Origin of the sequence: Acetobacter lambici (genome assembly GCF_011516885.1) — a bacterium.
Taxonomy (GTDB): domain Bacteria; phylum Pseudomonadota; class Alphaproteobacteria; order Acetobacterales; family Acetobacteraceae; genus Acetobacter; species Acetobacter lambici.
Window position 1 is genome coordinate 1 of sequence record NZ_WOTD01000005.1, and the last position, 114,090, is coordinate 114,090.

Consider the following 114,090-nt stretch of genomic DNA (forward strand, 5'->3'; position numbering starts at 1 on the left):
AGCGTCGCATTCGTCTGCCTCCCTCAAAGCGAGAAAAACAGTCAGCACAGGACGCCGGAAAGTACAACCCTCACGTACCATACTCAGGGCTTAACTGACGACACGCCGTAGATATGCTGGCCCGTAATCTCTTCCCTTTTCCAACAGGAGACACGCCATGGCTGCCCCTTTGCCACCGCAAACACAGCAGGAGTTTCAGGAGCGTGGTTTTTCCCGCAGGCAGATCGGTCGCATTGCCCTTGTGCTGGGTGCCGGTGCTGCTGTAGCAGGCATGCCATGGCACAGAAGCCGCGCAGATACTCTGCCCGTTGGCGGGACCTATCCACCGGGTTCCATTTTGCTCAATGGGAATGAATTCTGGACCGGCCCTTTCCCTTCGGCGCTACCTGCCGGGCAAAAAGCGTTACTGAACGGCAACCGCTACCTGACCGGGCAGGAACGTCAGGCTCTTGTTGAAACAGCCGCAGCCTACGACCACATTGCGCCAGAACTCATAACCCCATGGCCCGGTTCGAGCGACCCGCTGTGCAGGACCGTTATTTCCTTCTGTTCCCCAACGCAGGGCCTTGTGACCTGCGACCCCACATACGAGACTGTCTGGGGTGTTGCGGAATGGCTGCAAATCCCCCTGACCAAAGTCCCTTTGCGCCCGGACAATGGTTATAAGGCGGATGTAAGGGCCATGCTCAAGGCCAACCCCCATGCAGGCATGTATTACATATGCAGCCCCAATAACCCCACAGGTACCGTAACGCCTCTGGCCGATATTGCATGGTTGGCACGCAATATTCCTGCAAATGCCGTTCTGGTGGTGGACGAAGCCTATCTGCACTTTAGCAATGCGCCGTCCGCTGTTTCCCTGCTTGGATCTTACCGTAATCTGATTGTTTTACGCACTTTTTCCAAATTGTTTGGCATGGCGGGGCTTCGGCTGGGGTTAAGCATAACCCACCCCAGCCTGCAAAACAGAATGATGCGTTATGATGGTATTTACCAGACGACCATGCTGTCCGTCCCGGCGGTAGCCATTGGCACCGACAGCCTGAAAGACCCGGCTGAAATTGCCAAACGTCGCGCAGAAACAAAACAGAACCGTAAAACCATGCAGGACTGCCTGACCCATTACGGTGTGCGGACCATTCCGAGTGACGCCAACATGATTATGGCCGACTGGCGCAGAACTCCCGGCCCAATTGTTTCAACCTTTGCGCAAAACAATGTGATTATTGGACGGAGTTGGGATATATGGCCAACCTGCTCCAGAATTACCGTTGGCTCTACCAGTAACGTGCAGGCTTTTTGCAAGGCCATGGAACAGGTTGCCCTGTTGCTTAAATAAAAAATCTGGAAGAGCAAAACAATATACAAAAAGGGAGGGAGAAATTGAATTTCTCCCTCCCTTTTTCATAAAATCCAGCCCAGAAGCGGCTTCAGAACACGACCAGACTGAGTGTATGATCCCTAAAAAACACTCTGTGAAAAATGTTTTTTCTAAAAGACCTGATCCGCCTTCAAAACTGCATGTAGCAGAACATTGCTCCCAGCGGTTACGTCCTCCGGCGTGGCACTTTCTGCCTCGTTGTGGCTGATGCCATGCAGGCACGGCACAAACACCATGGCGGTCGGCACAACACGGGAGACATACACCGCATCATGCCCCGCACCAGAAACAATATCGCGCATGGTATAGCCCAGCTCTTTTGTACTCTCCTCAACGCTGGCAATGCACCGTGGGTCAAAATGTACGGCAGGGGAGTTCCATGTTGGTGTAACCGTTACCTGCACGTCGTTCGCCTGCGCACAGTCTTGCATACGCTGCAAAAAGTCCTCTTCCATGGCCTGCAACACCGGTTCTGACGGATTTCGCAGATCTACGGTAAAGCGCACCTCCCGCGGGACAACATTACTGCTGGCAGGGAGTGCTGTAATAATACCGATTGTACTCAGCCCGTCCGGCGCATGGGCCTGTGCCACGGCGTTCACCTGCTCGATCATGCGGGCCGCTGCCAATAGGGCATCCTTACGCATGGGCATGGGAGTTGTACCGGCATGGGCAGACCGACCACGCACACTGACCTCGTACCAGCGCATGCCCTGCACACCTGTTACAACGCCTATGGTGCGTTCCTCTGCCTCCAGCACCGGCCCTTGCTCAATATGCAGCTCAAAATAAGCTGCGGCAGGGTGCTGGCCACATTTTTCTGCACCAACAAAACCGCCACGCTCAAGCTCGTGCCGCAAGGTAATGCCTGCCGCATCGGCCCTGCTGCCTGCAAATTCCTCGGTAAAGGCCCCACCAAAAACACCTGAGGCCAGCATGGGCGGGGTAAAACGGGCCCCTTCCTCATTGGTCCAGTTCACCACTTCCAGCGGGTGATTGGTGCTTATACCTTTGTCATGCAACGTCCGCAGAACGGCAACACCGCCCAGCACACCCAGAATGCCATCAAACCGTCCACCTGTGACCTGTGTATCCAAATGGCTCCCCATCATAATAGGGGGCAGGTCACTCCGGGTTCCGGGGCGGCGGGCAAACTGGTTGCCCATGGAATCATAGCTTACCGTGCAGCCCAGCGCGGTGCATGTCTGCTCAAACCACGCACGGACCTGCTGGTCTTCATCTGTCAGGGCAAGGCGGCACACGCCACCTTTCTCCGTTCCGCCAAAGGCTGCGGTTGTGACAAGATCATGCCACAGGGCCTGTCCATTGACTGTCAGGTCGGCATACTGGCTCATATCCTGTCCATTCCCCGTTTCAAGCTATTTTATTATCAGTAACCACGCGTGACATCACACAACAACGCGGGTTTTTCCCCCCGCGCCAGGCAGTGTACCACGTCAGCCACGTAACGGGCCTGCACCTCCCGCGCAGCTTCAGACGCAACGTGGGGGGTTATTGTCAGGCGCGGGTGGTGCCACAGGGCATCTCCTTGAGGCAAAGGCTCGGGTGTCACCACATCCAGCACCGCGCCACACAATGTTCCATCATCCAGTGCACGGAGCAGATCGCTCTGCACCACGTGGCGCCCACGCCCCACATTTACAAAACCAGCCCCTTTGGGCAGGTGGCCAAGCAGAGCGTGATTGATCAACCCATCTGTTGCGGGGGTTGCTGGCAAAAGGTTTACCAACACATCCAGTTCGGCCAGAAAACTGGGCAGGTTGTCCACACCGTTCCAGACCGTCACACCATCCAGCACGGCGGGAGTACGCTTCCAGCCGGACACGCGGAACCCGACATGGGCCAGCGCCTGCGCCACATAGGCCCCAAGGTGCCCAAGGCCCATAATGCCCACTCTGGTCGTGCTGGACGTGCGGCAGCATACATTGTTGCGCCATAGACCCTGCTGCTGCTGCACAGCCCATGTCCGCGCATCCCGCAGCAAGCCGATCACCGCCCACAACACATAATCCGCCATAAGGCGGGCTGTCTGTTCCCCACCCATGCGCACAAGTGGCACAGAGCGTGGAAAGTGCGCATGCGCGAGCAGGTGGTCCACCCCGGCCCCCGTGCATACAATGCCCTGCATACCCGCAAGGCGTTCCATATGCTCCGGCTCGGGGTGCCAGACCAGCGCGTAATCATCCGCGCCAGCTTTCCACGCGGGATCGTACCATGAACAGACATCCAGATCGGGAGCAACAGCCGCAAAAGCCTGACGCCAGTTCTCAAACGCCTGTTTACCATCCGCGCTGATAACAATCCGTGCTGGCATTTGCCCCTGCTCCCTTACTGGCTGTTTTACGCCGTTTGCAAAGACTGGCGGCGCAAAGGCATGGTCATGCAATGGATGCTGCCCCCACCACGGGAGAACTGGTTCAGTTCCGGGTCAAGCACGGTCAGTCCTTCAGCCCGCAGCATGGCGTTGATGCGGGTGGAGTGGCGCGGGCTTACAACCCGATCACGCCCCAGAGCCAGCACATTGCACCCCATGTCCCGCATGGCCTCACGGTAGGTTACGGGCAGAATGCGAATACCCTGCTCACGGAACCATTCCAGATCAACCTCGTCCAGCACGTCCACAGCGGCGATTGCAAGATTTTCCGCCACCATACAAAAAATAACGTCCAGATGCAGGAAATGTTCGGGGAAATGGATCATGCGGCAGGTCCATCCTGCCTCTTCAAACCAACTAATGAACTCGGCGGCACCCTTTGTATCCGTGCGTCCACCACTAACCCCTACAGCCAGAAGACCGGGACGGATAATATGGATATCCCCCCCTTCAATCCGGCCTGCGGTGCAGGTGCGCCAGATTTCATCTGGAGCATAGAACGTGCGGATTTCCTTTTCCTCCCCCACCCGCTCGGGGCGGGAAAGGCTGGTCACTACCGTGCCAAAAGGCGTGGTCTGTGAGCTGTCCCGGGTGTAAACCTCGTATGGCATGCCTTCATGCGGTGTCAGGAAATGACAGGAAACATCTGCCCCCTTAAGGGTTGCGACCAGTTCATTAAACTGGCTGCTCAGGATGTTCCGATCAATGCTGCCACCGCCTGCCATGGTCTGAATGGCGATATCGTTGCTCGGAATCCATTCATAGTAATCTGGCGGGCATAAAAGAACATCTGTCAGCACACCGGTTTCACTATCTATAAACCACCTGTTTGCAGCCATGTCTTAAAAATCCCCAAGGTATCTGTTTTCTCCCGCAAGCTATCCGAGTCTCGTTTCGGACCCAATATGAACAGACATGAGTTTACTTTAGTTTTTTCGCAAACATATCTCAACAACGCAGAAAACCGTCATTCTCCCATGCTCTGGAGCGCGCATGTTTATGCATTGCACCGGTTCTCTCTTCCCATCGTATATTTTACGCGTCATAATTATTCTGGATAAATAACAATAACGGTTTGCCAGCATAGAACAGGAGCTTTTGGCAGCACCCTCCGCCCTCTTCTTGACGCCCCATCTGACAGGAGCATTCAAACCATGACGGGAAGCAGCCACAAAACACCCGGCCTCAGAAAGAGACCTCGTGGCTTTCAGGGGCATGTTTCAGAAATTGATCTGCGGTTGCTGCGTGTCTTCCACACAGTGGCGGAACAGGGGGGATTCAGTGCGGCCGAAATTACGCTGGGCAAAAGCAAATCGTCCATCAGTCTGGACATTTCCGCACTGGAAACCCGTCTGGGCCTGACCATCTGCCTGCGTGGCCGCAGTGGCTTTGCCTTGACCGATGAAGGGCGCGAAGTGCTGGAGGCAACCCGCAAACTGTTTGTCAGCCTTGAACACTTCCGCCAGCAGATCAACCAGACCAGTGGCATGCTGAGCGGCACGTTCAACCTGTATGTCCCTGACAACATACAGACCCATGGCGAGACACCGCTTGTCAAAGCCATTCACACATTTACGCAAAGCCACCCCGGCGTGTTCATGAACCTGCATTCTGCCTCCACCAAGGAGGTCGAGGTTGCGGTCATGACCGGGCAGGCCACGGCAGGCATAGCCCTTTACGCACAGGGGCAGGCCCCCATGGGCTGCCGCCCGCTTGTGGCGGAGGCTTCCTTCCTTTTCTGTGGCTCGCGCCACCCTCTTTTCCATATGCCTGAAGAGGACATCACGCTTGATGTTCTGACCAGCCACAGCATGGTCAGTGTGGCGGATGCCGCCACATCCGACAGGTGGGAGGAGATTCGCCCGCTCTTTACCTACCGCGCCAAGGCCGACAAGGTGGATGCACGCGCGCTCCTCATTCTTTCTGGCAGTTACATTGGCTTCCTGCCCGAAATTTTTGCAGCCCCGCTTGTTGCGCAAGGACTGCTGCGCCGGATTGTTTTTAACGATCTGCGCCTGATCACCTGCTGTCATTTTCTGGCGCGCACGTCTCCCGAAACCAGCCTGATGGTCGAGACGTTCCGTACCCTTCTGGAAGCTTCATATTAATGACCAGCTTTTTCTCCCGCCTGCCGCTCATGCGCAGGTTCCGCCGTGTTGCCGCCCTTGCGGTTATGCTTGGCGCGCCCATTGGAGCGCACGGCACCACCCATGCCGAACAGATCCCCTCGTTTGTGCATGATGGCACACTGACCGTTTGCACAAACCCCACCCTGCCCCCGATGACATTTGTAAAAGGGCAGGATGTCTCCCACCCGGAAGGGTTTGACATAGACGTGGCGCAAGCGCTGGCCACGCGCTGGCAGGCCCGCCTATCCGTTATAACAATGGATTTTACTGGCCTGTTCCCCAGCCTTTCCGCCCAGCGGTGCGGTCTGGTCATGAGCGGGATTATCCGCACACCTGCGCGGGAAAAAAGCTTTGATGCCGTCTCCTATCAGGATACGGCTCTGGTTGTTGTCGGGCGCAAGGGCACGCCCTCCCTGAGCAGCATGGATGAACTCTCAGGCAAGGACGTCGCGGTGGAATCGGGCACCAGCTACGTGACCCGACTGGGCGTTGTAAACGATGCTCTGGTGGCCGCGGGCAAGCCCCCCATGATTATCCAGCAATACCCGACCGAAGAGCAGGTTGTGCAGCAGGTGCTGATCGGGCGTGTGTTTGCCTTTGTCAGTCAGGATGTCGAGCTTTTCTACCGCATGCGCCAGCTCCGGGACAAACTGCATGTGCTGATCACCCCCGACATTCCCGATTACCGCCATTTTGCCATTTACATCCGCCAGAATGCGGAAGACCGGACACTGCTACAGAACGCCATATCGGCGCTGGATGCCGATGGCTCCCTGCAAACGCTCCGCACCAAATGGTCTGTGACCGACCAGTCCACCAAGAATGGACCGGACGAGGCAGCAGCTAGCGGCATGTTTGACTGGTCTGCCTTTTTCTCGGCTCTGACGTCCACGGCTTTCCTGCATGGCGCGCTGATTACGCTCAGCGTGGCATTAATCTCGCACATTATTGCCATTACAATCTCTGTCCCCATCGCCATTGTGCTCAACAGCCCGCAGCAATCCGTGCTTAAAATTGCGCTCGAAGGGTATGTCTCCCTGTTCCGGGCAGCACCGACACTGCTCCAGCTCCTGTTTATCTGGAACGCCGTGCCGCAGTTTTTCCCTATTTTTCGGGAACAGTGGTTCACACCTTTTCTGGCGACCATTCTGGCCCTGTCCATTAACGAATCCGCTTATCAGGTCGAAATCAACCGAGCTGCCCTGAGTGCGGTTGATCCGGGGCAGGAACTGGGCGCGAGCGCTCTGGGGCTGAGCCGGCGCGATATTTACTGGCGCGTTATTTTTCCGCAGGCATTCCGCATTGCCCTGCCGCCGACCATTAACGAGTTTATCAACCTGTTAAAAATCACATCGCTGGCGTCAGTCATCTCGTTGCAGGAATTGCTGGCCGTAACACAGATACAGGTCGCGCGGACATTTGCCTTTACAGAGTATTATGCCGCCGCCCTTATTTACTATCTTGTCATGGTGTTCTTTTTCCTTTTCCTCCAAAAACGGGTGGAACGACGTTTTTCCTGGTCCGACCGCAAAAAGGTTGTTTCCAATGCAGCATGAAACCACAAACCCTCCCATGATCTCCGTACGGGGCATGAGCAAACTGTTTGGCAAGTTTGTGGCCCTAGACCGTGTGGATTTTGACGTAAGCCGTGGTGAAAAAATTGTGGTGCTGGGGCCGTCCGGGTCGGGAAAATCAACCCTGATCCGCACTCTCAACCAGATTGAACCGCATGATAGCGGCATGCTCACCATTGATGGCAAGCTGATCAACGACAAGACCGACCCCATACAACTCCGGTGCATGGTGGGAATGGTGTTCCAGAACTACAACCTGTTCCCGCACCTGAGCGCTCTGGAAAACTGTATTCTTGCCCCCATGCGGGTCAAACGCATGACCCGCCTAGAGGCCACGACTCTGGCCCGCCGCTACCTTGATCTGGTAGGCATTCCCGATCAGGCGGACAAATACCCCATCCAGCTTTCTGGCGGCCAGCAACAGCGCGTCGCCATTGCCCGCGCCCTGTGCATGCAGCCAGAAGTCATGCTGTTTGATGAACCAACCGCAGCGCTGGACCCCGAAGCCATTGTTGGTGTGGTCGGCATTATGGACGAACTGTCAGAACAGGGCATTACAACCGTTTGCGTAACCCACGAAATGGCCTTTAGCCGCCGAATTGCCGACCGTATTATTTTTATGGATCAGGGGAAGATTGTAGAAATTACTCCCCCAGAAACTTTTTTTACCTCCCCAAAGACAGACAGGGCGCAGAATTTTCTTAACCAGATGCTCCGTTATTGACGCTCCACAAGGCCGCATGCCCGCGAACAAAAGTATGATTTAGTCATTTTCAAACGAATGTGCCTGATATTTCGTTATCAAATGGAAATGAAAAGACCGGTTGCCTCTGAGCCCAGGGCCGGTTCCAACTGGAATAAAATCAGGAATACGGGCATGAAATCCTATTTTTTACGTCGGTCCTTCCGTCTTCTGGCTTCGGTTCCAGCGTATGTTACCCTGCCAGCTCTGCCCTGCCTGCTCTTGGCATCCACCTCACCACTCGCAACGGCGGCAACACCTGCCGCCAGCCCGCCGCCAGCAGATACAAGCCATATTGCCGCAGGCCACAAACGTGCGGGCACGGCTCCACGCCGCAAAAATCTGGCGCCGCGCCAGGGAGGGTCGGAAGACGTTGAGGTCACGCAGTCCCACACCCACCGTTACCTGTCCGAACCCACCACGGTTAATGTGATCAGCGGGCAGGAACTGCGCTCTCTCCATCTTGAGAACCCCAAGGACATTGCATCCTTCACCCCCGGTGTAACGGCCACGAACGCCGTTTCTGGTTCTGCTCCCATTTTTTCCATCCGTGGCGTTGGTCTGGATGACTATGTTGGCACCAACATGGGCGGGATTGGGATTTATCTGGATGGTGTTCTGGCCCCTTTCCCCGTGTTCTACACCGGTCAGATGCTTGATGTGGAAAGCGTTGCAACAGAAAAAGGCCCTCAGGGCTTTGACATGGGGCGCAGCACCACGGGCGGCAGCATCAACATTCAGTCTGTAAAACCGTCCAATAAATTTGGTGGTTATGCGGAATGGGGATACGGCAGCTACAATACCAGCCGTGGTCGCTTTGCTATTAACACCCCCATTACAAGCAAGATTTCCAACCGTCTGGCCTTCAACTATGTCAAAGGCGATGGCTGGCAGAAAGATATCACGACTGGTGCGCGTTATGGGTCGCAGGATCTGCTGGCTATGCGCAACCTGACCAAGTTTACGGTCGATGACACATCCTCCTTTCTGCTGAACATCCATTATACGCGGGATAAAGGCACGTCCACGTCCCCGCAGGATCTCGGTTCGATCAGCGATGGTGGCACAGGGCCAAACCCCAACCCGCATGCCGTGAATGTTGGCAACACACCGCCCCAACGCAACGAAAACGGTGGGGGTGTCTCGCTCAACTTTACCAAAGCTTTTGACTTCGGCACGTTCGCGTCCACAACCGGGATCGACTTTTATCGCCGGAATGATCTGGACAACTACGATGGTCTGGGCACCACATCAGCCGGTGTTGGCACAAAATATGCCGACTACCGCTGGAATGACACAGCCATTGCCCAGTCCCATGACATGCACCTGCGCATGAATCTGGCCAAAATCTTCCATCTGACCGTTGGTGTTTACGAATCTTATGACAAAATTGACGGGAACTACACCAGCTACCGCATGGATGACCCCAGCAGCATGGTCAATCTGACCAACCATTTTTCGCAGCAGAATCTGTCCACTGGTGTGTATGTCAACACCGTGACCAACATTACAAAGAAACTCGACTTTATTGCCTCCGGTCGTTTTTCTTATGACGAACGTGGTTTTAATGGCGGCTCGTCCTACTCGGCTATTGGCCCGGGCAGTCCACGCATTGGGGGCGTATACAATGCAACGCTCAATGGCGCGATCAATCATCTGAACGAACGGCATGATTACGAACGCTTTACCGGGCGTGTCGGTCTGCGTTACCAGATTGTGCCCGGGACGTACGCCTACGGCACCATTTCCAACGGCTATAAAGCTGGCAGCTACTTTGCTGCTCCTGTGCTGGCACCCGCAGCACTGGATTATGTCCGTCCAGAAAATCTGGTTGCCTACGAGGTTGGTATTAAATCCTCCTTGCTGCACAACAAGGTTATTCTTGAAGGCTCCCTGTTTGATTACGAATACCACAATCGTCAGACACTCTTCTTTGGCACCTTCACACCGTATGCAAACTCGACCGTTACCAGTAACTCCTTGACGTTGGGCACCATTCCACGCGCACGGACCCGTGGTGGCGAAATTTCCACCACCTTGCACAACGTTATTCCCAACCTTGATCTGAACGGCTCCTTTGCCTACCTGGATGCTCAGATCAAAAGCCCGGTTAACTCACTCCCCGGTCTAACGCTTGACCCAACGATTGCGCATAACTCTCAGCTCCCGTTTGCACCCCGGTTCTCATGGAGCGCTGTTGCACGCTACCACGTTGATGTCAGCAGCTATCGCACAACATTTCAGGCAAGCTACACGTGGAAAGATAACATGTGGGCCGCACTGGGTGACAACAAAGCAAAAACCGACAAAATCAGCGCCCTTGGCCTGCGTATGGAAGTCGGCCCCAAAACTGGCAAATGGACTGCTGCCGTCTATGTTGACAACCTGCAGGACAACCATGGTTCCACCTACTCCTTTACCGGAAGCGACGGGAACCGCGCCCAGTACATCCAAACTCCTCGCTGGGTCGGCTGTGACCTGCACTACAACTTCTGATATCTGACAAAAAACCGGGAAAGCGATGATGAAATTTGAACTTTTCCGTACTTTATGGGGTGACAACCGCCGGTGGGACCTCCCACTGGCGCAAGCGCGGGCCGCCGGGTTTGATGGACTGGAAGCCCGCATTCCCCCAACGCTTACTGCCACGCGGGACTGTGCCACCATCCTGCGTGAGGAGGCCGCCCCCTATATTGCCATCGCCATGACTGGCGGTGGCGTTATTCCTAACCAGAGTGCGACCGTACAAAACCATCTGGACGACCTGCGTAGTGCCGTAGACCACGCCTTGCACATGAACCCCCGCTTTGTCACCATTTTGGGGGGGAATGACCGCTGGCCCGCCAGCCAGCAGGTGGACTTTATTGCACAGGCACAGGAAATCTGCCGAACAGCAAATATGCTTTGCTGTTTTGAAACACACCGCTCCCGTATTCTGGCAACGCCGTGGGTCACGCTGGATGTTATTGCACAGTTACCCGATATGCTGTTTACAGCCGACATAAGCCACTGGGTTGTCTGTTGTGAGCGCCTGCTGGATGACCCCGCGGATGACCTGTCGACCTTTATCGAGCGTGTTCACCACATTCAGGCCCGCGTGGGGTATGATCAGGGGCCACAGGCCCCCCACCCCGGTGCCCCGGAATATGCACCCGCTTTACGGTTCCACCAGAATATCTGGCAACAGATATGGCAAAGCCAACGTGCTCGTGGCTACACCACCACCACCATGACCCCCGAATGCGGGCCAGATGGTTACCTGCATACCCTGCCGTTTACCAACATGCCCGTAGCGGACCTGTGGTCTCTCAACATCTGGACTGGCCAGACCGAGCGCCAGCATTTTCAACACGCCATGTCAGACTGTGGCAGCAAGAAGGAACTGGGGTGATGTCCGCTTCCACCACCGAAACTTTCACCCGTATTCCCGTTATCGATATCAGCGGCCTGTACAGCCCCGATATTGCACAACGCCAGGCCGTAGCAGAAAAACTGGGCGATGCCGCGCGGAATGTCGGCTTTCTCTTTATCTCCGGCCATAGTGTTCCAGAAGAGCTGATCGAAGGTGTACGCAAAGCCGCACGAGACTTCTTTGCCCAGCCTTTTGAAAAGAAAATGGAATACTACATTGGCACATCCGCCACCCACAAAGGCTTTGTGCCCGAGGGAGAGGAAGTGTATTCCGCAGGCCGCCCCGACCACAAGGAAGCGTTTGATATTGGCTATGAAGTTCCCGCCAACCATCCGCTGGTGCAGGCAGGAACCCCGCTGTTAGGCCCCAACAACTGGCCCGATCTCCCCAATTTCCGTGCTGCGGCGGAAGCGTATTACCGTGCGGTTTTTGATCTGGGGCGCACACTTTTCCGCGGTTTTGCCCTGGCTTTGGGGCTGGATGAAAACTACTTTGATTCCGTAGCCAACTTTCCGCCTTCCAAACTGCGCATGATCCATTATCCGCATGACGCACAAGCGCAGGATGCCCCCGGCATTGGCGCCCACACAGACTACGAATGTTTTACAATCCTGCTGGCAGACAAGCCGGGGCTGGAAGTTATGAACGGTCATGGAGACTGGATTGACGCCCCCCCGATCCCCGGTGCCTTTGTCGTCAATATTGGCGACATGCTTGAAGTCATGACCGCAGGCGAATTTGTGGCCACGGCACATAGATTACGCAAAGTTGCTGAGGAACGTTATTCCTTTCCGCTCTTCTATGCCTGTGACTACCATACCCAGATCCGCCCCCTGCCTGCTTTTGCCAAGGATGATGATGCGTCCTATGAGACCATAACCATTGGCGAGCACATGTGGGCGCAGGCCTTGCAGACATACCAGTATCTGGTTCGCAAGGTTGAAAAAGGGGACCTCACACTCCCCGAAGGGGCACGCAAGACTGCAACATTCGGACATTTCAAACGCGTTGCCTCAACCTGACACCACTTTTTGCATTTAAGGACAACACAACAATGACGGTACAGCAGACAGAACAGGAACTGCGCGAGGACCTGGCAGCCGCATATCGGCTGATGGCGCATTTTAACATGACGGATATGGTCTATACCCACCTTTCCGTCCGCCTGCCCGGTGAAGGGCACCGCTATCTGGTCAACCCATACGGGCTTCTGTTTGAAGAAATTACAGCAAGCAGTCTGGTTATTGTGGACGCGGACGGGGTGCCACAGCAAGAAACAAGCTGGAACATCAACCCCGCCGGGTTTGTTATTCATTCCGCCGTCCATGCCAACCGGCCGGATGCAGCGTGCGTCATGCACACCCACACCATTGCTGGTATGGTCATTGCGGCACAGGACAAAGGCATTCTCCCGCTTAACCAGATCAATATTGAATTTTATGGCGTGGTTGCCTTCCATGCCTATGAAGGCATTGCTGCGGATGACAATCTGAGCGAGCGTGAACGCCTTGTGCGCGACCTTGGCACACGCAACGCCATTATTTTGCAAAACCATGGCCTGCTGACCGTTGGCAGCACAGTGGCGCAGGCTTTTTACCGCATGTATTACATGGAACAGGCCTGCAAGATCCAGATTGCGGCGCAGTCAACCGGTGTGCCGCTACACATCCCTTCGGAAGAAAAACTGCTCCGCGCCAAAAACCAGTTTGATACCGACCCCGATCAGGGTCAGATGATCTGGAAGGCTCTACGCCGCAAACTTGACCGGGAACAGCCTGACTACAAAAGCTGATCACATAATCCCACAACCGACGGTAAAAAGGGGAGGCATTAATGCCTCCCCTTTTTACCTTACACATCATTCCCGCCTCTGAACGGCCAGCCGGCACAAACACCCTTCCCCATAGGTTATGCCCGCTGTCCACAAAGCATCATCTATTTTTTAGAGCCTATGGCATCTACGGTTTGAAGAATGCCATTGGACAGGTGAGCACATCGTTGTCCACGAATTCCATAATCCGACAACTCTGATACGGCATAAGGGTTTGGGCCGCGCTTTATCCGCCCGATACGGCCAAAGAAAGCTTTTTGAACAGGAAAACCCATATTCGGTGCGCCTTGAAATGTAACGCACCAATTAACCAACGATTCGCGGGGCCTATCCGTTTGAAAAGCCCTTTTTATATAAATATCACATTAATTTTACATTATTTGTTATGACATAATAAGATTTGAAAAACACACCTGTTGCTTTTACGCAGCCACGCCTAACACAAACCGTAAAATACAATGGCTAGCCCGACATAAAACTGTCACTTTACTCCCCACAAAAACTGATCTTATCTTCATAAATCCTTCTATTTTAACAAAAAATTGACCAATGACCCTGCCGCAACAATTCGATCAGCTCTGCATGGGTTCCCTCGCGCAAGATGGGTTCAGACTCTGTCCGACAGAATCTGGCAGCGCGGTCATGGATATTTTTAAAAATCATCCAGACACCCATCATATTTGCATTATCAATGCCCAAAACATACCTATTGGCGTAGTAGAGAGGCAGAGGTTCCTTTCCCTCATGTCCAGCCCGTTTTCCTACGCCCTGTACCACAAACGGCCTGTTACGCTGCTCATGGACGACAGTCCATTAACGGTGGAAGCCAGAACCCCCATTCTTGATTTTACAAAACAGATCCTGAACAATAAAATATCCGACATTAACAAATCTTTTATTATTACCGACGATAAGTCCTATGTGGGTACGGCCACCCCTTTTGACCTTATGCGTATGTCCTACATCCACAGTAACCGTATTTCCGATACCTTGCAGAGCAGAACCAGAACACTGCATGAGACACTCCATAAAATTCAGACCGCAACGCACTCGATCAATGCAGAATCCCGTAACCTCAAGGATGAATCCGAAACCCTTTCGGAGCGGAACAGCACCCAGAACATACATCTGCTGGAATCGGACCAGAGAATAAAATCCACCATTCAAAAAACAGAAGACCAGAACGTACAGATGGAGCAATCCAGAAGTTACATTCAGCACGCGTCCGTCAATATTCGTGAATCGTGCATTAAAATTAATGACACCATCGAAAAATTTAAAAAAATATCAGAAGCTTCAGAAGATATTGGAAAAATTCTGGATATTATGAAAAGCATATCATCCCAGATCAATATTCTGGGTATTAACGCTACCATAGAAGCAGCCAAGGCGGGCAGCTATGGTGCGGGCTTTGGTGTTGTGGCGCAGGAAATACGCAACCTGTCCCGCATGACATCGGAATCCCTGCAACGGACAAGAAAACTTATTGTCTACTCACAGGATGCCATAAGCACCTGCTCGGACTCCATGAACGACAACTCCCAGACATTGGCTGGAATTATTCACCACGTTGAAAAAATAAGTGAATCATTCAAGGAATTTGAACAAACTGCCATTGCACAAAAAGAAGAGATACACCAACTCCACCAGATTATGCAGAAACTGAACATCTCAACCGCAAAAAACAATGAGACTGTTCACAACACTAATGCCATTTGCGACAACCTGTTCATCAATGTTTCTGAACTTGCGCAGATCACAACCAACATGAACAGCCTGCCAGCACATTATAACCTGCACTAAAAAAAACCCCTCCATGTAAAACGGAGGGGGTTTTTACAGACCTGTGCCCTAATATTTAGTCCGGGCAGAACAATCAGGCCACTTTTTCAGCCTTGTGCGCCACATGCTCGGGAATAATTCCCTCCTCACGCAGCAGGAGGGAGAGTGCGCGCACCATATCGTCCATCATCTCATCCGTATGGAAAGGGCCCGGTGTCAGGCGCAGGCGCTCGGTCCCCTCCGGCACGGTCGGATAGTTGATTGGCGTTGCATAATGGCCAAACTCCACCAGAAGGCGGCGGCATATCCGCTTGCAGCGCTCGGCATCCCCAATGGGAATAGGCACAATGTGGCTTGGTGTCATGGTAAAGGGCACACCTGCGGCCCGCAGGCGCTGGCGCATGGTATGCACACGTTCGAACAGGGACTCGCGCCGCCAGCTTTCCGCCCGCACCTTACGCACACTGGCCAGAGCCGCCCCAACCACGGACGGAGGCAGTGCTGTCGTAAAGATGAATCCGGAAGCCGTTGAACGCAGGAAATCCACAATCTCGGCCGAGGCGGTAATGTAACCACCGTGCACGCCAAAGCCCTTGGCCAGCGTACCCTCAATAATATCCACCTGATCGGCAACGCCGTCGCGCTGGGATACACCGCCCCCTTCCTGCCCGTACAGCCCCACGGCATGCACTTCGTCCAGATAGGTCAGAGCATTGTATTTTCTGGCCAACGCACAGATCGCGCCAATATCGGACATGTCTCCATCCATGGAGTACACGCTCTCAAACGCGATCAACTTGGGGGCATCCACCGGAGCGGCCGCCAGTTTTGCCTCCAGATCCTGCAAATCGTTATGTTCAAAAATAACGGTCTGCGACCCCCGTGCGCCTTTGATGCCCGCGATCATGGAGGCATGGTTCAGCCGATCGGAAAAACAGATCCAGCCGGGCATGGACATCAGGATTGTCTGCAAACTGGCCTGATTGGACACGTAACCAGAAATAAAGAGTAGTCCGGCCTCCTTGCGATGCAGGGCGGCAAGCTCGGCTTCCAACTGGTTATGCAGCGGGCTGGTGCCCGCAATGTTGCGCGTGCCCCCCGCTCCCGCACCGTGCTCGCGTATGGCGGCAATGGCAGCATCCTGCACTTCGGGCACAACGCCCATGCCCAGATAGTCGTTGGTGGACCAGACGATAACCTCACGCCCTTCAGGCATGTTGGCCACGTATTCCTCATACAGGGGAAAACGTTCCGCCTGACGCGCCAGTGGCGTAAAGGTTCTGTAACGCCCCTGTTGCTTGATCCGCCCCAGCGCCTCCTCGCAATGCTCGTAAAAAGGATGCCGGGCGTTCTTGATCGCTCCCACGCTTGGTTTCTCCTCGCTTCTCGTCAGAAACGGTCGGGGCATGGGCTTACCCATCGGCCGTCTGGCCTTTTGTCTTCATACTTTTGTGTTTCGGTTAGGCAACCTATCGCACATACACCCGTACGGTTGGCTTCGTCACCGACGAATCCGGCATAGCGGACATTTCCACCTGTGCTTCGGGGGCTCCTGCGTCAATCAGTTCCTGCATAACGGCATGGCCATCATGCTGGACCAGCGTCTGCAAGGCAGTCTGTTCCGTCTCCTGCCCTGCCTGATCCGGATCAGCCTGCTGTGGCACCAGACAGCTTACAACAAAGAGCACTTCCTTTTTACGCGCAAGAGCCTGACGGGCAATCTGGTCCACCGGAGCCTTCCATTCCGCCTGCGGCGTGCCGGCCACCAGTTCGATCAGGGGTGGCACGGGCGGGGGACCGGGGGGGGGCGGTGGAATATACGGCTTGGGCTCAACGCTTGCGGAAGGGTTGAATGTTCTCTGGTCCAGCAGCTTGCACCCGGCCACGCCTGTTAGCAGGCAGATGGCCAGAGCGGCCCGAAAAGCACGCCCCTTTTTTGCGGCATGAAAAACAGACAGCATGACCGGACCCATTCTCCACCAAGACTGATAGCGCGCCAGACGCACGTATTTTGCAGGACTCTTGCCTCTTCTTTCGCGCTCCCACGCGCCCGGCGCAAGCCCTTACACCGGTATCTTGCCCCTAAAAACACGCATTGAGGCGTAAAACTGCCTCTTGCAGTGACCGTTTGCTCTGGGGTTAACTACCACACAGCACCGGGCCGGTTACGCCGGGCGCGCCCGCACAGCACTCCCTCTGACAGACACAGGGCTGATGGCCAGCACCTCTACTTCAGACCATACGATCCCATCTTCCTCTCCCACGCAGGACGCACTTGTACTGCGCATGGACAAAGCTGCCCGCGCACTCATGGCCTCCAGCACAACGGAGGCAGACACGCAGGCCGAACTCCAGACCATGTGCCTGCCCATGACGGCTCTGTGGTGCCGCATACTCCGCTTTGACCCCGCAGTCCCCAACTGGCCAGACCGGGACCGGTGCGTGGTGCCCTCTTCCGCCATGCTGCCCTTACTGGCCGCCATGCTGCGGCTGACCACGCCCGATGCGCAGGACCTCGGCCCAACGCTGGAATACGGCCAGCACCCTGCGGTGGAAATTGCAACCGGGCCAGCCGGGCAGGGCATGGCGGCAGCAGCAGGTATGGCTCTGGCCGAGCAGCAACTGGCCAGCCGTTACGGACGATCCCTGGTTAACCACCGCACATGGGTTGTTGCGCGTGACAGTGATCTGGCCACGGGTGTTGCACTCGAAGCCGCACAGCTTGCCAGCCGCTTCGGCCTGAACCGCATGGCCGTTCTGGTCTGCCCGTCTCCTTTGACCGATCCTGCGGATTTTTCGGATTCTCTGGCCCGGTTTGGCGCATCGGGGTGGAGTGTGCGCAAGGTGCGCGCACATGACCTTGGCGGCATCATGGCCGCTCTTCAGGCCACATTGCGGGCCAGAAAGCCCACACTTCTGGCCTGCATGCCCGAATGCTGCCTCACCTTGGCCGACCTGCCACCAGAAGAGGAACTGACCGGCCCGTGGAGCCCCACCGCCCGACGGGGGAGTTCCATCCGCCGCTCATGGTTGCGCAGGCTGGCCCAGCACCGCGCCCGCGCCGATTTTGAGCGTGACCAGTCGGGCAGGACCCGCCAGACCATGCGCGAGGACTGGGGACGACTCTGGCGGCAGACCATGCGCGTAGCACCCGACGGGTCCTCCCAGCAGGCGGCTTTTGCCGGGTTGCGCTCGCTTACAATGTTGCGGCAGGACGTGGCCATTCTGGCCGCAACCTCCAGCACCAGAAGCTCACGCCGCGCCAACCTGCCCGTTCCCTTCATTCACACAGCCCAGCCTTGCGGCATACAGGAGCACGGCATGGCGGGCATGCTGAACGGCATGGCCCGCCATGGGGGCGTTCTGCCCTGCGGGGTGGCGGGCATGATGACCATTGACCGCATGCGCTCCGCCCTGCGCATGACAGCGCTCATGCGCAGCAAAGTGCTCTACCTGCTGACCGATGACGGGCTGGCCCTGAGCGACAACGGTGGCGGCTGGCAACCTGTGGAACAACTGGCCAGCCTGCGCGCCATGCCGCATCTGGCAGTATTCCGCCCCGCCTGTGCGGAGGAAACCTTTGCCTGCTGGCAGGCCGCCCTGAACTGGCCACAAGGCCCGGCCCTGCTGATCCTGTGCCCCCACCCCCCACCCCCGCGCGCAGGCCGGCGGGTGGGCCATTACGGCGGTCCTTCCCACGGTGGTTACCTTATAAGCTGCGGGGCAGGACTGCGACACGTAACACTCATGGCCTCTGGTCCCGAGGTTGCCATTGCCACGCAGGCAGGGCAGCATCTGGCCGAGCGGGGGCTGAACGTGGCCGTTGTTTCCATCCCCTGCTGGGAGGTTTTTGCACAGCAGCCCGCCACCTACTGCACAGCCGTGCTGGGCCACGAAGGCCTGCGCGTGGGAATAGAGGCGGCAAGCAGCTTTGGCTGGGAACGCTGGCTGGGAACGGATGGAATTTTCGTAGGCATGGATGATTTTGGCATATCCGCTCCTGCCAACGCGGTGTATGAACGCTTTGGCATTACAGCCGGAGCGATCTGCGAGAAAGTGCTTGCGCGTTTTCTTGCATCTGGAGCGCAAAAGGACTTGTCCCCAACCGCCCCACCTCCGTCCCGGCTGGAAGACCTGGACATGTCACTAACGATAACAAGATTATAAAAAATACGGAGACACATCCTATGGCAGTCAAAATCGCCATCAATGGCTTTGGACGTATCGGTCGCCTTGTGCTGCGCGGCATTATTGAAAGCGGGCGCACGGACGTGGTGCCGGTTGCCATTAACGATCTGGGCAGCGTTGAAGATAACGCACACCTCCTGAGCTATGACAGCGTGCATGGCCGCCTGCCTGCGGACGTTCGGGTGGAAAATGGCAAACTGATCATTTCCGCCAATGGCCGCACATGGGACCCGATTACCGTTTCCGCCGAGCGTGACCCCTCCAAGGTGCCTTTTGCGGGCGTGGATGTGGCCATGGAATGCACGGGTCTGTTCACCACCAAGGAAAAAGCCGCCCTGTTGCTGGCTGCTGGCGCACGCAAGGTTATTGTCTCCGCCCCCGCAACGGATGTGGATGCCACTATCGTGTTCGGCGTGAATGAAGATGTGCTGACATCGGACATGACCGTTATTTCCAACGCATCGTGCACCACCAACTGTCTGGCCCCTGTGGCCAAGGTGATGGAAGATGCCTTTGGCATTGAGCGTGGTTACATGGTGACCATCCACTCCTACACCGGCGACCAGCGCACGGTGGACACCCTGCACAAGGACCTGCGCCGTGCCCGTGCTGCTGGCATGAACATGATCCCCACCTCCACGGGGGCGGCCCGCGCCGTGGGTCTGGTTCTGCCGCAGCTCAAAGGCAAGCTCGATGGCACGGCCATTCGCGTGCCCACGGCCAATGTGTCCGTCGTCTCGCTCGACTTCGTGCCCAAAACGGTGCCCGGCAGCGTGGAAGACGTGAATAACGCCATCCGCACGGTTGTGGACTCGGGCAAAATGAAAAACGCGCTGGCCTATAACGAGGCCCCTCTGGTCAGCTCCGACTTCAACCACGCCATTGCATCCTCCACCTTTGATGCCACACAGACAGCACTGGTGGATGGCGGCAAGCTGGTGCGTGTGTGCTCCTGGTACGACAACGAGTGGGGCTTCTCCAACCGTATGTCCGATACGGCAGCCCTGTTTGGATCGCTCTAATGGCTACAATACTCCCCTTCGCCACGCTGGACACGCTTGACCCCAAGGGCAAGCGCATCCTGCTCCGTGTTGACCTGAATGTCCCCATGAAGGACGGTCAGGTAACCGACCAGACCCGGATCGAGCGGATTATTCCCACTATTCGCGAACTCGCGGAAAAAGGCGGGCGGGTTATCCTGCTCAGCCATTTTGACCGGCCCAAGGGGCAGGTCGTCCCTGCCATGTCGCTCAAGCCCATTGCCACGGCACTGGCCACGGCACTGGGCCGCCCGGTCAATTTTGCCCATGACTGCATTGGCCCCGATGCGGAAGCTGCAACCCGTTCCTTAAATGACGGGGAAATACTGCTGCTGGAAAACACCCGCTTCCAGCCCGGTGAAGAGCAGAATGACGCGGAACTTTCCGCAGCACTCGCCAGTCTGGGCGATGTGTATGTGAACGACGCGTTCTCCGCAGCCCACCGTGCGCATGCCTCCACGGCGGGAGTTGCCTCCCACCTGCCATCCTTTGGTGGCCGACTGATGGAGGCCGAACTTCAGGCGCTATATGCCGCGCTGGAAAACCCCGAACGCCCCGTTGGGGCCATTGTGGGCGGGGCCAAGATTTCCACCAAACTCCAGTTGCTTGAAAACCTTCTGGACAAGGTGGACATGCTGGCCATTGGCGGGGCCATGGCCAATACGTTCCTGGCAGCACAAGGGCTGAATGTTGGCAAGTCGCTCAAGGAAGACGACATGCTGGACACGGCCCGCCTGATTATGGCGCAGGCCAAGGCCAAAAACTGCGACCTGATCCTGCCGGTGGACATGATCATCTCCGAAGATTTCATGGCGGGTGCCCCCACAAGCACCGTACCGGCAAACGCTATTCCCGATGGCTGGATGGCGCTCGATGTCGGGCCGGAAACAGTCAAACTGCTTAACAGCAAACTGGCAGGCCTGAAGACTCTGGTCTGGAACGGCCCGCTGGGCGTGTTTGAACTCCCTCCGTTTGATGAGGGCACAAATGCCGTCGCGCAGGAAGCTGGCCGTCTGACCAAAGCAGGCAAACTGAAAACCGTTGCCGGTGGGGGGGATACCGTATCCGCCCTGCGCCATGCCGGTGTGCTGCATGACATGACCTATGTCTCAACCGCAGGCGGCGCTTTTCTGGAATGGCTGGAAGGCAAGGTCCTGCCGGGCCTGACGGCCATTAGCACCACGCTGGAAAAAACCCTGCCGATCTAAGCAGGCACAACCGTTTTATACGACCAGACCGCCGTAAGCTCCGGCTTGCGGCGGTTTTTTTATGGGGTGATTACAAACGCCATAACCACGAGCAAAGTGCTCAGCTCTGGCCATCGGGCAGCGTAACCACAATGGGCCGGGGCCGCCCGTAAGTCTGCATCAGCACCACCCCGGACATGACCACACACCCACCGAGCAATGTTTTCAGGGTCGGGACTTCACCTGTCATCACATAAGCGAGCAGCAGGGTTGTCGGGGCCAGCAGGTATAAAAACCCCGATGACCGGGCCACGCCCATCTGCCCCACCACATGCGCCCAAGCCGCATAGCCCAGCACGGCGGGAAAAAGCCCGAGCAGGAACGCCAGTATCCACGGCCATGGGCCTTGTGCATGCAGGGCCATAATGCCCTTTGGCAACCAAGGGAGCAGCACGGCAGCACCAATCAGCAAAATCCATGCAGTGGAGGCCAGCGCGCCATAGCGTGCCACCAATGGCCTTTGCAGCAAAAAATACAGAGCCGAACAAAAGGCCGCCGCCAGCACATCCATAGCCCCGGACCCAAAGGCAAAACCACCCGGCTGGCCGCTCCCGATCAGCACAATGCCGGTAAAGCTGATAATCGAGCCAACCCACCCCCAGAATGGCAACGTCTCGCCCAGAAAAACCACAGCCACAAAAGCAGACATGAATGGTGCAAAGTTAATCAGCAGGCTGGTAGCCCCGGCAGAGACCGTCTGCTCGCCCGTGTTGAACAGAATATTGTACAGCGCAATGCCAACGGCACCACAGAGCAAAAAACGGGGCATATCCCGCCATTGGGGAATAACGGGCCGCCGGATACAGAACCAGCCCAGCACAATCAGCCCCGCCACAGCGTAACGCAAAGACGCCAGCGGAACAGGCGGTACATAAACCAGTGCCATACGCACAAGTGGATAAGCACTGGCCCAGAACAGAATGGCCGCACAGACCGCCAGAGCAGGCACATTCCGTAGCACTGCACCGTTAAGCATTATCCGATCAGCCATTTTTGTTTTGGGGACATTATTCTCTTCTAAGCACCTGATCGGTCAGGAACGCGGCAATCCGGCCTGTCACAAAATCCTGTTTAAGAGCGGCCTCATCATACTCCGTGCGCAACCAGTCCATGAACGGGATACGCCCTTCCGCCTGAGCCTGATACCGCAGGAAAAACGCATCCAGAATACCCGTGCGCGACCCACGAAAATGCCCAAACCGCCACGAAAGTTCGCGCAATGCCTGCTCCGCACTCCCGCCTTCGAACATAACAACCAGTGCAGAGGCCAGACCGGCCCGGTCCGCACCAGACTTGCAATGCATGAGCATGGGGAACTGCAACGTGCTGTACATGTCCGCAAAGCGCAGAATACGGTCCTTGTGCGGAGCGCCCCTGCTTTCAAACGCCATATCCAGATGGGTTATGCCAATGCGTGCTGCCGCACTGCGCGAAAGGGCGTCCGAACCGCACTGCCTATGGCCACGCAGATTGACCAATGTGCGTAAGCCCAGCCTGCGCACAGCCCGGCGCAGGCGGGCAGGGGTCGGGTGGTTGCAGCGGTACACCTTGCCCGGAATAACAGCATGGAAGTTGGTCCAGACCAGACGAAGAACAGCATGATCTACAAACAGGCTGTCCGTCCATGCTCTGGCACGGCCGGTCAGGGAAGAAAGATGGCCGTTAAACACAAAACCCCCTCATGTGTCATGCAGGTGCATGGTTGGCCCACATGTTCCACCTCCGGCCCTATACGTCAATATTGGCACCTGCCCGCCACGGCAGAGCGTTCCCCAGAATAGAAAAAACCCCGGCAGGAGGATATTCCTGCCGGGGTTTCCCCAGTTCTTACCAGACTGAGCCTGTAAGCTCAGATCTTGCGTTCGATCTGTAGTTCCTTGATCCGGCCAATGGCCTTGGCCGGATTCAGCCCCTTGGGGCAGGTCTGGGTGCAGTTCATGATGGTGCGGCACGCATACAGCTTGAACGTATCTTCCAGTGTATCCAGACGTTCACCGGTATGTTCGTCACGGCTGTCCGCAATCCAGCGGTATGCGGCAAGCAGCACGGCCGGACCGAGATACTTGTCACCATTCCACCAGTAGGACGGGCAGGACGTGGTGCAGCAGAAGCACAGAATGCACTCCCACATCCCGTCCAGCTTGGCGCGTTCTTCCACACTCTGGCGGCGTTCGCCATCAGGTGGGGGAGCGCTGTCCGACTGCATCCATGGCTGGATGGAGCGGAGCTGCGCGTAAGCACCATCCAGATTGGACACCAGATCCTTGACAATCGGCATATGGGGCAGCGGATAAATCTTTACATCGCCCTGTATGCTTTTGATTGGCTTAAGGCATGCCAACGTGTTTTCGCCATCAATGTTCATGGCGCAGGACCCACAGATCCCTTCGCGGCAGGAGCGCCGGAATGTCAGTGTAGGGTCAACGTCGTTCTTGATGTGGATGATGGCATCAAGCACCATTGGCCCAATGGCATCCAGATCAAGAACGTATGAGTCTATGACCGGGTTTTTACCATCGTCAGGGGACCAGCGGTACACCTGAAAGGTTTTAACATTTTTTGCGCCGGCCGGAGCGGGAAAGGTTTTGCCTTTCCCTACGGTGCTGTTACGCGGCAGTCTGAGTTCGACCATGTTCGCCTCCCTTTGCCCTGCGGATCAGTAAACGCGCTTTTTGGGTGGGAAAACCTCGACATCGTCGGTCAGGGTTTTCATATGCACGGGACGATAGGTCAGCTTGACGCCGCCCTTGTCATCCAGCCACGAAACGGAATGTTTGAGCCATTCCTTGTCATCACGATCGGGGTAATCATCGCGGGCATGCGCGCCACGGCTTTCATGCCGGGCTAGGCCACTTTCAAGCGTGGCGGTTGCATTGGCCAGCAGGTTTTCAAACTCCAGCGCTTCCATCAGGTCACTGTTCCAGATCAGTGAGCTGTCAGAAACGGAGATGTCGCCCAGACCACTCCAGATTTCGCGAATCTTGTTCACGCCTTCCTGTAGGCTTTCTTGCGTACGGAACACGGCGGCGTGGGTCTGCATATCGCGCTGGAGGCGGTCACGCATGGCGGAAACCTTGGTTCCCCCCTTGGCGTAACGCAGCTTGTCCAGACGATCGAGTGCGGCTTCCCCCGCACCTGCGGGTAGTGGGCGCACAAAGTCCGTCGGCTTGACCACTTCCGCCGCACGGCGGGCTGCCGCACGACCAAACACGATCAGATCGAGCAGGGAGTTGGTGCCAAGGCGGTTCGCACCATGCACGGACACACAGGCGGCCTCACCCACAGCCATCAGGCCCGGCACCACCGCATCGGGGTTTTCGGCACTGGGGCGCACAACCTCGCCATGAATATTGGTGGGAATGCCACCCATATTGTAATGCACGGTTGGCAGAACAGGCACGGGTTCCTTGGTTACGTCCACACCGGCAAAAATACGCGATGTTTCCAGAATACCCGGCAGGCGTTCATGCAGCAGTTCGGAACCCAGATGTTCCAGATGCATCATGATATGGTCTTTTTTGGGACCACAGCCACGGCCTTCCTTGATCTCGATCGTCATGGCGCGGGACACCACATCGCGCGAGGCCAGATCCTTGGCCGTAGGAGCATAACGCTCCATAAAGCGTTCACCCTCGGAGTTGGTCAGGTAACCACCTTCACCACGGCACCCTTCGGTCAGCAGGCAGCCCGCAGGGTAAATGCCCGTGGGATGGAACTGAACAAATTCCATATCCTGCGTAGGCAGGCCAGCACGCATGACCATGCCGTTACCATCACCCGTACAGGTATGGGCGGATGTGCAGGACTGGTAGGCACGGCCATAACCGCCCGTGGCCAGCACCACCGTTTTGGCATTGAAGCGATGGATTGTGCCGTCATCCTGGCACCAGGCCATAACGCCACGACATGCGCCCTCGTCATCCATGATCAGGTCAATGGCGAAGTATTCGACAAAGAACTCAACATTATGCTTAAGACACTGCTGGTACAGCGTATGCAGAATGGCATGGCCCGTGCGGTCGGCGGCAGCACATGCACGGGGCACCGGTGCTTTGCCGAAGTCGCTCATATGGCCACCAAAGGGGCGCTGGTAAATTTTACCTTCTTCCGTGCGGGAGAAAGGAACACCAAAATGTTCCAGTTCCTGCACGGCGGGCACGGCTTCACGCACCATGAACTCAATGGCGTCCTGATCGCCCAGCCAGTCAGACCCCTTTACGGTGTCGTACATATGCCAGCGCCAGTTATCCTCGGCCATGTTGCCAAGGGAGGCACCAATACCACCCTGTGCTGCCACGGTGTGGCTACGGGTGGGAAAAACCTTGGTAATGCACGCGGTGCTCAGGCCTGCGGCCCCCATGCCCAGCGTTGCACGCAGGCCCGAACCACCTGCACCCACGACCACAACATCGTATGCGTGATCAACAATCCGGTAAGCTCCCCGAGAAGGAGAGGAATTGGCATTCATCGTGACGGCGCTCCCATATGCGTTCGGCCTGTCAGTCGTTCAGGTTCATGCCGCCGCGTATCCGACCTGTTCCGTCGGCGGCACAAGGCTCTTTTATACTTGGGCAGATGCCCGGCTTACTTGCCGGTGCTGCTCCGCGCCACCAGCTTGATCACGGCGAACACGCCAAGCAGCCCCATAAGAGACGTGCCAATCTTGATCAGCAGGCGGGTGGGCAGGTGCGCCTTGCCGTGCACGTAATCGTCCACGATCACCTGCAGACCAACCTGCGCATGGTAGAACGTGGTAATGATCAGTGCGGCCAGCATGGTGGCGTTAACGGGCTTGCCGCCCCATTTGACCACCTCGGCATGGTCCGCCCCGCCAAGGCGAAACATCTGCACCACAAACCATGTGGAAAGCGGCAGCAGACTGGCGGCGGAAACGCGCTCGGCCCACCAGTGACCAACGCCCGAGTGCCCAGCACCCAGACCGCGTGCACGCCCAAGCTGGGAGCGCATGACTTCAATATGTGGAACAGAAGCATTCATGTCAGGACACCTTCCCGGCTTTGGCACGTTTGCTTCTGCGGCAACCCGCCACAGCTAGCAGGGCGACGGCCAGCACGGTGCTCACACCGGCTGTAACACCCACCGCCACTGGGCCATCCTTGTTCAGCTCTTCCTTGTCGTACCGGTAACCCGCATCCCAGATGAGATGCCGGATGCCACCGACCGTGTGGTAAACGACCGAAGCCAGCCACCCCACCAGCACAAGCTTGCCCAGCGGGTTGCCCGTTACCTTACGTGCCGTGGCAAAAGACTTTGGCCCCTTGGCCGCAGCACCCAGCCAGAAAACGCCCAGTGCGGCACCGGCCGTGGCGATCACTCCCGTGATTCGATTCGAAATGGAAAGAACCATGGAAAGCCGGTAACGGTACACCTGCAAATGCGGCGACATGGGCCGCTCGATCAGTGTGCCGTCACTTCGGCTCCCTACATAGAGGGCCTTACGGATATCCTGCATTGTCAGCCTCGTACCCCGTGTCTATCCCTGAGTGCTGGTTGCATCCAGCGTTTTGCATCGTTTTTGTCCTACGCCCCGTGCCTCGGCCCGGTCAATTCAACGGATCAACACGAGACCGAGAGGGGGAGGATTCTCACTCAGCCGTGTCTGGGTAGCAGGTCGAGCGCAATCATGGTTTCAGCAATCTGAACCGCGTTCAGAGCCGCACCTTTCCGCAGATTATCGGCAACACACCAGAAGGCCAGACCATGGGGAACGGTCGGATCGACACGAAGGCGTGACACGTAGGTTGCATCCTCTCCAACGCATTCAAGCGGGGTCACGTACCCGCCATCCTCACGCTGGTCGAGCAGAACAACGCCCTCGGACTCCCGCAGGGCCTCACGCGCGCGCTCAAGGTCAACCGGCTCCACAAACTCGGCAATAACCGCTTCGGAATGACCGACAAACACCGGCACACGCACGCAGGTGGCCAGAACCTCCACGTCCGGATCGAGGATTTTCTTGGTCTCGACTCGCATCTTCCATTCTTCCTTGGTCGCACCGTCATCCATGAACCGGTCGATCTGGGGAATGCAGTTGAAGGCGATCTGCTTTTGGAACTGTTCGATCTTTGGCGGATCATTCACAAAGCTGCCACGGGTCTGGGAGAACAACTCGTCCATGCCATCCTTACCCGCACCGGACACGGCCTGATACGTGGAGACCACAACCCGCTTGAGGGTAAACAGATCGTGCAACGGCTTGAGCGCCACCACCATCTGAATGGTCGAGCAGTTCGGGTTGGCAATAATGTTGCGCTTCATGTCCTTGAGGGCGAGGGGGTTTACCTCGGGCACCACCAGCGGCACATCGGGCTCCATGCGGAAGTGCGATGTGTTGTCGATCACAACACAGCCAGCCTTGGCCGCAATGGGCGCATACTTGGCAGACACCGACCCGCCGGGGGAAAACAGCCCCACGTCCCAACCCTTGAAATCAAAGGTCTCGAGGTTCTGCACTTTCAGAACGCGATCCCCGAAGGAAACTTCACGTCCCGCAGAGCGGGGGGAGGCCAGTGCGACAATATCATCCACCGGGAACTCCCGTTCGGCCAGTGTCTTGAGGATTTCCCGTCCTACAGCACCTGTCGCGCCTACAACAGCAACCCGATAACCCATAATCCACCTTTGATTCAGAGCACGTTGAAATCAGCAAAAACGCTCCCCCGCGCGGGGGGCGCTCGATGGCGCGAACCCTAGACCATTCCGCCTGCAAATGGAATTGCCCGGCCTCAAGCTTTCCCGCCCCCCAAGGCAGGCGGCGTTCCGGGGTGGGTGACAGGAGCACACGCACACCTGAACACCCGCGCATTAGGAGAAATGACGCCTGAAACTTATTTATAAAGTGCAATAATGAAAAAAATAATTTTATATCCCGTAGGAAAGGTTTCTTTGACGCATATCAATGCAACCTTTTTCAGATATGATTGTCATATCAACCAGAAGAAGTTGTGGAGGAAGACCGTTTTTCTACCCTGCCATCCCGGTCCCTCCTCACCCCATACAGAATGCATTGGGAAAAGAACGTGACCGTTAAAATTGCCATCCTGAAGGAAACGCTGCCCGACGAACGCCGGGTCGCCATGATTCCCGCGGTAGCACAGCGCATAGCCAAGCTTGGGGCAAATCTTGTTCTGGAGCAGGGAGCGGGAAGTGCTGCAACCTACACCGACGACGCCTACACAAAGGCGGAGGTAACGCAGGAGCCCGACATTGGGAAACTGGTTGCCGATGCGGATATTGTGCTGGCCGTCCAGCCCCCATCGGTCGAGACCGTCAAGAAAATGAAGCCCGGCACCCTGCTGGTCTCCTTCATTTACGCCCAGACACAGCCTGATCTGGTCAAGGCGTTGCGGGATGGCAAGATCACCACTTTTGCCATGGAGCTTATCCCCCGCATCAGCCGTGCACAGGCCATGGACGCCCTGTCCAGTCAGGCGGCCCTTGCCGGGTACTACGCCCCCCTGCTGGGCAGTGTGCATATGCAGAAAATCCTGCCCATGATGACCACCGCCGTGGGCTCGCTCCGTGCGGCCCGCGTGCTGGTCATGGGGCTGGGTGTTGCTGGCTTGCAGGCACTGGCCACAGCACACCGCCTTGGCGCTGTGTGCGAAGGCTACGACGTACGCCCCGAAACCAAGGAAGAAGCGGAATCCGTAGGCGCCAAATTTGTGGATACGGGCATTGATGCCCGTGGCGCAGGTGGCTACGCCCGCGAACTGACAGCGGACGAAAAAGCCAAGGTGCGCGCGGCCCTGTCGCAGCATATCGCACAGGCTGACCTGATCATTACCACCGCCGCGGTCCCCGGTCGCAAGGCCCCACGCCTGATTGACGCCGAACAGCTGGCAGGCATGAAGGAAGGCTCCGTTGTGGTGGACATGGGTGCGCCCAACGGTGGCAACTGTGAGGGCACCAAGGCGGGTGAAACCATTAAGGTTGGTCCCGTGGTCATGGTTGGCCCGACCAACCTGCCCTCCAGCCTGGCCGCGCAGGCGAGCGAGCTGTACGCCAAAAACATTTACAACCTGCTAGAGCAGGTTCTGCATGATGGTGTGCTCAAGCCCGATTTCACGGACGAAGTCATAACCGGCACCACCCTGACCCACGATGGCAAGATCACCAATGCCGCCATCCAAATGGTCATCGAAGGCACACCAGCGGAGAAAGCATGATGGATTCCGTAACATCCATGACCTTCATTATCGCCCTCTACATCTTCATGCTGGCCGCGTTTACCGGCTACGTGGTGATTAGCCGGGTGCCCTCCATTTTGCATACGCCCCTTATGTCGGGCTCCAACTTTATTCACGGCATTGTGGTGGTTGGCGCGCTGGACGCACTGTTCAACGCCACCACACTGACCGGGCAGATTATTGGATTTGTCGGCGTTTTTCTGGGAGCAGGTAACGTTATGGGCGGCTACGTCGTAACCGACCGCATGCTGGCCATGTTCCGCCCGAGCCAGAAACAGACACCAGAGAAAAAAGGCCAGCAGTAACATGTTTATCGAATACATTGTTGGTCTGAGCGGACTGATCGCCGCAGGACTGTTCATTTACGGGCTGAAGGCCATGTCCTCCCCCGTAACCGCCGTATCGGGCATTGTTACCGCAGGCTATGGCATGGTGTTTGTGGTTGGGGCCACGTTCCTCAACCTGTTCAATGTCAGCCCCGACGCCCGCCCGCACCTTATGGTCAATGTAGCACTGGCCGTTGTGGCCCTGCTGCTGGGCTGCCTGTGGACCGGCTGGCGCGGCCGCACGGTGCAGATGACCGCCATGCCGCAGATGGTCGCCATCTTTAACGGCATGGGGGGTGGTTCGGCCGCATCCCTTGCTGCGGTCAGCCTTCTGTCCGACCATGCCACGTCCGGCCTGCACCTGAGTGTGACCATTGTTGGCGCGCTTATTGGCTGTATCTCCTTTACCGGGTCGATCATTGCATGGGCCAAGCTTGATGGGCGGATGAGAAAGCCCGTGCGCTTTGGTGGCCAGCGGATCTTCAACGCAGCCCTGTTCCTGATCGCACTCGCATTGGGTGCGCGCACGGTCATGCAGTATGGCACCCCCGAGGGCGTGCTGCCGGGCATTCTGTTCTTTGGTGCGGCTCTGCTGTTCGGCATCTGCATGACCCTGCCTATTGGCGGGGCGGACATGCCGGTGGTGATCTCGCTCTACAACGCCTTTACCGGCCTTGCCGTGGGCCTTGAAGGCTACGTGATGGGCAACCCCGCGCTGATGATCGCAGGTATGGTCGTCGGCTCCGCAGGCACCCTGCTGACCGCATTGATGGCCAAGGCCATGAACCGCTCGCTCACCAACGTGCTGTTCAGCAACTTTGGGGACACGGCCAGCACCGCCAAAGGCCCCGAAGGGGAAATGAAGTCCGCCGATCCGTCGGACGCCGCCACCTCCATGCGTTATGCTTCTAGCGTGATTATTGTGCCTGGCTATGGTCTGGCCGTGGCGCAGGCGCAGCAGAAACTGTACGAATTTGTTAAAATGCTTGTGGCCGATGGTGTGGACGTCAAATTTGCCATCCACCCCGTGGCAGGCCGCATGCCGGGGCACATGAATGTGCTGCTGGCCGAAGCTGGCGTTCCATACGACATGATTTACGATATGGACGATATTAACGACAGCTTTGCCACCACCGACGTTGCCCTGATTATTGGTGCGAACGACGTGGTCAACCCCGAAGCCCTGACCGACAAGTCCTCCCCCATTTATGGCATGCCTATCCTGAACGCATACAAATCCCGTCAGGTGTTTGTCATCAAACGTGGGTCCGGCACGGGTTACTCCGGGGTGCAGAACCCGCTCTTCTTCCAGAAGAACTGCACCATGGTCTTTGGGGATGCACAGGCCGTGCTCTCCAAAATGGTCGAAGCTGTTAAAGCGCTCGGCACAGCCTGAGGGCAAGCGGGAGGGAACCAGACGGTCCCTCCCGTTTTTTTTGTTTGCAACAAAAGGCGTAGATTATGTCAGGCAAGATGAAAGCCGCTGTTGTCCATGAATTTAGCAAGCCGCTCACGCTTGAAGAACTGGACATTCCCTCCATCAACCCCAACCAGATTCTGGTCAAAATGATCGCCTGCGGCGTCTGCCACACAGACCTGCACGCAGCCAGCGGTGACTGGCCCAAAAAACCCACCCTCCCCTTTATTCCCGGGCACGAGGGCGTGGGCACCGTGGTGGAAGTTGGCAGCAATGTTGACTGGATCAAGGAAGGGGACGTGGTTGGCGTGCCGTTCCTGTATTCCGCCTGCGGTCATTGCGAGCACTGCTATGCAGGTTGGGAAACCCTTTGCCAGAAGCAGGAAGAGACCGGCTACTCCGTTAATGGCTGCTTTGCGGAATACGTGGTGGCGGACCCGGGGTATGTCGCCCATATTCCCGCAGGGGCAGACCCCATTAAAATCGCACCGGTTCTGTGCGCGGGGCTGACCGTCTACAAGGGTCTGAAAATGACCGACACGCGGGCGGGCGACTGGGTTGCCGTATCCGGCGCTGGCGGGTTGGGGCAGATGGCCATCCAGTATGGCGTTGCCATGGGCCTGAACATGATCGCGGTTGATATTGACGACGCCAAACTTGAAACCGCACGGAAACTTGGCGCCGCACACACCGTTAACGCCAAGACAACGGACCCGGCGGCCTTTATCCAGAAGGAAGTCGGTGGCGCTCATGGGGGGTTGATCACGGCTGTTTCCACCAAGGCCTTTTCTCAGGCCATGGGGTATGTGCGTGCTGGTGGCACACTGGTTCTCAATGGCCTGCCGCCCGGCGACTTCCCCATTTCCATTTTTGATATGGTCATGAACGCCATTACCATCCGAGGCTCCATTGTGGGCACACGGCTGGACATGATTGAGGCACTCTCCTTCTTTGCTGAAGGAAAAGTGACCTCGGTTACCAAGACTGATCGGCTTGAAAACATCAATCAGATATTTGATGATCTCGAGCATGGTCGTGTTGAGGGGCGTGTTGTTCTGGATTTCAGAAACTAACCGTCCTCAATATTGACGAACAAAAGGATTTTTTCCATGGCTTACGCAACGACAAACCCTTTTACCGAAGAACAGGTCAAGGTTTTTCCAAGCCCGACTGATGCCGAAGTGGATGCAGCGCTGGACAAGGGCCATGCTGCCTTCAAAAAATGGAAAAACACATCTTTTGCTGAACGTGCTCGCGTTTTGCAAAAAGCGGCCGATCTGCTGCGCGCCAACGTGGACGAATACTCCAAGCTGCTGACGCTGGAAATGGGCAAGCTTTACGCCGAAGCCAAGGCGGAAACCGAGCTGTCCGCTGCGATTTTTGAATATTACGCGGTCAACGCCGAACGCCTGCTGGCCCCCGAAGTGCTGCCACTTGCCTCCGTCAAGGAAGGTCGCGCCAAGATCGTGTTCGAAGCGCAGGGCATTCTGCTGGCGATTGAACCGTGGAACTTCCCATTCTATCAGGTCGCCCGCATTATTGCGCCGCAGCTCTCCGCTGGTAACGTGGTCATTCTCAAGCACGCATCCAACGTGCCGCAGTGTGCCGCAGCCATGGAAAAGCTGATGCATGATGCCGGTCTGCTTGAAGGCGGGTTCCAGAACCTGTACCCCACGCGTGACCAGCTGGCCAAAATTATTGCCGACATCCGCGTACGTGGCGTGGCCCTGACCGGCTCCGAAGGGGCTGGCGCCAAGGTTGCTTCCGAAGCCGGTCTTGCGCTCAAAAAATGCACCATGGAACTCGGTGGTTCCGACGCCCTGATCGTGCTGAACGATGCCGATGTGGAAAAAGCCGCCAAGTGGGCCGTTTTTGGCCGCCACTGGAACGGTGGGCAGGTTTGCGTTAACGCCAAGCGCATGATTGTGGAAGACGGCGTTTACGACAAGTTTGTCGATCTGTACCGCAAGGGTATTGCAGCCCTTCGCATGGGCGACCCGATGGACCCCGCCACCACACTGCCGCCCCTGTCCTCGCGCGGGGCTGTGGAGGGTCTGAAGCAGCAGGTTGCCGACGCAAAGGCACAGGGCGCTACGGTTGAAGAAATTCCGCTGGAAATGCCCAACAAAGGCTGCTTCTTCCGTCCGGTTATTCTGACCGATCTGGAAGAAAGCAATCCGGCCCGTCGTACAGAATTCTTTGGCCCCGTGACCATGCTCTTCCGTGCGAAAGATGCTGACCACGCCATTGAAATTGCCAACGACTCCCCCTACGGCCTGGGTGGCTCCATCTTCACCAAAGACGAAGAACGCGGGGCTGAACTGGCACGGCGGATTGATACCGGCATGGTCTACATCAACCATCCGACCATGGTTAAGGCCGACCTGCCGTTTGGTGGCGTCAAGCGCTCGGGCTTTGGCCGCGAACTGCTGGGCCTTGGCCTGAAAGAGTTCGTCAATGCCAAGCTGATTGACATTGTGGACATTGACGCACCGTTCTAATGCAACATTGAACGGCGTTAACTGAAAAGGGCGGAAGGAGTTATCCTTCCGCCCTTTTTATAGGGGGTATGCCACAGTTATGTTGGAATACCCTCTTCATGGATCATACTTTTTCCAGACTGCGCGTCGGCCACTAAAGCATTAAAAAAGGCCGTGTGCCCCGCACACAGCCTTTTTTAAACAATGGTCGGGCTTTTTGCCTCCCAAAGGCAGACTTACGCAGGCACAACCAGTGCAAACGCCCAGTCCAGCCACGGTAGCAGTGCGGCAATATCCGCTGTTTCTACCGTTGCCCCGCCCCATATCCGCAGGCCCACAGGCGCATCACGGTAGCTGGCAAGGTCAAAACCAATGCCTTCTTTATCCAGAACGGACAGCATTGTTTTTACGGTTGCCGTCTGCCTGTCGCGCTCCAGAGCAAGGAACCACGGCGCAACAATGCGCAGGCAGATGGCGGTGGAGGAGCGTTCTTCCTCTTTTTCGGCCAGAAAGGACACCCACTCGGTTTTTTGCACCCACGCGGCAACGGCTGCCAGATTGGCCTGTGAGCGGGCCTTGAGACCTTCCAGCCCACCAACGGACTCCGCCCAGCGCAGGCTGTCCAGCGCATCTTCCACGCACAGCATGGAGGGGGTATTGATGGTATCGCCCTTAAAAATACCCTCGATCAGCGCATCCTTGGCGGTCATGCGGAAGATTTTGGGCAGCGGGCGGGGTGATTTGTAGGTTTGCAGCCGCTCCACCGCACGGGGGGAGAGCGCGATCATGCCATGTGCGGCCTCGCCCCCAAGGGCTTTCTGCCACGACCATGTCACCACATCCAGCCGATCCCATGGCAGGTCCATGGCAAAGGCCGCCGATGTTGCATCGCAGATCACCAGTCCCTCATGCTCGGCGGGAATGGCGTTGGCCGATGGCAGGCGTACGCCAGAGGTGGTGCCATTCCACGCCAGCACCACGTCATGCGCCCAGTTGACCTCCGACAGGTCAGGCAACTGGCCATAATCGGCTTTGAGCACGCGGGTGTTGTCCAGCTTGAGCTGGGTTACAATATCCTGCGCCCACAGGGCCGAAAAACTCTCAAACGCCAGAACGTCTACCGGACGGGCCCCCAGCAGGGACCACAGGGCCATTTCCACCGCACCCGTGTCTGACGCGGGAACAATGCCAACACGCCAGCCTTCGGGCACACCCAGAATTTTGCGCGAACGCACAATAACCTCGTTCAGCCGCGCGCGCCCTTCTGGCGAGCGGTGGGAGCGGCCAACCAGCGCGTTATCGAGTGCTGCAAGGCTCCACCCCGGGCGCTTGGCGCACGGACCGGATGAAAAACAGGGATTGAGCGGACGGATGGCCGGACGGGACGAAGCGGAAGGGGAAAGGGCGTTCATAACCTTGGCCGAGAAGAGGAAGGGACAAGTCTGGTGCGAGAGAGGGGACTCGAACCCCTAAGCCCGTAAGGGCGGTCGATTTTGAGTCGACTACGTCTACCAGTTCCGTCACTCTCGCGAACTGCTTTTTCCCCTACCAGCAAATTGCCGCCCCGAAAAGGGTTTGTTGGCGGCATTTGTTGTACAAAGCGCCCCGGCTGCCCTAGCGGCAGACGCGCTGCGTGCCATCTGCCGCAATATAGGTGCCGGTCTGGGTATTATAGCACGCGCTGCGCACACAACTGCCCCCAACGGCAAGCGGCTGAGGGTAATTCTGCACGGCCATGGCCATGGCCTCCCGCGCGGCAGTGCCGCACAGGGGCGTATTGGCGGGAGCCGAGGGATCGTTCACCAACTGGCTCTCGTTGGCGGGGGGAGGGGCTTCCGCACTCAGCCCCGGCGCAAAGCTCTGGGGGGGAATACGGGTGGGCTGGCTGGCGCACCCGGCCAGCAGCCCAAGCATGAGGGCCGAACCCAAAACCGGAATACGAACAGGAATGGACATGCGCTTCAGTCTTTCAGCACGCGGTGGCGTGTCGCCCACACGGTTGTAAGGGCCAGCATACCCGCATGCCAGCCTGTACCCAAGCCGGGCTTACAGGTCCAGCAGCCCTTGCATTGGACGGCCCCCTATAACGGCGCGGCAGGAGCCATCGCCAAAGGTCAGATCAACCTGCTGCCCGCTCTTGAGCTGCGTTACCTTTGTAACAGGGTGCCCCTCCGCCGTAACCAGCGCATAGCCCCGTGCCAGCACCGCCTGGGGCGATACGGCCTCCAGTTGCCCCGCAGCACCACCCAGCGCAATCCGCCGCTCGCGCAAAAGCGCCTGAAGGGGGGCGGGGGATACACGGCAACGGCCCAGCCGCACTTCCTGGCGTTGCAGCGTGTGCTGCATGCCACCCACAAAAGCACCACCCAGCACGGCAAGCCGTGTTCTGCGACCAGACAGCAGCGTTTCCACCGCAGGCATATGCCGCTCCACCGCCACCAGATCCGCCTTGCGGCGGCGGACAAGGGCGGGCAAAGCCACATCCAGCCTGCGGCCACGATCATCAAGCTGCATGCGCGCGGTCTGCACAAGAGCGGGCAGGTCAGGCAGGGCGGCGGCGGCCCTGTCCAGCCTGAGCCGGGCTGTTTGCATCTGCCGGGCCAGCGCGCCTGTGGCGCGTGCTGCGCGGTGTTCGAGTTCGGCCAGCAGTTCGCTCCGTACGGGCACGGCCATTTCCGCCGCGGCTGTGGGGGTCGGCGCTCTGCGGTCGGATGCAAAGTCGATCAGGGTTGTATCGGTCTCATGCCCAACGGCCGAGATCAGGGGGATGGAACACGCCGCCGCCGCCCGGACCACGGCTTCATCATTAAAGGCCATAAGGTCTTCGAGCGAGCCACCACCACGCGCTACAATAACCACGTCGGGGCGGGGCACCACGCCCATGCCATCCAGCGCGGAAAAGCCGTTAATGGCGGCAACAATCTGGGCGGCAGCACCTTCGCCCTGCACCGGCACGGGCCATACCACCACAGGCCGGGGGAAACGCCGCCTGAGGGTTGTGCAGATATCATGCAGCACCGCCCCCTGCGGGGAGGTCACAACCCCGATCACGCGGGGCAGTAAGGGAATGGGGCGTTTGCGGGCGGGGTCGAACAGCCCCTCCTCCCCCAGTTTGATCCGCAGGCGCTCAATACGGGCAAGGAGCGCGCCCTCACCCGCATATTCCATGCGCTCCACAATAAGCTGATAGCTTGAGCGCTCGCCATAGGCGGAGACCTTGCCGGTTGCAATAATTTCCAGCCCGTTTTCAGGCACCAGCCCGAGGCGGCTTACACTGCCACGCCAGACCACGCCGGAAATCTTGCCCTGTTCATCCTTGAGCGAAAAATAGATGTGCCCGGAGGGGTAACGTTTGAATTCCGTAATTTCGCCCCGCACCCGCACGCGGCTGAACGAGCCCTCCAGCGTACGCCGGATTGCGCCGGAAATTTCCGAAACCGTATATTCAGGGACATTGCCGCCAGAAGGGGTGACGGCTCCAAACTCTTCGTGCATCCGCATAACCTATGCTACAGACGCTCGCCCTGAAAGAGCAGACATGAACAGCAGGAGAAAAGAATTGCGCGTACTTCTGGTAGGCTCAGGCGGCCGTGAACATGCCATGGCCGAAACACTGGTCAAATCCCCGGCACTTTCCGCGCTGTTCATTGCCCCCGGCAACCCCGGCACGGCCCGTTGCGGGGTGAACGTACCCATTGGCGCGCATGACGTGGCAGCCCTTGTCACCTTTGCCCGCGAGCACGAAATTGATCTGGTGGTACCCGGCCCCGAGGCCCCTCTGGTTGCGGGGCTGGCCGATGCATGCGCGCTGGTGGGTCTGCCCTGTGCAGGCCCCACGCAGGCCGCCGCCCAGTTGGAAGGCAGCAAAAGCTTTACCAAGGAAGTGTGCGATGCAGCGGGCATTCCCACCGCCGCATGGGAGCGCTTTACCGATGCTGCCTCCGCCATTGCCTATGTGCGCCTCAAGGGGGCGCCTATTGTGGTCAAGGCCGATGGGCTTGCCGCTGGCAAAGGCGTTGTTGTGGCAACAACCGTAGCCGAAGCCGAAGCCGCTATTACAGACATGATGACCGGCGGCGCACTGGGCGATGCAGGCCGCAGCGTGGTGATCGAGGATTGCCTTGTGGGGGAAGAAGTCTCGCTTTTTGCCTTCTGCGCGGGGGAGACAGCCTGCCTGATTGGCGCGGCACAGGACCACAAACGCATTGGAAATGGGGATACAGGCCCCAACACCGGCGGTATGGGCGCTGTATCGCCCCCCAAAGGGTTTGGCCGGGCGGAGCAGGAAGCTGCCCTTGACCTGCTGGTGCGCCCCATGCTGCGCGAAATGGTGCGCCGGGGCACACCGTTCCGTGGCGTTATCTTCGCAGGGTTGATGCTGACCGAACAGGGGCCATCCCTGATCGAATACAATGTCCGCTTTGGTGACCCCGAAGCCGAGGCCCTGCTACCCCGCCTGACATCGGACCTGCTGCCCGCACTCCAGGCTCTGGCCGAAGACCGGCTGGACGTGGCCCCCATTACGTTTTCCAATCAGGCCTCGGTCTGTGTGGTCATGGCGGCACGCGGCTACCCCGGCACACCGGAAAAAGGCGCAGTCATTCACGGTCTGGACAATGCCAATGCGCTGGAAGGTGTGCGGGTTTTTCAGGCTGGCACCACGCAGAACATGGCGGGCGAACTGGTGGTCTCCGGCGGGCGCGTGCTGGCCGTTTGCGCACTGGCGGACACGGTGCAGGACGCGCAAAAACGCGCTTATGCCGGTGTCAACGCCATTACGTGGGACGGTGCGGTATGGCGGACCGATATTGGCGACCGGGCACTGTAAGCTACAGGCCAGAACCCGCCCGGTCGTTTACGCCAGATAAATACAGCCATGCCGTAGCACCTGCGGCATGGCCCCCTTACGCGGCCCCCTCTGACGTACGCCCAAGCACAAGCGCATCAGACCCATCAGGGTAATAGGCGCGGCGCTGGCCTTTGGGCTCGAACCTCGCCTGCGCGTACAGCTTTTGCGCAGCGCTATTGCCAACAGATACTTCCAGAAAAACCATCTCGGCTTTTTGTGCGCGAGCGCGGGCAAGGCTCCATGCAACCAGTTGCGCGGCCAGCCCCTGCCGCCTGTGTTCGGGTAAGACACACAGGGTCAGAATTTCCGCCTCCCCCGCAACGCAACGCAGCATTACAAAGCCCGCGGGCTGCCCATCCGCCAGAACAAGACCGGCACACACACCAGCCGACCCCATAAGGCTGGCCATGGCAGCGGTATTCCAGTGCTCCTGCGCAGCAAAGCACTGCGCGTGCAAACTGGCCAGCACCTGCGCATGGCTTGCTCCCACACACTGCATTTGCACAAAGGCCATTATACGGGGGCGGCCCGTAACCCGTTGGCTGGCAGTTTGGCCTCTGGCGGGTCCACATAAACTGGGAGTGCCGCACGCGCGGGCAATGCCCCACTCACCCGGCGCAATGCGGCGGCGGTAATCTGCATGACATCAGGGTGAGTGAGCGGACACAGAACGGCGGAGGGAAAAGCCAGTTCCGCGCGGGATTCACCCGCTACCAGCCATGTGCCCTTTGGGGCGGACCAGTCCGCTATGGTGGCCGCCTGCACGCCCTGCCTACCCTCCACAAACACACGGCCACGCCGGGCAGCGGTCACCACCAGCCAGCCAGCCATTGGCTCTGGCTGGGCGGCAAGAGCGGCATCCAGCTCCGGGGCCAGTGCCTCGGCCCGTGTGACCCCGACCACCGGGCAACCCACGCCCACGGCATAGCCTGCTGCCGCAGCACAGGATGCCCGCAGGCCGGTAAAAGACCCCGGGCCGACCACAACAACAACCAGATCGGGTGCCGTGCCCTGCGCGCGTGACCAGCCTGCCTGTTGCAAAACCTTTGCCGCCAGCAGGCTAACCCCTTCCGCCGCCTGCTTGCCTGCCTCCTGCATGCAGGCAACAACCTGCAACTGACCATCCGTACTGGCTACACAGGCTGCTGTGCCGCAGGCGTTATCTCCTGCCGGGCTACCATCGATCACCAGAATGCGCTGTACCACTAGTCTACAATCCGGCAGGCCTGATCGAACTCAAGGCGGGGTGCACGTTCTGGCTGCCCTGCGAAGTCTCCATACCCAAGGCAGAGCAGGAAGTTGGCGCGCCAGCCCCACTCCGCCAGAAAAGCGTCTTCCACCACAGACTGGTCAAAACCGGAAACGGGCAGGGCGTCCAGCCCAAGGGCACGGGCGGCCATAATCATGTAAGCGCCCTGCAAGGTGCCATTACGGAACGCGGTTTCCTCCGACAGGCCAACGTCTGCGGCAAACCACGAGCGCAGTTCCTCCCCAGGACTAAGCTTGGGAAGTTGTTCAAAAAACAGCGGATCATGGGCAATAATGGCAATAACCGGTGCGCCCATAACCCGGTTGACGTTCCCAGCGGACAGGGCGGGCCGCAGTTTTTCCCGCCCTGCTGTGCCGGTAATAAAAACAATGCGGGCAGGGCAGCAGTTACCCGAGGTCGGGCCCATACGCACCAGATCATACATCTGGCGCAACAGGTCCTCCTCCACAGTACGGGTCGTCCAGCGCAGGGGGGTTCGCGCCTTTGTAAACAGCAGTTCTAACCCACTTGCGTCCAACATGTTCCGTCCTGCCTCCTGCTGCGCCAAGGTTCTCTGGCGCGTTGCCTTACACCTTTAAGGCAAGTGTTGCGCCCCGAAAAGTGCCGCCTTTGAGCAGGCTGCTCAATCCACCTGCTCGACCGAGACAACCTCTGGCACATAATGCTTGAGCATGTTTTCCACCCCATGCTTGAGCGTTGCGCGCGAGGAGGGGCAGCCAGAGCACGCACCCTGCATGGTCAGGCGCACAATACCGTTGCGATACCCGCGAAAAACAATATCCCCACCATCTCCCGCAACTGCGGGGCGCACGCGTGTATCCAGCAGTTCCTTGATCTGGACGACAATCTCCGCGTCCTCGGGAGCGATCTCGTCCTCAAGAACAGCCACACCTTCGGCTACAACCGGCAGACCCGCCACAAAATGGTCCATCAGGGCAGACAGCACCAGCGGGCGCAGTTCCTCCCAATCCGCAGTATCGGCCTTGGTGACGGAGACAAAATCATTCCCCAAAAACACGCGGGCAACACCGGGCAGGGCAAACAGGGCTTCGGCCAGAACCGAGCGCCCGGCCACGGCGTCGGCATCAATAAAGTCTATGGTGCCCGCATCCCCCACCACGGCCTGACCGGGCAGGAACTTGAGCGTTGCGGGGTTGGGAGTGCCTTCGGTTTCGATAAACATGGGGGAAATGTCCGATCTGTAGGGTAAGCCTGTATGATTATCTTTCAGTTGGCACCAGAATGAGGACAGAACAAGTTCTGTATGAAAATTTTAGTGCCAACATGCCCGCCACCTGAGCGAAATATGGCTGTTTTGCGTGCTTCAAGCCTGCCGTCATAGCAAAGCTGCCATGCCATAAACGACCTGTCCCCCCTTGGATCGTCCTCCATGCCCGGGGCTACTCCCCTCCAAGGCGCGCCCTTAACGCGGGGTCGTGCGCATAAATATACAGCCCCCGGACCGCGCGCGTCATAAGCACATTGATCGCGTTGAGCATGATCCGCTCCATGGTCTGTTCGGGCTGGGCAAGGCCGTTGCGACCAGCAAAAGCTGCGCCATCCTCATACCGGGTGGGGTCAAGCACAAGGGTCCTGGCGGCGGCATCATACCGCACGGAAGGGCCAAGAAGCAGCCCGACGTAATTCAGGTCAAACCCCTGCACGGTGTATACGGACCCTACCTCATCTATTGTATCGGCCCGCTCGGCCCATGGCAGACGGGCCTCCGGCTTTGCCATGTCCCACCGCAGGTGGAACCGCCCTTCGGTTACAAAATGCTCCCTGCCATCCAGCCGGTAAGGGTAATCATAGGTTGCCACCATGCGTGAAAGCCCACATTCCGCGTTCTTGCGCCGGACCAGATCATACATAGCCTGTGCATCCTCAAAAAACCTGATATCAAAAGAGGGATCTTTGGGGAGAGGCAAGACGTTTTTCCTGCAAAACTCTTCTATCCACAAACAGGTTTCTGCACTGGCATGCATACGGAACTGGTTTGTAAGCTGGTAGGTCTGAACCTCTTTTTGCGCCAGAACCGATGCAAGGGCACTTTTTGTCCAGTGGCTTTTAAACTTGAGAACCTGCTTGTCGTCAAAAACAAGAACCACAACCTTTGCGCATTTAAGAATTTCCTCCAGATGGTTATCCTGCGCAAACCTGTTGTATTTATCGGATTTTGTTAAAAGTAGATGGGCCTCATCCACCAGCACAATATCCGCAATCTGTCCGGTTTTGTGCATGGTATTGATAAAGGTTGTGGGCCGCTCATAATCCTTCTTTTTCACATATGATGAGTTTTCTGAGATATTCCTATAAAGTTTCATCATCTCGGGATGATTGACCAGCAGGTAATTTTTTGTTCCCGACAGAGGATCTGACTCTGTTCCTTCTCGGGAAATTTTCTGGATTTCATTGAAAATTTTATTGATGACAATGCTTTTTCCCGTTCCAGCATCGCCCTCAATCACAAAAACCGCATTCCCATGAACAACATGCTCCTGACAGAACCTGACAACAGTTCTGCACAATGCCTGCTGCTCCGCGGAAAGAGCACGTTCGGGGGAAAGCTTTTGCAAAGCCTGATTTGTCTGCTCGTCCACCACGCTACTCCCATGCAGCCATAAAAAAAGCCTTTCCTCCATTATGAGGAAAGGCTTTTGATCCGTCCAGAAAACCCGCCAGCTATTTAGCGTAGAATACCTGTGTGACCAATGGAGTACCGGCCCGGCTGCGGCCATACGGTCAGGCCATGCGGTTCCTGCCCCACGGGAATGCTGATCATGGTCCCGTCATCGGTGTTAATCCGGTAAACAACATCATCAAACCGGCCAGACAGCCACAAAGCTTTGCCATCCGCGCTGACATTGCCCATGTCCGGGCTGCCACCACCGGGAATAAGCCATGTAGCCACAACCTTGTTGGTTGCAAAGTCAATGACCGAAACCCCACCCCCCTTACTGTGGGGGCGGCCGTGAATCAGGTGGGAGCCACGGTTGGCCACATACATTTTTGTGCCATCGCGGCTGGGGTACAGGCCATGCGCGCCCAACCCCGTGCGGATAAAGCCCGTCTCGCGGAATGTGTCTCCATCCACCAAAAACACGCCATCGGCCATCATGTCGGCAACGTAGAAGGTTTTACCATCGGGGGAGACCAGAATATCCTGCGGCATGCCACCGCTGGACAGCTTGAGATAGCCAAGCACCTTTTTGTCAACCATATCCACCTTGACCAGATGGCCACCAAATTCGCAGGTGAAAATGGCGTAACGCCCATCTATGGAAAAATCGGCATGGTTGACGCCCTTGCACTCAGGCACATCAATGGACTGCTGCAACTGCATGCTATGCGGGTCACGGAAGTCCAGACGTTTGCGGGCTTCGGCCACCACAATGGCGGACTTGCCATCGGGGGTGAAATACATGTTGTAGGGGTCATCCACCGCAATGGACGGGCCGGGGCGGGCCGTGCGCGGGTCAATCGGGGTCAGGCTGCCATGGATGGTGCCTTCGGCATTGTTGGTCACCCACAGGGTCCGCAGGTCCCATGACGGCACAACATGCTGGGGGCTTTTACCAACGGGAAAACGATCCACCACCTTGTTGGTGGCCGGGTCGATCACATACACATCATTCGACCGCAGGTTAGGCACATACACCCGCGCAGGGTCCTGTGCGACGTCGGGCGCAATGTGGCCGACCCCTGTTTCGCTATATAGGTTGCTGGGGTTGGGGACTGCGGGCATACCGGGAATGGTCTGAACAAGAGGTGCTTCTGGCGCACCCACAGCGGAAGGTGTGCCAACATCCTGCGCCCAACCCGCCACACTGCCGGCACTCATACCGGCAATGGCAACTGCTGCAACCAGATACTGCTTAAAACCCATAACCCAGACCCTTCTGTGCCTGTTATCACTCTAACCCTTAATGAGGCTTCGCATTTATCATGCGGAATAAATAACGTCTATTCGGGAGCGGTTAAAATCTTCCATTTATTATTATAGAAAAATTATTTTATATATTTATTTGCTTCGCGCATCATCAATGGCTTTCACTGCGGCATCTACCTGCATCGACAGGCCCGGCTGCCCCAGTGTAGACGTAGCCCGCCGTGGGTCTCCTCCATAAATACCCTGCGCGATGGACGGATTGGGCGCGTGGCGGAGCGCCTCCTCCCGAACCATGGAAGGATCAACCGCCAGCATGAGCGATGTATCGCCTATATCCGCGTGCTGCCCCACGTCCAGCCGGTAGCCATTCTGCCTGAGCCATTCGCTGTACTGGTGGGGGATCACGTTGTAATAATCACGCACATACAGCACACGCACACCCGTGGCCTGCCAACGGACATTTAGCTGGGCTGCCAGTTTTTCCAGATCTTTCTGGTAGCCTCCATGGTCACCAATCAGAACCACCAGCCTGAAACCCTGCACCCGAAAACTGTCTGCTACAGAAACCAGCATTCTTTCAAACACATCGGGCGGTAAGGTAATGGTGCCGGGAAAACGCATATGCGACGTGCGCGGAGCAGTCCCCCCCTCCGGCACATACGCTACGACAGGAGCCACCAGCGTTTTACCTGACTGACGTGCTATTTTTTCAGCCTGAAACTGCACACGACTATTATGTTTGCCAACAGCTATGTACGGACCACTCTGCTCCGTACCGCCAATGGGTACAATTATGGTTGTAAAACCACACGATATATCCTGTGCAATTTCGGTCCATGTCAGTTTTTCAAACAGAACACTCTTGGGGATTTTCAGGCACTGGGCCTGTGCTGGCAGTGGGGAAACTGCCATAACTCCCAAAAATAGACCTGCCAGCCATACTTTTTGCATTATGACTGCGCCAGAAGTGGTGCAAGGAACTGCCCCGTGTAGCTTTTTTTACACGCGGCAATGGTTTCTGGCGTGCCTTCAGCCACAATGGTGCCACCACCATCGCCCCCTTCTGGACCCACATCAATAATCCAGTCCGCTGTTTTGATCACTTCCAGATTATGCTCGATCACAATAACCGTGTTCCCCTGATCAACTAGGGCATGCAAAACTTCCAGAAGTTTTCGGACATCATCCGTATGTAACCCGGTTGTGGGCTCGTCCAGAATATATACGGTTCTGCCCGTAGCCCTACGCGCCAGTTCCTTGGACAGTTTGATGCGCTGCGCCTCCCCCCCCGAAAGAGTGGTCGCCTGCTGCCCCAAAGAGACATACCCCAGACCTACTTTTTGCAAAATGGCCAACCGGTCCCTGATCCTGTTCTGGGCGGAAAAGAGCGGATACGCCTCATCCACACTCATGGCCAGAACATCGGCTATGGTCTTGCCCCTGAAGCGGATATCCAGTGTCTCGCGGTTATAGCGGGCACCTTTGCAGGCATCGCAGGTGACAAACACATCGGGGAGAAAGTGCATTTCTATTTTAAGCACCCCATCGCCCTGGCAGGCCTCGCACCGTCCACCTTTAACGTTAAAGGAAAAACGACCCGCCTTGTAACCGCGTGCCTTGCTCTCTGGCAGTTCGGCAAACCAGTCCCGGATGGGGGTAAACAGGTCTGTATAGGTTGCGGGGTTGGAGCGGGGGGTGCGACCAATGGGGGACTGATCAATATCAATAATCTTGTCGAGCTGCTCCATGCCTTTGATTTTTTTATACGGCTCGGGTGAGGTAGCCGACCCCATAAGCTGGCGCGAAAGCGCTTTGTATAACGTATCAATCACCAGTGTGGATTTGCCACTACCCGAAACCCCGGTCACGCAGGTGAACGTACCAAGCGGAAAATGCGCGGTTACGTCTTTAAGATTATGACCCGACGCCCCTTCCACCGTAAGCATCCGCTTTTTGTTCACGGGTCTGCGCTGTTGTGGTACCTCAATACGTTTACGGCCAGACAGGTAAGCACCAGTCAGACTCTCCGGGTTTTTGGCGACCTGCTCCGGTGTGCCCTGTGCCACAACCTGACCACCATTAACACCCGCGGCAGGCCCCATATCCACCAGCCAGTCCGCACTCCTTATGGCGTCCTCATCATGTTCGACAACGATGAGTGTGTTCCCAAGGTTTTTCAAACGTTCCAGCGTTCCCAGCAGGCGGGCGTTATCGCGCTGGTGCAAACCAATGGAGGGCTCATCCAGCACATACAGCACACCCGTAAGCCCAGAACCGATCTGGCTGGCCAGACGGATACGCTGGCTCTCCCCCCCCGACAGGGTGGCCGAACCGCGCGAGAGGGTCAGGTAGTCCAGCCCCACATCATCCAGAAACTTCAGACGTTCGAGAATTTCACGCAGAATACGCCGGGCAATTTCCGCCCGCTGGGGGGTAAGGGTTGGCATGACCGTGTCAAACCAGTCCAGCGCATGGCCAATGGACAGGTCACAGGCCTGCGCAATAGTCTTGTCCGCCACACGAACAGACAGGGCCTCCGGCCGCAGGCGCGCGCCATGGCAGACATGGCAGGCTTTTTCCGACTGGTAGCGGGAGAGTTCTTCCTTAACCCATGCACTATCCGTATTGGCCAGCCTTTTTTGCAGGCTACTCAGAACCCCTTCAAAGGGCCGCTCTACCACGTAGCTCTTTTTGCCATCGTGATAGGTAAAGCTTATATCGTCGGCCACCCCGTATAAAATACCGTTCTGGGCTTCCTCTGGCAGGTCACGCCATGGGGTATCCATACTCACACCAAAATGCTGTGTCAGGCTTTGCAGCGTCTGCTCCAGCAGGGGGGATTTGGCATCCTTCCACGGTGCAATGGCCCCTTTTGCAAGGGAGAGAGAAATATCGGGCACAACCAGAACCGGGTTGAAGAATGTTTCCACCCCCAGACCATCACAGGCCGGGCAGGCACCTTGTGGCGCATTGAAGGAGAACAGGCGGGGTTCTATCTCCTCCAGTGTAAAGCCGCTGACTGGACAGGAAAAATGTGATGAGAACACAAGTTTTTCCGGTTCACGGTCTTCATTCTTCAGCACTTCCTCGGCATAGACAATGCCGTCACTCAGAGCCAGAGCGGTTTCAAAGCTATCAGCCAGACGGGTCTGCACACCGGGTTTGACCACCACACGGTCCACAACCACTTCCACCGTATGGCGGAGTTTACGGTTCAGACTTGGCACGTCCGCAATTTCGTACAACGTTCCATCCACGCGCACGCGGGTAAAACCCTTGCGCTGGAGTTCGGCCAGTTCCTTGCGGTATTCCCCCTTGCGATCACGAATAACGGGGGAGAGCAGCATAAGCCGCGTGCCCTCGGGCATGGCCAGCACACGGTCCACCATCTGGGTGACTGTCTGCGCCTCAATAGGCAGGCCGGTGGCGGGGGAATAGGGTACACCCGCCCGCGCCCAGAGCAGGCGCATATAGTCATAAATCTCGGTTACCGTGCCAACGGTGGAGCGCGGATTTTTAGAGGTGGTTTTCTGCTCAATGGAAATAGCGGGAGACAGGCCCTCTATGGAGTCCACATCCGGCTTGCCCATAAGTTCCAAAAACTGGCGGGCATAGGCGGACAGGCTCTCCACATAACGGCGCTGACCTTCGGCATAGATGGTATCAAACGCCAAGGAAGATTTGCCCGACCCCGAAAGCCCGGTCACGACGGTCAGCCGGTCACGGGGGATATCGATATCAACATTCTTCAGGTTATGAACACGTGCCCCACGCACCCGAATGCTGTGCTGACCGGGAAGACCTGATTTTGTCATAAAGAGCTCTTTGCCGCCGTTCCTGTTTTGTCCTCTATTATGGCGCTTTAATCCATCCCTATGCAATGCATGAAACACACCAAAGGCCGCCGCCATGCAAAATGGCCTGCCCCGCTATTCTGACCATTGCGCTTGCAGGCATGATTGACCATTTACAGACACAAGTGATGTACTGTGGCCAAAAGCACGGTAGGCGCCTTTTTGCCTGCGTGACAGAAATTTGAGGAACAAAACCAGATGGAGCATCTGATCGGTCAGCCAGCCCCGAGCCCTAGCAACAGTTTTGGCGGCACGGGTGCAGCAGCGGTTATTACCGACGGCACGCAGGCAAGCTTTATGCACGACGTTATGGACGCCAGCCGGGACGTGCCAGTTCTGGTGGATTTCTGGGCGGAATGGTGCGGCCCGTGCAAGCAGTTGACCCCCATTTTGGAAAAAGTTGTGACCGCCGCCAAAGGTAAGGTCCGGCTGGTTAAAATTGATATCGAGGCCAACCGCGCACTGGCAGGCCAACTGGCACAGGCTGGCCTGCCGCTCCAGTCCATTCCGCTGGTGGCAGCGTTCTGGAAAGGGCAGATTCTGGACATGTTCCAAGGCGCCCTGCCCGAAAGCGAAGTAAAAAAGTTTGTGGAAACCCTGCTCAAGGCCAGCGGGGGTGGGGTTCTGCCCGCATCAGAACAGTTGCACGAAGCCGATGTGGCCATGGAGACAGGCCGCCCGGCGGAAGCTGCGGCCATGTACTCCACCGTGATTGGCGAAGAACCCGAAAACCCCAAGGCCTGGGGGGGGCTGATCCGCGCCATGCTGGCCCTTGATGATGAAGACGCCGCAGAAGCAGCACTGGCCGATGTGCCAGAAAAAATTACCGATGCCCCCGAAGTGGCCGGAGCCCGCGCGGCCCTTGAACTGAAGAAGGAAGGCCGTCAGGCTGCCGAAGCCATGGAAGGCATTCGCGCAAGGCTGGATGCCAACCCCGAGGATTACGAAGCCCGCTGCGAACTGGCCACGGCCCTGAACGCGGCAGGTAAACGTGAGGAAGCCGCAAACGAACTGCTCCACATCATTAAAGTAGACCGGGGCTGGAAAGACGGTGCGGCCCGCCAGCAACTCCTGCGCTTTTTTGAGGCATGGGGGAACGAAGACCCGGCTACCGCAGTCTCCCGCCGTCGCCTTTCCTCCCTTCTTTTCTCCTGACCCGTCCCTTGCCCCGCACAGTTCCCCCTTTTGTTGATGAGGACGATGTTCCCCGCCGTATTCCACGGCTGGGGGACATGACTTTGGCGGATATTCCGCCAGAGGTGGGGCTGTTTCCGCTCAGCGGTGTGCTGCTTCTGCCCAGAGGCAAGCTACCGCTGAATGTGTTTGAACCCCGTTACATTGCACTGGTGGAAGATGCTCTGGCCACCCACCGGCTGATCGGCCTGATCCAGCCGCGCTGGCAGGAGGATGAGGACGAAGAGAACGAGGCACCGCCCCTTTATACCATTGGTTGCCTTGGCCGCCTGACCTCCATGACCGAACGGGCCGACGGTACTTACGCCATGACCCTGACCGGCCTGCTCCGCTTCCGCCTGCTGCGCGAGACGGGGCTGCGCCGTGGTTACCGGGTTGCGCGTATTGATGTGTCCTCCTATGCGGGGGACCTGAACGAAATTCCATCTGAACCATTTGACCGGGCCCAGCTTTTGAACTCGCTCAAGAGTTATTTTCAAAAAAAAGGGCTGAATGCCCGCTGGTCCTTGATAGAACAGATGGATGACAGCCTGCTTCTGGTCACTTTACCCATGATCTGTCCTTTCCCTCCGGCGGAAAAACAGGCATTGCTGGATGCAGAAAATCTGACAGACCGTGTGCGGGTCCTGCAAACACTGCTAGACCTGTCCGGTCCGGAACAGGAAGGCCCTCCTTCCTGACTATATGATGTGGGAACCGTTTTATGTCCGATACAGCACCGCTTGATCCGCGCCTTCTATCCATTCTGGTCTGCCCTGTGACCAAAGGTCCGCTGGTTTTTAATGCGCAGACCAATGAACTGATCAGCGAAAAAGCCGGGCTTGCCTTCCCCATTCTTGATGGCATTCCCGTTATGCTGCCAGATGAAGCCCGCCGTATTAAAGGCTGATTGACGCTTTTTTCCCTCTGCCTCGGATTTGCCCATGCTTCTGGGAAAAAAAAACAGCGCTTATTTTGGCAGTCTGCTCCTGCTGGCACCATTGCTGACAGGCTGCCACCATATGATTGAGGGAGACAATATTGATCTCCCCCCCGAACGGCCCGGTCGTTTTTTACCCGAGGCCGCACCGGCTGAAGCGCGTGCGGCGCAAAGAGATGTTGAGCGGCAGGAAAAACTGGAAGCTGCACAGGAAGCCGCAGGCATAAAAAAGCCAGACACTCCGCCAAAACCCGAAGACCATTACGAAGTACTCCCCCCCATGTACGATGGCGGAGGCTCCGCAGGCCCCATGCGTACGGATAATGGCCATACCATTACGCCACAGGCTCAGGCTGTTTATGGCAAACAGGATGACAGTCAGGTCCAAAAAACCAAATAACGCCGCGTTCTAGTCCTCAGCATCATGCTGGTAGGAGGTTCGGCGGCGCAGAATGTCGCCTATGGCCATCCCCACCACTCCGGTCATCATCCCCACGGCTGTAGGAATAGCGCCCCCTCCGGGTAGCAGACCCACCAGAACACTGCTTAACGACCCAAAACTGAACTGCATGGTGCCCAACAGGGCAGAGGCACTGCCCGCATGGTGCCCATGCCGGGAAAAAGACATGACCGTGCCATTGGGGCCAATAAACCCCAGAGCACCGGTCATGCCCACAATAAAGCAGCAGGTCAGCCATGGATGGGCCACCCCCACCACGCCAGCCAATGCCAGAGCCACAAACACACACCCAAGTGCAAAGGCCCACACTATAGCCCCTTCAAGCAGGGCAGGCATGGATACGCGGTGGATCAGCCGTCCGTTGATCTGGGTGCCCAGAATAAAAGCAGCGGCATTAGCACCAAAGAAAAGACCAAATGCCCCGGCCGAAAAATGTAATGTCTGCTCAAATAGAACAGGCGCACTGCCCAGATAGGCGAACATGACAAATGTGGAAAAAGTCGTGATCAGTGCGTTAGAAAAAAAGACAGGTTCGCGCAGAATACTCTGGTAACGCCAGAGTATTTCCACTGGACGAAAACGAATACGCCTTGCAACCGCCAGCGTATCGGGCAGCATGACCACTACACCCACAATGGCGGCTACGGCATAAACCGTGCCGATCCAGAACATCCACCGCCAGTCACCAATTTTTAAAACAAGGCTCCCCAGACCCGGAGCAAGAACGGGCATAACACCAAAAACCAGTGTCAGTTGCGCCATAATATGCGCACCCTTTTTGCCTGTTGCCACATCCCGCACAATCGCACGCGGAATAACGGCGCAGGCTGACCCACCAAAAGCACCAATAAAACGAAACAGGCAGAACAAGTGGTAACTGCTTACAAGGGCACACCCGGCGGATGCCAGCCCGTACACACCAAGCCCCACAACCAGAGGTCCCTTACGCCCGAACCGGTCCGAAAGAGGGCCTTGCGAAAACTGACCAAACGCCAGCCCCAAAAACCACGCACCCAACGTAAACTGCGCAGACCCGGCTCCGCCCCCCAGATCATGCTCGACCGAAGGAAAAGCAGGCAGATACATATCTGTTGCCAACGGACCAATGGCCGTAACCAGCCCCAGAAGAAAAATAAGCCGGAATGGAAAAGAAGATACCTGGGCCGTGGAAGGAACTGTCATCTCGCCAATTACCGGAGGAAGAATGGGTCTTTTCTTCTCCTCCTCCTCCTCTGCTTTTGTCCACCACCTAAAACCGGGTATCTCCTGATCGGGTAGCGTATCTCATTAAAAAAGGCTGCCGGGTAATCCGGCAGCCCCTGATACCATATTACTCTGACTTGCCACTCTGGGCTGCCTCGGGCGGTGGCGGCATTTTGCCGCTACATTCGGGATGGTGACCGGGTGGGTGGTCCGGCTGCTCAGCAATCTGCTTGAGCTGCTTATTGGTCAGAATGTCATGAATCTGGGCTTCAACCTGAAGCTTGTGTAATGCATGCTGCGTGTGCAACGCGCTGATCTGCTGTTCCAGATCCTGCAACTTGGCCTGATCAACCGCGCCGGGTGTTGTCAGTACGGTGCGGATCTGTTCTTGCAGGGCATGGGTCTGCTCCATACCTGCTTTGGGGTCTTCAGGCCGGTTGGCATCAAACACAGCCTTGATCTTCTTTTTCTGGTCGGCGGTCAGCTTGATCCCGTCCAGTCTGAGAATATGTCCACCCGGCCCACCGGGGCCATGGTGCATGCCACCGCATTCAGACGGAGGGGGTGGAGGAGCTCCAACAGTGGAAGCGGCTTCATCAGCCCGGGCCGCAGCCCCGGAAAAAGCTGCAAGGCCCATAACCAGTGTTGTTGCCAGCAATGCTCTTTTCATCATTCAGCCTTCGTTCATAAATACCAATCTGCAAGGCGACATACACCCTGCCTGTCAGAAACAGTGGCACCCCGATATGTCTGAAAAAAGGCATTGCTTACAAAAACGCACAGCACGACCCGTGCCATTGCGACACGGGAGCGGATTACTTTAGTATTTTTGAGGATTTAAAGAACTGGTGGAGCCAAGCGGAATCGAACCGCCGACCTCTTGAATGCCATTCAAGCGCTCTCCCAACTGAGCTATGGCCCCACTGTTCTGTCACACACCACTCAGACCTGTTTTGCAACAGCCCTGCTGTGTGTGTTGAGCCTCTTACAACCTACATAAAATGCTGACAAGCCCTAATTTTTAATCTGATAGCACTTTCATCGTCCGTAATGCTGCAACCAGAGGTAACAGCGGCAAACCCTGAATGGCGAACTCATCACCTTCTATTGTGCCAAATAACTGTATGCCCGGACCTTCCAGCCGGTAAGACCCCACACAGCCAAGGCAGGCCGCTCCCTCCGTTGCCAGGTAATGCTCCAGGAATGCATGGGAGAACAGACGCATGGTCAGCATTGGCCGGGCAACATGCCGCCAGAGGACCTGCCCGTTAAAGCACAGGACAACCGCAGTATGCAGGATATGGGTTTTACCTCTGAGTTGGAGCAATTGCTGGCGGGCACCCTCCAGCCCCTCCGGCTTGTCATACCATTCCCCTTCGCAACTGAGCATCTGATCCGCACCGATCACAATTCTATCTGGTTTTTGCACCGACAGCGCTTTTGCTTCTGCAAGACGGAGGGCCACGGTATCCGCCGACCAGTTATGTTGCAGACCTTCATGCTTGAGATGTGTCTCATTGATGGATGAAGTCTCAACATCAAAAGCCAGTCCGGCATTTTGCAGAATACGCCGTCTGGCTTCAGAACCACTGGCCAAAAGCAGTTTATCCGCTCGGTTCTGTATTAGAGTCGGCGTTAGTACTAAATCGGTCACGGAAGCGAGTCTCTTTCAGGTACTGGTCAAAAATGGGGCTGTGAGTACTTCCCTTAGTACCGGGGTACATGTGGATTGTACGGAGTTCAGAACATGGCCGTACCGAGTACCGGGCACAACCTGCAACTCTCATGAACCGGTGAGTTGTACACAGGGGTGGTTGGATGTTTTCTGGATAACCCTAAAAACCCTTTATTTTGCAAGGGTCTTGAAACTGTACACACTGTGGGAAAGATGGGGTACATTTTTGGAATGCCGGGTACCCCGTTATCAACAGTACCCTCATACTACATCAAATCTTTTTCTTTCTTTTTTTATAGGAAGAGGGGCGTGGACAGCGTGGACAAAGACGTGCAGGACTTCTGCTCATGACAACGCAAACACATATTCCCGCCGCCAAACGCCTGCTCAGAACTCTTAACGGGGAGGCTCTGTGGCCCCCGCCGATGTGGTTGATGAGACAGGCCGGCCGGTTCCTGCCCGAATTCCGCGCAATGCGGGCTCAGGCGGATTTTCTGACCCGTTGCATGACCCCTGATATTGCAACGGAACTGACCTTGCAGCCGATCCGCCGCTTTGGCATGGACGGTGCAATTCTGTTCTCGGATATTCTGATCCTGCCGTGGGCCATGGGTCAGTCCCTGGAGTTTGTGGAAGGAACCGGCCCCGTGCTGGGTGCAATCCGCTCCGAACAGGATTTGAACGCACTGGTTCCGGCCCGCATTGCAGAAGCAACCGCCCCTGTGCTTGAAACCCTTGCACGCCTGCGTAAGGCTGTGGATGGGCCAGACAGCATTGGTGTTGCCAAACCGGGAGCCACAACACTGCTTGGCTTTACCGGATCGCCCTTTACGGTGGCGTGCTATATGGTGGAAGGCCGTGGCTCGCGCGAGTTTTCTGTAACGCGGAACATGGCTTTTTCCGAACCAGCTCTGTTTGACAGGCTCATGGCTCTGTTGACGGAAACAACAGCCACCTATCTTTGCGCCCAGATCGAAGCCGGGGCGGAAGCGGTCATGTTATTTGATTCATGGGCAGGCCTGCTGCCGCCATCAGAATTCCGCCGTCACGTCATTAAGCCCAGTCGGCAGATTGTGCAGACAATCAAGGCCCGTTACCCGCACGTAAAAGTTGTCGGCTTCCCCCGTCTTGCCGGGGTTATGGCTGCGGAATATGCGCGTGAGACGGGCGTAGATGTTCTGGCACTTGATACCGGGGCCGATATGGCGACCGTGCGCACAATGGTGCCAGAAACTTTGGGCCTGCAAGGCAATCTGGACCCAGTGGCGGTTCTGGCCGGGGGGGAGGCCATGCGGCGTGAAGCCCTGCAGGTGCGCGAAGCGGGGCGTGGTCGGGCACATGTGTTTAACCTCGGCCATGGCGTTCTGCCGCAAACACCTGTTGAGCATGTGGCTGACCTTGTTCGGACAGTGCGGGAAACAGCCTGATGTCTCTGGCTCTCTCACAGGTTTTTCGCGGTCCACTCAAACTGGTCATTTTTGACTGTGATGGTGTGCTGGTTGATAGCGAGGAAACCTGCTGCCGCCTGTGTGCGCAGGCGGCGCGGGAGGCCGGGTGGACTGTGCCGGATACGCTGGCCGTCCAGACTTTTTCTGGTATGTCCTTAGCAACCATTCAGCCCATGATTGAACAGCACGCGGGCAAAAAGCTTGGTCCCCAATGGGAGCCAACAATGCAGCAGCGCTTTGTGGCGGCCATGAAGGAAGGTGTGGAACCCATTGATGGTGTACATGCCATGCTTGATGCGGTGCACAAGTTGGGTATTCCCGTGCGTGTTGCATCCAATTCCTCATGCGAGGAGATGGACGTAAAGTTTGAAAAAACCAGTCTTTCCCCTTACTTTAAGGGACGGATTCATTCCGCGCGGGATATGGGGGTGCCCAAACCACGGCCTGATGTTTACCTAAAGGCCGCACAGGCCCAAGGTGTTCTGCCGTGCGAATGCGTGGTGCTGGAAGATAGTGACCCCGGTGCAAAAGCAGCGGTTGATGCAGGTATGGCCTGCGTGATGCTCCGCGCACCGGAAAAACCCGTTCCAGATTGGAAAGGGGTTGAAAGGATAAGCAAATTATCTGATTTCCCACATATTCTTTCCAAACTGATCAAGGTCACATCATAATGGTTTTTGACGTGCTGCTTCCGTGGGTCAGGTGGTTTGTCGCCTTTCATATCATGTCTGTCATGGCATGGATGGCGGGGTTGTTTTATCTGCCCCGACTGTTTGTGTACCATTGCCAGGTCAAGATTGGTACTGCGGAAAGTACGCGGTTTAAAACCATGGAACGCCGGTTGATCAAGGCTATTATGGTGCCTGCCATGTGTTCCAGTCTGTTCTTTGGTGTTTTACTGGTTTTAACACCGGGGTCTGTCGACTGGAGTGCGGGCTGGTGGCATTTAAAATTGCTGTCAGTGCTGCTGATGTTTGGTTTTCAGGGGTTTTGTGGTCGCTGGTACCGGGGGTTCGCACAGGACAATAATCAGCATTCTGAAAAATTTTACAGATTGGCCAATGAGGTACCAACAGTTCTGATGATGATCATCGTGATTATGGTTGTTGTCCGGCCTTTTTGAAAAACAATATAATATAACAGTGTTTAATATATTATATTGTCAGGGCAGTAAAAACCCAGACCATGCTCCATGCAGGTTATGGTTTGGGGCTGCACAGCAGCAGGGAACAGATTTGCGTTTTATGTAAATCCTTGTAACCTTGCAAAAAGCTTCTGAAAACACGGCAAGAACATGGAATATTTTTTGCCCATATGTTTGAATTGTTAAAATTTATAAAAATAGAATATCAGGGAGAAGACGTCATATGTCCTTAACTGTGCGTTCCGTTGCAGTGTTTTGTGGCTCCCGGATGGGGGACAAACCAGTTTATCGCCAGACAGCCGAACTGGCTGGCAAAACACTGGCCGAAAAAAATATTCGACTGATTTATGGTGGTGGAGCCAATGGGCTCATGGGTGTAGTGGCGGATGCCGTAATCAAATCCGGTGGGGCTGTTACCGGGGTTATTCCCGAGTTTTTAAAAACCCGTGAGCGGATGCATGATCAGGTTTCCGAACTGATCGTTACGGATTCCATGCATGCACGTAAGCAGATCATGTTTGCTCAGGCCGATGCATTCTGGATTCTTCCCGGTGGATTTGGCACTTTTGACGAAACAATGGAAATTCTGACATGGAAGCAACTGGGCCAGCATAAAAAACCCATTCTTCTGGTTAATGTGGATGGGTGGGGCGATGCCATGGTCGCCATGCTGGATATAGCGGTCAGTCAGGGTTTTGCTTCAGCCGAGGCACGGGCTCTTTTTCAGGTTGTTCCGGATGTATCGGCGGCTCTGGCCTGTTCCATCCTGTCTGATCAGGTGAACGATCTGCCTATGTCCGCCCTTTAAGCCTAGGGGTTTATGCATTTCCTCTCTTGCTTATACAGCAAGAGAGATGTATAGCGCATTCAGCCATTACGGAGTGTAGCTCAGCCTGGTAGAGCACTGTGTTCGGGACGCAGGGGCCGGAGGTTCGAATCCTCTCACTCCGACCATGGCTTTTCCTGAAAAAATAAATTTTCCCTTTTGGGGGAAGTCATACGGCGCTCTGTTTTTGTTGGTCAAAAACATTGAGGCTGTTTTGCAGAGCCATGCCTGTTTTATCTGCCTCTGTCACAGGGGATTGTCAGATAAAACATTGGAAAATACTGTGCAGTTCATGAAAAAAGCCCCTGATGTTCCAAACGGGTATCAGTGGCTTTTGTTTGTCAGTCAGCCTATTCAGGCTCGTTTGGCAACTGCTGTGTAATGCCCATCCACCACAGCATTGGCGGCAAAAAGGTTGGGCTGTACATCATGTACCTGTCCGACCAGAAGGTTCTCCCAGCGGCGCATATCTGCCTGCCGGTCGGCCTGAATACCCTTGTTGAGTTCTTCAAACTGCAATGCGGCAAAAGATCCCAGAACAATGCTGGAAACAAAAGCCGCGCTGGCTACCAGACCGGGGAGCGAGAAAGCGTAGTCCGACCATTGTTCGGACTCTGGCAGGGATTGCCACAAAAAATGCGACAGGGCGGAATTGTCGGTAAAATCCTGCCAATGCACGGCCAAGCCTGCGTGGAAAACCGAAAATTTGAGTCCGCACGTCATAAAAATAAAAGTGGAGCAGATAGCAAGGCTCAGGGCTGCGAGCCAGAGCGATACGAATGTTGCTTTTTTCCATGCCATGTTTCCGGCCTCCTAATTTTGGGTTTGTTAGGGGGCAAAAGCGGAACGGTGTATGGAGACACCCCGCTTTCTCCATTGCTTAAACAGTATATCAGGCATTCAATAAATGCAAGGCAAATCGTGCGTCATCAGCTTTTCTGACATACCAAAAAAGATGGTAACGCATGCTGGAAAGCCTTCCCGATCATGCCCATTTTTAGGACATGTTTTTCTTGTCTGCTAACCAACAGGCAAGAGTGGGGGACGTTGGAATGAAGCAGACAAGTAAAATAAAGATAGGCCTGTTAGCCATGCTGCTGGCGGGGGCTAATCTTTCTGTCACCCATGCTTTTGCGCAGCATGGTGGTGGGCATTTTGGTGGTGGTCCCGGTGGGGGCGGCCATTTTGGTGGACCAGGTGGTGGTGGTGGCTGGCATGGCGGTGGCCCCGGTGGCTGGGGTGGCGGAGGCGGTTGGCGCGGCGGTGGCCCCAGAGGATGGGGAGGCGGCTGGGGTGGTTATTACGGCGGCTGGGGCTACCCATACTATTACGGTGGATACGGTGGATACGGTGGATACGGGGGGTATGGCGGATATGGTGGCTGGAACCCGTATTGGGGTAACCCATACTGGAGCCCCTACTGGGCAGGTTGGGGCTGGGGGTGGTCCATGCCATACGCGTATGGTCGTATGGCTGACGTAGAGGCATATGGTGGTGCCTACCCACAGTATGATCAGGCACCGCCTCCACCCACGCCAGATGGAGCCCCGGTGCAACAGGGAACAGGCCAGAGCTATTATGCGCCGCCATCCTATTATGCCAGTCCTGACTATGGGCAGTATCCGGCAACAGGCCCGGGCCAGCCTCCGCCGCGTACAATGCAGGGGAGCGATGGCACCGCAATGTTCAATTGCAAAGATGGTTATTTTTACAACAATTTAACGCAGAACTGCGATAAGCGCTAAGATCATAACCCTTGGTTGCCTTACCTTGTTGGGGTTTGGCAACCAAGGGCCGTGTTCAGGCCTTTGTGGGCAGCTCCACGCCTTCAAGCTCCAGCAGCCATATTTTATCGTCTACGCCACCATCCCCCGAATACCCACCAAGACCATTCCGTGCCAATACACGGTGGCATGGAATCAATACGGGAATAGGGTTACGGCCAACTGCCTGCCCCACGGATTGGGGGCTACCTCCAACTTTTTGCGCCAGTTCGCCATATGTTATGGTCGCACCTACTGGAATACTCTGCAAAAAAGCCCAGATTTTTTTCTGGTATGCAGTGCCGTAAGGTTCCAGAGGAAAGGGGAATGCCCCCAGTGCCGAGGGGTCATCAAACCACTGGTCCAGCCATTCCCGTGCCTGGCAGAGTAGTGGCGTTTCGGTCTGGTCTCGGCCCCAGCCCCAATCCAGAGAAATGATTTTTCCATCTTCTTCAGACAGGGTAAGCGGTCCCAGAGGAGAATGAAGGGAAAGCTGGGGCATGGATCGGGCACTTTCTGGATAAAAACAAAGTGGAATGGCGCAAAAGCAGGCAAGGTGCAGCCTTATTGGCGGCATATACCCCATATAGTCCGTTTTTTATCATTTTTTAAATCTACGTTTGCGGACAAAACTGCACTAAAAACACTTTGTTATCGTGAACAGAACAGTAAGGAACAGAGCGCGGTGGGGTATCAGGGGGAAGACACTATTTTTGCTCTGTCTACAGGGGTGGAGCGCGCAGCCATTGCCGTTATGCGCGTGAGCGGCAAAGGCAGTGCGGACCTTCTGGTAAAGCTTTGCGGTTCACTCCCTCCGCCGCGCAAGGCGGTTTTGCGGCGTGTATGGCGGCAGGCAGATGTGCAGGATACCTTGCTGGACGAAGCCCTTGTGCTGTGGTTCCCCGGCCCCAAAAGCTACACGGGGGAGGACGGGTTTGAGCTGCATCTGCATGCGGGGTCCGCCATTATTCAGGCTGTAGCCCATGCCCTTGTGCTGGGTGGGGCGCGCCCGGCAGAAGCGGGTGAATTTACACGCAGGGCGTTTACCAATGGCCGGATGGATCTGGTGGAAGCCGAGGGCATAGCCGATCTTGTGGCGGCGGAAACAGAAAGCCAGCGTAGGCAGGCTCTGGCTCAAGCCAATGGCGCATTGAGCCGGGTTTACGAGGAATGGTCAGCGCGGCTGAAAAAGCTTCTGGCGTTTCAGGAAGCCCTGATAGATTTTCCCGATGAGGACCTTCCGCCCGAAGTTGAGGAGGAAATTCGCTCAGGCATCCGCCAGCTTATGGGGGAAATGCAGCAGCATATTGCAGATGGCCAGCGGGGCGAGCGTATCCGGCGGGGGGTGGTTTTTGCTATTACGGGACCACCCAATGCAGGGAAGTCGAGCCTGCTGAACTGGCTGGCCGAACGTGATGCCGCCATTGTTTCCCCCATTGCGGGTACAACGCGTGATGCGCTGGAAATTGTGGGGAGTCTGGCAGGGATCAAGGTAACGTTTGTCGATACCGCAGGCCTGCGTGAAACCGAGGATGAGATTGAAGCCGAAGGTGTGCGCCGCGCTTTGTTTCACGTGAAACAGGCAGACTGTGTTGTGCAGATGTTTGCTGCCTCCGATGTGCCCCAAAGTGTCTTCCCCGGTGCTTTGCTGGTTGGGAACAAGCTTGACTTGGCGGACCTTCCGGCAGAGGTAGAGGGCGTTCGCGTTATACCGGTCAGTCTTAAAAATGGTCAGGGGCTGGAGGCATTACGCCATATTTTGGAAGACAGGGTGCAGGCGTTAACGGCATCATCGACCGGCATGCCGTTGCTGACCCGCGCACGCCATAGCGCTGGTGTGCAGGATGCCTGTGCCAGTCTGGAGGAAGCTCTCCGGCAGGAATGGCCAGAAGTGCGGGGCGAGGAACTGCGGCTGGCCATGCGGGCTTTGGGGCGGTTAACCGGACATGTAGGGGTTGAGGAACTGCTGGATGCCATTTTTGGGCAGTTCTGTATTGGCAAATAAGAACATAGTGCAGGGCATGTGGGTATGATGGGGTCTTATGACGTGATTGTGGTAGGGGGCGGCCACGCGGGGTGCGAGGCCGCAGCCGCGGCCGCACGGTGTGGCGCCAGAACACTCCTGCTGACACATAATAAAAAGACGGTTGGCGCCATGTCCTGTAACCCTGCCATTGGGGGAATTGGCAAAGGCCATCTGGTGCGTGAGATAGATTCGCTGGACGGGTTAATGGGTCGTGCTGCGGACCGGGCGGGTATTCACTTCAAGCTCCTTAATCGTTCCAAAGGGCCAGCCGTGCAGGGGCCGCGTGCGCAGGCAGACCGCATGCTATACCGGCAGGCCATACAGGATTTGCTGGCCCAGACACCGGGGCTGGATATTGTGGAAGGTGCCGCAGCCGATCTGTTGTGCCGTGGCGATGGGCACGTCAGTGGTGTTGTGTGCGAGGATGGCAGGCAGTGGCAGGCCGGTGCCGTTGTGCTGACAACCGGCACATTTTTGGATGGCGTTATCCATATTGGGCACAAGTCACAACCCGCCGGACGCATAGGGGAGCAGCCAGCCATTGCTCTGGCGCAACGCCTGCGAGCCATGAACCTACGTATGGGTCGGTTAAAAACAGGGACCCCGGCAAGGCTGGAGCGTGACAGTATTGATTGGAGCGCGTTGGCTGAGGATAAAGGGGACGCAGTGCCCGAACCCTTCAGCCGGATGACGCAGGCTATTACCAACCCGCAAATGGTCTGTGGCATTACCGCTACCACGCCCCAAACGCATGATATTATTCGGGAACATCTGCACCTGTCCGCTGTGTATGGGGGAGGGATTTCCGGCCGTGGACCGCGTTATTGCCCATCGATCGAAGATAAGGTCGTCCGGTTTGCGGAAAAAACAAGTCATCAGATTTTCCTCGAACCCGAAGCCTTGCCCGAGCATGAAGGGGGCAATCTGGTTTACCCCAATGGTATATCCACCAGCCTGCCGGCCCATGTGCAGGACGCCATGATCCATACCATTCCCGGTCTGGAGCGCGCGGTGATCGCGCAGTATGGTTACGCGGTGGAGTATGACTATGTAGACCCGCGTGAGCTAACAACCTCGCTCGAACTGCGCCAGTGCCCCGGCCTGTTTTTGGCAGGTCAGATCAACGGAACAACAGGGTATGAGGAGGCCGGGGCGCAGGGGCTTCTGGCGGGGGTTAATGCGGCTCGGTGTGCTGGTGGTCAAGCACCAGTCAGTCTGGACCGGGGTAAGGCGTATATTGGCGTTATGGTCGACGACCTGACAACTCAGGGCGTGAGCGAACCCTACCGTATGTTTACATCCCGTGCGGAATACAGGCTGACCTTGCGAGCGGATAATGCCGATATTCGTCTGACACAACTTGGTATGAACTGGGGGTGTGTGGGCGCGCAGCGTAAGGCAGCCTTTGAGCAGGAACTGGCGGAAATTAACGCAGCAACAGAGCGCGCCGGAACCGAAGCATGGCAACCGCAGCAGCTTGCCAGCGTGGGTATGAAGGTCGCGCAGGATGGCCGGCGCAGGACCTTGCTGGAGGTTCTGGGGTATGGGGCAGACCTATCTGTTGTGGAGCATATTGCTCCATGGTTCCTTGGTGTGACTGAGCGTGTGCGCCAGTATGTTACCACGCAGGCACGTTACAGTGGTTACCTGACCCGCCAGAACAGGGAAATTAAACAACTGGAAGCCGAGACGGAAATCCGCTTTCCACCGCAAATGGATTTTGCAGGCATAGGTGGACTAAGTTCGGAAATGAAGGAAAGGCTGGCGCAGGCACAGCCGGAAAGTTTTAGTGCGGCACAGCGCATTCCCGGCATTACGCCATCAGCCCTCATGGCTATTTTGGCATATTTGCGCAAAGGTCAGGAGCATACTCATGCAGGCTGAACGTGTGACTGTTTCACGTGAAACAGAAGAGCGTTTGCAGGCCTATATGGCTTTGCTCCAAAAATGGAACGAGCGGATTAATCTGGTTTCCCCCAAGGATATGGATAACCTGTGGGAGCGGCATATTCTGGATAGTCTCCAGCTTGTACCTTTGGTAAAAGGGCGCGAGCGATTTGTGGATATGGGGTCGGGTGGTGGTTTTCCCGGCATAGTGGTTGGCATTGCGGCCAATATTCCGGGTGTACTGATCGAATCGGATCAGCGGAAATCTGCCTTTTTGCGTGAGGCCGCCAGAATAACGGGCACGCAACTGACCATTCTGCCTTGTCGGCTGGACAAGGCCGATGTTGCTCCGGCTCCAGTGGTTACAGCGCGTGCGCTGGCTCCGCTGGACAAGTTGCTGACATGGGCGCGCCCGTTATTGGAACCTGATGGTGTTGGCCTGTTCTTAAAGGGACGTCAGGCTGAACAGGAAATTGAGGAAGCGGCAAAGACCTGGAAGTTTGATGTCCGGTCATGGCCAAGCAAGACAAGCCCCGATGGTGTTATTCTGGAAGTGAGTAATTTTAATCGTGCAGAAGGCTAACAAGAACAGAAAAGACTGCTGCATTCTAGCAGTAGCAAACCAGAAAGGTGGGGTGGGTAAAACAACCACCGCCATTAATCTGGCAGCAGCTCTGGCAGCCGATGGCGCTCGTGTTGTGCTTCTGGATCTGGACCCGCAGGGCAATGCCTCCACCGGCGTTGGCGTCAGCTACGATGCCAGAAAAGGAGGTGCTTATGCTCTGCTTATGCATGAAAAAGCAGCACAGGAAATTCTACAATCCACCGAGATTGAAAACCTGTCTGTCATAGCGGCCAATACGGAGCTGGTCGGGGCTGAGATCGAACTGGTTGAGACTCAGGGCCGCGAATACAGGCTGCGCGAGGCGCTGGAGCCACTGGCACAGCAGGCTGACTATATTATTATTGACTGCCCCCCCAGCCTTGGCCTGCTGACCCTGAACGCGCTTGTGGCCGCCCATGGTGTGCTGGCCCCGTTGCAGTGCGAATTTTTTGCGCTCGAAGGTTTGGGGCATCTGGTCAAAACGATTGGTCATGTAACCAAAAACCTCAATCCCGGTCTCAAGGTCGCGGGTATCGTGCTGACCATGTATGACAAGCGCAACAATCTGTCTGAACTGGTTGCCGCGGATGCACGCAGCTTTTTTGGTGATGATGTGCTTGAGACCATTATTCCCAGAAATATTCGTATTTCCGAGGCACAAAGCCACGGCCTGCCGGTCATGACCTACGACCCCCGTGCAACCGGGGCCACGGCTTATCAGGCGCTTGCCGCCGAAATTATGAGGAGAACGGCATGAGCGCCCCCCCACGGAGCAAATCTGTGCCCCGCCCTAAACTGGGCCGGGGACTTGCCGCGTTGCTGGGGGAGGCTGCAGGAGTCTCCGCTAGTGGCAAAGGAACTGATTCTGAACAAAAAGGTGGTGCGGTGAGCGTTCTTCCGGTGGAAGCTCTTGTGGCCGGGCCTTTTCAGCCACGGCAGGATATGGAACCTGCGGCACTGGAGGAATTGGCGGATTCCATTCGTGCTCGTGGCATACTGCAACCCATTCTGGTGCGTCCTGATCCGAATAAAAAAGGACAGTACCAGATTATTGCAGGTGAGCGGCGGTGGCGGGCAGCGCAACTCGCCCAGTGCCACGAGGTGCCTGTGCATGTGCGTGACCTGAGCGAAGCCGACGCCATGGCCGCAGCACTGGTCGAAAATCTCCAGCGCTCGGACCTTAATCCGGTGGAAGAGGCGGAAGGTTTTAACCGCCTGATGGATGACTACAGCCTGACGCAGGAAGATCTGGCCAAAGCCATTGGCAAGTCCCGGCCACATGTTGCCAACACGCTACGGCTGCTCAAACTGCCAGATGCGGTTCGGGCAGAGCTTAAAAAAGGAACACTCTCCGCAGGGCATGCAAGAGCATTGCTGCCGCACCCTAACCCCATAGAAGCTGCGGCCGAAGTTATTGCCAAAGGTCTGTCTGTCCGTCAGACAGAAGCACTGGTGCAAAAAGCACTGGAGCAGCAGAATGGTAAACCCGTTGCAAAAGAGAAAAAACCTCAAAATCCGGAAATTGCAGCCCTTGAGCGTGATCTAGCAAGTCGGCTGGGGCTGAAAGTCGCGGTTAATTTTGATGGGCGCAAAGGGGGCTCTCTGGAAATCCACTACAAAAGCCTCGATCAACTGGATACCGTTCTTGCTTTGTTAAAATCCTGAATTTTCAGGCTTGTGCTTGTGAAAAAGAGGTGGTAAAAAGCCTCCACTTCAGCCCAATTGGCTGTTGGGGTGCATAGCTCAGTTGGTAGAGCAGCTGACTCTTAATCAGCGGGTCCAAGGTTCGAGCCCTTGTGCACCCACCAAGCTTTTCCTTAGCTTTCGGTGGTTTTTAGGTTTCAGGCTGGCAGGGTTGTCCTGCCTTCCGGCGTCAATCCGGAGCCATTTTGAAACCGCGTTTTCTGAGTTGGCATGGGCAGGGTTCTTTCCCACCACCAGTCTATTTCCACAAAATCCTGACGGCTTTTCCATCTTCCAGCCATATGTGTGTCTTCTGGTTGCAGTTTTGCAGATGCAAAAATTTGCCCATGGCGCGGTCTTGGCGTTTATGGCTGCATGAGGTGCCGGTGGAAGAATTCAGGCAGGGCAGCCAGCCCAATGTCATTTAACGGCATGTAGAAATGGCGATTCCTACAATCATAATGGCAATCCCTAGTATATTCATGGGGATAATACGTTCATTCAGGAAAAGGGCAGAAAGAAGAGGCACATAAAATAAGCTATTTCTATGAACACCATGCTGTCTGCCACAGTCACCATTGTGGAATGGTATTTATACATCACAGGATAAGGTCAAATAATGAACAATAGGAATATATAACCTTACCAGTAACGTGAGGATAACGTGCTATACAGCGTATAAAGAGAATATAGCATAAATAGAGTGAGAAGAATCCGCATCAGGCATGGCTTGGCCAAAACAGGGGAGGCTTCCAAAGGGGAGGTGCCTTTGGGCAAAAATGTTGGACACAATGCCAGAATCATGAATAGCGGAATAAAATAACGCCCCTGTAGGCCAAAAACATAAGTGGCTCCAGCGGGGCTAAAGGTCAGATAAAGTGCCATAAAGATGCCTTCAGTGGTGATCAGAAAAATCCCAAGAAGAAGACTCGTTTTGATAAGAAATTCTTTGTTGCAGACGGAACTTATTCTGCCAAAAAACGGCCACATAAAAGAAAGGAGGAGAGCAATCTCTCCCCACAAATAGAATTTTTTGGGGAGCTTGACGTACCCCTAGCCCAGCATTCCCATAACCTGTCGGAACAGGTGCCCGGACTTAAGCCGTATGGTGGTCAAAGTCACTTGAATGACTTTGGTTGGCGCATGCAGAAGGGAGTGTAACTGTTCGGAGGAAGACACTCCGGGTAACCCAGGGAGGGGAACGGAAGAATGGCGCTGAAGCACTGCCCACAACAGGAAAACTGCCATTGCCCCCCCCTAGAATGTAGAAAGGTTTTTTCCATTCTTTTGAGGAGCAGATAAAAAAGGGAAGGCAGATAAAAGAAAGGCAGGGGATTTTGGCAGCCGCAATACAGCCCAAAGCCAGTGACAGACTGACAACAAGCCTGTTATCCCAATTGACCGTAGTTTTTTTTGCAAACTGTAGCAAAATGCTGACAGCTAAAGCCGTTAGCCCCAGCACAAAACCATCTTGGGAGCAGGATGCTTCCAGACTGACGCATGCGGGCATGGTTAAGAGAAGCAGGAGGAAAATCCCTGCATCCCCTGCGATCCAGAGTGCCAGAAGACCCAGACTGGTATTGATGACCAAACTGCCCATTCGTGCCAGATAAAAGGTGGCAAGCGGGTTGGCATTGAGTCTTTTGGCAACAAAAATGCCAGTAGCACCTCCCATGTAGGAGGTCGGTGGATAGATAACAGTATTGGGGATGTCGACAAAGGTCGGTAGGGTTGACCAAGGCATGTCAAATGCTTGTGCTAGCATTGTGCCTGTAATTTTTTCGCCTTTGTCAGGAAAAAAAGGGGCGAATGGTTTTGCAATTTCCGCTACGGTTGCAGGCAGATAAGCACCGCTCTGGGTAGCGGAAATACGTGTACCAACGAACCCACCCTGCGCAACTTGATAAGCCCGTGCAAAATGAGCAGGCTCATCTGGGACCAAAAAAGGAGGGGTCATAACAAGGCTCACCATCCCAGCAAACAACATGAAAATTCCATACAGAACAGTTAATGGAATATGCGCTATTTTTTTTGAAAAATATGAACAGTTCAAAGTCATCAAGGTGATGTTCCCATCCGTTCTGAGTGTTTTTAAGATACTATGTAATTTTATTTCTATTTTGAATAACTGATTATTGACATTATGATTTTCATATAAACAATTTATATTCGAAGGGTATGGTAACAATGCCGCATGGATGTATGATCATTCCGTGCCGATGCTCTGCATAAGATCTATAATATGCTTTTGTCTTTGTTTTCATAAGATATGCCTTTCAAGCGCTAAAATTCAGGCGGTCCAAGTGCGTGTTGTACTCTAGAAAATTCTAAAAAACATCTGTTATGCAGAGCCTGTATTTGTCAACCAGCATCCATGGAACAGGGTTGAGCTGTTCTAGGTAGGCCATGCGTCTGTTGGCTCTGTATAGGGTGGGACAACTCAGGCACTTTTGCTGTCCGTCTTACAAATGACCGCGTTTTGTTGTTCTTGGCCATTCCTGACTTTTAGGGGGCAGAACCGACTGCCTTTGTTTGAGCAAGATACGCGGATAAGGTCAGCTATCGGCCAGATACGCCCGGCTTATGGCGCTGTTATTCTGGCAAACAGAGTTCATGAGGTACGACCATGCGTTTTTCCCTCCTGCTGCTGTCCGCTTTGAGTGTGGCAACGCCTGCTCTGGCGGCGGAGTTTCCTGTGACTGCGCAATTCGCTGCCCAGCCAGCGTTTGCACCTGCCTACCATGGCATGAGCACTCTGCCTGCCTGGGTGTCGGAATTGAAGGCGACTTCGGTTCCGGTTGAAAAAACCAGCATTGACGGCAAGCCTTATCTGCTGGGGCATATGTGTAAGCCGCATGATTGCGCCGCATATCAGTTGGAAGTGCTGTTCACCCCCGATGGCCGCAAGGCATGGGGCTTTCTGTCGGTTGTGAGCAATGGCGGGTTGTACCAGATGCCGCTAGGCGACCCATCTGCTCCGGTGCTGGCGGCGCTCCGCTCGGCCTATGCGACCAACAACCCGGATCATCCCGGCAACACTGTGGGTAACACTGGCAAAACAGACCCGGCCACCCCATAAAGTAGGGTATGACGGGTTTTCAAAATGACCTTTTCCCACGGCGGGCCGTTGTGCCACAGGCGACAGTACCTGCGGAGTTGTGGGAAAAACTGGCACGTTCGGCGTTCAGGCAGAGGTTTCATCTGAACGCGCAGGATATGACGTATTTGCGGGAAAAAGGTCTGCCTCTGGTGCTGGAACACGGGCAGGACTTTATTGCCCGGCGGCTGGCACCGTCTTTGCCGCTCAAGGACGGGCGGCAGACACCATGGAAAGGGCACCCGGTTTTTGTAGCCCAGCATGCCACGGGTACGTGTTGCCGCTCATGTCTGGCCAAATGGCACGCTTTGCCATCTGGCCGCCGCCTGAGTGAGGCAGAGCAGGACTATGTTCTCAGCGTGCTGGCGCAATGGCTGGCAAGGGAACTGGAACAGCCCCGAGAGCTACAGCCTGCCCGCAAAACCGGCAAACCCAGAGGGAATCAGGCTCCGGGGGCGGAAGGCTGACGGTCCATTAGCAGAGACGTCACAGCTTTTTTGAACGGGGAGAACCTGTCCGCCATACGCAGGCATCCTTCACGGATCTGGCGGAAGGGCGGGCCGTCGTGGGTGTAGAGCGAGGCAATACCGTTGGTTCCGGCAAACAGAAGAGCCGTTGCCTTGCGGTGCTGGCGCTCGAACGTACGCAGGGCTGCGGGGGAGCCTGCATCACCGTCTTTGGCAACAGCGGCCAGAACCTGCCGGGCCAGTGTTTCCTGCCCCTTCAGGCCCAGATTAAACCCGTGTGCCGTAATGGGGTGCATGCCAACGGCCGCATCCCCCACCAGAGCCAGCCTGCGGGCAGTAAACCTATGCGCGTAAACGCCTTTAAGCGGGTAGACGTGGCGGGTACTGACCAGCCGCATGGCGCCAAGGCGGTTGCCCACGCGGCGCATGATTTCGGCATTAAATGCCTCTCGCGGCATGTGGGCCAGAGCTTCGATCTCCTGCGGTGGCAGGGTCAGTACAAGGGAGGAGGCCATGCCGTTAACGGGGAGCAGGGCGATTGTCTGCCCTTCATCAAACCATTGCAGGGCCACATTGTGGTGGGGGGATTCGTGCGCCATGCGACAGACCATCATGGATTTGCCAAAATCATGCACAATGGCGCCAATGCCCGCCCGTTGTCGGGTGGGGGAAAAACGTCCATCCGCCCCAACAACCAGCTTGGCGTTGACCTGCCCGCCATTATGGTGAACGGCGGCGTAGTCCTGCCCCTGCCGAATGGTCTGCACGGCTGTGCCGGGCAGCAGGGTAATGTTGGGCATGTGCTGTGCCGCAGCAAACAGGGCGCGGCGGATCTGGTTGTTGGAGACCAGCCAGCCTAGCGCATCCACCCCTTCGCCACGCGTGTCAAACGTGAGTGGGTGGCGGAAGCTGCCTGTTTCAATCCGTGCTTCCTTGAGCGGGCAGATAACCGCCTGTGGAATATGGGACCATGCCCCCGCCTGTTCGAGCAGACGCACGGAGTGGTGGGTCAGGGCGATCTCGCGCCCGTCAAAGCCGGGTTCGGCCCATGTATCAAGCGGGGCGCGCTCCATAACGGTTACCGAAAGACCGCCACGCGCCATAAGCAGGGCTGTGGCCAGCCCGACCGGACCTCCACCAATAACCGCAACATCTGCGAGTTGTATGTCGGACATGGGTGTTAGTCCTTGTCTGCGCCAAAGGTTACGGGCTGGCCGTGCCAGCGCGCGGTAAACAGGGCCGGGTCTGCCCGCTTGGGTGTGTGGGGCGTACCCTCGGGCGTGCCTACAAACAGAAAGCCCGCCAGCCGGGTAACACCCAGATCAGCCGCCAGAACGGCATCATCCACCAATGCGCCAGACACCCACACACCGCCAAAGCCTGTGGCGTGCAGGGCGTTAAGAATGTTCATGGCCCCCGCGGCCACGCACATTTCCTGCTCCCAGAGCGGAATTTTGTGAGCGGGGTGCAGGTGCATGCCCAACGCAATGATCATGGGCATGGTGGCAAAGCGGGAACGGCGTTTTTCAATTTTGGCGGCGGGGGCATCGGGCTCCACGCGCGCCATGGAGGCCACAATGCGCTCGGCCAGTGCGGGGCGGTCCGCTCCTTCGATCACAACATAGCGCCACGGCTGAACACGCCCATGGTCGGGTGCGCGCATGGCTGTGGCCAGAATGACCATCAACTGCTCCGGTGCCGGTGCGGGAGTTTGCAGCCGGTCGGTGGATGCGCGGGAGAGAAGCATGTCCATAGGCGTCATGATCGGGTGCCTTTATTGCAAAAGGAAGCGTTACGCGGCGTTATTGGGGAAACGCCGGAAGTGGCCCACCCCCCATAAGATGCAGATGAAAATGCGGGACTTCCTGCCCCGAATTGGTGCCTGCGTTGGTGATCAGCCGGTAGCCGTTTTCTTCCAGCCCCAGCGTATGGGCGATCTGCCCGGCCGAGCGCATGACTTCGGCAATTTCTTCGGCCGGGGCGGTCTTGCTGAAATCCATGAAGGAGACATACGGCTTTTTGGGAATGATCAGCACATGCACGGGGGCTTTGGGGGCTATGTCCTCAAAGGCCAGAACCCATTCGTTTTCAAAAACAGGTTTGCATGGAATTTCGCCGCGCAGGATTTTGGCAAAAATATTCTGCTGGTCGTATGGGCCTTTGCCGGTCACAGCCATGGTAGGGTCAGTCCTGTTTTGTTGCGTCTGGTGTGGTCACGTCCGGTGTTGTCAGGGACGGCTTGGGGCGGGAGGCTTTTTCGGCAATGCCGCTTGTGCCTTCGCGCCGGGCCAGTTCGGCCCAGACCTCGTCAGGGGTAATGCCTGCATTCACCCACATGACAATCAGGTGGTAGAGCACATCCGCACTTTCCCCCACTAGCAGGTTGGTGCGGCCAGCCACGGCCTCGATCAGGCACTCCACGGCTTCCTCACCAAATTTCTGGGCGATCTTGTATGTCCCGCGTGAGAGCAGGCGGGCTGAATGGCTGACCGAAGGATCTGCGTTCTTGCGGCTTTGCACAACATCATACAGCCGGTTCAGCACGGAGGCGTCAGCCTCATCGGACAGGGTGGGCAGGTCCTGAGTTTCCGCCACCTTGGTTTTTTTGGCCTTGATGGTTTTGGTCTCGGCTTTGATGGTGGCTTTGGACGGAGCTTTTTTGATCATGACGTCTGACTGACCTGAAAAGGAGCGGGGGAGGGGCGGACCGGCAGCCCGGCATCGGTCAAAGCCTGTTTGACCTGCGCAACCGTAAACTGCCCAAAATGGAAAACACTGGCGGCCAGTAGCCCGGTGGCTCCGGCCTTGGCACCTTCTACAAAATGTTCAAGCGTGCCAACGCCGCCAGAGGCCACAATCGGCAGGCGCACGGCCTGTGTTGCCGCGCGCAGCAGGTCCAGATCAAACCCGCTGCCCGTGCCGTCGCGGTCCATGGAGGTCAGCAGGATTTCGCCCGCACCGCGTTCGGCGGCCTGTTTGCACCAGTCTATGGCGTCCATGCCTGTGGGGGTGCGCCCGCCATGGGTGAACACCTCCCACTTGCCCGGAGCACTCTGGCGTGCATCCACGGCCACCACAACACACTGGCTACCAAACTTGCGCGCGGCCTCGCTGATCAGGTCCGGGCGGGAGACGGCGGCCGAGTTCATGGCGCATTTGTCCGCACCAGCCAGCAGCAGGCGGCGCATGTCGTCCGTTGTGCGCACGCCCCCGCCCACGGTCAGGGGCAGAAAGATTTTTTCCGCCGTTCTGCTGACCACGTCCAGAATGGTGTCACGGTTTTCGTGGCTGGCGGTAATGTCCAGAAAAGTCAGTTCATCAGCCCCGGCGGCATCGTACACGGCGGCCTGTTCAACCGGATCGCCCGCATCACGCAGGGAGACAAAGTTGACCCCCTTGACCACCCGGCCATTTTTAACGTCCAGACAGGGAATAACGCGTAGCTTCAGCATCCGCTCAGCACTCGCAGGGCTTGCTTGGGGTCAATGCGGCCATCATACAGCGCGCGACCAACAATAACACCTTCTATGCCCGGTGTGGTGTTGGCCGCCGTGCGCAGGGCTGCAAGGTGATCAATGCCGCCAACGCCCCCGCTGGCAATAACGGGAATGGACACTGTGTTGGCCAGTGCCACGGTCTGTTCGATATCCAGCCCCTCAAGCATGCCATCCCGGCTGATTTCGGTAAAAATAATTGCGCTCACACCAGCGTCCTGCATACGCAGGGCAAGGTCGGTTGCCTGCATGTCGGAGACTTCGGCCCAGCCTTCGGTCGCCACAAGGCCGGAGCGTGCATCAATCCCCGCTACAATGCGACCGGGGAACGCCTTGCAGGCTTCGCGCACCAATGCGGGGTTTTTGACCGCGACCGAGCCCAGAATAACGCGGGTAATGCCAGCCTCCAGCCATGCGGCAATGGCGGCCATGTCGCGTAGGCCACCACCAAGCTGGACCGGCACATGGGCTGCGGCCAGAATGGAGCGCACGGCGTCCGTGTTGGCGGACGCTCCGGCAAACGCGCCGTTCAGGTCCACCACATGCAGCCATTCAAAACCAGCCGCCTGCCATGCCGTGGCCTGTGCGCCGGGGTTGTCGGAATAGACGGTTGCATCGTCCATCTCCCCACGGCGCAGGCGCACGCAGGCCCCGTTTTTCAGGTCGATGGCCGGGTACAGGGTTAGCGGGCGGGGGGGAGTGGGTGTGGTCATGGTGTGGAACTGGCTTCTTGTTCGTTACGGGTCTTGGCGGACTGTAAAGGCAGGGTATCATCCAGACATTTGGTCAGGAACAGCCCCGGTACGAGCTCGTCCCCCACCCGTGCGTAAAACGGGTGTTGGCCCCAGATGTGGAACCCGGTCTTTTTAAACAGGGCAATGGCGGCGGTCTGGGTTTGCAGCACATCCACGTTGAGAACCCTGAACCCCATGTTGCGCGCGGCGTTTTCCACCTCCTGCAACAAGGCAGCCCCCAGCCCCCGCTCGCGTGCATAGGGGGCAACAAACAGATGGGCCAGGGTGATGCACATGGCCTGCAATTCGTTATTGCGCGGGGCGCGAATTAGCTGCGCGCCACCCACAATAACCCCATCCAGCCGGATGGCGAACAGCATGCGCTCGGGTACGAGCAGCAGGCCCCGAAAATAACGTTCGAGCACCTGCCGCCCCTGTGGCTGCAACCAGCCAAACCCGCCTCCGTCCAGAATGGCGGCATCCACGGACTCGCACAGGGCCTGAAGGTCGTCTTCCTCCAGCGAGAGAATACGTTGAACGCGGGGCACGCGGGACATCAGAATGTGGCTTCCGGTTGCCATGCAAGAAAGTTTGCAAGGATTTTTAGCCCCACGGTCTGGCTTTTTTCCACATGGAACTGTGTCCCCGCCACGTTTGCGCGGCAGACAATGGCAGGCACGCTGCCACCATAGTCCGCACTGGCGAGCAGCACGTCATCGGTGGTGTTGCGCAGGGCGTAGGAGTGTACAAAATAGCCGTGGGGTGCCGGGCCAAGCCCCTGCGTGAGCGGGTGGGGCCTGTGGAGGTCCAGTTCGTTCCAGCCCATCTGGGGCAGGCGCAGGCCGGGGGCGTCCATGGGGGCGATTTCACCTGCAATCCAGCCAAACCCCTCCGTTACCCCATGCTCAAGACCGCGCTCGGCCATAAGCTGCATGCCAACGCAGATCCCCAGAAAAGGTGTACCTTTTGCTACGGCCTGCAAAATGGAGTCCTTGAGCCCAGCAATGGCCTCCAGCCCATGTGCGCAGTCTGCAAAGGCGCCTTGGCCGGGCAGAATAATGCGGTCCGCGCGCCGGACTTCGGCGGGTTCGTTGGTAATGATAACGGAAGCGTTGAGACCCGAAAGCTCGGCAGCACGCATGGCAGCGCGCGCGGCGGAGGCCAGGTTGCCTCCTTCGTAATCAACAACAGCAATGGAGAGAGGCTGGGCCATAAAACCCTCTTGGTTCTGATCCTGCGGAAAACCCTGCTATCTGCCCGCATGCGGGCAAAAACAAGGCCGGTTGTCTGTCTGGCCTACCCCCATGTTCAGACCCGAACATGGTTGGATCACATATGCCGCCAGCTGGTTTACAGCACGCCCTTGGTGGACGGAATGGCCCCAAGAGCGCGTGGGTCCGGCTCTACCGCCATGCGCAGTGCGCGGGCAAGAGCCTTGAACGCGGCCTCGGCAATATGGTGGCAGTTTTTACCCGCCCGCTGGTTCAGGTGCAGGGTCAGCATGGCGGACATGGCGAATGCCCTAAAAAATTCTTCCACCAGTTCCGTGTCCAGCCCGCCAATACGGTCGCGGTCGAAGGTGGCCTCAAACGTCAGGAACGGACGGCCGGAAAGGTCGACCACCGCCTCGCACAATGCCTCGTCCAGCGGCACAAGGGCCGAGCCAAACCGGCGCACGCCACGCTTGTCGCCCAGTGCCTGCCGCATGGCCTGCCCTAGTGCAATGCCGGTATCTTCCACCGTATGATGGCCATCAATATGCAGGTCACCCTTGACCGTTATGTCCAGATCGAACAGGCCATGCTTGGCCAGAGCGGTCAGCATATGGTCAAAAAAGCCGATACCGGTTTCAACCCGAGCCTTGCCAGTCCCGTCCAGAGTCAGGGCAATGGCAATATCGGTTTCGCTGGTAACGCGGTGAACTGTGGCGTGGCGCGATGTTGTCATGGTCCCAGCTTATAGCCCAAGACCGGGCACAATGCCATTCCACCAGCGGGGGGCAGTTTCAGGCTTCGGGCACATGGTCTTCCAGTTCCTTCAGCCACAGGGTTGCATTGCCATCAGCCGGGGCGCGCCAGTCCCCACGGGGGGAAAGACTCCCCCCCGCCATGACCTTGGGACCATTGGGCATGGCCGAACGCTTGAACTGGCTGGTGGTAAAGAACCGGAACATAAAAACCTTCAGCCATTTGCGAATGACCGGCAGCCCGTAGCTTTTATGGTCGTGCGGCAAAAAGCCCGGTGGCCATGCGCCCTGTGCTGCATCCCGCCATGCCTGTTCGGCCATAAAGGCTATGCGGGCAGGACCAAAGCCGTGGCGCAGGACGTAATAAAGTGTGAAGTCGTGCAGGGCGTATGGCCCGATTGTGTCCTCCGTGCTCTGGCTGGCCCCCGCGGTGGCGGGGATGAGTTCGGGAGATATCTCGGTCGCCAGCACGGTGCGCAGTACGGTGCAGACATCGGCCGGGAAGTGGCCTGAGGCAATGCACCAGCGGATCAGGTGCTGGATCAGGGTTTTGGGCAGGCCCGCATTAACGTTGTAATGCGCCATCTGGTCGCCCACGCCGTAGGTGCACCACCCCAGCGCAAGCTCCGACAGGTCACCCGTGCCAATAACAATACCGTTGTGCTGGTTGGCCAACCGGAACAGAAAATCCGTGCGCAATCCGGCCTGCACATTTTCGAATGTAATGTCATGCACGGGCTCACCTCTGGCAAAGGGGTGGTCCATGGTCTGGAGCATAAGGGTTGCGGCGGGGCGGATGTCCAGCGTTGCGCGCGTAATGCCCAGATGCGCCATCAGGGCGTTTGCACTGGCCAGTGTCTGCTCCGTGGTGCCAAAGCCGGGCATGGTGTAGCCTCGTATGGCGGTGCGGGGCCAGCCCAGTTCATCCGCCGTGCGCACGGCCACCAGCAGCGCATGGGTGGAATCCAGCCCACCGGATACGCCAATGACCATGCCTGCTGCCCGGCAACTTTTCAGGCGTTGTTTGAGGGCCGAAACCTGAATGGTAAAGGCCTCAAAACAATCCTGCTCCAGCCGAGTGGGATCTGCTGGCACAAAGGGAAAGCGCGAGAGCGGGCGCAGCAGCCCAAGGTCGGTTGCGGGTGGGGCGAGTGTAAATTCTATGGAGCGCCAGAGCGGGTCGGGGGTGCCGGTTGTGGCCGCGCAGTCCGCAAAGGAGCCAACCTGCGCGCGTTCGTGGCGGATGAGCGTGAGGTCAATATCGGCCACCACTGCGCGCGCACCGGAGGGAAAGCGCTCACTCTGAGCCAGCAGCACGCCGTTTTCAAAAATGGCGGTCTGGCCATCCCATGCCAGATCAGTCGTGGATTCACCCTCTCCCGCTGCCGCATACAGGTAAGCGGCCACGCACCGTGCAGACTGGGAGAGGCAGAGCATGGTGCGGGTACGGGCCTTGCCCACGGTAATATCGCTGGCCGACAGGTTGGCCAGAACCGTGGCTCCTGCCATGGCCTGCGCCGCAGAGGGAGGGGCAGGCACCCACATATCCTCGCAGATTTCCACCCCAAGGCAGAATCCCGGTATGTCGCGGGCTGTAAACAGAAGGTCCACGCCAAAGGGTACGCTCTGCCCGGCTACAGGCATGGTTTGGCCACGGATTTGCGCACCGGGTGCAAAATGCCGTTTTTCGTAAAATTCGCGGTAATTGGGCAGGTAGCTTTTGGGCACCACGCCAAGAATATGCCCCCGGTGCAGCACAACAGCACAATTATACAGGCTGTTCCTGTGGCGCAGGGGAGCGCCAACCACCACCACGGGCAGCAGGTCGGCGGTGGCCCGTGCCAGTGCCGCCAATGCCGTGTCCACGGCGTTTAACAGCGTGCTTTGCTGGAGCAGGTCCTCAATGGAATAACCGCTCAACCCCAGTTCGGGAAAAACACACAGGCCAACACCTTGCCCAGCGCAGGTTTGGGCTGTGGTTACAATCTGCTCAATGTTGGTATGCGGGTCAGCAAGGGTGACGGGTGCCGTGCAGGCCGCCACGCGCACAAATCCCTGATGGTACAGAGATCGGAATAAGGACGTGGTCACGGCTTTCCTTCCTTGCCGGGGGGCGCATGGTTCTGTCTAGCAGGAGGGCAAAGTGGCCGCCAAGGGCTGGCAAAGTGCTGCTTTATGACAGATGCGTGCAGGGGCATGAAAAAAAAGCGGCTTTTTTGCATTTTCCCTCTTGCGCGATTGAGCGCTCCCCCATAAAAGGAGCCCATCTGATGCGGGCGTAGCTCAGGGGTAGAGCACAACCTTGCCAAGGTTGGGGTCGTGGGTTCGAATCCCATCGCCCGCTCCAGATTTTCCTTAGAAAATTTGGTTCGGTTAATGAATGTAGCCTACATTCATTATGCCATGAACACCACACCTTATGGTGTGTGACCACGCACATGCGTGGCCATTTCCGTTTTGTCCGGTCATGGTCTGCCCATGTGGTGGCAACGTCCTGTTGTGTCAGTTCCCTCCGTGTTGTGTGGTTTTTTAAGGGATGATGCTGCACCCGCCTGCGCAAGGCGGGGAAGGGAGTCCACAAAGGTAAAGTTTTATTTTACGCAATACGGAATACCTACAAAACAGAACACTGCGTTCAGTTCTGAGCGGTGGAGTCTTGCTGGCAGCGGGCTGTCGGATCAGTGTTTTGTCCAGTGCGTGTTTATGAAAATATGTTTTAAATAAAGTAATTTTTTTAAAATCATCACAACAGAAAAGCGGATTCGGGTCGGGTTTATGGCGGGAATGGAAGATATACAGAGGACTTCTATTCGTAGTAGAAATGATATGAGTTATGAATATTTTATGTAAATCCTTATACATATGAATGGCAGGGAATGCTGTAATAACGCAGGATCATGCTGTAACGCCCAAGGAAAAGAGCATGGATTCCCATGTGTGCCTGCAAGGCTAACCCGCCCTCCTGAGAGGAAGGATGTGTGTGTCTGCAAAGACACAGATTCTGTTTCTGCTGTTCCCATCGGCAGGAATCGAAAAAAGATATATTTTTTATGTTGGTAATTTTTAAAAAATATGACTACAAGCCGTAAAGCCTTTTAGGCATATTCGTTCAATAATTGTCATGTACAAAATTCTGTCTGAAAGGGAGCCAGTAACTCTATGAGCAAGGCCTTTATTGCAGCAGTGATCCAGGATTCGATCAATTGCACAGGGGTTGCCGCCAATCAGGCTGCGAATGACCTTATTGATGCCATTGTGGTCGAACTCAAGCGTGAAGGTGGGTTTACCCTGCCGTCTTTTGGCACGTTTACAGTTCGCAAAACCAAGGCCCGCAAGGCGCTGAACCCCCGCACGGGTGAGCCAGTCAAGGTCAAGGCTGGTAAAACAGTCCGTTTTAAAGCCAGCCCCAATCTTAAAAAAGCTGTCTGAAAAAACAAAGCGTTACTGGCTTTTCGGGCCGGGAACATAATGGAGCCGCGCCGGGTTTTTCGGTGCGGCTTTTTTATTGTTCCAGACCTATACAGTCTCGGTTGTAATATCTTCCAGTCGGTCCAGTTGGCGCAGGCCGGGGAACAGGCCCATCCACACGCCGGTTATGACCAGAGTGCCAATGCCCCCCAGCACAACCGCGGGAACAGGCCCCATAACGGCAGCCAGCATGCCACTTTCAAATTCGCCCAACTGGTTGGATGACCCGATAAACAGCATATTCACAGCCGAGACCCGGCCGCGCATTTCGTCCGGTGTTCCAAGCTGCACCAGCGCACCCCGTACCATAACGCTTACCACGTCCGCCCCGCCCAGAATCGCCAGCATCAGCACGGATACGGCAATGGAGTGGGAAAAACCGAACAGAATGGTGGCAACGCCAAAAACGGCCACGGCGGCAAACATCCATCGCCCGGCATGCCGCCCCAGCGGGTGGCGGGCCAGCACGGCAGCAACCAGTAAAGCACCAATGGCAGGGGCTGCCCGTAAAAGACCAAGCCCCCAAGGGCCTGCATGCAGAATATCCGTTGCAAATATGGGGAGCATGGCCGTAGCCCCACCCAACAATACGGCAAACAGATCAAGCGAGATGGCACCCAGCATTGTGGGTTTGCGGCGTAAAAAGGCAATGCCGCCAAATACAGCCGCCAAGGTGGCCCGCTGCCGGGGCCGTGCAGGGCTTGTTATGACCATGGACCATGTGGCCAGTGCAGCGACGGCAAAGCTGCACGCGCAAAGTGCGTAGCACACCCCCGCCCCCAGACCGTACAAAAGCCCGCCAAGGGATGGCCCGGCAATACTTGCGACCTGAAACAGCGAGGAAGACAGCGCTGTTGCGCGCGGGAACAGGGCCGGGGGCACAATGGAGGGCAAAAAGGTCTGCTGGGCGGGCATTTCAAACGCCTTGCAGGTGCCAAACACAGCGACCAGCCCATAGATCATGGTCGCATTCAACTGGTGTGTAAAAGAGGCATAGGCCATGAACGCCGCAGCCAGAAGTTCTATGGTCTGGCAGGTGATAACAATGCGCTGGCGGTTATGCTGGTCTGCCGCATGCCCGGCAGGAAAAATAAAGGCCACCATGGGCAGGAACTGCGCCAGCCCCACAAAGCCCAACGCCGCCGCACTATGGGTTAGCGCATAAACCTGCCAGCCAACAGCAACTCCCTGTACCTGCCCGGCAAAGGCGGACAAAGCCCGTGCCCCAATAACGGCCACCAGACCGGGGTGACGCAGGAGGGAGGGAGGAGCAGCAGGGGCATCAGGCATGACAGAAACTACGTTGTATCCAAGAGCAGAAAAAAGCGGCGTGTGTAAAAAGCGATCCGTCCGGGCCATGAATGCGCAGGACACCCCGCAGGGCTAATCAAAACACCGTATTGGCAAAAACAGTACCGCTATGGCCCTGTTCTGGTCGGACCGGACCTTGGGCGGAAAAAATACCGCCTTACCCTTCCGCCATGCCGGGAAGGGCCGCCGCCAATCGTAAGAGAAGGGGAAAAACAGGTTCTGGCTGGGGCGGGAGGATTCGAACCTCCGCATGGCGGAATCAAAATCCGCTGCCTTACCGCTTGGCTACGCCCCAATGGCCTGAACTGCCTGCGCCTCTTTTAAGCTAAACAGGGTTCGGTCGTAAAGGCCGCTTGTTGCTAAATTAGTGGTCCTGCGCCGATATTGTGGTGCTGGCAAAGCTTGCGTCCATATCCGCCACGTCATCCAGATCGGCCAGCCCGTCCTGATTGGCGTTTTCGTCTGTCCCGGTGGGGAACAGGCCAAACCGGCCCGCCTTGTCCAGTGCCTGATCAAGGGCGGCCATGGTGCTGCCCATATCCGGGCTTTCGTCTTTTTCCCACACGCGCAGGGTATGGGTCCATACCGCTACCAGCATGTTTACGCGCACAAAACCGAGCACGCCGCTGGCGTTCACTCCTGCGGCATCGGTCATCCAGCGCATGCTTTCCACCGTGGCGCCACCGAGCAGTATGGTCAGGGCCGGGTCCAAAGGCAGGCTGCGAAAGACCGACTGTAACCCACCACGATACTGCTGAAACACGTCCAGCCTGCGCATGAGCAGGTCAAACAGACGCTCGCGCACGGCACCACAGATCATGTCGTCCGCCAGAGCCACATCATCGGCCAGACGGCCCAGGCGGAGCAGAATACTGGCCTTGAGTGGAAAACGCCTCCGGGCCTCGGGCAGGGCCAGCCCCGCCTCACGGGCTGCCGCCAGCACGGTCACGGAGCCCCAGCCCCGGTCCTGAGCCAGTGTTAGGGCAGCCGAGACAAGGGCTGTGTCAAAGTCGTCATTATCCATATCAAAGACCTGTCGCATGAGCGGTAAGGAGCAGGGCGGGAACGGCACCTGAGAGAATGAGGAAAAAAAAGAGATTAGCTGGCCAACTCGCGGGCGCGGTGCACGGCGGCGGCAATGGCCGCGGAGGTTGTGGCGGGCCAAGCCTGCGGGGCCATCATAATTTTGAGTGCTTCAGCCGTGGTGCCACCGGGGCTGGTAACGTTGCGGCGCAGTTCTGCCGCATCAGTGGGCAGGGTATGCAGCATGCAGCCCGCGCCATACAGGGTGCCACGGGCCAGCTTGCGGGCGACCTCGGCTGGCAGGCCCTGCTCGACCCCTGCTTTTTCCAGCAGTTCGGCCATTAAAAACACATAGGCCGGACCACTGCCGGAAATGGCGGCAACGGAGTCGATCAGTCCTTCCTCCTCCACCCACACGGTCTCGCCCACGGCTTTGAGCAGCGCGTCGCAATGGGCTTTCTGTTCGGTGGTGGCGTTGGGGGGGGCGTATAGTCCGCTCATGCCCGCACCCAGCGCGCAGGGTGTGTTGGGCATGGAGCGGATAATAACCGGATTGGCCTGTGCGTTGGCCTGCACACAGGTTGCGTGCAGGCTGGCAATGGTGCGCCCGGCCATGACGGAAAGCAGCGTTGCCTGCCCAAAACGCTGGGCCAGTTCCGCCAGAACCGGGTTGGCCTTCTGCGGTTTGACCGCGACAATAATAACATCTGGCGCAAAATCCGCCGGAACGTCCTGTATGGCCCGCACAACGCGGTGGGGGGCGGGCAGGTCCGCCATATGGCGGTCAATAATGACGGAGGGTGCCAGACCGGCACCAAGCCAGCCCTCAAGCATGGCACCACCCATTTTGCCGCACCCGACAAGCAGAATGGAGGGAAGGGGGAAATGCTTGGTCATGGTCATGCCTCTCCGTGGCAGTCCAGCATGGCCGAGGCCAGCGCATCCGCTGCACTCAGCCCGCCAGTCAGGAAAAAGCGCAGGGCGGGGTAAAAACGCTCACACTCGGTCAGGGCGATGTCGATCATGTCTTCAAAGATGTCGGTCGCGGTTTCCGTGCCGCGCAGGAGCAGGGCGTGGCGGAACAGCAGCACCCCATCCTCCGTATCCACGCTAAAGTGGCCAACCCAGACCTGTTCGTTGGCAAGGCCGATCAGTTCGTACAGGGCCAGACGCATGTCCGGGCTTACGCGCAGGTCAAAGGCGCAGGTGAACAGAATGGTGCCCAGCTCGGCCGACCACGAAAAGAACAATCCGTAGTCGCACCATCTGGCCGGGGCTTCGGCCGCCATTTCGGTCGGGGTGCAGCGGTCAAAGGTCCACCCATGCCCGGCAATGACCTGTTCCATCAGGTCCAGCGGGTTGGTGGGTGGGGTGGTGGAGCCGGTTGTCAGGGCTGGCATGGCATGACTCCCGTGCCTGCGGTCAAAAACAAAAACGGGACGGTAGCAGAGCGCGCGGGTTTTAGTACGTGCCGTGCTGGTGGCCACCGGTCAGGTGCTGTTCCAGCGCTTCCACCCGTGCTTCCAGTGCGGCCATGCGGCGTTCGGCCTCTTCCTGACCAATGCGCGCCTGTGCAGCCAGTTCACGCATGACTTCAAATTCTTCGCGGCGGACAACCTGCAGGCTGGTCAGCACTTCGTCCACACGGCTGCGGACAATGGCGTTCATTTCCTCACGCACGCCGGTCAGTGCGGATACGGCACCTCCGGCAACACCTGCAAGATCATCAAAAAAGCGCGGTTTGTCAGCCATGCGGGGGTCTCCAATCAATCCGTTATGAGCGACCAACAGCCTGCTGCTGTCTGGCGTAGCGCTCTTATGGTCCCGACTTTATAAAGAATAAAGCGCCAGCCGGACAGAGGCCATGCCCCGGATTCCATTTTTGTGGCGCAGTTTATCCGCATGGCGCACATGTGGCTTTCGTTCACACTCCATTGACCGCTTGGGGTCGCGTTCCCATTATTAGAGATAACAGTTGAAAAACCGGTGTGCGCAGTCAACACGCGTTAGGCGGGCGGGCACCGTGGTATGGAGACAGCATTAGAATGAGTACAGTCTTGGCGGAGGATTTTTGCAAACCCCGCCTGAACGCACTTTTCAGGGCGGTGGCTGGTTGTGGGCAGCGCACGGTGCGGCCCGGTAACGGTAACAGGATGGGGGAAGGGACGGCTGCATGAGTGATCGCGATCCGTATTCAGTATTAGGCATTGCCAAAACAGCCAGTCAGGATGACATCCGTAAGGCTTATCGCAAGCTGGCCAAAAAACATCACCCCGACCTGAACCCCGGCGACAAAAAAGCCGAAGAGGAATTCAAAGCACTCAATCAGGCCAATGACCTTTTGTCCGATGTGGACAAGCGCGCGCGTTTTGACCGGGGCGAGATTGATGCCTCCGGGCAGGAACGCCACCCCGGCTTTGGCGGGGGTGGTGGTTTTGGTGGCGGCGGCTTTGGCGGTGGTTTTGGCGGCGCGGGCGGGTTCCGTCCCGGTGGTGCTGGCATGGGTGGTTTTCAGGAAGAAGACCTGAACGACCTGTTCGGCGGCATGTTTGGCGGAGGTGCCCGTGCGCGCAGGGCCGGGCCGCGTAAGGGGGCGGACCGCTCCTTTGCACTCAATGTCAGCTTTTTGGACGCGGTTAATGGTGCCACGTCACGCGTTAACCTGCCCGATGGCGCAACGCTGGACGTGCGCATTCCACCGGGCATGGAGGATGGCAAGGTTCTGCGCCTGCGCGGCAAGGGCATGCCCGGCGTGCAGGGTGGTCCAGCAGGGGATGCGCTGATCACCGTGACCGTGCTGCCCGACACCACCTTTACGCGTGAAGGCTCCGACCTGCGTGAAACCCTGCCCGTGGACCTGAAAACCGCAGTGCTGGGCGGCCCCATTATGGTGCCAACGCCAACCGGCACGGTTAAAATGAACGTGCCCGCCGGGTCCGATACGGGCACCGTGCTGCGCCTGCGCGGCAAGGGTGTGCAGGCCCATGGTGGCAAGGATGCAGGCAATCTTTACGTGCGGCTGGAGGTCAAGGTCGGCAAGGCCGATGCCGCACTGGAAGCTTTTTTGAAAGACTGGACGCCAGAAGCCGCCGTTAACGCGTAACGTTAACCCTCCCACGCGCACTGGCGGGTGGGAGGGGGCGGTCTGGCAGCGCGGCTAGTTGGCCGCTTATGGCTTTAGGGGTCGTTGCGGTACACCGGAACGTCCACCTTGTGCCCGTTCGTGTTGGTGATCAGGATATGCCCTGCATTGGGGGAGATCAGGGTCATGGTCATGGTTGTGTCATGCTGGGTGCCCGACCAGGACGCGCCGCTTTTTCTGGCAAGGCTGAACCGGCTTTCGCCAATGGTTACGGCAAAAACTTCTGGCACACTGACCAAAAGCCTTGCCGCAGGCCCCAACGCCTTGTTGCCCGCAACCGTAAAGGCAGGCACTTCCGCCCGAACAGTCCATGCCCCCATAAAGGTGGCCGTGGGGTAATTGGTTTCAGCCTGCGCTGGAGCCGGTGTCTGGGTGGGCGCTGCCGTGTGGGGGGCGGCCATTGCCGGGGCTGCTGCAAGCCCCAGCACGGCGGAACAAAGAAGAATATGTTTCATGTCTGCTTCCGTAGCAAAAAATCAGGTCTGGTCTATGTGGCGTGTTTGTTCAGGCCCCGTCCAGTGTTGGCACCGAGGGGCAGATACCCTGAACCGCTTGACGAACCCCCATGACAGGACCAAAAAAACAGGACCCTTTTCGGTCTGCATGACAACCACGTGGAGAACAGCATCATGAGTGAGCAGGAAACACAAGGCAGTGTTGACGGGACCGCTCCTCTGCACGATGGGCAGACCCTGCCGCCGCAGGCCACGGACTCCACTTTGCCCAGCAGCGATACGGTTCACACGCAAACGCATGAGGCACTGGCCGAGCCGGTGCATGTGCTCCCCGCGTCCCGGCCGGATGACAAGCCCGCTCCGGTCCAGCACCCGGTGGCCCCGCCTGCGCGTGATCCGGGCATGACATTCAAGGAGTTCTCCCAGATGGCAGGGGCTCTGGTGTTTGTTATCTGTTTTGTAGCTCTTGGGCTGCACGCCATTTATTACGCGGGCTACTAAGTCCGTATCCGGCCCAGCACCCATAAGCAGCCCCCATTCCGCCTATTCGTGGCGGAGGGTCACCACCAGTACGTCGCGGTAAGCGGGGCGGTCCGGGTCCACGGGCTGTACGGGTGTGACGCCGTGGTAAACCCGGTTGTCATTGACAACCGCTGTGTCCAGTGGGTTTGTCAGAGTAAAGCTGCCAACCTGTTTGTGGCTGAGGTCGTGGATGGATGTTTCCCCCCGCGCCACGTTTTCCCGCCGGACCATCACAACAAAAACCCAGTCCACGCCATCACGGTGCAGCCCTTCGGGGGTTGGGCAGCCTGCTGCATCGGGCCGGGCCTCAATACGGAACTGGTGTATTTCCGTGTGCCATGCGTTGGGCCTGCGTTCGGGCGGGGTCATGTCCGTGATCACGCGCAGGGCCAGCCGTAAAATGGCCATAAGGGCGGGGTGCTCGCCAAGGGCGGGCAGAACGGGCTTGAACCAGCGCTCTATGCCGCCATTGAGCGCATTGTAGTCCCGGCTCTGGTAGTGGGGCTGGTGGGGTTTGCGTGTAATCCCCCCCTCGGTCAGCGAGAACGTGGCGTAGCGCCTGCGCCGGTAGCGCCCGCCATCGGCCATGTAACGGTCCACGCCCAGATCGTTCCAGCTTGCGGCAAAGTCTTCCCACCCGACCAGACCATCAGCCTCCAGCACGGCCCGCATGGCCTGAGCCTGAAGGAAGGCAAAGCCCTCCTCCGCCAGAGGTGTTTCCAGAGTCTGGATAATATTGCCCGCAAGGGTGGCCGCAAAAATAGGCTCGGACATGGGATGGGTCTCTTATTCGTGGGTTTTGGGTGGCGTGGCCTGTGGTGTGTCCGTTGCAGGCTGTTGCGTAGGCTTTTGCACGGTTTTGGCAGGTGCTGGCGCATTCTGCGGCATGGCGGGCATGGCGTCGAGCGCCATGTGCAGCGGCACGTTGGGCGGCGTGGTGGAGTAACTGGTGGGGGTGTAGAACTTAACACCGGCAGCCGCCATGCGCAGGGCAATCCGGCGGTAGAACTCGCGCTGGACTTTCCACTTCATCATCGGAGCGGTTTTGATGATGCCGAGCAGCACAGCGCCGTTCCCGTCCGAACTGTCCACACCCAGATCGGTATAGTCAGAGAAGATCATGGGGCGGAAGGCATCTTCCTTGCGCATGTCCTCAATGGTTTTCTGCATGATTTTGACGACCTTGCCCGTGTCCTCGCTCAGGTCCAGCGTCTGGCGCACAATAATCTGGTTAAAGCCGCGCGCGGTATTGGCGATGGAGGTCACGGAGGAGAACGGGATAATGTGCAGGTCACCATCAAACGACCGGACGCGCAGGGTGCGGATGGACAGGTGCTCAACTGTTCCGGCAATACCGCCCGTTGTCACCCAGTCCCCGACCTGAATGGCGTCTTCTGCCAGCATGAAAAAGCCGGTGATCACGTCTTTGACAAGGCTTTGCGAACCAAAGGACAGGCCAACACCCAAAATACCCGCACCCGTAAGCAGCGGTGTTACGTTGATCCCGATCTGGGAGAGGGTAGTCACAGCAACAAAAATAATGATCACGGTCAGCAGCACGGTGCGGATAATGGGTAGCACCGTGCGCAGCCGTGCGGCCCGTGCCTCCTGCGCGCTGGCGGAATAGCGCGAGATCTGTTTGTTCAGAATACTGTTCACAGTCTCCCACGCCAGAGCGGCAATGGTCATGCCAATCAGCAGGCAGGCCGCGGCCCCAACCAGCCGCAGACCAAGGGCTGAGTGGAGGAAGAAGTCAAAAGTGGGAATGCTCCAGCTCTGCGCAACACAGATCGCGGTGGTCAGAATAATGGCAATGGTCATGATCTTGCGCACGAACGGATAGTAAAAATCCGCCCGTTTCTGCAGGTCGGGGTACTGGGCCTGCAATTCCGGACCAACACGGAACAGCCGGTCCTGTAGCCCATAAACCAGCAGGGCCAGCACGCGAGAGACAATAAGGCACAGGAAGGTCAGCAGCGTGCCGTGCAGAATCCACTGGTAGCCCCCCTTCAGGTGCGCAGCCCAGACAAACCACAGGGCCATGTCCAAGAACATGACAGGCACCCACCACAGCTTGGCCAGCGTGCCAGCAAACGCCCACAGGGCATTTTTGCGCAGCCCGGGAGATGGCTGGAGCGCGCGGGCCACAATATGGCGGATACGCCAGATAAAGGCGGCAATAATCAGGTGCTGGACCAGTACCACGCCGCGCATCATGGCTTCCACCCCGCGTGTGTCCAGATCAAATTCGCGGCCCAGAATGGACAGGCAGATTACAATGGACGGGGCGGCTACCAGCACGTTCCACCAGCGCGTTAGCAGTCGGGCCGTGTCATCTGGCATGGGCAGCAGGCGGATGGCGGGGGAGCGGGGGACCAGAATGGTTTCAATAATCAGGTACAGGCAGCGGGCAATGGCGTAGGCGTTCACCAGTGTAAGGGCCACCGTGCGCGCCTGATCGGTGGAGGTCAGGAACTCCGCGCCAAGGTAGCCCAGCAGCAGGCAGATACCCACAGGCAGCAGCTTGAGCAGAAAATGCATGGCGTTGTAGGGAACGCGAATAAGGTAGCGCAGTACCTCGTCCCCCCGGCGCTGGTCCGTTTCACGCGTTTGGGTTGTATCGGTGTCTGTGGGGGTGTCTGTGTCCGGGGCTGCTGTGGCGGCATCTGTGCTGGGGGTATTGTTTCTGCTCTGGGCCTCGGCCAGCCGGGCTTCGCGCGCTTCCGCCATTTTTTTTACGGTGGTCAGGGGTTTGCGCAGGCCAATGCTGGTTGCGCGTTCCGCTACAAGGGCAAAGGCGATAATCAGAAGGGCGCGGCCAAAGGAATCCAGCAGGGACTGGCGCGACTGCGGGTTCTGTATCTCGTGGCGGAACCATGTGCCCACAGCGCCCAGATCGGTAAACAGGCTGGTAAAGTTGTCCACATACTCGGTGGCGGTATTGCCCAGATCATCCAGTTCCGAATGAACGGAATTGTCTATGACCGCGGGCGAGGCCGCATTTGCCGCGGCAGGCTTGGGGGCAGCATTTGCTGGAGCCGGGGCTTGGGGGAGCCCCTTGGCCATGAGCGAGAGTGTTTTTGTAAAGTCGGCGCGCTTTTGCGGGTCGTTCAGCACGTTCAGGAGTTGCTGGGCGTCCTGCTGGTTCAGCCCGCCAGCCTGTGCCGCTGTTGGGGTGTCAGCCAGAGCCGGCGTGTGGGGGAGTAGCCCCCAGCCGAGCAGAAGGACAAAACAGGTTTTGAATATCCAGGAAAAAAAGAAATACCGGTCCCGGCTGTGTGCGGTCATGACCTGCCCTGTCCTTTGCTGAACGGTTTGGGGGTTTTGCGCTACGCGCTTGATGTTGCCCGCAGGGTAGGAGGCAAATCTGGCGGTATCAAGACCGACAACCGGTTCAACTGTTATTCGGGTAGGGGTATGGGGTCAGTCGTGGGGCGGAAAAGGCACAATCGGGGCAGGTTTTGTGTGCCGTAGCACCAGAGTGCCTGCAATCATGTCATGCAGACCCTGTTTGCGCTGGGTGAAGGCCACCATCAAAACCCCGATATAAAGTAGGGGAAAGGACAAAAACGCCTTGATGACAAACCGCAACAGCGCGCGCAGGTGGGAAATCTGCCCCCCCTGAAGTGTGACAACCTCCAGCCGGAACAGCCGCTTGCCCGGCGTTGCCCGGAACGAGGATGCCTCGAACATAACGCAGTACAGCATGGGCAGCAGGGTAAGAAGAATGCCAAAAGTATGCCATTCCGAACCCGCATGCAGGTGCGGGATCAGGACCGAAACAGGGCTGGCATGCGGCACGGATGTTGTGGCGATATTGACCACATCCACCGTCTGGCTGGAAGCATCGGGAATGGGCAGTTCTTCCCAGTCCACATTGATCTTGGGGCCAAAAAACAGGCTGAGAATACCTTCAGCCGTGCTCAGGATGATCGCATCAATCACAAACGCCCACACACGCCACCAAAAACCTGCATAGACCCATATATCGGGCTGCTGTTGTGGAGGCGCGTTCCACAGGCCGGAGCCATCCGGTTGGGGCTGCGGTGCCGCACCCCAGCCGGGTGGAGGCGTAATGCTGGACATGGTCAGGCTCCCTGGTATGCCGCAGGCTGGCGGATCATCTGTAAAAAACGGAACGCTCAGCTACGGTATGAGCCGTTGATGTCGATGTAACCGTGTGTCAGGTCGCAGCTCCATGCGCGGGCCGTGCCGGTGTCCAGCCCAAGATCAACCGCAATATCAATTTCCTGCCCCTTCATGTGGGCGACTACGGGTGTTTCGTCATACCCTTCGGTTACGGTCCCGTCGCGGGCAATGCAGACCCCACCAATAGACACGCTCAGCGTGTCCCTGTCTGCGGGTTCACCGCATTTGCCAACAGCCATGACCACCCGGCCCCAGTTGGCGTCCTCGCCCGCAATGGCGGTCTTGACCAGTGGGGAGTTGCCAATGGCCATGGCCACACGCCACGCGGATTCGTCAGATACTGCGCCACTGACCGTAATGGTCATGAGTTTGGTTGCCCCTTCCCCATCACGGATGACCAGCAGGGCCAGCTCCCGTAGCAGGTCATCCAGCGCTGTGCGAAAATCAGCCAGAGCGGGGTCGTGCAGTGCGTCTACCGTATCGGCTACCGGGGCGTTGCCCGCAGCCCCCGTGGCGAACAGTAGAACCATGTCGGAGGTGGAGGTGTCGGAATCGACCGTAATGCAGTTGAAGGTGCTTTTGACCCCGCTACCCAGCAGGGTTTGCAGAACAGGGGCGGGTAGGGCGGCATCCGTTGCCACAAAGGACAGCATGGTTGCCATGTCGGGCGCGACCATGCCACTGCCTTTGGCCATGCCCTGAATAACCACATCCGTGCCGTTGATCTGCGTTTTGCGCACAGCAGCCTTGGGGAAGGTATCCGTGGTCATGATCCCGCGAGCCGCCGCTTCCCACCCTGTTTCGGACAGGGCTGCGTGGAGTGCGGGCAGGGCGGTGGTAATACGCTCGGCGGGCAGGATTTCCCCAATCACGCCGGTGGAGGCCAGATAGACCTCATCGGGCGCGCATCCGGCTACTGTGGCTGCGGCCTGTGCCGTGGCCTCGCATGTCTGGCGGCCTGCGCGGCCGGTGAACACGTTTGCGTTACCAGCATTTACGACCAGTGCGCGGGCCTGCCCGGTGGGCAGAATGGCGCGGCACCAGTCCACGGGGGCGCCGGGGCATTTGGATTTGGTAAAGACCCCCCCCACCGTGGTGCCGGGGGCAAATTCGGCCAGAACCAGATCGGTCCGGCCTTTGTAGCGGATACCCGCGGCAATGGCGCCAAGCCTTACCCCACGAACAGTGCCAAGCTCAGGCAGTGGCTGGGCAAGGGGAGAAACGGGGAGAGACTGCGCCATCTGGCGGTATCCTTGGTAGATGTCATCCCCGCTCCACATCAGGGTATGCTTGTGTGGAGCGGGGATGTTAACGGTTGGAGTATTTTATTTTTTGGGTGCGGCAGAGCCAGCGCCAGCGGCGGGTGCATCTGGCAGCGGCTTGCCGGTGGTCGGGTCAAAGCGCACGATTTTTACACCAGCAGCGGCTTTTTCCACGGCTTCACGCACGTATTTCTGGATCAGGGCCTGACGGACCTTGTCATGCACCGCGTCCAGCGTGGGGGTCGGGTCCGTGCGCGTGTCCAGCACCTGAATAACGTGGTAGCCGTACTGGCTCTGCACGGGTTTGGTGCTGATTTCACCCTTCTTCATGGCAAAGGCGGCATCAGAGAAGGCGGGGATCATGTCGCCTTTTTTGAACCAGCCAAGGTCGCCACCATTCTGTGCGGCACTGCCCTTGTCGGTAGAGACTTCTGCGGCCAGTTTGCCAAAGTCCGCGCCGCCTTGCAGTTTTTTAATAACGTCGTTGGCTTCGGCTTCGGTCTTGACCAGAATGTGGCGTGCGTGAACTTCCTGCTCGGCAGGTTTGCCCACGTAGTTTTCATTATAATACTGCTTGATCGAGTCATCAGACAGGTGGGGCATCACCTGCTGGGACAGCCACGCATTCTGGAGCGCGTTGTCCGCTGCCGTCTTCATCAGCTTCTGGGTGTCGGGCTTTTTGTTCAGCCCTTCCTTTTCCGCTGCGATCAGGATGGCTTTCTGGTCCGCCAGCTGGTTGATCAGCATGGGGTAGATCAGGGTCGGGGGGAGCTGGCGCATCTGCGGCGGCATGGTGCCCATGGCGTTCTGCACATCGGCAACGGTGATTTTCTCACCATTAACGGTGGCGACAACCGTGTTCGGGTCAGTGGGCTGGGCAGGTGCTGTGGAGGCCGCCGGTGCCGGAGCCGCCGCAAAGGAGGGAGCACACAGCATGGAGGAACCGAGCAGGGCAGTAGCTGCCAACCCGAACGCGTAGGGAATAAACCGCATAGGACAAAACCTTAAAGTCGGTAAAAAAACAGTCCGATATGTATGAAGGAGGCTATCCGCCCCGGCAACCCCTGTTTCGTTCGGATATGGGGGCTGGGCGGTAAGCTTGGTTGACCGAACACCAGCCCGGTCCTATTTTGCAGGGCAAGCCACGCAAAATGCCTGTGTCTTTCACTCTGCCCCGCTTCCTTTTTGCGGGTTCGAAGCAGGGGTAAGGCAAGGCTGCACTGTTCTGGAAAGGTGTTCATGCTTTCACGCTTCGTCCGCGCCCTGTTCGGCACAGCCAATGACCGGACGCTCAAGGCATTCCAGCGCCGTGTGTCGGAAATTAACGCCCTGGAGCCTCAGATTCAGGCTCTGGATGATGCTGCTCTGGCAGCCAAAACCATAGAGTTCAGGGACCGGTTGGCCAAAGGAGCCACACTGGACGACCTGCTGCCCGAGGCATTTGCCGTCACGCGCGAGGCATCGCGCCGTGTGCTGGGCATGCGCCATTTTGACGTGCAGCTGATCGGCGGCATGGTTCTGCACTCCGGTCGCATTGCGGAAATGCGCACGGGGGAAGGCAAAACGCTGGTGGCAACGCTGGCTGTGTATCTGAGCGGCCTTTCTGGCAAAGGTGTGCATGTGGTCACGGTCAATGACTACCTTGCCTCGCGCGATGCGGCGGAAATGGGGCAGCTTTACAATTTTCTGGGCCTGACCACGGGCGTGATCGTGCCCAACATGCCAGACGAGCAGCGTCGGCAGGCCTATGCCGCGGATATTACCTACGGCACGAACAACGAGTTCGGGTTCGACTACCTGCGCGACAACATGAAGTACCAGTTGGGCGAAATGGTTCAGCGCCCCTTCCACCACGCGATTGTGGATGAAGTGGACTCGATCCTGATTGACGAGGCCCGGACCCCGCTCATTATCTCCGGCCCGGCAGAAGACAGCTCCGATCTGTACCGCTCGGTCGATGCTGTGGTGGCCCAGCTTGTGCAGGACCCCACCACATACGAAAAAGACGAAAAATTCCGCACCGTTATTCTGACCGATGCCGGTTCGGACGCGGTCGAGCTTCTTCTGCGTGCTGAAGGCGTGCTGGATGAGGGCGGGCTGTATGACCTGCACCACGTAGCCGTGGTGCACCATGTGCAGCAGTCCCTGCGTGCGCACACCCTGTTCTCGCGCGATGTGGATTACATCGTGCGTGACGGCAAGGTTGTGATTATTGACGAGTTCACCGGCCGCATGATGGAAGGCCGCCGGTACTCCGATGGTCTGCATCAGGCGCTGGAAGCCAAGGAACACGTGGAAGTCCAGCAGGAAAACCAGACGCTGGCCTCCATTACCTTCCAGAACTTTTTCCGTCTGTACCCCCGCCTTTCGGGCATGACCGGCACGGCCATGACCGAGGCCGATGAATTTGCCGAAATCTATAATCTGGACGTGGTGGCCATTCCCACCAACCGGCCCGTGGCCCGTAAGGATGAGGACGACGAGATTTATCTGACGGAGGGCGAAAAATTTGCCGCCGTTGTCAAACTCATTCACGAGGTGCACCAGCGCCAGCAGCCCATTCTGGTCGGCACCACCTCAATCGAGAAGAGCGAGGCCCTGTCCGCCCTGCTCAAGAGCGAGAACATTCCCCACCACGTGCTCAACGCCCGCTTCCATGAGATGGAGGCCAAGATTGTGGCGCAGGCCGGGGCTCCGGGGGCCATTACCATTGCCACCAACATGGCTGGCCGCGGGACGGACATCAAACTGGGCGGCAACGTGGACATGCTGATCGGCCAGCAACTGGGCGATATGGATGACACCCCCGAACGCGCTGCGGCCGAGCAGGAAATCCGCGACCGCGTGACCCGCGACTACGCCATTGTGCGTGAGGCCGGTGGCCTGTACGTCATCGGCACGGAACGGCATGAAAGCCGCCGGATTGACAACCAGCTACGCGGCCGCGCCGGGCGGCAGGGTGATCCGGGTAATTCCAAGTTCTTTATCTCGCTCCAGGACGACCTGATGCGGATTTTCGGGTCAGACCGCATGAGCGGCATGTTCCAGAAGATGGGCATGCAGGAGGGCGAGGCCATTGTGCATCCATGGCTGAGCAAGGCACTGGAACGGGCGCAGAAAAAGGTCGAGGCCCGTAACTTCGACATGCGCAAGAACACGCTCAAATATGATGACGTGATGAACGACCAGCGCAAGGAAGTGTACGCCCACCGGCGTGAGTTCATGGCGCAGGATGACGTATCCGCCATTGTGGCCGAAGCGCAGGATGATGTGACCGATACGCTGGTGGCCCGCCACATTCCCCAAAAATCCTTTGCCGAGCAGTGGGATGTTGAGGGGCTGACCCAGCAGGTCCACAAGGTGTTCGGTCTTGACCTGCCGATTGCCGACTGGGCGCGTGAGGACGGCATGGACGCCGAGAGCGTGGCCGAGCGGATCAGTCAGGCGGTTACCCAGTCTCAGGCCGCGCGGGCTGCCAATATTGGCCCGGACCTGATGCGGTTTATTGAAAAGCAGATTCTGCTCACAACGTATGACGCGGTGTGGAAGGAACACCTGCACGCGCTGGACCAGCTCCGTCAGGGCATTGGTCTGCGTGCATACGGGCAGAAGGATCCGCTGAACGAATACAAGCATGAAGCCTTCCAGCTCTTTACCTTCATGCTTGAGGAAATGCGCCAGCGCGTTGTGTCGCTGATGGCGCATGTGGAGGTCTCGCCTCCGCCGATGGAGAACCCCTTTGCAGACACGGCGGCCATCCATGCCGACCCCGAAGTTGCAGGGTATGCCTCGGAACCGGGCACCGGGCTTACGCCGGGTGCCGCACCGGAAATGGCTATACCCATCGGGGGTAGCGCCATTATGCCGGATGATCCGTCAAGCTGGGGAGAAACCCCCCGCAACGCGCCATGCCCATGCGGATCGGGTAAAAAATACAAGCATTGCCACGGGCAGTTAGGCTGAGCACGGCCCGCCCGCTGGCAGGACAGGTAAGGTAAGGAATATGGCTGGTCATTCCCAGTTCAAGAACATCATGCACCGCAAAGGTGCGCAGGACGCCAAGCGCGCCAAGCAGTTTGGCAAGATCATCCGGGAATTGACCGTGGCCACGCGCTCCGGTCTGCCCGACCCCAACTCCAACCCGCGCCTGCGGGCCGCCATTGTGGCCGCGCGTGACGTGAACATGCCCAAGGACACCATTGAGCGCGCCATCAAAAAAGCATCCGGCGGTGCGGGTGGTGATGATTACGTGGAAATGCGCTACGAGGGCTACGGCCCCGCAGGCGTTGCGGTGATTGTGGAAGCCCTGACGGACAACCGCAACCGTACCGCGTCGGAAGTGCGGGCTGCGTTTTCCAAATGTGGGGGTTCCATGGGGGAGACCAATTCCGTCTCCTTCATGTTCCGCAGGCTTGGGGTCATTACGTACCCCGCGTCCGTTGCCTCCGAAGATGACATGCTTGAAGCCGCGATCGAGGCCGGGGCCGAGAACGTGGTCTCCACCGATGCGACACATGAAGTGACGTGCGAAGTGGAATCCTTTTTTGCGGTCAAGGACGCGCTGGAAGCCCGCTTTGGCGAGGCGGAAAGTGGCAAGCTGGACTGGCGGCCTGAAAACACCGTGACACTGGATGAGGAAAAGGCCCAGAGCCTGTTCAAGTTCCTTGATGTTCTGGAAGACAATGATGACGTCCAGAACGTCTATGCCAATTTTGACCTGCCGGATGATCTGGCGGAAAAACTGTCGGCCTGATTGTGGTACGTCTGCTCGGCATTGATCCCGGCCTGCGGTTTACGGGGTGGGGCGTGATCGATGTCGAGGGCAACAGGCTCCGGCATGTGGAAAACGGCGTGATCGCCACCAACAGCGCGGATAGCGTGCCAGACCGGCTGAAGGTTCTGCACGATAATCTGCATATGCTGATCGAACGCCTCCAGCCCGCCGAAGCCGCGGTGGAGGAAACCTACGTCAACCGCAACGGGGCCGCGACCCTCAAGCTGGGTTATGCCCGTGGTGTGGCTCTGCTGGCCCCCGCCCTTGCCGGGTTGAGCGTGGCCGAATACGGTGCGCTGTCGGTTAAAAAAGCAGTGGTTGGCACCGGCTCGGCTGATAAAAAACAGGTGGAAATGATGGTGCGCAGGCTTTTGCCGGGCGTGGAGGTCCTTCGGGCGGATGCGTCCGATGCTCTGGCCGTTGCCATCTGCCATGCCCACCACAGGGCCAGTGCCCGCCACATTGCAGCCGGAGTGCGCATGGCATGATTGCGTTTTTATGCGGCCTTGTCATTCAGGTGGATCTGGGCAGTTGTGTGGTGGACGTGAACGGCGTGGGCTATCTGGTCGCGGCCTCCACCCGCACTCTGGCGGCCCTGCCCAACCCGCCTGAAAAAGCCCGGATTCTGATCGAGACCGTGGTGCGTGAGGACGCCATCCTGCTCTATGGTTTTTCTGAAAGTGCGGAGCGCGAGTGGTTCCGTCTGCTTACAGGGGTGCAGGGCGTTGGGGCCAAGGTGGCACTTGGTATTCTATCCGCCCTTTCCGCTGGTGAGCTGGTTGCGGCCCTGACCACGGCGGACAAGGCCAGCCTGATGCGCGCCCCCGGAGTGGGAGCCCGTCTGGCCGAACGGATTCTGACCGAACTGCGCGACAAGGCCGGCAAAATGCCCGGTAACAAGGGCGGCTTTAGTGTGCCGGTCATGGCCACACCCGTTGGCAGTATAGAGGCCGACGCCCTTATGGCGCTGGCCGGGCTTGGCTTCCGCCGTATGGAGGCCGCCCCCGTTGTGCGCCGCATTATGGAGGCCAGCGGGCCGGATGCCACGTTGGACACAGTGCTGCGTGACAGCCTGAAGGATCTGGCGCGATGAGCGCGGAATTTACCCCCGAGCGCGAGATTGACGCCACCCGGCAGGGTGAGGATATGGGCGAGGCCGCACTTCGGCCGCAAACCCTGTCCGACTTTACGGGGCAGAAGGCCAGCCGTGAGAATCTGTCCGTTTTTATCCACGCCGCCCGGAACAGGGGCGAGGCACTGGACCATGTGCTGCTGCACGGGCCGCCGGGCTTGGGCAAAACCACACTGGCCCAGATTGTGGCGCGTGAACTTGGTGTGGGGTTTAGGGCGACATCTGGCCCGGTTATCCAGCGTGCTGGAGATCTGGCGGCTATTCTGACCAATCTGCAACCGCGTGATGTGCTGTTTATTGATGAAATCCATCGTCTCCAGCCCGCGATTGAGGAAATTCTCTACCCCGCGATGGAGGATTTTCAACTAGATCTGATTATTGGTGAAGGCCCGGCTGCCCGCTCCGTGCGCATTGATCTGCCGCCCTTTACGCTGGTGGCGGCCACCACGCGCGCGGGCCTGCTGGCTACACCTTTGCGTGACCGCTTTGGCATTCCGCTCCGGCTGGTGTTCTACACGCCAGAGGAACTGACCCGCATTGTGGCGCGTGGGGCGGAAAAGCTGGGTTTTGCCCTGTCCGCCGGAGGGGCGATGGAAATCGCGCGCCGCTCGCGGGGGACCCCCCGCATTGCCGGGCGGCTTTTGCGCAGGGTGCGTGACTTTGCCTCCCTTTCCGTGCCCGAAGGGCAGGTGGTTGAGGTCGACGTGGCCGATGCCGCCCTGACCCGGCTGGAAGTGGACGCGCTGGGTCTGGACGGCATGGACCGCCGATACCTGCGGCGCATAGCAGAGTACCACCACGGTGGCCCCGTGGGCGTGGAAACATTGGCCGCAGCACTAGCCGAATCGCGTGATACTCTGGAAGATGTGATTGAGCCGTTCCTTATTCAGGAAGGGCTGGTCCTGCGCACAAGCCGTGGCCGTGTGCTGGGCGAGCGGGGATGGCGGCATCTTGGTTTGACGCCCCCACCCAGACCAGAAAACACAGCCGGCCCCCAGATGGATTTTCTGGCCGATGATGAGGAAGCTCCATGAGCAGCCATTCCATAGATTTTCGTGTTTATTATGAAGATACGGATGCGGGGGGCATTGTTTACCACGCCCGGTATCTGGCCTTTGCCGAACGGGCAAGGACTGAGGCCATTCGCAGTTGCGGCATGCCTGCCTTGGGCCTTTTGAATGATTATGGTCTGGTGTTTGTGATGCGTGACGCCAAGCTGACCTACCGCACCCCCCTGCGGCTGGATGACGTGCTGACCGTGACAACACGCCTGATGTCGCTGCGTGCGGCCAGTTGCCGGCTGGAACAGATTGTAACCCGTGGGGCGGATGTTGCGGCCGAGGTGGACGTGGGTCTGGCATGTGTTCGTGCGGCAGATGGACGTCCTGCCCGATTTCCGCCTTTATGGCATGATCTTCTGAGCAGGCTGGCACCAAAGGATTAAAAGCGCCTCTTCTGCTTTTTTACGGAAAACAGTAAGAAGCAGCAGTGTTGGGCTGTGAGGAATCTCGCCCGAGTCGGAGACTGGTGGCCCGCAACGGGTGCAGAGGCAGGAGGCATTATTGGATCGTGCGGTTGATGCGGCAAATCTCGGCGTAAGCGCGGCGGGAGACCTGTCGGTCTGGGCGTTGTTTATGAACGCCTCACTTGTGGTGAAGCTGGTCATGCTGGGGCTGCTTTTGTGCTCCATCATGGTCTGGGCCATTATTATCGACAAGTTTGTTACAATCCGGCGGATCAACCGGGCGGCTTCAGGCTTTGAAGACCGGTTCTGGTCTGGTGGCAGTCTGGATGACCTGTACGAGAGCGATGGCGCCAAGCCTGTCAGCCCGATGGCCGCCGTATTTGGTGCCGCCATGGGTGAATGGCGGCGTTCTGCCCGTATTCCCGGCGTGGATCTGGTGCGTGGTGGGGTCAAGGAGCGCGTGGACCGCGCCATTGGCATTACCATCACGCGGGAGATGGATCGCCTGCGCCGCTGGGTGATCTTTCTGGCAACTGTTGGGCCTGTGGCTCCGTTTGTGGGCCTGTTTGGCACGGTGTGGGGGATCATGCACTCCTTCAGCTCCATTGCGGCTGAACACAACACCAATCTGAGCGTCGTGGCTCCCGGTATTTCCGAAGCACTGTTTGCGACCGCCATCGGCCTGCTGACCGCTATTCCGGCTTATGTGGCCTACAACGTGATCAGCAACAGCATGGACCTGTTTGAGGACCGTCTGGAAGGGTTCGGCACCGAATTTGCCGCCATTCTCTCCCGCCAGTCTGAAGAAAGGGTCTGAGCATGGCCATGTCATCTGGCGGGGGTGGTCGCCGACGCAGGCGTCCGATGGCCGAGATCAACGTGACTCCCATGGTGGACGTCATGCTGGTGCTGCTGATCATCTTCATGGTCACATCCCCCATGATGACCAGCGGCGTGAATGTTGACCTGCCAAAAACCGACGCCCGGCCCGTGAACTCGGATAACAAACCGATCACGGTCTCCATCAAGGCGGATGGGTCCCTCTATCTGGGGGATGATCCGGTAACGACAGACCAGCTTGTGGCCCAGCTCAAGGCCGCTGCGAATAACGACTCCGACCACCGCATTTTTGTGCGGGGGGATGCCCACATAGACTACGGGCAGGTCATGCAGGTCATGGGCCAGATTACCGCAGGTGGATTTACGCATGTGGCTCTGCTGGCGCAGCAACCCGCCAGCTCCGGGCAATAAGCCATCCCGTCGGGTGGAGAGGTACGAACACGATGCCCATGGCACGGCCACGCCGGTCTGATCAGCGTATGCTCAGGCGGTCTCTTTATGTGTCAGGTGCGGCGCATATCGCAGCGCTTGTGGCACTGCTGATCTCCCTGCCGCCGCCAAAGCCGCCGGAAGAACCCCCACAGCCAACGGTCGAGATGGAGTTCGAGCCATCCGATGCGCAGGACGGTGGCCCGTCCGCCAAGGCTGAAAAGCCTGCGGATGAGCAGCGCCCACCCGCACCCGCCGTGCAGGACGCCCCCCCCACGCCTGAGCCGCCCAAGGACGTGCCGAACGAGGAGCCCCCTCCGCCACCGCCCCCCCCGCAGGCCGTACCGCCCCCGCCTCAGGCGGAAGCGGAACCGCTGCCTGACGTGCCCCTGCCGCCCAAGGCGGAGGAACCCTCGCCAGAGGCGGTCAAGACGCCCCCATCCCCCCCGGCACCGCTCAAGCCGTCCACCAGTGTGGCACCACCATCGCCCATGACGCAGCAGACGGACACACTGCCCGACACGGTGGTGCCCTCGCACATTACGCAGCCCAACAAGGCTAAAAAAAGCGAGCCGGACACACACTCCCTGCTGGAAACGCTGGATACCTTCCGTTCGGACCAGAAGCAGACACACGCACCCAAGGCGCGGGCCAACCCGCTGGCCGGGGGCGCGCCCAATGGGGGTGGGTCACCCGTGGGCAGTAACATTACGGGCAGCCTGAGCGTTGGGCAGCAAAAGGCCATTGGGGCGTCCGTCCGTCGTTGCTATTCGGAGGATACGGCGGCCAAGGACTATGCCAGTTTTGTGGCCCATCTTGTTGTAACCGTGGATGAAACGGGCGAGGCACGGATTGTGCAGTTCGCCCCCGAAACACAGGCCCGCATGAGTGCGGATGCGTCCTACCGCGCTCTGGCCGAGCGCGCACGCGCGGCTGTGTTGAGCCCCACATGCGCCAAACTGCCGATTCCCAAGGAACTTCTTGGGCAGACCCGGCAACTCAAATTTGTCTTCAGGCCTTAAAAGCAGGCTACACGGAGGAAAACACATGCTGATGAGTACCCGGCCTCTTATTTCCGATCAGGAAGCAGATACTCTGGTGGGCACGCTGCGCCGCCGTACCTTGCTGGGCGCGAGTGTTGCCGCAGGGGGTGTTCTGGCAACACCGTTGGCCGCTTTTGCCGCAACGCCCGCCCCTGAGGCGGAAATTACGGTGGATCAGGCCCGGACGGCCCCTATTCCCATCATCATCCCCGATTTTGGGGGAGGTCTTGGGCAGCAGATGGCCGAGGTGCTGACCAACGACCTGAACAACACGGGTCTGTTCAAGGTTATTCCCGGTTCATCCGCCGCCGCCAAGCCCGATTTTGCCACGGCCAAGGGCCTTGGCGCGCATGCGCAGGTTACGGGCAGCGTTACGGGCAGTGGTGCTTCCGTGCGGGTGGAAATGCGGTTGTGGGATGTGCTGACCAAGCAGCAGATTCAGGGCACGGCCTACACCACCTCCTCCGCCAACTGGCGGCGGATTGCCCATATTGTGGGCGATGTGATTTACGAGCGGATGCTGGGTGAAAAAGGGTATTTTGATACCCGCATCGCCTTTATCTCCCGCTCCGGCCCGCGTGGGCACCAGCGCACCCGGCTGGCCATTATGGATCAGGATGGGGCCAATGCCCGTATGCTCACGGCCGGGAACTGGCTGACGCTGACACCCCGATTCAGCCCCGCCAAGGACCAGATTGCCTTCATGTCCTACGCCAATAACCGGCCACGGGTGTATCTGTTTGACCTCAATACCGGTCGGCAGCAGATTCTGGGCGATTTTCAGGGCATTTCGTTCGCGCCGCGCTTCTCGCCCGATGGGCGCTCGGTCCTGCTGTCCGTGACCCGCAACGGTGGGTCTGACCTGTATTCGGTCGATCTGGCATCGGGGGCGCGCCGCCAGCTTACGGCATCGGGCGCGATTGATACCAGCCCGTGCTACAGCCCGGACAGTTCCCAGATCGTGTTCAACTCGGACCGGGGGGGCAGCCCGCAGTTGTACATCATGCCCGCAGGGGGCGGAAACGCGCAGCGCATCTCCTACGGTCAGGGCACCTATGGTTCGCCCGTGTGGTCCCCCCGTGGGGATCTGATCGCCTTTACCCGCATTGCGGGGGGGATGTTCTCGCTCGGAGTCATGCAGCCCGATGGCACGGGTGAGCGGATCATGACCGAAGGCTTTACGGTGGAAAGTCCGAGCTTCTGCCCCAACGGGCGCGTGCTGGCCTATTGCCGTCAGACCCGCGCCGGCGCGGGGGGGAGTGGATTCAGCTCCAACATCGGCATGGTCGACATTACGGGCTTTAACGACCGCGTTATTCCCACCCCGGAAGGGGCATCCGACCCGGCGTGGTCACCCCTTAACGGGTGAAGGATTATTCTCCCGCCCGGCTTTTGGGCGGGAGAAGTTTTCATAATTCCGCCGTAATTTTCTTTATAATTTCGTAAATTAGGGTTAGTATGCTTTGGGCCGGGGTGTGTTGTTTGGGTATCAGTCAAGGTATGGCTGGTATGAGAAACAGAGAACATGCTTGACCGGCCGCATAAGCTATGGCTTACGGCGGAATGGTCTCCAAAATTCGTCGGCTCTTCGAAGGGTTCGGAGGGGAGCAGAAGAATACGCGGGGATACAAGGTTATTAACTTCTTTTTCTCCGAATAGCCCTTAGGCTAATTCTCAGGATCCGACACATGAGACTGAAAGTTGTTGCTGCGCTTGGTATGGTTGCTCTTCTGTCAGCCTGTGCGCACGAAAATGCAAACACGGGTGCTTCCACCGGCGCGGCTGTCCAGCCGTCTGGCCCGGTGCCGGGCAGCGAAGCTGATCTGGTCGCTAACGTGGGGGACCGCGTATTCTATGACCTGAACAAGAGCGGTCTGAGCGCCGATGCCAAGACCACCCTGCAGAAGCAGGCTGACTGGCTTGCCAAGTATCCTCAGGTGAACGTTGAAGTTGCAGGCAACTGCGATGACCGCGGCACCGAAGAATACAACATTGCCCTGGGTCAGCGTCGTGCAAACGCCGCTCGTGACTTTCTGGTGGCAAAAGGCGTGACCTCTTCGCGCATCTCCACCATCTCCTACGGTAAAGACCGCCCCACCGCTCTGGGCGACACCGAAGAAGCGTGGGCACAGAACCGTAACGCTATTACGGCTGTGAAGTAAGATTTTCAGATATTTCTGAAATCTGACTGATCAAGCGGAACAGGCCGGGCCCCAAAGCCCGGCCTGTTTTGTATTTCGTGTCTTGTTTTGCGGGGCGGAATGATGGAATTCTTGCCCGTTTGTTATGGATGGGGTGAGGTTCTCAATGAAGTCCCGGGTTAAAGCAGTACGCGTTGTCCGTCATGGTCTGGTGCTTTCGGGTCTGGTTGCCGTGCTTATGGGCACGACCAGTCCCATAAGCCATGCACAGGACGTTACCAGCCGGGAAGGCATTGCCCTTCAGGACCAGATTCTCGCCCTCAAGCAGGCCATGAGCCAGATGCAGGCTTCCCAGAGCGAAGGGGGAGCACTGCCGCCACCATCCGCTACGCCCGGAGGCTCGTCCTCCGCGGCCAATGGTGATCTGGTATCCCAGTTGCTGGAGCGTGTGAGCACGCTCGAACAGCAGCAGCGCGACATGCGTGGCGAGATTGACCAGTTGACCAATGACCTGCAGCAAAAAACGGCGGCCCTGTCCAAGCAGGTGGCGGATAGCCAGTTTGCCGCGCAGGCAGGAGCCGGTGGCGGTTCAGCCTCCGCTGCGGCTCCCGCAGAGCCAGCAGCCCGCGCCAACACGCCAGACGCCCTGCTGAGCGCTGGCAAGGCCGCCTTGCAGAAGCGTGATTACGATACCGCGCATGATAATGCCGAGGCCGCCCTGAAAAGTGCGAAGGGTGCGTTCCGGGTGGATGCGCAGTTTCTTCTGGCTCAGTCCCTTGCAGGGCAAAAGCAGTATCGCCAGTCCGCCGTGGCTTATTACGATGCGTATCGCCAGTCCCCCAAAAGTGCCCGTGCGCCCGATGCCCTGTTAGGGGTTACGGCAGCACTTCTGGCGCTGGGGGATAAAAAATCCGCGTGTGAGGCGCTGGGTAAACTGAATAACGAGTTCCCGTCCCCTGCACCCCGTGTGGCGCATGCAGCGGAAATATACGGGCATAAGGGTGGCTGTAACTGATGGGCCTGCGGTGCGGGGGGTAGGAATATTCCGGTCTGTTTTGCACAGCGCCCGGTTTTTTCCGACCAGCCGGTTCCGCCACACTGGTTTGCCGCACTGCTGGACACGCTTGGCCCGTGGTTAAAGGATGAGCCGGGGCAGCCGCCGGTTGCGCTGGCCGTCTCTGGCGGGGGGGACAGTCTGGCCCTTGCGTGGTTGGCCCGGCGCTGGCGGAGCAATCTGCTGGCTCTTGTGGTGGACCACGGGCTGCGCCCCGAGTCCGCCGCCGAAGCCCAGCTTACGCTTGCGCGCCTGCGCGCAATGGACGTGCCTGCCCGCCTGATTACCCTGACAGACCTGACCAAAGGCCCAGCCATGGCCGCACGGGCGCGCAAGGCCCGCTATGCCCGCATGGTGCAGGCTTGCCAGCAGGCCGGGTGTGTGGACCTGCTGCTTGGCCATCAGGCCGACGATCAGGCCGAAACCGCATGGATGCGCTCCAACGCAGGGAGTGGGCCAGATGGGCTGGCGGCCATGGGCTGGATCACCCATACGCCGGATGTGCGGCTGGTGCGGCCTTTGCTGGGGGTCTCCCGCGCGGCATTGCGCAATACGTTGCGTGCGGCAGGGCAGACATGGGTGGATGATCCCTCCAATCTGGACCTGCGGGCCGAGCGCGTGCGGGTCCGTTTTGCGCTGAATGAGAGCGGGCTGTCCGAGCAGTTCTGGTGCCTTGCCATGGATGCGGGGTTTGAGCGCATGGCGCGGGATAGGGCGCAGGCCAAGGCACTGGCGCGGACCTGTGCGTTTTTACCCCATGGGTGGGTCAGGTTGGGGCAGGTATTGCCAGAACCTGCGGTGCTGTCGGGGTTGATCCGTGCTGTGGGCGCGCAGCAGTACCCTCCGGCCCCGGCTGCCGTGGCGCGACTGTGCAAAAACGGCGGCGCGGGCACATTGGCAGGCACCCGGCTTGCCAGATGGCGCGATGAGTGGTTTCTCATTCGGGAACAGGCAGGGGTGGCGGCCCCGGTGGCGGCCCCGGTGGCGGCCAGCCCCGGCATTGTGTGGGATAGCCGCTTTGTGCTGCACGCCCCTTCTGCCCTGTTGCGTTGCGGGGTATATGTAGGGGCTGCCGGTTACGGGCTGGAGCGCAAGATCCGCGCCGGGTGGCCTGCCCTGTTCTGTGCGGGGTTGCCTGCTTTGTGGTGGCAGGGGCAACTGGTTGCTGTGCCGCATCTGGAGTGGTGCCGCACGGCGGACTGGAAAGACGCTTTTTTTGAGTTCAGACCGCCTGTTCCCGTAACCGGGGTGGGTGTGTACGGGTGCAAAAAAGTACACGACAAGAACTATGTGGGACCCGTGGGCTAGGAAAATGGTTCCGGCATCCCATTTATAAGAGCAAAGGTTGCTTTTTTCCCCGAGCGCCGGGCAAGATGGCAGGACACTCCGGCGCTTTACGCACTAGAAGTATGGACACTCGGGCAAGATGAACAATTTAGGTCGCAATCTGGCGCTTTGGGTCAGCATTATCCTGCTGCTGCTGTTGCTGGTGAACATGTTCCAGCCGGGCACGGCGCAACATGCCGCCCAGCAACTGGCATATTCCGATTTTGTGGCGGATATTGATTCGGGCCACGTCCGGTCTGTTGTCATGCAGAATCACAACATTACCGGCACGCTGACCGATGGCACCGCGTTTGAGACCTATGCCCCCATGGACCCCTCCCTTGTCTCGCGCATGGTGGGTAAAGGGGTGGAGGTTGTGGCCAAACCGCTGGAGCAGGACGGTAGCCCGCTGCTGCGCTACTTCCTGAACTCTCTGCCCATTATTCTGCTGGTGGCTGCATGGCTGTTCATGATGCGGCAGATGCAGGGTGCGGGCGGTCGTGGCGCCATGGGCTTTGGCAAGTCCCGCGCCAAAATGCTGACCGAAAAGCACGGTCGCGTTACGTTTGAAGACGTGGCGGGCATTGATGAGGCCAAGGGCGAGTTGCAGGAAATTGTGGATTTTCTCAAGGACCCGCAGAAGTTCACACGTCTGGGCGGTAAAATTCCCAAAGGTGTGCTGCTTGTTGGCCCCCCCGGCACGGGTAAAACCCTGCTGGCCCGCGCCATTGCGGGTGAGGCCAATGTGCCCTTCTTCACCATCTCTGGTTCCGATTTTGTGGAAATGTTTGTTGGTGTTGGTGCATCCCGCGTGCGTGACATGTTCGAACAGGGCAAAAAATCCGCTCCGTGCATTATCTTTATCGACGAAATTGACGCCGTTGGCCGCCACCGTGGCGCGGGCATGGGCGGCGGTAACGACGAGCGCGAACAGACCCTGAACCAGATGCTGGTTGAGATGGACGGCTTTGAAAGCAATGAGGGCGTGATCCTGATTGCCGCCACCAACCGCCCCGATGTGCTGGACCCCGCATTGCTGCGCCCCGGTCGCTTTGACCGGCAGGTTGTAGTGCCCAATCCCGACGTAAGCGGGCGTGAGAAAATTCTGCGTGTGCACATGCGCAAGGTGCCGCTGGCGTCCGATGTGGACCCGCGCATTATTGCCCGTGGCACTCCCGGCTTTTCTGGCGCGGACCTTGCCAATCTGGTGAACGAGGCAGCCTTGTCCGCCGCCCGCCTTGGCCGCCGCACCGTATCCATGCGCGAGTTTGAAGACGCCAAGGACAAGGTGCTGATGGGTGTGGAGCGCCGCTCCCTTGTCATGAGTGATGACGAGAAAAAGCGCACTGCCTACCACGAGGCCGGGCATGCCATTACCGCCGTGCTGGTGCCCGAGAGCGAACCCATTCACAAGGCCACCATTATCCCGCGTGGTCGTGCCCTTGGCATGGTCATGCGCCTGCCAGAGGACGACCGGTTGTCCATGAGCAAAATGAACGCCATTGCCCATCTGGTTGTGGCCATGGGCGGGCGTGTGGCGGAAGAGGTGGTCTACGGCAAGGACAACATCTGCAATGGCGCGATGGGGGACATTAAAATGGCCACCCGCGTTGCCCGCAGCATGGTGACCGAATGGGGTATGAGCGACAAGCTGGGCATGATCGCCTATGCGGACGAAGATCGGGGCAACAGCTTTTTCGGGGCTGCCCGTAACTTCTCCGAACAGACAGCGCGCGATATTGATGTTGAAGTCAAACGCCTGATTGATGAGGCCTATGTGCAGGCGCGCAACTACCTGCATGACCACGTGGACGAACTGCACCGTCTGGCCGAAGCCCTGCTGGAATACGAAACCCTGACAGGTGAGGATATCCGCCAGATCATGCGTGGCCAGCCCATTGAACGGCCCGAGGAAGCGGATGATGGTCCGGTCAACCGCCGGGCATCCGTGCCGCAGGTGACGGGGGATGCTCCGTCCTCCGGCCCAACGGCGGAAGAGGGTGGCGCAGTGCCCGCACCCCAGCCCGGTTAAGGTCGGATGGAGCGGTAAGAGAGAGTTTTCAGTAAAAAAGGCGGCATGAGGTGCCGCCTTTTTTACGTGGTGGGGACCAACTCAAAGGACCAAAAGCATGTGGCGCAGACTGGTTGAACCCATGGGGCTGCTGTTCGGGCAAATGGCGCAGGAGGCTATTCGCCAGGGCGTGGCGTTGCCCCTCCAGAACAGTACTGCTGCCTTTACAACCGTGCTGCTGATAGAGGGGAATACGGCAACCGGCCCCATGTCCGTGGCGGCCGTGCCCCATGGCTGGCTCCCCGTGTTGCAACGCCTTGTGTCCCCCGTACCGGATGCTGGGTTGCCTGCGGGGCCGCTGGTTATGGGAATCCTCAACACAACGCCGGATAGTTTTAGCTGCGCGGGCCAGCATTATAACGCAGGCCATGCCATACAGGCGGCAGAGCAGATGGCGCATGACGGTGCCGGTGTGCTCGATATAGGGGGGGAAAGCACACGCCCCGGTGCAGCGGTTGTCTCGCCCCAACAGGAGTGGGAGCGGGTTGGCCCGGTGCTGGAGGGGCTGCGCCAGAGCCTGCCGGGTGTGCCTCTTTCGGTTGATACGCGTAACAGTCTGGTTATGGAGCGGGCGCTCGCTGCGGGTGCGGGAGTGATTAATGATGTCTCCGCTCTAGGGCATGACCCTGCCGCTCTGCCACTGCTGGCGGGGCAAAGTTGCGGCGTTGTGCTCATGCACATGCGCGGCACCCCCCAGACCATGGAAGCGCATACCCAATATGCCGATGTGGCGTGCGATGTGGTGCGCGAACTGGGGCTCCGGGTGGAGGCCGCCGTGGCCGCGGGCATTGCCCGTGAACGGCTGATGGTTGATCCGGGCTTTGGCTTTGCCAAAACGCAGGAGCAGAATGTCATTCTGCTGCGCCGCGTGCTGCTGCTGGCCAATCTGGGGTGCCGTGTGGTGTTTGCCCTCTCGCGCAAGCGCATGATCGGCGCGCTGACCGGTGTTGCGGACCCGGCCGGGCGCGATAGTGGTACGGTGGCGGCCTCTCTTATGGCTCTGCCGTTTGGCAACCCGGTGCTGCGGGTGCACAATGTGGCCAGCATGGTGCAGGGCGTCCGGGTGTGGCAGGGCGCGCTGGGGGAATGAACACAGCGCGCGCCAAAAAAGTTTTTTGTGGCCTGAACACGGTTTCTTCCAATCCAAAACCGTTTTAGGAAAGATCAGCAGGACAGGACAGGAGTTTCCGCCAGCAACGGCCAGAGTATTCAGGTCCATTGCCGATTGCGGAATGGAATGAGTATTATGAAGCGATTTTTCGGAACAGATGGTATTCGTGGCACCGCCAATATTGCCCCCATGACGGTGGAAATTGCCCAGAAGCTGGGGCAGGCGGCGGGTCTGCATTTCCGCCGTGGGGACCACCGGCACTGTGTGCTGCTGGGCAAGGATACCAGACTATCTGGCTATATGATCGAGAGCGCACTGGTTTCCGGCTTTTTGTCCGCTGGTATGGATGTCACTCTGGTGGGGCCACTGCCCACACCGGCCATTGCCCTGCTCACCCGCTCCCTGCGGGCCGATCTGGGGGTTATGATCTCCGCTTCCCATAACCCGTTTGGAGATAACGGGATCAAACTGTTCGGCCCAGATGGCTTCAAACTCTCCGATCAGGATGAGCGCACGATTGAAAACCTGATGGTGACCGACCTGCATGCGGACATGGCGGACCCGGCCCAGATCGGCCGTGCCTCACGTCTGAACGATGCGGCCGGGCGGTATATTGAGAGCGCTAAATCTTCCTTCCCGCGCAAGCTGCGGCTCGATGGCATGAAAATTGTGATCGACTGCGCCAATGGCTCGGCTTACCGGGTTGCCCCCACGGCGTTGTGGGAACTCGGGGCGGAGGTTATTCGCATCGGGTGCGAGCCGAATGGCGTGAACATTAACGAACAGTGTGGTTCCACCCACCCCGAGGCCCTGTGCAAGGCGGTGGTGCAGCACGGCGCGCATATTGGCATTGCCCTTGATGGGGATGCGGACCGTGTGCTGATCGCGGATGAAACCGGGCGTCTGATTGATGGGGACCAGATTCTGGCCCTGATCGCCCGGTCATGGACTGCGGAGGGGCGTCTGGTGGGTAATGCCGTGGTGGCCACGGTTATGTCCAACATGGGGCTTGAACGGTTTTTGGAAAAAATGGGCGTGGGGCTGGAGCGCACCGCTGTGGGGGACCGCCATGTGGTCGAACGCATGCGTGAGCGCGGCGTTAATGTGGGGGGCGAACAGTCCGGCCACATGGTGCTGACCGATTTTGCCACCACGGGGGATGGCCTGATTGCCGCATTGCAGATTTTGGCTGTGCTGGTCGAGTCCGGTCGCCCTGCGAGCGAGGTCTGCCGTCTTTTCCAGCCTTTTCCGCAAAAACTGCGGAATGTCCGTTACGCCGGAGCCTGCCCGCTGGATACGGACGAAGTGCGCCAGCGCCAGCTTGAGGTTGAGCGCATTTTGGCCGGTCAGGGCCGCCTGCTGCTCCGGCGCAGTGGCACCGAACCGCTGGTGCGCGTAATGGCCGAGGCGGAAGATGCAGCACTGGTGGAAGAAGCCGTGAGCAAAATGTGCGCCGTGCTGGAAAAAGTGACCCTGCCAGCCTGACCGGAAAGAGTGCCGCATATGACCCGATCCGCCCCCCCGCGCCCGAGAGTTCTCTCCATAGCCGGGAGCGACTCTGGCGGAGGGGCGGGTATTCAGGCGGATATAAAAACCATTACGGCGCTGGGCGGGTACGCCATGACCGCCATAACCGCCCTGACAGCCCAGAATACTCAGGGCGTGCAGGCTATTCTGCCTGTTGCCACGCAGTTTATCCGCGACCAGATCCGCTGTGTTGTGGACGATATTGGGGTGGACGCCATAAAAACAGGCATGCTGGGTGGTGCTGCTCAAACGCAGACTGTAGCGGAGGAAATAGCCCGAATCCGCCAGCATAGGCCTGCGCTTATTGTGGTGGTGGACCCGGTTATGGTGGCCAAGGGTGGGGCCGCCCTGCTGGCGGACGATGCGCTTGCCTGCCTGCGCACCACGCTTTTGCCCCTTGCCACGCTGGTCACACCCAATCTGCCCGAAGCGGAAAAGCTGACAGGCCGCGCTATCCATACGGTGGAGGACATGCGGGCGGCTGCCCAGTGGCTACACCAGCAGACGGGTGCGGCGATTTTGCTCAAGGGCGGGCATCTGGCAGGGGATGATCTGGTGGATGTTCTGCTGGATCACGCCGGGTTTAACGAGTTTGTGGGGCAGCGTCTTCCAACCCGGCATACGCATGGAACAGGCTGCACACTGGGCAGCGCGCTGGCGACGACCCTTGCGCAGGGGAACACCCTGCCCGATGCGGTAAGGCGGTCATGCAACTATGTTCATGAGGCAATTTTGCAGGCCCCGGAACTGGGCAAGGGGGCCGGGCCATTGTGGCATGCTCATCCCTGGTACCCTGCAATCCGGTCCTGAGTAACGTAGTGCGCGTAAACCTGCTGGGGATCAGGCTTTTGGCGTGGTTGCGCCGGAATTAATCCCCAATAGCGTGGAGCAGGGCCGGTTCTGGCGGTACCGGTAGCTGCGAAAGAGCGATCAGGGGGGAGGGAACTGGCTGTGCCTGCGGGTCATGCAGAATGTAACCGCGGCCCCATACGGTGGAAATAAGGTCCTCGGCTCCCACGGTCTGGAGCTTTTTGCGTAGTTTGCAAATAAAGACATCAATGATCTTGATGTCGGGTTCGTCCCGGCCACCGTACAGGTGGTTGAGGAATGTCTCCTTGGTCTGGGCAATGCCCTTGCGCAGCACAAGCAGTTCCAGAATGGCAAATTCCTTGCCGGTCAGGTGAATGGGGCGGTTTTCCACCGTAACCGTGTGGTTGTTCAGGTGCAGGGTTAGCGCACCAACCTGTGCAACCGGATGTGCGTATCCGTTCGAGCGGCGCAGGATGGCCTGCGCGCGGGCAATCAGTTCGGCGGATTCAAAGGGTTCGGCCAGATAATCATCAGCGCCCAGTGCAAAAGCCCGGATCTTGGCATCTGGTGTATCAATGTTGGAGAGAATGATAACCGGCGTTGTGATCTTGAGCGTGCGAAGGGTATTGAGGATGGTATATCCGTCCATGTCCGCCAGGGTCATGGTAATAATGGCAAGCCCGTAATCGTAGTTACGCAGTAATTCTATGGCGTTCTGGCCGGATCGGGCCAGGTCGGCCGCAAAGCCTGCTTTTTTCAGGGCGGAAAGGATGGCGCGGCTGGAGGTAAATTTGTCCTCGGCAAACAGGATGCGCATGACTGGCCTCACATAGCTGCTGAAAGGGTTATACACCTTAAGGTTGTATTTGTAGGCATGAATGACACCTTTACGTGTTTTTCTGAAAAAATAAACACAAATTCATATTATTTTTATGATTTGAGTAATAACAGGTATGTGATTTAGGTATGGCTTCGGGCAAAATATCCAGCGAAGGATTGATCATCCTTTGGAAAAGATTATATGTGCAAAAAGTTCCAAAAAAGATAATCAATAAAGTATTATAAAGTAATTTTTTTACGGAATGTGAAATTTTTCTCTAAAAAGTTTTATTATTTCCTAACAAATACCCGTGGTTTGTAAAAAATCTACAATCATGGTCCGTCACCCTTTCCGTTTTTGGCCTGATATGAAAAAGGTCGGTCTTGGACCATGATGCATGGGTGCGCGCCCACCATGGAGACAGGAACACGGAGCGGTCATGTTGCTGAAAACCGAAGCCGATACGGCACAACTGGCCAGAACCCTTGCAGGTCTTGCCCGTGCGGGAGACGCCATTTTGCTGTCTGGCCCGCTGGGGGCTGGCAAAAGTGTGTTCGCGCGGGCTTTTCTGCGCAGTTTTTGCGTGGCACCGGACATGGAGGTGCCCAGCCCGACCTATACGCTGGTGCAGGCCTATGACGGCCCCATGACCACGGCCTATCATTTTGACCTGTGGCGTCTGGGCAGTGTGGAGGAACTGGACGAACTGGGCTGGGATGACGCGTGCGAGGGCGTGATGCTGGTGGAATGGCCCGAACGGCTGGAGGACATGACCCCGCCCAACGCCCTGCATATGACCTTTACGGTCGGGGCGGATGGCAGTCGGCAGGTCACGCTGGCAGGCTGGCCGGAGCGGCTGCCCCCCCAATTGGTCATGCCCCCGGAGCAAACCGCATGAAGCTGGCAACCATTCCCGCGCATCTGCCCTTTCTGGATAATCTGGCAACGCGCTGGATCGAGGCAGCGGGCCATGACCCGGAGGCCATGGGGGAGGGCACGATCGTGCTGCCCGGCCGCCGTGCGGCGCGTGCGTTAACGGAAGCATTTTTGCGGCAGATGGATGGGCGCAGCATGCTTCTGCCACGCATTATGCCCATCGGCGCGCTGGACGAGACCGAACTGGGGCTTTCCGCCTGTGGTGGGGCGGATGCGCTGGCCCTGCCCCCCGCCGTGCCCGCCATGACCCGGCTGGCCATGCTCACATTGCTTGTTTTAAAGGCGGACAAGGCCTTTGGCACACGCCCCACGCTGGATCAGGCATGGCCACTGGCCCGCGCGCTGGCCGAACTGATGGATGAGGCGGAATGGGCGGGGGTCAGTCTGCTCGAACGTCTGCCCGATGCGGTGCAGGAGGACCACGCCGAACATTGGCAGATTATTCTGCGGTTTCTGGAAATCGTGACCGGCCAATGGCCCGAATGGCTGCGGGAGCAGGGGCTGGTCAACCCTGTGGCCCGGCAGGTGGCGCTGCTTGGCTCGCAGGCGCGGTTGTGGCGGAGCATGGGCGAGCAGGGGCACACGGCCCCTTTATGGACAGCGGGGTTTACGCATGCCATGGCCCCCACGGCGGATGCGCTGCGGGCCATTCTGTCCTGTCCGGGGGGTAAGGTCATTCTGCCGGGGCTGGACACGCTCATGCCCGAGGACGTGTTTGCCTCCTTGCCCGACAGCCACCCGCAGGCGGGCATGAGCCACCTGCTGGCGTCACTGGAAGCCGGGCGTGAGGATGTGCAGGTCTGGAGCGCGCAAGGGGGCCAGCCCGAGCGCGCGGCGGTTCTGTCCCGCGTTATGCTGCCTGCCGCTGCACTGGATGACTGGGCAAAGCCCGGCCCGGTGGCGCTGGCCCATGTCAGCCGGTTTGAGGCGGCAGACCAGCAGGAGGAGGCCGTGGCCATCAGCATGGTCATGCGCAACGCTATTGAGCAGCCCGGTCACCGCGTGGCGCTGGTCACGCCCGACCGGGGGCTGGCCGCGCGCGTGGCAACGGAACTGGAGCGATGGGGCATTCTGGCTGATGATAGTGCCGGGGCCACACTGGCGGACACGCCTGCGGCGGTGCTGCTGCGGCTGGTAGCGCGGCTGGTGGATAGCCAGTTTGCCCCGGTCGCACTTTTGTCCGTGCTCAAGCACCCGCTGGTGGCATGTGGTCTGGGCCCGGGTGTGTGCCGTGCCTCCGCCCGCCTGCTGGAGCGGGCGGTGCTGCGTGGCCCCTCACCCGCGCCCGGCTTTGCGGGGCTGTGTGCTGCGGTCAAGGACAGGCTTGAACCCAGGCGCGAAAAAGACCGCCAGCGCATAGCCGAAGGCCAAAGTGCCGACCGTCCCTTTGGCCCCGAACCCCTGCCTGCCTTCATGGACCGGTTGGCCCATTGCCTTGAGCCGGTTCTGGGCTGGGATCAGGCCGAGGGCGCTGTGGCGGCCGGGGTTGCGGCCATGCGGCATCAGGCAGCGGTACCAGCTTTGCTTGAAGCCCTGATAGCCACAGTCGAACGGCTTGCCAGTACGGAGGAGGAAGACGCGTCCTCCCGGTTATGGAAAGGGGAGGACGGCAGCCTTCTGGCCGCCCGGCTGAGCGAGCTTATGCTGGCGACCGATGTGTTGCCCCCCCAGCCCCCCGCCGTGCTGGACGGGCTGCTGAGCGCTGTTCTGGCGCAGGAGCGCGTGGCCACCCGCCGGGGCAACAACCCGCAGGCCCTGCACCCGCGTGTGCTGATCTGGGGCCTGTTTGAAGCACGCCTGCAAACGGCGGAAACTGTTATTCTGGGTGGTCTGTCCGAGGGGGTGTGGCCCCCCGCCCCCGATGCTGGTCCGTGGATGAGCAGGCCCATGCGCAAGCGTGTGGGCCTGCCCCCGCCCGAGCAGGCGGTGGGGCAGGCCGCGCATGACTTTTTTGCCATGGCGGCGGCGGCCGAACAGGTTGTTCTGTCCTCCTCCCTCCGGCGGGATGGCGCACCCGTGGTGCCCGCGCGCTGGCTGACCCGGCTGGACGCTTTTCTGGCCGGGTGGGGGGGCAGGGTGCCCGAACACCCGGTTCTGTCGTGGCTTGCGCGGCTGGACCAGCCGGAGGGGCCAGCCATGCCAGTGGCCCCACCCCGGCCCACGCCCGCGGTTGCCCTGCGCCCGCGCCGCCTGAGCGTGACGGAAATAGAAACATGGATGCGCGACCCCTACGCCATATATGCCCGCCACATCCTGCGCCTTGACCCATTGCCCGAACTGGAGGAAGGGGCCGATGCCTCCGACTACGGCATGATCGTGCATGAAGCGCTGGAGCGCTGGGTGAAAACCCATGGCGTGGACTGGCCAACGGATGCGCAGAGCAAGCTGGCGGAGGTGTTCCAAACCTGCCTTGCCGGGCAGGCTCTGCGCCCCGCCTTACAGGCATGGTGGGCACCCCGGCTGGAGCGTATTGCAAGCTGGGTTGCGCAGGCGGAGGAGCAGCGTCGGGCGGTCAATGGCACACCGCAGGCCATTCTGACCGAAATTGCAGGGGCCGTGCTGGTGCCCGACGCACCGGGTGGGCCGTTCCGCCTTGTGGGGCGGGCTGATCGGGTGGAGCTTGGCGCGCAGGGGCAGGTTATTGTGCAGGACTACAAGACAGGCATGCTGCCC

Annotated in this window: 107 protein-coding genes, 6 tRNA genes and 2 pseudogenes (1 of these 115 only partly in view); 60 read left to right on the top strand and 55 right to left on the bottom strand. The window is 58.0% G+C overall.

Going from position 1 to position 114,090, the window contains the following annotated elements:
• Positions 1–157 precede the first annotated feature (157 nt).
• Positions 158–1,339, top strand: coding sequence for an aminotransferase class I/II-fold pyridoxal phosphate-dependent enzyme (locus GOB86_RS04140; protein WP_165991120.1), 1,182 nt, complete (start codon positions 158–160; stop codon positions 1,337–1,339).
• 152 nt (positions 1,340–1,491) lie between these two features.
• Here GOB86_RS04140 and GOB86_RS04145 read toward each other — a convergent pair whose 3' ends face one another.
• From GOB86_RS04145 to GOB86_RS04155, 3 genes are read right to left on the bottom strand one after another with little or no spacing between them, the layout of a single operon-like run.
• Positions 1,492–2,736, bottom strand: coding sequence for a M20 family metallo-hydrolase (locus tag GOB86_RS04145; protein WP_165991121.1), 1,245 nt, complete (start codon positions 2,734–2,736; stop codon positions 1,492–1,494).
• A 35-nt stretch (positions 2,737–2,771) separates the two neighbouring features.
• Positions 2,772–3,716: a 2-hydroxyacid dehydrogenase gene (locus tag GOB86_RS04150; protein WP_165991122.1), complete on the bottom strand. Its 945-nt coding sequence runs from the start codon at positions 3,714–3,716 to the stop codon at positions 2,772–2,774.
• Between the two features lie 26 nt (positions 3,717–3,742).
• Entirely contained in the window at positions 3,743–4,615 is an 873-nt protein-coding gene (locus GOB86_RS04155; protein ID WP_165991123.1) for a dimethylarginine dimethylaminohydrolase family protein, read from the bottom strand.
• Positions 4,616–4,930: 315 nt separating this feature from the next.
• On the opposite strand from GOB86_RS04155, the gene GOB86_RS04160 reads away from it, so the two are divergent.
• The 8 genes from GOB86_RS04160 to GOB86_RS04195 all read left to right on the top strand — a co-directional run bounded on the left by GOB86_RS04160 (position 4,931) and on the right by GOB86_RS04195 (position 15,267).
• Complete coding sequence (locus GOB86_RS04160) at positions 4,931–5,884, top strand: LysR family transcriptional regulator (protein WP_165991124.1); 954 nt, start codon at positions 4,931–4,933, stop codon at positions 5,882–5,884.
• A complete protein-coding gene (locus tag GOB86_RS04165; protein WP_165991125.1) occupies positions 5,884–7,461 on the top strand; it encodes an ABC transporter substrate-binding protein/permease in 1,578 nt (525 codons plus the stop codon). The genes GOB86_RS04160 and GOB86_RS04165 overlap by 1 nt, the downstream gene beginning before the upstream one ends.
• Positions 7,451–8,203, top strand: coding sequence for an amino acid ABC transporter ATP-binding protein (locus tag GOB86_RS04170; protein WP_277875441.1), 753 nt, complete (start codon positions 7,451–7,453; stop codon positions 8,201–8,203). The genes GOB86_RS04165 and GOB86_RS04170 overlap by 11 nt, the downstream gene beginning before the upstream one ends.
• 153 nt (positions 8,204–8,356) lie before the next feature.
• Positions 8,357–10,717: a TonB-dependent receptor gene (locus GOB86_RS04175; RefSeq protein WP_165991126.1), complete on the top strand. Its 2,361-nt coding sequence runs from the start codon at positions 8,357–8,359 to the stop codon at positions 10,715–10,717.
• Between the two features lie 28 nt (positions 10,718–10,745).
• Positions 10,746–11,612: a sugar phosphate isomerase/epimerase family protein gene (locus GOB86_RS04180; RefSeq protein WP_165991127.1), complete on the top strand. Its 867-nt coding sequence runs from the start codon at positions 10,746–10,748 to the stop codon at positions 11,610–11,612.
• The gene (locus GOB86_RS04185; protein ID WP_165991128.1) at positions 11,612–12,655 is read left to right on the top strand and encodes an isopenicillin N synthase family dioxygenase; all 1,044 of its coding nucleotides are present in this window, start codon (positions 11,612–11,614) and stop codon (positions 12,653–12,655) included. Before GOB86_RS04180 ends, GOB86_RS04185 begins: the two co-directional genes overlap by 1 nt.
• A 32-nt stretch (positions 12,656–12,687) precedes the next feature.
• A complete protein-coding gene (locus tag GOB86_RS04190; RefSeq protein ID WP_165991129.1) occupies positions 12,688–13,425 on the top strand; it encodes a class II aldolase/adducin family protein in 738 nt (245 codons plus the stop codon).
• A 783-nt stretch (positions 13,426–14,208) separates the two neighbouring features.
• A complete protein-coding gene (locus GOB86_RS04195) occupies positions 14,209–15,267 on the top strand; it encodes a methyl-accepting chemotaxis protein (RefSeq protein WP_165991130.1) in 1,059 nt (352 codons plus the stop codon).
• 73 nt (positions 15,268–15,340) lie between these two features.
• On the opposite strand, the gene hemA is transcribed toward GOB86_RS04195, so the two are convergent.
• Positions 15,341–16,654: a 5-aminolevulinate synthase gene (hemA, locus tag GOB86_RS04200; protein ID WP_165991131.1), complete on the bottom strand. Its 1,314-nt coding sequence runs from the start codon at positions 16,652–16,654 to the stop codon at positions 15,341–15,343.
• Between the two features lie 61 nt (positions 16,655–16,715).
• Entirely contained in the window at positions 16,716–17,207 is a 492-nt protein-coding gene (locus tag GOB86_RS04205; RefSeq protein WP_165991132.1) for a hypothetical protein, read from the bottom strand.
• A 253-nt stretch (positions 17,208–17,460) separates the two neighbouring features.
• Here GOB86_RS04205 and GOB86_RS04210 point away from each other — a divergent pair, with 253 nt between their 5' ends.
• From GOB86_RS04210 to GOB86_RS04220, 3 genes are read left to right on the top strand one after another with little or no spacing between them, the layout of a single operon-like run.
• Complete coding sequence (locus GOB86_RS04210) at positions 17,461–19,413, top strand: transketolase-like TK C-terminal-containing protein (RefSeq protein ID WP_165991133.1); 1,953 nt, start codon at positions 17,461–17,463, stop codon at positions 19,411–19,413.
• A gap of 20 nt (positions 19,414–19,433) precedes the next feature.
• Positions 19,434–20,456: a type I glyceraldehyde-3-phosphate dehydrogenase gene (gene gap / locus GOB86_RS04215; protein ID WP_165991134.1), complete on the top strand. Its 1,023-nt coding sequence runs from the start codon at positions 19,434–19,436 to the stop codon at positions 20,454–20,456.
• Complete coding sequence (locus GOB86_RS04220) at positions 20,456–21,682, top strand: phosphoglycerate kinase (protein WP_165991135.1); 1,227 nt, start codon at positions 20,456–20,458, stop codon at positions 21,680–21,682. The genes gap and GOB86_RS04220 overlap by 1 nt, the downstream gene beginning before the upstream one ends.
• 100 nt (positions 21,683–21,782) lie before the next feature.
• Here the strand turns inward: GOB86_RS04220 and GOB86_RS04225 are convergent, their stop codons facing one another.
• The 7 genes from GOB86_RS04225 to GOB86_RS04255 form a co-directional block, all read right to left on the bottom strand.
• Complete coding sequence (locus tag GOB86_RS04225; RefSeq protein WP_165991136.1) at positions 21,783–22,697, bottom strand: DMT family transporter; 915 nt, start codon at positions 22,695–22,697, stop codon at positions 21,783–21,785.
• Between the two features lie 31 nt (positions 22,698–22,728).
• Positions 22,729–23,391, bottom strand: coding sequence for a tyrosine-protein phosphatase (locus GOB86_RS04230; RefSeq protein ID WP_165991137.1), 663 nt, complete (start codon positions 23,389–23,391; stop codon positions 22,729–22,731).
• A 179-nt stretch (positions 23,392–23,570) separates the two neighbouring features.
• The gene (locus GOB86_RS04235) at positions 23,571–24,353 is read right to left on the bottom strand and encodes a succinate dehydrogenase iron-sulfur subunit (protein ID WP_165991138.1); all 783 of its coding nucleotides are present in this window, start codon (positions 24,351–24,353) and stop codon (positions 23,571–23,573) included.
• 24 nt (positions 24,354–24,377) lie between these two features.
• Positions 24,378–26,189 carry a succinate dehydrogenase flavoprotein subunit gene (gene sdhA, locus GOB86_RS04240; RefSeq protein WP_165991139.1) on the bottom strand — a complete coding sequence of 604 codons (1,812 nt, stop codon included), beginning with the start codon at positions 26,187–26,189 and terminating at the stop codon, positions 24,378–24,380.
• Positions 26,190–26,305: 116 nt separating this feature from the next.
• Positions 26,306–26,719 (bottom strand): succinate dehydrogenase, hydrophobic membrane anchor protein, encoded by a 414-nt coding sequence (gene sdhD, locus GOB86_RS04245; RefSeq protein WP_165991140.1) that lies wholly within the window; start codon positions 26,717–26,719, stop codon positions 26,306–26,308.
• A 1-nt stretch (position 26,720) separates the two neighbouring features.
• The gene (sdhC, locus tag GOB86_RS04250) at positions 26,721–27,194 is read right to left on the bottom strand and encodes a succinate dehydrogenase, cytochrome b556 subunit (RefSeq protein WP_165991141.1); all 474 of its coding nucleotides are present in this window, start codon (positions 27,192–27,194) and stop codon (positions 26,721–26,723) included.
• Positions 27,195–27,331: 137 nt separating this feature from the next.
• Positions 27,332–28,354, bottom strand: a complete 1,023-nt coding sequence (locus GOB86_RS04255; protein WP_165991142.1) for an aspartate-semialdehyde dehydrogenase — start codon at positions 28,352–28,354, stop codon at positions 27,332–27,334.
• A gap of 407 nt (positions 28,355–28,761) precedes the next feature.
• On the opposite strand from GOB86_RS04255, the gene GOB86_RS04260 reads away from it, so the two are divergent.
• From GOB86_RS04260 to GOB86_RS04280, 5 genes are all read left to right on the top strand, one after another.
• Positions 28,762–29,910 carry a Rossmann-fold NAD(P)-binding domain-containing protein gene (locus tag GOB86_RS04260; RefSeq protein WP_165991143.1) on the top strand — a complete coding sequence of 383 codons (1,149 nt, stop codon included), beginning with the start codon at positions 28,762–28,764 and terminating at the stop codon, positions 29,908–29,910.
• On the top strand, positions 29,910–30,236 hold the full coding sequence (locus GOB86_RS04265; protein ID WP_048854975.1) for an NAD(P) transhydrogenase subunit alpha: 327 nt from the start codon (positions 29,910–29,912) through the stop codon (positions 30,234–30,236). The genes GOB86_RS04260 and GOB86_RS04265 overlap by 1 nt, the downstream gene beginning before the upstream one ends.
• A gap of 1 nt (position 30,237) precedes the next feature.
• Positions 30,238–31,653, top strand: coding sequence for an NAD(P)(+) transhydrogenase (Re/Si-specific) subunit beta (locus GOB86_RS04270; protein ID WP_165991144.1), 1,416 nt, complete (start codon positions 30,238–30,240; stop codon positions 31,651–31,653).
• Between the two features lie 65 nt (positions 31,654–31,718).
• A complete protein-coding gene (adhP, locus tag GOB86_RS04275; protein WP_165991145.1) occupies positions 31,719–32,747 on the top strand; it encodes an alcohol dehydrogenase AdhP in 1,029 nt (342 codons plus the stop codon).
• A 36-nt stretch (positions 32,748–32,783) separates the two neighbouring features.
• A complete protein-coding gene (locus GOB86_RS04280; RefSeq protein ID WP_165991146.1) occupies positions 32,784–34,175 on the top strand; it encodes an NAD-dependent succinate-semialdehyde dehydrogenase in 1,392 nt (463 codons plus the stop codon).
• 215 nt (positions 34,176–34,390) lie between these two features.
• On the opposite strand, the gene GOB86_RS04285 is transcribed toward GOB86_RS04280, so the two are convergent.
• The 4 genes from GOB86_RS04285 to xseA all read right to left on the bottom strand — a co-directional run bounded on the left by GOB86_RS04285 (position 34,391) and on the right by xseA (position 37,649).
• On the bottom strand, positions 34,391–35,566 hold the full coding sequence (locus GOB86_RS04285; protein ID WP_165991147.1) for a phosphoserine transaminase: 1,176 nt from the start codon (positions 35,564–35,566) through the stop codon (positions 34,391–34,393).
• Between the two features lie 31 nt (positions 35,567–35,597).
• Positions 35,598–35,684: transfer RNA gene (locus tag GOB86_RS04290), tRNA-Leu, on the bottom strand.
• Between the two features lie 84 nt (positions 35,685–35,768).
• The gene (locus GOB86_RS04295; protein ID WP_165991148.1) at positions 35,769–36,110 is read right to left on the bottom strand and encodes a hypothetical protein; all 342 of its coding nucleotides are present in this window, start codon (positions 36,108–36,110) and stop codon (positions 35,769–35,771) included.
• A gap of 90 nt (positions 36,111–36,200) precedes the next feature.
• A complete protein-coding gene (gene xseA / locus GOB86_RS04300) occupies positions 36,201–37,649 on the bottom strand; it encodes an exodeoxyribonuclease VII large subunit (protein ID WP_165991149.1) in 1,449 nt (482 codons plus the stop codon).
• A gap of 43 nt (positions 37,650–37,692) precedes the next feature.
• On the opposite strand from xseA, the gene purD reads away from it, so the two are divergent.
• Entirely contained in the window at positions 37,693–38,982 is a 1,290-nt protein-coding gene (purD, locus tag GOB86_RS04305) for a phosphoribosylamine--glycine ligase (protein WP_194301075.1), read from the top strand.
• 76 nt (positions 38,983–39,058) lie between these two features.
• Here purD and GOB86_RS04310 read toward each other — a convergent pair whose 3' ends face one another.
• The 8 genes from GOB86_RS04310 to uvrA all read right to left on the bottom strand — a co-directional run bounded on the left by GOB86_RS04310 (position 39,059) and on the right by uvrA (position 47,977).
• Positions 39,059–39,517, bottom strand: a complete 459-nt coding sequence (locus GOB86_RS04310) for a GNAT family N-acetyltransferase (protein WP_242012493.1) — start codon at positions 39,515–39,517, stop codon at positions 39,059–39,061.
• Complete coding sequence (tsaB, locus tag GOB86_RS04315; protein WP_165991150.1) at positions 39,517–40,209, bottom strand: tRNA (adenosine(37)-N6)-threonylcarbamoyltransferase complex dimerization subunit type 1 TsaB; 693 nt, start codon at positions 40,207–40,209, stop codon at positions 39,517–39,519. Before tsaB ends, GOB86_RS04310 begins: the two co-directional genes overlap by 1 nt.
• Positions 40,209–40,793: a malonic semialdehyde reductase gene (locus tag GOB86_RS04320; RefSeq protein WP_165991151.1), complete on the bottom strand. Its 585-nt coding sequence runs from the start codon at positions 40,791–40,793 to the stop codon at positions 40,209–40,211. The genes tsaB and GOB86_RS04320 overlap by 1 nt, the downstream gene beginning before the upstream one ends.
• A gap of 102 nt (positions 40,794–40,895) precedes the next feature.
• A complete protein-coding gene (locus GOB86_RS04325; protein ID WP_165991152.1) occupies positions 40,896–41,456 on the bottom strand; it encodes a NifU family protein in 561 nt (186 codons plus the stop codon).
• Positions 41,457–41,673: 217 nt separating this feature from the next.
• The gene (locus GOB86_RS04330) at positions 41,674–42,915 is read right to left on the bottom strand and encodes a DUF2075 domain-containing protein (RefSeq protein WP_165991153.1); all 1,242 of its coding nucleotides are present in this window, start codon (positions 42,913–42,915) and stop codon (positions 41,674–41,676) included.
• A 44-nt stretch (positions 42,916–42,959) separates the two neighbouring features.
• Positions 42,960–44,159, bottom strand: coding sequence for a YncE family protein (locus tag GOB86_RS04335; RefSeq protein WP_165991154.1), 1,200 nt, complete (start codon positions 44,157–44,159; stop codon positions 42,960–42,962).
• A 135-nt stretch (positions 44,160–44,294) separates the two neighbouring features.
• Positions 44,295–45,074 carry a creatininase family protein gene (locus GOB86_RS04340; RefSeq protein WP_242012494.1) on the bottom strand — a complete coding sequence of 260 codons (780 nt, stop codon included), beginning with the start codon at positions 45,072–45,074 and terminating at the stop codon, positions 44,295–44,297.
• Between the two features lie 38 nt (positions 45,075–45,112).
• Positions 45,113–47,977 carry an excinuclease ABC subunit UvrA gene (gene uvrA, locus GOB86_RS04345; protein ID WP_165991156.1) on the bottom strand — a complete coding sequence of 955 codons (2,865 nt, stop codon included), beginning with the start codon at positions 47,975–47,977 and terminating at the stop codon, positions 45,113–45,115.
• 237 nt (positions 47,978–48,214) lie between these two features.
• Here uvrA and GOB86_RS04350 point away from each other — a divergent pair, with 237 nt between their 5' ends.
• The 4 genes from GOB86_RS04350 to GOB86_RS04365 all read left to right on the top strand — a co-directional run bounded on the left by GOB86_RS04350 (position 48,215) and on the right by GOB86_RS04365 (position 50,529).
• Positions 48,215–49,171, top strand: coding sequence for a tetratricopeptide repeat protein (locus GOB86_RS04350; protein WP_165991157.1), 957 nt, complete (start codon positions 48,215–48,217; stop codon positions 49,169–49,171).
• Between the two features lie 77 nt (positions 49,172–49,248).
• A complete protein-coding gene (locus tag GOB86_RS04355; RefSeq protein ID WP_194301082.1) occupies positions 49,249–49,890 on the top strand; it encodes an LON peptidase substrate-binding domain-containing protein in 642 nt (213 codons plus the stop codon).
• Positions 49,891–49,913: 23 nt separating this feature from the next.
• Positions 49,914–50,099 carry a Trm112 family protein gene (locus GOB86_RS04360; RefSeq protein ID WP_165991159.1) on the top strand — a complete coding sequence of 62 codons (186 nt, stop codon included), beginning with the start codon at positions 49,914–49,916 and terminating at the stop codon, positions 50,097–50,099.
• A gap of 34 nt (positions 50,100–50,133) precedes the next feature.
• Positions 50,134–50,529 carry a hypothetical protein gene (locus GOB86_RS04365; protein WP_165991160.1) on the top strand — a complete coding sequence of 132 codons (396 nt, stop codon included), beginning with the start codon at positions 50,134–50,136 and terminating at the stop codon, positions 50,527–50,529.
• Between the two features lie 9 nt (positions 50,530–50,538).
• Here the strand turns inward: GOB86_RS04365 and GOB86_RS04370 are convergent, their stop codons facing one another.
• From GOB86_RS04370 to GOB86_RS04385, 4 genes are all read right to left on the bottom strand, one after another.
• Positions 50,539–51,771, bottom strand: coding sequence for a multidrug effflux MFS transporter (locus GOB86_RS04370; protein WP_165991161.1), 1,233 nt, complete (start codon positions 51,769–51,771; stop codon positions 50,539–50,541).
• 148 nt (positions 51,772–51,919) lie between these two features.
• Positions 51,920–52,465 (bottom strand): Spy/CpxP family protein refolding chaperone, encoded by a 546-nt coding sequence (locus GOB86_RS04375; RefSeq protein WP_242012495.1) that lies wholly within the window; start codon positions 52,463–52,465, stop codon positions 51,920–51,922.
• 173 nt (positions 52,466–52,638) lie between these two features.
• Positions 52,639–52,714: transfer RNA gene (locus tag GOB86_RS04380), tRNA-Ala, on the bottom strand.
• A 99-nt stretch (positions 52,715–52,813) separates the two neighbouring features.
• Positions 52,814–53,446, bottom strand: coding sequence for a Maf family protein (locus tag GOB86_RS04385; protein WP_165991162.1), 633 nt, complete (start codon positions 53,444–53,446; stop codon positions 52,814–52,816).
• 368 nt (positions 53,447–53,814) lie between these two features.
• Here GOB86_RS04385 and hemE point away from each other — a divergent pair, with 368 nt between their 5' ends.
• The 6 genes from hemE (at position 53,815) to GOB86_RS04415 (ending at position 57,267) form a co-directional block, all read left to right on the top strand.
• Positions 53,815–54,894, top strand: a complete 1,080-nt coding sequence (hemE, locus tag GOB86_RS04390) for a uroporphyrinogen decarboxylase (RefSeq protein ID WP_165991163.1) — start codon at positions 53,815–53,817, stop codon at positions 54,892–54,894.
• Positions 54,894–55,586 (top strand): HAD family hydrolase, encoded by a 693-nt coding sequence (locus tag GOB86_RS04395; protein ID WP_165991164.1) that lies wholly within the window; start codon positions 54,894–54,896, stop codon positions 55,584–55,586. Before hemE ends, GOB86_RS04395 begins: the two co-directional genes overlap by 1 nt.
• Complete coding sequence (hemJ, locus tag GOB86_RS04400) at positions 55,586–56,038, top strand: protoporphyrinogen oxidase HemJ (protein WP_165991165.1); 453 nt, start codon at positions 55,586–55,588, stop codon at positions 56,036–56,038. The genes GOB86_RS04395 and hemJ overlap by 1 nt, the downstream gene beginning before the upstream one ends.
• Positions 56,039–56,282: 244 nt before the next feature.
• Positions 56,283–56,867 carry an LOG family protein gene (locus GOB86_RS04405; protein WP_165991166.1) on the top strand — a complete coding sequence of 195 codons (585 nt, stop codon included), beginning with the start codon at positions 56,283–56,285 and terminating at the stop codon, positions 56,865–56,867.
• A 69-nt stretch (positions 56,868–56,936) separates the two neighbouring features.
• Positions 56,937–57,013 (top strand) — tRNA-Pro (locus GOB86_RS04410).
• Entirely contained in the window at positions 57,013–57,267 is a 255-nt protein-coding gene (locus GOB86_RS04415) for a hypothetical protein (RefSeq protein WP_165991167.1), read from the top strand. Before GOB86_RS04410 ends, GOB86_RS04415 begins: the two co-directional genes overlap by 1 nt.
• Here GOB86_RS04415 and GOB86_RS04420 read toward each other — a convergent pair.
• Both GOB86_RS04420 and GOB86_RS16335 read right to left on the bottom strand, forming a co-directional pair.
• Positions 57,240–57,686 carry a hypothetical protein gene (locus GOB86_RS04420; protein WP_165991168.1) on the bottom strand — a complete coding sequence of 149 codons (447 nt, stop codon included), beginning with the start codon at positions 57,684–57,686 and terminating at the stop codon, positions 57,240–57,242. The two genes, GOB86_RS04415 and GOB86_RS04420, sit on opposite strands and share 28 nt — an antisense overlap.
• A gap of 284 nt (positions 57,687–57,970) precedes the next feature.
• Positions 57,971–58,102: a hypothetical protein gene (locus tag GOB86_RS16335; protein WP_277875443.1), complete on the bottom strand. Its 132-nt coding sequence runs from the start codon at positions 58,100–58,102 to the stop codon at positions 57,971–57,973.
• Between GOB86_RS16335 and GOB86_RS15835 the strand changes: the two genes are divergently transcribed.
• Positions 58,101–58,367, top strand: a complete 267-nt coding sequence (locus tag GOB86_RS15835; RefSeq protein WP_194301076.1) for a hypothetical protein — start codon at positions 58,101–58,103, stop codon at positions 58,365–58,367. The two genes, GOB86_RS16335 and GOB86_RS15835, sit on opposite strands and share 2 nt — an antisense overlap.
• Before the next feature lie 318 nt (positions 58,368–58,685).
• Here GOB86_RS15835 and GOB86_RS04430 read toward each other — a convergent pair whose 3' ends face one another.
• Complete coding sequence (locus tag GOB86_RS04430; RefSeq protein WP_165991170.1) at positions 58,686–59,150, bottom strand: methylated-DNA--[protein]-cysteine S-methyltransferase; 465 nt, start codon at positions 59,148–59,150, stop codon at positions 58,686–58,688.
• Positions 59,151–59,333: 183 nt separating this feature from the next.
• Here GOB86_RS04430 and mnmE point away from each other — a divergent pair, with 183 nt between their 5' ends.
• The 6 genes from mnmE to GOB86_RS04460 all read left to right on the top strand — a co-directional run bounded on the left by mnmE (position 59,334) and on the right by GOB86_RS04460 (position 64,973).
• A complete protein-coding gene (gene mnmE, locus GOB86_RS04435) occupies positions 59,334–60,653 on the top strand; it encodes a tRNA uridine-5-carboxymethylaminomethyl(34) synthesis GTPase MnmE (protein WP_338421510.1) in 1,320 nt (439 codons plus the stop codon).
• A gap of 24 nt (positions 60,654–60,677) precedes the next feature.
• Positions 60,678–62,558, top strand: coding sequence for a tRNA uridine-5-carboxymethylaminomethyl(34) synthesis enzyme MnmG (gene mnmG / locus GOB86_RS04440; RefSeq protein WP_165991172.1), 1,881 nt, complete (start codon positions 60,678–60,680; stop codon positions 62,556–62,558).
• Complete coding sequence (gene rsmG / locus GOB86_RS04445; protein ID WP_165991173.1) at positions 62,548–63,144, top strand: 16S rRNA (guanine(527)-N(7))-methyltransferase RsmG; 597 nt, start codon at positions 62,548–62,550, stop codon at positions 63,142–63,144. The genes mnmG and rsmG overlap by 11 nt, the downstream gene beginning before the upstream one ends.
• Complete coding sequence (locus GOB86_RS04450) at positions 63,131–63,922, top strand: AAA family ATPase (RefSeq protein ID WP_165991174.1); 792 nt, start codon at positions 63,131–63,133, stop codon at positions 63,920–63,922. The genes rsmG and GOB86_RS04450 overlap by 14 nt, the downstream gene beginning before the upstream one ends.
• Positions 63,919–64,830, top strand: a complete 912-nt coding sequence (locus tag GOB86_RS04455; RefSeq protein ID WP_165991175.1) for a ParB/RepB/Spo0J family partition protein — start codon at positions 63,919–63,921, stop codon at positions 64,828–64,830. Before GOB86_RS04450 ends, GOB86_RS04455 begins: the two co-directional genes overlap by 4 nt.
• Positions 64,831–64,897: 67 nt before the next feature.
• Positions 64,898–64,973, top strand: a tRNA-Lys gene (locus tag GOB86_RS04460).
• 517 nt (positions 64,974–65,490) lie between these two features.
• Here GOB86_RS04460 and GOB86_RS16585 read toward each other — a convergent pair.
• Positions 65,491–65,880 (bottom strand): annotated as a pseudogene (locus tag GOB86_RS16585) (DUF2142 domain-containing protein); the annotation flags it as partial.
• A 64-nt stretch (positions 65,881–65,944) separates the two neighbouring features.
• A complete protein-coding gene (locus GOB86_RS04470) occupies positions 65,945–66,907 on the bottom strand; it encodes a DUF2142 domain-containing protein (protein WP_242012502.1) in 963 nt (320 codons plus the stop codon).
• A gap of 567 nt (positions 66,908–67,474) precedes the next feature.
• Here GOB86_RS04470 and GOB86_RS04475 point away from each other — a divergent pair.
• Positions 67,475–67,927, top strand: a complete 453-nt coding sequence (locus GOB86_RS04475) for an Ivy family c-type lysozyme inhibitor (RefSeq protein WP_165991178.1) — start codon at positions 67,475–67,477, stop codon at positions 67,925–67,927.
• 8 nt (positions 67,928–67,935) lie between these two features.
• Positions 67,936–68,412 (top strand): DUF4186 domain-containing protein, encoded by a 477-nt coding sequence (locus GOB86_RS04480; RefSeq protein ID WP_165991179.1) that lies wholly within the window; start codon positions 67,936–67,938, stop codon positions 68,410–68,412.
• Here GOB86_RS04480 and ubiM read toward each other — a convergent pair.
• From ubiM to GOB86_RS04525, 9 genes and pseudogenes are all read right to left on the bottom strand, one after another.
• On the bottom strand, positions 68,388–69,587 hold the full coding sequence (gene ubiM / locus GOB86_RS04485; RefSeq protein WP_165991180.1) for a 5-demethoxyubiquinol-8 5-hydroxylase UbiM: 1,200 nt from the start codon (positions 69,585–69,587) through the stop codon (positions 68,388–68,390). The two genes, GOB86_RS04480 and ubiM, sit on opposite strands and share 25 nt — an antisense overlap.
• A gap of 5 nt (positions 69,588–69,592) precedes the next feature.
• A complete protein-coding gene (locus tag GOB86_RS04490; protein ID WP_165991181.1) occupies positions 69,593–70,174 on the bottom strand; it encodes a nitroreductase family protein in 582 nt (193 codons plus the stop codon).
• Positions 70,175–70,214: 40 nt separating this feature from the next.
• A complete protein-coding gene (locus GOB86_RS04495) occupies positions 70,215–70,589 on the bottom strand; it encodes a histidine triad nucleotide-binding protein (RefSeq protein ID WP_165991182.1) in 375 nt (124 codons plus the stop codon).
• Between the two features lie 7 nt (positions 70,590–70,596).
• Complete coding sequence (locus GOB86_RS04500) at positions 70,597–71,079, bottom strand: phosphoribosyl-ATP diphosphatase (protein WP_165991183.1); 483 nt, start codon at positions 71,077–71,079, stop codon at positions 70,597–70,599.
• Positions 71,076–71,864, bottom strand: coding sequence for an imidazole glycerol phosphate synthase subunit HisF (gene hisF, locus GOB86_RS04505; RefSeq protein ID WP_165991184.1), 789 nt, complete (start codon positions 71,862–71,864; stop codon positions 71,076–71,078). Before hisF ends, GOB86_RS04500 begins: the two co-directional genes overlap by 4 nt.
• Positions 71,858–73,197, bottom strand: a pseudogene (gene hisA, locus GOB86_RS16505) (1-(5-phosphoribosyl)-5-[(5-phosphoribosylamino)methylideneamino]imidazole-4-carboxamide isomerase). The gene hisF and the pseudogene hisA overlap by 7 nt, the downstream one beginning before the upstream one ends.
• Complete coding sequence (gene hisH / locus GOB86_RS04515; protein WP_165991185.1) at positions 73,197–73,853, bottom strand: imidazole glycerol phosphate synthase subunit HisH; 657 nt, start codon at positions 73,851–73,853, stop codon at positions 73,197–73,199. Before hisH ends, hisA begins: the two are co-directional and overlap by 1 nt.
• Positions 73,854–73,990: 137 nt before the next feature.
• Entirely contained in the window at positions 73,991–74,587 is a 597-nt protein-coding gene (gene hisB / locus GOB86_RS04520; protein ID WP_165991186.1) for an imidazoleglycerol-phosphate dehydratase HisB, read from the bottom strand.
• Positions 74,588–74,645: 58 nt separating this feature from the next.
• Positions 74,646–76,697 carry an NAD(+) synthase gene (locus tag GOB86_RS04525; protein ID WP_165991187.1) on the bottom strand — a complete coding sequence of 684 codons (2,052 nt, stop codon included), beginning with the start codon at positions 76,695–76,697 and terminating at the stop codon, positions 74,646–74,648.
• Positions 76,698–76,878: 181 nt separating this feature from the next.
• On the opposite strand from GOB86_RS04525, the gene GOB86_RS04530 reads away from it, so the two are divergent.
• Positions 76,879–76,953 (top strand) — tRNA-Gly (locus tag GOB86_RS04530).
• 812 nt (positions 76,954–77,765) lie between these two features.
• Entirely contained in the window at positions 77,766–78,035 is a 270-nt protein-coding gene (locus GOB86_RS04535; protein ID WP_025826862.1) for an HU family DNA-binding protein, read from the top strand.
• Between the two features lie 87 nt (positions 78,036–78,122).
• Here GOB86_RS04535 and GOB86_RS04540 read toward each other — a convergent pair whose 3' ends face one another.
• The 6 genes from GOB86_RS04540 to GOB86_RS04565 form a co-directional block, all read right to left on the bottom strand.
• Positions 78,123–79,364 carry an MFS transporter gene (locus GOB86_RS04540; protein WP_165991188.1) on the bottom strand — a complete coding sequence of 414 codons (1,242 nt, stop codon included), beginning with the start codon at positions 79,362–79,364 and terminating at the stop codon, positions 78,123–78,125.
• Between the two features lie 241 nt (positions 79,365–79,605).
• Positions 79,606–79,680, bottom strand: a tRNA-Gln gene (locus GOB86_RS04545).
• Positions 79,681–79,749: 69 nt separating this feature from the next.
• A complete protein-coding gene (locus GOB86_RS04550) occupies positions 79,750–80,409 on the bottom strand; it encodes a TetR family transcriptional regulator (RefSeq protein WP_165991189.1) in 660 nt (219 codons plus the stop codon).
• 74 nt (positions 80,410–80,483) lie between these two features.
• Positions 80,484–81,305: a pyrroline-5-carboxylate reductase gene (gene proC, locus GOB86_RS04555; protein WP_165991190.1), complete on the bottom strand. Its 822-nt coding sequence runs from the start codon at positions 81,303–81,305 to the stop codon at positions 80,484–80,486.
• A gap of 2 nt (positions 81,306–81,307) precedes the next feature.
• Positions 81,308–81,808, bottom strand: a complete 501-nt coding sequence (locus GOB86_RS04560; RefSeq protein ID WP_086646539.1) for a type III secretion system chaperone family protein — start codon at positions 81,806–81,808, stop codon at positions 81,308–81,310.
• Between the two features lie 61 nt (positions 81,809–81,869).
• Positions 81,870–82,160, bottom strand: a complete 291-nt coding sequence (locus tag GOB86_RS04565; RefSeq protein ID WP_165991191.1) for an accessory factor UbiK family protein — start codon at positions 82,158–82,160, stop codon at positions 81,870–81,872.
• A 421-nt stretch (positions 82,161–82,581) separates the two neighbouring features.
• Here GOB86_RS04565 and GOB86_RS04570 point away from each other — a divergent pair, with 421 nt between their 5' ends.
• A complete protein-coding gene (locus tag GOB86_RS04570; protein WP_165991192.1) occupies positions 82,582–83,511 on the top strand; it encodes a DnaJ C-terminal domain-containing protein in 930 nt (309 codons plus the stop codon).
• Positions 83,512–83,585: 74 nt separating this feature from the next.
• Here GOB86_RS04570 and GOB86_RS04575 read toward each other — a convergent pair whose 3' ends face one another.
• Positions 83,586–84,005, bottom strand: a complete 420-nt coding sequence (locus GOB86_RS04575) for a hypothetical protein (RefSeq protein ID WP_165991193.1) — start codon at positions 84,003–84,005, stop codon at positions 83,586–83,588.
• Between the two features lie 174 nt (positions 84,006–84,179).
• Here GOB86_RS04575 and GOB86_RS04580 point away from each other — a divergent pair, with 174 nt between their 5' ends.
• Positions 84,180–84,506 (top strand): hypothetical protein, encoded by a 327-nt coding sequence (locus GOB86_RS04580; RefSeq protein WP_165991118.1) that lies wholly within the window; start codon positions 84,180–84,182, stop codon positions 84,504–84,506.
• Positions 84,507–84,548: 42 nt separating this feature from the next.
• On the opposite strand, the gene GOB86_RS04585 is transcribed toward GOB86_RS04580, so the two are convergent.
• From GOB86_RS04585 to GOB86_RS04605, 5 genes are all read right to left on the bottom strand, one after another.
• Positions 84,549–85,301 (bottom strand): 2OG-Fe dioxygenase family protein, encoded by a 753-nt coding sequence (locus GOB86_RS04585; RefSeq protein ID WP_165991194.1) that lies wholly within the window; start codon positions 85,299–85,301, stop codon positions 84,549–84,551.
• A 12-nt stretch (positions 85,302–85,313) separates the two neighbouring features.
• Entirely contained in the window at positions 85,314–87,815 is a 2,502-nt protein-coding gene (locus GOB86_RS04590; protein ID WP_165991195.1) for a mechanosensitive ion channel family protein, read from the bottom strand.
• A 135-nt stretch (positions 87,816–87,950) separates the two neighbouring features.
• A complete protein-coding gene (locus tag GOB86_RS04595) occupies positions 87,951–88,613 on the bottom strand; it encodes an RDD family protein (protein ID WP_165991196.1) in 663 nt (220 codons plus the stop codon).
• A gap of 56 nt (positions 88,614–88,669) precedes the next feature.
• Positions 88,670–89,917, bottom strand: coding sequence for a bifunctional glutamate N-acetyltransferase/amino-acid acetyltransferase ArgJ (gene argJ / locus GOB86_RS04600; RefSeq protein ID WP_165991197.1), 1,248 nt, complete (start codon positions 89,915–89,917; stop codon positions 88,670–88,672).
• An 84-nt stretch (positions 89,918–90,001) separates the two neighbouring features.
• A complete protein-coding gene (locus GOB86_RS04605; protein ID WP_165991198.1) occupies positions 90,002–90,931 on the bottom strand; it encodes a peptidylprolyl isomerase in 930 nt (309 codons plus the stop codon).
• Between the two features lie 246 nt (positions 90,932–91,177).
• On the opposite strand from GOB86_RS04605, the gene secA reads away from it, so the two are divergent.
• The 17 genes from secA (at position 91,178) to thiD (ending at position 109,661) form a co-directional block, all read left to right on the top strand.
• On the top strand, positions 91,178–93,901 hold the full coding sequence (gene secA, locus GOB86_RS04610; RefSeq protein WP_165991199.1) for a preprotein translocase subunit SecA: 2,724 nt from the start codon (positions 91,178–91,180) through the stop codon (positions 93,899–93,901).
• A gap of 40 nt (positions 93,902–93,941) precedes the next feature.
• Positions 93,942–94,691 carry a YebC/PmpR family DNA-binding transcriptional regulator gene (locus GOB86_RS04615; RefSeq protein ID WP_165991200.1) on the top strand — a complete coding sequence of 250 codons (750 nt, stop codon included), beginning with the start codon at positions 93,942–93,944 and terminating at the stop codon, positions 94,689–94,691.
• 2 nt (positions 94,692–94,693) lie between these two features.
• Entirely contained in the window at positions 94,694–95,200 is a 507-nt protein-coding gene (ruvC, locus tag GOB86_RS04620) for a crossover junction endodeoxyribonuclease RuvC (RefSeq protein ID WP_165991201.1), read from the top strand.
• Positions 95,197–95,805 (top strand): Holliday junction branch migration protein RuvA, encoded by a 609-nt coding sequence (ruvA, locus tag GOB86_RS04625; RefSeq protein WP_165991202.1) that lies wholly within the window; start codon positions 95,197–95,199, stop codon positions 95,803–95,805. Before ruvC ends, ruvA begins: the two co-directional genes overlap by 4 nt.
• Positions 95,802–96,878, top strand: a complete 1,077-nt coding sequence (ruvB, locus tag GOB86_RS04630) for a Holliday junction branch migration DNA helicase RuvB (protein WP_165991203.1) — start codon at positions 95,802–95,804, stop codon at positions 96,876–96,878. The genes ruvA and ruvB overlap by 4 nt, the downstream gene beginning before the upstream one ends.
• On the top strand, positions 96,875–97,288 hold the full coding sequence (gene ybgC, locus GOB86_RS04635) for a tol-pal system-associated acyl-CoA thioesterase (RefSeq protein WP_165991204.1): 414 nt from the start codon (positions 96,875–96,877) through the stop codon (positions 97,286–97,288). The genes ruvB and ybgC overlap by 4 nt, the downstream gene beginning before the upstream one ends.
• Before the next feature lie 97 nt (positions 97,289–97,385).
• A complete protein-coding gene (gene tolQ, locus GOB86_RS04640) occupies positions 97,386–98,126 on the top strand; it encodes a protein TolQ (protein ID WP_025826892.1) in 741 nt (246 codons plus the stop codon).
• Positions 98,127–98,128: 2 nt separating this feature from the next.
• Positions 98,129–98,560 carry a protein TolR gene (gene tolR / locus GOB86_RS04645; RefSeq protein WP_165991205.1) on the top strand — a complete coding sequence of 144 codons (432 nt, stop codon included), beginning with the start codon at positions 98,129–98,131 and terminating at the stop codon, positions 98,558–98,560.
• 32 nt (positions 98,561–98,592) lie between these two features.
• Positions 98,593–99,600: an energy transducer TonB gene (locus GOB86_RS04650; protein WP_194301077.1), complete on the top strand. Its 1,008-nt coding sequence runs from the start codon at positions 98,593–98,595 to the stop codon at positions 99,598–99,600.
• 25 nt (positions 99,601–99,625) lie between these two features.
• Positions 99,626–100,990: a Tol-Pal system beta propeller repeat protein TolB gene (tolB, locus tag GOB86_RS04655; protein WP_165991206.1), complete on the top strand. Its 1,365-nt coding sequence runs from the start codon at positions 99,626–99,628 to the stop codon at positions 100,988–100,990.
• 319 nt (positions 100,991–101,309) lie between these two features.
• Positions 101,310–101,783 (top strand): peptidoglycan-associated lipoprotein Pal, encoded by a 474-nt coding sequence (pal, locus tag GOB86_RS04660; protein ID WP_165991207.1) that lies wholly within the window; start codon positions 101,310–101,312, stop codon positions 101,781–101,783.
• A 145-nt stretch (positions 101,784–101,928) separates the two neighbouring features.
• Positions 101,929–102,777 (top strand): tol-pal system YbgF family protein, encoded by an 849-nt coding sequence (locus tag GOB86_RS04665; RefSeq protein ID WP_242012498.1) that lies wholly within the window; start codon positions 101,929–101,931, stop codon positions 102,775–102,777.
• Positions 102,778–102,876: 99 nt separating this feature from the next.
• Entirely contained in the window at positions 102,877–104,124 is a 1,248-nt protein-coding gene (gene tilS / locus GOB86_RS04670) for a tRNA lysidine(34) synthetase TilS (protein ID WP_277875444.1), read from the top strand.
• Between the two features lie 118 nt (positions 104,125–104,242).
• Positions 104,243–106,174: an ATP-dependent zinc metalloprotease FtsH gene (gene ftsH, locus GOB86_RS04675; protein ID WP_165991208.1), complete on the top strand. Its 1,932-nt coding sequence runs from the start codon at positions 104,243–104,245 to the stop codon at positions 106,172–106,174.
• 97 nt (positions 106,175–106,271) lie between these two features.
• Entirely contained in the window at positions 106,272–107,303 is a 1,032-nt protein-coding gene (folP, locus tag GOB86_RS04680) for a dihydropteroate synthase (RefSeq protein ID WP_165991209.1), read from the top strand.
• Positions 107,304–107,450: 147 nt separating this feature from the next.
• A complete protein-coding gene (gene glmM / locus GOB86_RS04685) occupies positions 107,451–108,809 on the top strand; it encodes a phosphoglucosamine mutase (RefSeq protein ID WP_165991210.1) in 1,359 nt (452 codons plus the stop codon).
• 18 nt (positions 108,810–108,827) lie between these two features.
• The gene (thiD, locus tag GOB86_RS04690) at positions 108,828–109,661 is read left to right on the top strand and encodes a bifunctional hydroxymethylpyrimidine kinase/phosphomethylpyrimidine kinase (RefSeq protein ID WP_165991211.1); all 834 of its coding nucleotides are present in this window, start codon (positions 108,828–108,830) and stop codon (positions 109,659–109,661) included.
• A 58-nt stretch (positions 109,662–109,719) separates the two neighbouring features.
• On the opposite strand, the gene GOB86_RS04695 is transcribed toward thiD, so the two are convergent.
• Positions 109,720–110,478 (bottom strand): response regulator transcription factor, encoded by a 759-nt coding sequence (locus tag GOB86_RS04695; protein ID WP_165991212.1) that lies wholly within the window; start codon positions 110,476–110,478, stop codon positions 109,720–109,722.
• Between the two features lie 442 nt (positions 110,479–110,920).
• Here GOB86_RS04695 and tsaE point away from each other — a divergent pair, with 442 nt between their 5' ends.
• Both tsaE and addB read left to right on the top strand, forming a co-directional pair.
• Positions 110,921–111,379, top strand: coding sequence for a tRNA (adenosine(37)-N6)-threonylcarbamoyltransferase complex ATPase subunit type 1 TsaE (gene tsaE, locus GOB86_RS04700; protein WP_165991213.1), 459 nt, complete (start codon positions 110,921–110,923; stop codon positions 111,377–111,379).
• Positions 111,376–114,090 carry the 5' portion of a double-strand break repair protein AddB gene (addB, locus tag GOB86_RS04705; RefSeq protein WP_165991214.1) on the top strand. 363 nt of this gene lie beyond the right edge of the window, so 2,715 of the gene's 3,078 nt are visible here — the first part of the coding sequence; it begins with the start codon at positions 111,376–111,378; its stop codon lies beyond the right edge, outside the window. The genes tsaE and addB overlap by 4 nt, the downstream gene beginning before the upstream one ends.

Excerpts from the sequence above, each read along its gene's own strand:
- GOB86_RS04140 (WP_165991120.1), top strand. The coding sequence starts at position 158 with ATGGCTGCCCCTTTGCCACCGCAAACACAGCAGGAGTTTCAGGAGCGT.
- GOB86_RS04145 (WP_165991121.1), bottom strand. The coding sequence starts at position 2,736 with ATGAGCCAGTATGCCGACCTGACAGTCAATGGACAGGCCCTGTGGCAT.
- GOB86_RS04150 (WP_165991122.1), bottom strand. The coding sequence starts at position 3,716 with ATGCCAGCACGGATTGTTATCAGCGCGGATGGTAAACAGGCGTTTGAG.
- GOB86_RS04155 (WP_165991123.1), bottom strand. The coding sequence starts at position 4,615 with ATGGCTGCAAACAGGTGGTTTATAGATAGTGAAACCGGTGTGCTGACA.
- GOB86_RS04160 (WP_165991124.1), top strand. The coding sequence starts at position 4,931 with ATGACGGGAAGCAGCCACAAAACACCCGGCCTCAGAAAGAGACCTCGT.
- GOB86_RS04165 (WP_165991125.1), top strand. The coding sequence starts at position 5,884 with ATGACCAGCTTTTTCTCCCGCCTGCCGCTCATGCGCAGGTTCCGCCGT.
- GOB86_RS04170 (WP_277875441.1), top strand. The coding sequence starts at position 7,451 with ATGCAGCATGAAACCACAAACCCTCCCATGATCTCCGTACGGGGCATG.
- GOB86_RS04175 (WP_165991126.1), top strand. The coding sequence starts at position 8,357 with ATGAAATCCTATTTTTTACGTCGGTCCTTCCGTCTTCTGGCTTCGGTT.
- GOB86_RS04180 (WP_165991127.1), top strand. The coding sequence starts at position 10,746 with ATGAAATTTGAACTTTTCCGTACTTTATGGGGTGACAACCGCCGGTGG.
- GOB86_RS04185 (WP_165991128.1), top strand. The coding sequence starts at position 11,612 with ATGTCCGCTTCCACCACCGAAACTTTCACCCGTATTCCCGTTATCGAT.
- GOB86_RS04190 (WP_165991129.1), top strand. The coding sequence starts at position 12,688 with ATGACGGTACAGCAGACAGAACAGGAACTGCGCGAGGACCTGGCAGCC.
- GOB86_RS04195 (WP_165991130.1), top strand. The coding sequence starts at position 14,209 with ATGTCCAGCCCGTTTTCCTACGCCCTGTACCACAAACGGCCTGTTACG.
- hemA (WP_165991131.1), bottom strand. The coding sequence starts at position 16,654 with ATGCCCCGACCGTTTCTGACGAGAAGCGAGGAGAAACCAAGCGTGGGA.
- GOB86_RS04205 (WP_165991132.1), bottom strand. The coding sequence starts at position 17,207 with ATGCTGTCTGTTTTTCATGCCGCAAAAAAGGGGCGTGCTTTTCGGGCC.
- GOB86_RS04210 (WP_165991133.1), top strand. The coding sequence starts at position 17,461 with ATGGCCAGCACCTCTACTTCAGACCATACGATCCCATCTTCCTCTCCC.
- gap (WP_165991134.1), top strand. The coding sequence starts at position 19,434 with ATGGCAGTCAAAATCGCCATCAATGGCTTTGGACGTATCGGTCGCCTT.
- GOB86_RS04220 (WP_165991135.1), top strand. The coding sequence starts at position 20,456 with ATGGCTACAATACTCCCCTTCGCCACGCTGGACACGCTTGACCCCAAG.
- GOB86_RS04225 (WP_165991136.1), bottom strand. The coding sequence starts at position 22,697 with ATGCTTAACGGTGCAGTGCTACGGAATGTGCCTGCTCTGGCGGTCTGT.
- GOB86_RS04235 (WP_165991138.1), bottom strand. The coding sequence starts at position 24,353 with ATGGTCGAACTCAGACTGCCGCGTAACAGCACCGTAGGGAAAGGCAAA.
- sdhA (WP_165991139.1), bottom strand. The coding sequence starts at position 26,189 with ATGAATGCCAATTCCTCTCCTTCTCGGGGAGCTTACCGGATTGTTGAT.
- sdhD (WP_165991140.1), bottom strand. The coding sequence starts at position 26,719 with ATGAATGCTTCTGTTCCACATATTGAAGTCATGCGCTCCCAGCTTGGG.
- sdhC (WP_165991141.1), bottom strand. The coding sequence starts at position 27,194 with ATGCAGGATATCCGTAAGGCCCTCTATGTAGGGAGCCGAAGTGACGGC.
- GOB86_RS04255 (WP_165991142.1), bottom strand. The coding sequence starts at position 28,354 with ATGGGTTATCGGGTTGCTGTTGTAGGCGCGACAGGTGCTGTAGGACGG.
- GOB86_RS04265 (WP_048854975.1), top strand. The coding sequence starts at position 29,910 with ATGGATTCCGTAACATCCATGACCTTCATTATCGCCCTCTACATCTTC.
- GOB86_RS04270 (WP_165991144.1), top strand. The coding sequence starts at position 30,238 with ATGTTTATCGAATACATTGTTGGTCTGAGCGGACTGATCGCCGCAGGA.
- adhP (WP_165991145.1), top strand. The coding sequence starts at position 31,719 with ATGTCAGGCAAGATGAAAGCCGCTGTTGTCCATGAATTTAGCAAGCCG.
- GOB86_RS04280 (WP_165991146.1), top strand. The coding sequence starts at position 32,784 with ATGGCTTACGCAACGACAAACCCTTTTACCGAAGAACAGGTCAAGGTT.
- GOB86_RS04285 (WP_165991147.1), bottom strand. The coding sequence starts at position 35,566 with ATGAACGCCCTTTCCCCTTCCGCTTCGTCCCGTCCGGCCATCCGTCCG.
- GOB86_RS04295 (WP_165991148.1), bottom strand. The coding sequence starts at position 36,110 with ATGTCCATTCCTGTTCGTATTCCGGTTTTGGGTTCGGCCCTCATGCTT.
- xseA (WP_165991149.1), bottom strand. The coding sequence starts at position 37,649 with ATGCACGAAGAGTTTGGAGCCGTCACCCCTTCTGGCGGCAATGTCCCT.
- purD (WP_194301075.1), top strand. The coding sequence starts at position 37,693 with ATGAACAGCAGGAGAAAAGAATTGCGCGTACTTCTGGTAGGCTCAGGC.
- GOB86_RS04310 (WP_242012493.1), bottom strand. The coding sequence starts at position 39,517 with ATGGCCTTTGTGCAAATGCAGTGTGTGGGAGCAAGCCATGCGCAGGTG.
- GOB86_RS04320 (WP_165991151.1), bottom strand. The coding sequence starts at position 40,793 with ATGTTGGACGCAAGTGGGTTAGAACTGCTGTTTACAAAGGCGCGAACC.
- GOB86_RS04325 (WP_165991152.1), bottom strand. The coding sequence starts at position 41,456 with ATGTTTATCGAAACCGAAGGCACTCCCAACCCCGCAACGCTCAAGTTC.
- GOB86_RS04330 (WP_165991153.1), bottom strand. The coding sequence starts at position 42,915 with ATGGAGGAAAGGCTTTTTTTATGGCTGCATGGGAGTAGCGTGGTGGAC.
- GOB86_RS04335 (WP_165991154.1), bottom strand. The coding sequence starts at position 44,159 with ATGGGTTTTAAGCAGTATCTGGTTGCAGCAGTTGCCATTGCCGGTATG.
- GOB86_RS04340 (WP_242012494.1), bottom strand. The coding sequence starts at position 45,074 with ATGGCAGTTTCCCCACTGCCAGCACAGGCCCAGTGCCTGAAAATCCCC.
- uvrA (WP_165991156.1), bottom strand. The coding sequence starts at position 47,977 with ATGACAAAATCAGGTCTTCCCGGTCAGCACAGCATTCGGGTGCGTGGG.
- GOB86_RS04350 (WP_165991157.1), top strand. The coding sequence starts at position 48,215 with ATGGAGCATCTGATCGGTCAGCCAGCCCCGAGCCCTAGCAACAGTTTT.
- GOB86_RS04355 (WP_194301082.1), top strand. The coding sequence starts at position 49,249 with ATGACTTTGGCGGATATTCCGCCAGAGGTGGGGCTGTTTCCGCTCAGC.
- GOB86_RS04360 (WP_165991159.1), top strand. The coding sequence starts at position 49,914 with ATGTCCGATACAGCACCGCTTGATCCGCGCCTTCTATCCATTCTGGTC.
- GOB86_RS04365 (WP_165991160.1), top strand. The coding sequence starts at position 50,134 with ATGCTTCTGGGAAAAAAAAACAGCGCTTATTTTGGCAGTCTGCTCCTG.
- GOB86_RS04370 (WP_165991161.1), bottom strand. The coding sequence starts at position 51,771 with ATGACAGTTCCTTCCACGGCCCAGGTATCTTCTTTTCCATTCCGGCTT.
- GOB86_RS04375 (WP_242012495.1), bottom strand. The coding sequence starts at position 52,465 with ATGATGAAAAGAGCATTGCTGGCAACAACACTGGTTATGGGCCTTGCA.
- hemE (WP_165991163.1), top strand. The coding sequence starts at position 53,815 with ATGACAACGCAAACACATATTCCCGCCGCCAAACGCCTGCTCAGAACT.
- GOB86_RS04395 (WP_165991164.1), top strand. The coding sequence starts at position 54,894 with ATGTCTCTGGCTCTCTCACAGGTTTTTCGCGGTCCACTCAAACTGGTC.
- hemJ (WP_165991165.1), top strand. The coding sequence starts at position 55,586 with ATGGTTTTTGACGTGCTGCTTCCGTGGGTCAGGTGGTTTGTCGCCTTT.
- GOB86_RS04405 (WP_165991166.1), top strand. The coding sequence starts at position 56,283 with ATGTCCTTAACTGTGCGTTCCGTTGCAGTGTTTTGTGGCTCCCGGATG.
- GOB86_RS04415 (WP_165991167.1), top strand. The coding sequence starts at position 57,013 with ATGGCTTTTCCTGAAAAAATAAATTTTCCCTTTTGGGGGAAGTCATAC.
- GOB86_RS04420 (WP_165991168.1), bottom strand. The coding sequence starts at position 57,686 with ATGGCATGGAAAAAAGCAACATTCGTATCGCTCTGGCTCGCAGCCCTG.
- GOB86_RS15835 (WP_194301076.1), top strand. The coding sequence starts at position 58,101 with ATGGCGGTGGCCCCGGTGGCTGGGGTGGCGGAGGCGGTTGGCGCGGCG.
- GOB86_RS16335 (WP_277875443.1), bottom strand. The coding sequence starts at position 58,102 with ATGCCAGCCACCACCACCACCTGGTCCACCAAAATGGCCGCCCCCACC.
- GOB86_RS04430 (WP_165991170.1), bottom strand. The coding sequence starts at position 59,150 with ATGCCCCAGCTTTCCCTTCATTCTCCTCTGGGACCGCTTACCCTGTCT.
- mnmG (WP_165991172.1), top strand. The coding sequence starts at position 60,678 with ATGATGGGGTCTTATGACGTGATTGTGGTAGGGGGCGGCCACGCGGGG.
- rsmG (WP_165991173.1), top strand. The coding sequence starts at position 62,548 with ATGCAGGCTGAACGTGTGACTGTTTCACGTGAAACAGAAGAGCGTTTG.
- GOB86_RS04455 (WP_165991175.1), top strand. The coding sequence starts at position 63,919 with ATGAGCGCCCCCCCACGGAGCAAATCTGTGCCCCGCCCTAAACTGGGC.
- GOB86_RS04470 (WP_242012502.1), bottom strand. The coding sequence starts at position 66,907 with ATGACTTTGAACTGTTCATATTTTTCAAAAAAAATAGCGCATATTCCA.
- GOB86_RS04475 (WP_165991178.1), top strand. The coding sequence starts at position 67,475 with ATGCGTTTTTCCCTCCTGCTGCTGTCCGCTTTGAGTGTGGCAACGCCT.
- GOB86_RS04480 (WP_165991179.1), top strand. The coding sequence starts at position 67,936 with ATGACGGGTTTTCAAAATGACCTTTTCCCACGGCGGGCCGTTGTGCCA.
- ubiM (WP_165991180.1), bottom strand. The coding sequence starts at position 69,587 with ATGTCCGACATACAACTCGCAGATGTTGCGGTTATTGGTGGAGGTCCG.
- GOB86_RS04490 (WP_165991181.1), bottom strand. The coding sequence starts at position 70,174 with ATGACGCCTATGGACATGCTTCTCTCCCGCGCATCCACCGACCGGCTG.
- GOB86_RS04495 (WP_165991182.1), bottom strand. The coding sequence starts at position 70,589 with ATGGCTGTGACCGGCAAAGGCCCATACGACCAGCAGAATATTTTTGCC.
- GOB86_RS04500 (WP_165991183.1), bottom strand. The coding sequence starts at position 71,079 with ATGATCAAAAAAGCTCCGTCCAAAGCCACCATCAAAGCCGAGACCAAA.
- hisF (WP_165991184.1), bottom strand. The coding sequence starts at position 71,864 with ATGCTGAAGCTACGCGTTATTCCCTGTCTGGACGTTAAAAATGGCCGG.
- hisH (WP_165991185.1), bottom strand. The coding sequence starts at position 73,853 with ATGGCCCAGCCTCTCTCCATTGCTGTTGTTGATTACGAAGGAGGCAAC.
- hisB (WP_165991186.1), bottom strand. The coding sequence starts at position 74,587 with ATGACAACATCGCGCCACGCCACAGTTCACCGCGTTACCAGCGAAACC.
- GOB86_RS04535 (WP_025826862.1), top strand. The coding sequence starts at position 77,766 with ATGAGCAAGGCCTTTATTGCAGCAGTGATCCAGGATTCGATCAATTGC.
- GOB86_RS04540 (WP_165991188.1), bottom strand. The coding sequence starts at position 79,364 with ATGCCTGATGCCCCTGCTGCTCCTCCCTCCCTCCTGCGTCACCCCGGT.
- GOB86_RS04550 (WP_165991189.1), bottom strand. The coding sequence starts at position 80,409 with ATGGATAATGACGACTTTGACACAGCCCTTGTCTCGGCTGCCCTAACA.
- proC (WP_165991190.1), bottom strand. The coding sequence starts at position 81,305 with ATGACCAAGCATTTCCCCCTTCCCTCCATTCTGCTTGTCGGGTGCGGC.
- GOB86_RS04560 (WP_086646539.1), bottom strand. The coding sequence starts at position 81,808 with ATGCCAGCCCTGACAACCGGCTCCACCACCCCACCCACCAACCCGCTG.
- GOB86_RS04565 (WP_165991191.1), bottom strand. The coding sequence starts at position 82,160 with ATGGCTGACAAACCGCGCTTTTTTGATGATCTTGCAGGTGTTGCCGGA.
- GOB86_RS04570 (WP_165991192.1), top strand. The coding sequence starts at position 82,582 with ATGAGTGATCGCGATCCGTATTCAGTATTAGGCATTGCCAAAACAGCC.
- GOB86_RS04575 (WP_165991193.1), bottom strand. The coding sequence starts at position 84,005 with ATGAAACATATTCTTCTTTGTTCCGCCGTGCTGGGGCTTGCAGCAGCC.
- GOB86_RS04580 (WP_165991118.1), top strand. The coding sequence starts at position 84,180 with ATGAGTGAGCAGGAAACACAAGGCAGTGTTGACGGGACCGCTCCTCTG.
- GOB86_RS04585 (WP_165991194.1), bottom strand. The coding sequence starts at position 85,301 with ATGTCCGAGCCTATTTTTGCGGCCACCCTTGCGGGCAATATTATCCAG.
- GOB86_RS04590 (WP_165991195.1), bottom strand. The coding sequence starts at position 87,815 with ATGACCGCACACAGCCGGGACCGGTATTTCTTTTTTTCCTGGATATTC.
- GOB86_RS04595 (WP_165991196.1), bottom strand. The coding sequence starts at position 88,613 with ATGTCCAGCATTACGCCTCCACCCGGCTGGGGTGCGGCACCGCAGCCC.
- argJ (WP_165991197.1), bottom strand. The coding sequence starts at position 89,917 with ATGGCGCAGTCTCTCCCCGTTTCTCCCCTTGCCCAGCCACTGCCTGAG.
- GOB86_RS04605 (WP_165991198.1), bottom strand. The coding sequence starts at position 90,931 with ATGCGGTTTATTCCCTACGCGTTCGGGTTGGCAGCTACTGCCCTGCTC.
- secA (WP_165991199.1), top strand. The coding sequence starts at position 91,178 with ATGCTTTCACGCTTCGTCCGCGCCCTGTTCGGCACAGCCAATGACCGG.
- GOB86_RS04615 (WP_165991200.1), top strand. The coding sequence starts at position 93,942 with ATGGCTGGTCATTCCCAGTTCAAGAACATCATGCACCGCAAAGGTGCG.
- ruvA (WP_165991202.1), top strand. The coding sequence starts at position 95,197 with ATGATTGCGTTTTTATGCGGCCTTGTCATTCAGGTGGATCTGGGCAGT.
- ruvB (WP_165991203.1), top strand. The coding sequence starts at position 95,802 with ATGAGCGCGGAATTTACCCCCGAGCGCGAGATTGACGCCACCCGGCAG.
- ybgC (WP_165991204.1), top strand. The coding sequence starts at position 96,875 with ATGAGCAGCCATTCCATAGATTTTCGTGTTTATTATGAAGATACGGAT.
- tolR (WP_165991205.1), top strand. The coding sequence starts at position 98,129 with ATGGCCATGTCATCTGGCGGGGGTGGTCGCCGACGCAGGCGTCCGATG.
- GOB86_RS04650 (WP_194301077.1), top strand. The coding sequence starts at position 98,593 with ATGCCCATGGCACGGCCACGCCGGTCTGATCAGCGTATGCTCAGGCGG.
- tolB (WP_165991206.1), top strand. The coding sequence starts at position 99,626 with ATGCTGATGAGTACCCGGCCTCTTATTTCCGATCAGGAAGCAGATACT.
- pal (WP_165991207.1), top strand. The coding sequence starts at position 101,310 with ATGAGACTGAAAGTTGTTGCTGCGCTTGGTATGGTTGCTCTTCTGTCA.
- GOB86_RS04665 (WP_242012498.1), top strand. The coding sequence starts at position 101,929 with ATGAAGTCCCGGGTTAAAGCAGTACGCGTTGTCCGTCATGGTCTGGTG.
- ftsH (WP_165991208.1), top strand. The coding sequence starts at position 104,243 with ATGAACAATTTAGGTCGCAATCTGGCGCTTTGGGTCAGCATTATCCTG.
- folP (WP_165991209.1), top strand. The coding sequence starts at position 106,272 with ATGTGGCGCAGACTGGTTGAACCCATGGGGCTGCTGTTCGGGCAAATG.
- glmM (WP_165991210.1), top strand. The coding sequence starts at position 107,451 with ATGAGTATTATGAAGCGATTTTTCGGAACAGATGGTATTCGTGGCACC.
- thiD (WP_165991211.1), top strand. The coding sequence starts at position 108,828 with ATGACCCGATCCGCCCCCCCGCGCCCGAGAGTTCTCTCCATAGCCGGG.
- GOB86_RS04695 (WP_165991212.1), bottom strand. The coding sequence starts at position 110,478 with ATGCGCATCCTGTTTGCCGAGGACAAATTTACCTCCAGCCGCGCCATC.
- tsaE (WP_165991213.1), top strand. The coding sequence starts at position 110,921 with ATGTTGCTGAAAACCGAAGCCGATACGGCACAACTGGCCAGAACCCTT.